This is a genomic window from Methylosinus sp. R-45379 (assembly GCF_001644125.1).
Lineage (GTDB): Bacteria > Pseudomonadota > Alphaproteobacteria > Rhizobiales > Beijerinckiaceae > Methylosinus.
In genome coordinates this window covers 1-115,343 of sequence record NZ_LUUM01000256.1, presented here as the reverse complement: position 1 = coordinate 115,343, position 115,343 = coordinate 1, and the positions used below count along the sequence as shown (strand labels likewise).

Sequence of the window (115,343 nt, the reverse complement as noted above, 5' to 3'; positions counted from 1 at the left end):
CCACTCTGGCCGCCTGCATGGCGATCCCGGAAAACAAGGTCTGGATACAGACCGTCACCCGCCAGCTCCGCGAACGCGCGCCGAAGCTCAATCTGGGACGCGGGACAGTGACCATCAAATTCCATGTCGATTTCAGAGGCCGCGTCACCAGAGCCTCTCTCTCGAACTACGACAATAACGCCCGCGCGCTGGTCGCGGCGGGCATGATCACCTCGCTGAAGCTGGCGCCGCCGCCCGACGACATGGACACCGACTGTCGTGACTTCGAGCAGACCTTCAACTTCCATTGACCGCTTCGGCGGGCGTCTCGGCGGCTCGTCGGACGACGAAACCTCGAGGGAACGCGATGCCCGACGAAACGACGACGGTTCTCAGCCCGGACAACAGCACAGACCAAGCGCACGCGCTCTTCTTCATGCATGATCGAGTATCGACGCCGGCCCATAATTCCGCCGACTCGATCTCGATCGCTCTGGCGCGCCTATCGGTCGCATCGGGTTTGAATTATTGCGACCGATATAAGCTTTTCATTCTGCCCAACCAGAATTGGCGGCCCAGCTAGACGATTTTCGGCCGCGAGCGGGCCGCGCCCTCGCCGGGCGCCGGCGTCGGCAGTTGGAACGAATTTTGATCGTCCAGGCGTACTAACCGTTGTCTATAACAGCGCTTTTCGGCGTCCCGAAACGGCGCAGAGCGCGTTTACGCCACATTCGGCCCATATTCGGGCCGTCCTTGGAGCGAGACAATGTCTCGAATCGAACGCGCGGCCACAAAAATGGCCGAGGCCGAGGCCGATCGGATGAATATGAGCGCGAAATCGACCCTACGCAGCCTTTTCGTCGTCGCCGCAGTCGGCGCGGCGTCCTCGGCGTCGTCGGCGCCCTCCGTCGTCATCGACGTCGCCAGCGGGCAGGTGCTCGCGCAGGAGCAGGCGACCCAGAGCTGGTATCCAGCCTCGCTGACCAAGCTGATGACCGTCTATGTGGCGCTGGACGCGGTGCGCTCCGGCCGCATCCAATATGACACGCCGATGATCGTCTCGCCCCGCGCGCTTTCCATGGCGCCGTCGAAAATGGGCTTTCCGGTCGGCTCGGAGGTGACGCTGCGCAATGCGCTGGTCATGCTGATGGTCAAATCGGCCAATGACATAGCCGTCACCATAGCGGAGGGCGTCTCCGGCTCGGTCGAGGCCTTCGCCGACGAGATGAATCGCGCCTCGGCCAAGCTCGGCATGCGCGAATCCTATTGGGCCAATCCCAACGGCCTGCCGGATGATCGGCAAGTGACCTCGGCGCGCGATCTCGCCATTCTCGGCCGCGCGCTGCTGACGGAATTTCCCGAATCCGCGGGCTTTTTCAACATTGGCGCGATGCAGCTCGGCCGGCAGATCCATCCCACCCACAACGGCCTGCTCGGCCGCTATCCGGGCGCGGACGGCATGAAGACCGGCTTCACCTGCCCCGCCGGCTATAATCTCGTGGCCAGCGCCACCCATGGCGGGCAGAAGCTCATCACCGTGGTGCTGGGCGCGCCGAGCGCCGCGGCGCGCACGGCCAAGGCCGCCTCGCTGCTCGACCGCGCCTTCATGACCGGCTCGCCCTCGGGCTCGATCGCCGCGCTGCCGACCTTCGGCGTCGCCCCGGCGCCGGACATGCGCGACAGCGTCTGCCGGCATCGCGGCAAGGCCAACGCCGAATATATGGCCGAGGTCGAGGATATGACCGTCGCCATACCGCGCGAGAACGGCTCCACCGATCAGGTGAACGTCAAGACGATCGCCGCCCTGCCCCGCTCGCGCTTCGAGCCCGTGCCGATCTTCCTCGGCCGCTCTCCCGGCTATGAGGGCCCCGTCGCCGGCGTGCGCGATCCGGGCTCGCCGGTCGGCTCGCCCTCGACCGTCACCGCCTACGCCCATGAGCCGCCGGCCGCCGCCGCCTCGCCCATCAGCCGCCCCGCGCCGGACGCTCTGTCGATGCGCCATGGCCGCAAGCATACGGCCAAGGCCGCCCACGCGCCGGCCAAGGAGAAGGCCGCCAAGCACAAGCCCTCGATGGCGAACAAATCTTCGGCGAGCACGCCTTCCACGGAGAACGAGCCGAGCGCGGAGAACAAGCCGGAGCAAGCCGTCACGATCGAAAAATCGACCAAGCCCAGGCAGGGCAAGCATGTCGCCGTCAAGACGCCGGTAGACAAGACGCCCGCAGGCAAGACGCCCGGGGCCAAAGCGCCCGCTGGCAAGGCCCCCGCAGCCAAAGCGTCGGCGACCAAAACGCCCGGCGCCAAAAACGCCGGCAAGAGCGTCTCCGCCAAGAACGACAAACACGCGATCGGCGACCATGCGCCGCAGCGCCGAGACAATGAGCAATAGACTCGCAATGACAATGACAGAGCCTTCCGAGCCGCGCCGTCCGCCGCCGCCCATTCCGTTGACGATCCTCACCGGCTTTCTCGGCGCCGGCAAGACGACGCTGCTCAACCGACTGCTCGCCTCGCCCGAGCTCGCCGACACGCTCGTCCTCATCAATGAGTTCGGCGAGGTCGGCATAGATCATCTGCTGGTCGAGAATGTCGAAGGCGACATGATCGTCATGAGCTCGGGCTGCATCTGCTGTTCGATCCGCGGCGATCTCGTCGCCGCGCTCGAGGATGCGCTGCGCAATCTCGACAATGGCCGCATCCGCCCCTTCCGCCGCATCGTGCTGGAGACGACCGGGCTCGCCGATCCGGCGCCCATTCTCCACACCATCATGTCGCACCCCTATCTCGCGCTGCGCTATCGGCTGGACGGCGTCGTCTCGCTGATCGACGCCGTGAATGGCGCCGCGACGCTGGACGCGCATGAGGAGGCGGTGAAGCAGGCCGCGGTCGCCGATCGGCTGGTCATCACCAAGACCGACCTCCCCGAGGGCGCCTCCCGGCTCGAGGCGCTCGACGCTCGCCTCGCGCGGCTCAATCCGGCGGCGCGCCGGCTCGTCGCCGCGACGGGAGAAGCGAGCCCCGCCGCTTTGCTCGATTGCGGTCTCTATGACGCCTCCGGCAAGATTCCGCAGGTCGCCAAATGGCTCAATGACGAGGCGGTCGCGGCGGCGCATGAGGCGCATCATCATCACGATCATGACCACCACCACGGCCATGCGCATCAGGATGTGAATCGCCACGACGCCCATATCCGCGCCTTCTGCGTCACGAGCGACGCGCCGCTCAGCCCGCAGGCCTTCGACATGTTCGTCGAAATATTGCGGCAGGCGCATGGCCCGCATCTCCTGCGCGTGAAGGGAATCGTTGGCCTGACCGATGATCGCGAGCGGCCCGTGGCCGTGCATGGCGTGCAGCATGTCTTTCATCCGCCGCATCGCCTCGCCGCCTGGCCGGACGCCGATCGGCGCACGCGGCTCGTCTTCATCGTCAAGGATTTGGCCCCGTCCTTCGTCGAGAAGCTCTACGCCGCCGTCGCGGGCGCACCGGCGCCGGACACGCCGGACGCCGCCGCGCTGCAGGATAATCCGCTTGCCCCCAAAAACGCCGGCCTGCTAGGCTGACGCGGGGCAAGCACCGGAATCGCGCGTCATGAGCAAATTCTTCGCATCGATCGAGCCGCAGCATCGCGACTTCATCGAGAAGCAGAGGCTCTTCTTCGTCGCCTCCGCCGCGTCTGGCGCGCGCGTGAATGTCTCGCCCAAGAGCGCCGATACGCTGCGTCTCATCGACGAGCGCAGCGCGGTCTATATCGATCGCACCGGCAGCGGCAATGAGACGGCCGCGCATATGCGCGCGGACGGGCGCCTCACTTTCATGTTCTGCGCGCTCGACGGCGCGCCGCTGATCCTGCGCCTCTATGGCCGCGGCCGGGCGCTGGCGCGCGGCGGCGAGGATTATGCGCGGCTGCTGCGCTCCGCCTTCGGCGGCGCGGAGCCGCCGGGCGCGCGGCAGATGATCCTGCTCGATGTGGAATCGGTGCAGACCTCCTGCGGCTTCGCCGTGCCGCTGTATGATTACGCCGGCGAGCGCGACGGGCTCGACCGCTGGGCCGCCTCCAAGGGTGAAGATGCGCTCGACGCCTATCGCCGCGAGAAGAACCGGCAGAGCATAGACGGACTGCCGACGGGCCTGTTCGAGGACGAAAATCTGGCCGCCGAAGAGGCGTGAGGCAAGTTTTTATGGCGAATTCGACTGCGCACGCCGGCGAGAACGGCGTGAAGGCTCTGACGCTGGGCGCCCTCGGCGTCGTCTTCGGCGACATAGGCACGAGCCCGCTCTATACGATCAAGACAGCGCTCGACTGGTCCGGCGGGCATGTGAGCGCCGAGACGGCGCTCGGCATGTTGTCGCTGATCGTCTGGACATTGATCATCGTCACCTCGGTCAAATATGTCGCCGTCATCATGCGCGCCGACAATGACGGCGAAGGCGGCATACTCGCGCTGATGTCGCTGCTCGGCATGAAGCATGGGCGCCATCCGGCGATCATCGCGATCGGCATGCTGGGCGCGGCGCTGCTGTTCGGCGATGGCGCGATCACGCCGGCGATCTCCGTGCTGAGCGCGCTCGAGGGGCTGAAGGCGCCCCTGCCCGCGCTCGCGCCCTATGTGGTTCCACTCTCCGTCGTCGTGCTCATCGGCCTGTTCGCCTTGCAGCCACAGGGCACTGAGCGCATCTCGCGCCTCTTCGGCCCAGTGATGGCGCTATGGTTCGTCTCGATAGCGGTCCTCGGCGCGCGCGGCGTCATCGCGCATCCGAGCGTTCTTTCCGCTGTCGATCCACGCGTCGGGCTGCATTATCTCTTCACCCATGGGTTCGAAGGATTTCTGCTGCTCGGCGCCGTGTTCCTCTGCGCCACCGGCGCCGAGGCGCTCTATGCGGATATGGGCCATTTCGGGCGGCGCCCCATTCGCCTCGCTTGGTACGGGCTGGTGCTGCCGTCGCTCGTCCTCGTCTACGCGGGCCAGACGGCGCTGCTCGTCGAGGGCTCCGTGACGGAGAATCCTTTCTTCGATCTCTGCCCCGCCCCGCTGCAATTGCCGCTGGTCGCGCTGGCGACGCTCGCCACCGTCATAGCGAGCCAGGCGATCGTCACCGGCGCTTTCTCCATGGCGCGGCAGGCGATCCAGCTCGGCCTGTCGCCGCGCCTCGCCATCACGCAGACATCGGCGCAGAGCTATGGCCAGATCTATGTCGGCTTCGTCAATTGGACGCTGATGGCGCTGACTCTGGTTCTGACGATCACGTTTCGCTCCTCGGAAAACCTCGCCGCCGCCTTCGGCATCGCGGTCTCGCTGACCATGCTGCTGACGACGGCGCTGATGTTCATCGCCATGCGCTCCATCTGGCGCTGGAGCCTGCCGCTCTCGATCGCCGTCGGCGGAATGTTTCTCGTCGTGGACGTCTCCTTCGTCGCCGCCAATCTCATCAAATTCTTCGAAGGCGGCTGGATTCCTCTCGTCGTCGCCGCCATCCTCTTCTTCCTGATGAGCTGCTGGAGCGAGGGCTTCGAGGCCATGCGCAAGGCGCTCGAGCGCGACACGTTTCCGATCGCCGATTTCGTCGCGAAGTTCCACGGCAAGCCGCGCGTAGATGGCGTCGCCGTCTATCTGACCAGCCGCACCGATGTCGTGCCGGTCGCGCTGCTGCATAATCTCAAGCACAATAAGGTCCTGCATCAGCATATCGTGCTGCTGCATGTGGCCACCGCCAACACGCCGCGCGTCGATCGCGCGCGGCGCGTCGAGACTGTGTCGCTCGACGATCATTTCTACGCGATGGAGCTGAACTACGGCTTCATGGAGCAGCCCAATATTCCCTGCGCCTTAATGCTCGACACCATATCGAGCCCGCTGACATTCAATATGATGAACACCTCCTTCTTCGTCGGCCGGCTCACCGTGACGCCGCTCGGGCGCTCGCGCTGGCGACGGCTGCGGATCCACATCTTCCAATTCATGCACCGCAACGCGCTGCCGGCGACGGAATTCTTCCAAATCCCCTCGGGCCGCGTCGTCGAGCTCGGCGGTCAGGTCGAGGTCTGAGCCATGCTCGGGCGCGCCGCCGGCCTCATCGGCAGCATAGGCGCGCGCCTGCTCGATATCGTCTATCCGCCCGTCTGCCTCGTCTGCCGCAGAGCGGTGGCGAGCCATGGCGCGCTCTGCCCGCGCTGCTGGGGCGAGATGGGCTTTATCGAGCAGCCCTATTGCGAGCGGCTGGGAACGCCCTTCGAGCGCGATTTCGGCCCCGGCATGATCTCGCTGGAGGCCGCCGCCGATCCGCCCGTCTTCACGCGGGCGCGCGCGGTCGTGCGTTATGACAGCGACCGCGCGCGCAGCCTCGCCCACAGACTGAAATATTATGATCGCCTGGAGCTCGCCGAGCCGCTCGGCCGCTGGATGGCGCGCGCTGGCGCCGAGATTCTCTCCGACGCCGATCTGCTGGTTCCCATTCCCCTGCACCGAATGCGCCTGCTGTCGCGGCGCTTCAACCAATCGGCGGCGCTCGCCCATGTGATCGCGCGGGAGAGCGCCGTTCCGGTGGAGGCTCTGGCGCTGGAGCGCGTGAAGCCGACGCCGCCGCAAGTGGGGCTGACGCGCGGCCAGCGCTCAGCGAACATGCAGGGCGCCTTCCGCCTGCGCGAGGAGAAAAAGCCTCAGATCGAAGGCCGCAACATCGTGCTCATCGACGATGTGCTGACCTCTGGCGCGACGGCCAACGCCGCGGCCCGCGTCTTGCTGCGGGCGCGGGCGACGCGCGTCGACGTGCTGGTCTACGCCCGCGTCGTCGGCCAGAGCTGAAGCAAAGGCCTCCGTTGCAGCCATGCGCTGGAAGCGCTTATAAGAGCGCGCGAAAGGTCACGGAACCGTCATGCCGCAGATCGTCATCTACACCACGAGAACCTGCCCCTATTGCCGCGCCGCCAAGCAGCTGCTCGACATAAAAGGCGCCGCATATGAAGAGATCGCCGTCGATGGCGACGCGCAGAAGCGCGCCGAGATGAGCCGGCTGGCCGAGGGCCGGACCACAGTGCCGCAGATTTTCATCGACGGCCGTCCGATCGGCGGCTGCGACGATCTCTATGCTCTGGACGGCGCCGGCGAGCTCGATCCGCTGCTCGCCGCGGGCGAGCCGGCGCCGTGATTCTCTACCGGCTGATCTGCTCGGAAGGACACGAATTCGAAAGCTGGTTTCGCGATAGCGAAGCCTATGACGCGCAGGCCGCTCGAGGCGCGGTCAGCTGCCCCTTCTGTAATTCGACGCAGGTCGCCAAGGCGATCATGGCGCCGAATGTGACCCGCCGCTCGTCCCGAGCGCGTGAGGACGAGACGGGTGTCCCCGCTCTGCTCGACGAGCGCCATGCGGCGCTGCGGGCGATGATCCAGGAGCTGCGCCAAAAGGTCGTCGCCGCGACGGAAGACGTCGGAGACCGCTTCCCGAACGAGGCGCGGCGGATGCAGGATGGCGAGGCCGAGAACCGCCCCATTCGCGGACGCGCCAGCTTCGAGGAAGCCAAGGCGCTGCTCGAGGAAGGCATAGAAATCCTGCCGCTCCCCGGCCCGCCCGACGAGAGCCACTGAGGCTCGCCGCCGACGTCCTCGGCCTCGCGCTCCGCAGGCGGTGGCGCTTCCTTTTTTCATATGAGTGACGGCCGCTTTTCATATGAGTGACGGCCGCGCTTTCGACGTCGAACGATGTCGCCGGCACTTGAATTTTCGTCATAGCGCAATGAACAATATGCACTTTGTCTTTGAGAATACGGCTCTTACCCCCTTGAGCGTGGCTTTGCAAAACCGTGATGCGAAGCCAATCTCGAGGAGAGAAACATGAGTCTAACGACAGAAGCAGCCGGAAAAACCGGCGCGGCCGACAGTACAGACGTCGTTATCGTCGATCTGAAGCCTATGTGGATCGCCGCCGGCGGGCTCGTCACCTTCTATCTGTTCATTCGCATCTATGAGCAGATTTACGGCTGGCGCGCCGGTCTCGACTCCTTCGCCCCAGAATTCCAGACCTATTGGCTGACGATGCTCTGGACCGAGATTCCGCTGGAGCTGGTCACTGGCCTCGGCCTCGCCGGTTATCTTGTGGAAGACGCGCACGCGCGACATGGACGCGCTGAGCACGCGCGAAGAATTGCGGCGCTGGGTCTGCCTCGCGCAATGGCTGGTCGTTTACGGCATAGCGATCTACTTCGGCGCGAGCTTCTTTACTGAACAAGACGGCACTTGGCACATGACGGTGATCCGCGACACCGACTTCACGCCGAGCCATATCATCGAGTTCTATCTGAGCTATCCCATCTACTCGATCGTGGGCGTCGGCTCGTTCTTCTACGCCAAGACCCGGTTGCCCTATTTCTCCAAGGGCTATTCGCTGGCCTTTCTGATCCTGACGATCGGTCCGTTCATGATCATTCCCAATGTCGGGCTGAACGAGTGGGGCCACACCTTCTGGTTCATGGAGGAGCTGTTCGTCGCTCCGCTGCACTGGGGCTTCGTGTTCTTCGGCTGGATGGCGCTCGCCGTGTTCGGCGTGACCGCGCAGATTTTGCTGAACATGAAACGTCTGCTGGGCGAAGACGGCGTGAAGGCGATCATCGACTGACGCGCTCGACGGAACTCGCAAGAGCGAGCCTGCTCTGACTCCATGATGCTCCCAGGGAACCAGAGTGGAAAAGCTGCCGCCCCTCGCTCGAGGGGCGGCAGGATGCGAACCCGCCGCGAGCGATTTTCCGTCACGCGGGGCCGATATGCGGCGCATGGCTATGTGAGGCGCGCTCGCATCCATATATGATTGGCGCGGACCCGAAGCCGCGCGAGATATCCGACTGCTCGGCGCGCGCCGAAAAGCCCGAACGCAGCCGGAGGCCGACATGCAGAATCGACAGATATTCGGCCTCATCCTGCTCGCCGGAATGATCGGGCTCGGCGTCCTCGTCATCAGCCCCTTCTGGGCGCCGCTCGTCTGGGCCGCCATTCTCGCTCATGCCACGGACGCCGCCTATCGCCGCTGCCTTCGCCTCTGCGGACAGCGGCGCAATCTCGCCGCCGCGGTCACGACGATCCTGCTGATCGTCCTCATCGTCGTTCCGGTGTCGGTGCTGCTGATCGATCTGCAGAGCGAGGCGGTCGCCGCCTATCGCGACATCTCGACCAAATATGCGGACGAGCCGCTGGTCCTGCCCAACGCGATCAAGCGCCTCCCGGTGATCGGCCCCACGCTGAACGATCTCGTGAACAATCCGGAATTTCGTAAGCAGCAGATCAACGAATGGCTGGAGCCCTGGATGCGCCAGCTCGCCGGGGTCGTCGGCGCGGTCGGCCGCAGCATTGCGCAATTCGGCGTCATGGCGATCGCGCTGTTCTTCTTCTACCGCGACGGCGACCTCATGCTCGAGCAAATTCGCGTCGGGCTCCGTCGAGTCGTCGGGGAGACGGCGGATCAATATTTCCGAGCCGTCGAGACCACGTCGAATGCGGTCGTGTCGGGCCTGATCATCAGCGCGATGGCGCAGGGCTTCATTGCCGGCGTCGGCTATGCGTTCCTCGGCGCCGGACCGCCCGTCCTGCTCGGCGTGCTGACAGCGCTGGCTGCGCTCATCCCCTTCGTCGGAACAGTGGCGATCTGGGCGCCGCTCGGCGTCTGGCTTCTTCTCACCGATCAGATCGGCGCAGGCCTGGGGCTGCTCGCCTGGGGCGCGCTCATCGTCAACCCGACCGACAATATTCTCAAGCCTCTCCTCATCAGCAACGCGGCCGATATCCCTCTCGTCGTCGTCTTCCTCGGCGTGATGGGCGGCCTGCTCGCCTTCGGCTTCGTCGGACTATTCCTCGGCCCACTGATTCTCGCCGTGCTGCTCGCCATATGGCGGGAATGGCTGGCAGCCGACGCCGCCGAAGCGGGCCGCTGATCTTCGTGGCTGCGACGATGCTCGAAGGCGCAGCGTCTTCCGCCCTTCGCCGTCTTGCCCGGCGTCAGCGCGAGATCGGGATTCGACGTGGTGACGACGATTTTGCTTCCACCTCGCTCCGCCAGCGCATCCACTATCTGCGTGGGAAATGCGTCGACATTCAAAGAGACATTGTCCCGACCCGCGTCGGACTCTCGATATCGCGTCGATGCGGATTTCGAGCAGCGGATCTCGTCATTCTCGGCCGCAGACCTCCCCATACTGGGAGGCCTCGGGAGCGAGAGCAGCGATGACGAAGCGCGGGCCGGCCGCCGCTCGGAACGGCCTAGCGATGACGTCGCTTCTCGATCATATGGCCGCGATGTCGGCGCAGAACCCCGGTGAGATCGAGATTGGACCGGATTTTCTCCCGAAGCGGCCGCACCGCAGGCCCTGCATGGCATGGCTAGTGCGCGCCAACCCGTTGATTTAACAGGCTCTAGTGCGGGTTTTCGTCGTAGGCGGGAGTGGTGCCCAGGGGCGGAATCGAACCACCGACACTGCGATTTTCAGTCGCATGCTCTACCAACTGAGCTACCTGGGCCTAGGCGCCTCGCGACGCCGAGAGCGGGCTTATAGAAAGCCCCGCCGGCCTTGTCTAGACCCCAAAAGCGTATTTCTCACAAGCTCGCGCGGAAACCGCCTGGCGCAGCCGCCGTGGCCACGGCCCGACACGCACTCCCGACCGCGAGAGGGGGCCCACCTCCTCGAGCGGCGCGGGCCGACACCGATCAGCAAGTCGACCTTTGCGGCCGCATGCGCTCGGCGATCCACGTTTCTAGGCTTTCACGCTCGCGAACTTGCCGAGCGCGTCGACGCCGCGAGATCATCATCAACAGATCCGCGCGCCTCATTCGCGTGATCATTTGTCTCGACCAGAGACGTCGGATCGCCGCAGCGCCGGCGAGCGCCGTATGGCGCTGCTCGGACTATAGGCGCTCGCGGAGCGAGAGACCGCCGATCACGCGATCGAAACGCATCACCTCGATCGCTCTTCAATCCACGAAGATCGCTCGCTCTTTCGACGTGGAGCGTTTGCACGTTACGCCGCCGAAGATGCTCTTGCCGAAAAGTCGAGCGCTTCCACGTTAACTATGCTTAACAAAAAATTACTTTACGAGAGCGTAAGCGGAATCGTACAAATGCCCGCAGCGAGCGGAGGAGCATTCCACCTCGAGGACCGCCGAAAGGCCTCGCCGCCAGTGCATTTATTTAAAGTCGTAATTGGCCCTACCTCGTCGATTGTGATCGCATGGACGAGCGCCCTGGAACCACGAGGGGAAGATTTCTCTGATGCGTGTCGCGGTTGTGCACGACTGGCTCTATGTCTTGGGCGGCGCCGAGCGCGTCCTCGGCGAAATTTTGCAATGCTATCCGCAAGCGCATGTCTTTTCGCTCTTCGATGTTCTCCCACCCGCAGATCGCGCCATGATCGGCATCGGCCGCGAGACGACGAGCTTTCTGCAAAACGCTCCTTTCGTCGGCACGCATCATCGCTTGTATCTGCCGTTGATGCCATTGGCGATCGAGCAGTTCGATCTCTCCTCCTACGACCTCGTCATCTCCAGCAGCTTCGCCACCGCGAAGGGCGTGCTGACGGGCCCCGATCAGATTCACATTTCCTATGTGCATTCGCCGATGCGATATGCTTGGGACATGCAGCATCAATATTTGCGCAACAATGGCTTCGAGAAAGGGATCAAAGGAGCCGTCGCCCGCATATTGCTTCATTACCTGCGCATCTGGGATACGCGAACGGCGAATGGGCCGGACGTGCTGGTCGCCAATTCGCAATTCGTCGCGCGGCGCATAAAGAAATCATATGGGCGGAAAGCAAAAGTAATCTATCCGCCGGTCTCGCTCGGCCGAGGCGGAGAGGTCTCACGTCAGCCCTATTTCCTCACCGCCAGCCGACTCGTGCCGTATAAGAATGTCGAAGCGATCGTGAGGGCTTTCGCCGAGCTGGAAGATCTTCGGCTGATTGTCGCGGGAGACGGCCCAGAGGCCGCGCGCCTGCGCAAGATCGCAACCGACAATGTCTCCTTCGAAGGCTTCGTCAGCGATGAGCGGCTTCGCTATCTGATGGCCTCCGCGCGCGCTTTTGTTTTCGCCGCCGAGGAGGATTTCGGCATCGTCGTGGTCGAGGCCATGTCGGAAGGAACGCCGGTGCTGGCGCTCGATCGTGGCGGCGCGAGAGAATCGGTGTCCGCGAGGGAGCCGCGTTCGGGAATGTTCTTCGCGAATGCGACGCCGGCGGACATCGCCGATTGCCTACGCAGATTTGTCGCGGAAGAGGATCAGTTTTCCCGCACAGCCTGCCGAAGGCAAGCGCAGAATTTTTCGGCCGAGCGCTTTCGGCGAGAATTCAAAGATCTCGTGGACCGAACGATCGCAGATCGCGAGCGCGGCAAGCAATCGAATTGGACGCCCGCATGGCCTATGACAATCTAGGCGCAACCGTTTCCGATCTGGAGCCGAGGCGCGCGACGAGCTATGCCGCAGACCCGCCGGGACGCGGCCTGCTCGCCGCGCTGTGGCGACGCAAAGTGATATTCGTGGTGATTTTCATCACGATCCTCGGCGCATTCATCGCAGCGCTCCTGGTGCTGCCGGTCCAATATATGGCGACAGGCTCGGTGATCGTCGCCGAGCAGGAGCCCGGCGACAATAATTCTTCCGCCGTTTGGGCGCAGAAGGCCGGCGATCCCGCCGATATGGAGAGTCAGCTTCTCATCATCGGCTCGTCGCGCGTGCTGAAGGCGGCGATCGCCTCGCCGGGCATTCTCGAACTGGCGTTGCAGGATTGCGCCGCGAGCAAAGGGATCAGCGCCTTGCTGGAGAAGCTCGGCCGCCGCTCGGGCTGCGACAAGCTGAGAGAAGACTCCGACGCGCTCGTCGAGTTCGTCCGCACGCGCTATTCCATCGGCAATGTCGGGCGATCGCGCGTCATCGGCATTTCGTACCAATCCACTCGGCCGGAAATAGCGCAGAAGATGGCCAATGCGCTGATCGCCGCCTTCCTCGACGACCAGCGCGCGAACCTGTCGTCCGGGCGCCAGCACGCCGCGGATTGGCTGTGGGCCGAGGTCCATCGGCTCGAGACCGAATTGCGCGACGACGACGGCAAGATTCAAGAATACAAGCGGAAGAAAGGCCTCGCGCGCGGAACCAATGCGCTGATCGATTCCGAACGCCTCACCAGCCTCACACAGCAGCTCTCCACCGCCGAGGCCACGCGCGCGGAGGCGTCGGCGCGGTTGAAAGAGATCACCGCGAACAAGGGAAAGGGCTTGGCCGACTCGCCCGCCGTGCTGGCGAGCCGCAGCGTTTCCGATCTCAAGCAGCAGCTCACCATGATCGAGATCCGGCTCGCTTCCGCCCGGACCACGCTCGGCGATCGGCATCCCGCCATGCGCGAGCTGGAGCAGGAGCGCGACATCGCCCAGCGACGGCTCGCCGCCGAGGTCGCCGGCGTCGCCGCCGCGGTGAAACGCAATTACGAAGCCGCCAACTCGCTCGTCGCCTCGCTGAAAGCCAAAGTGGACGGCGCGAAGACAGAGGTCGGCGACGCAATGATCGACCAGGGCTCCATAGAGACGCTGGTGCATGGCGTCGATATGAAGAGGCGCCAATATTCCGAGCTGTACAAGCGCGCCAGCGAGCTCGATGCGGATCGTCGCGTGCTGAACGGAAGCACGCGCCTCGTGGGCTTGGCCGAGCTCCCCAATCGGCCCTACTTCCCGAAGAAGCTGCCGTTCCTCGCTGCTGGATTGACGTTGGCCACGCTGCTCGGAGCCACGGCGGCGATTTTGCGCGACCGCTTCGACAAGAGCCTGCGCAGCTCGGCCGAGCTCGCGGCTCTCGCCGGCGACGCGCTCTGCGTCGAGCTGCCGCATTTTCGCAGCGCGCACGGCAAGCGCTTCGGCCTGCTCGAGCGTCGAGATCGCGCCCTGCCTTTGAAAGCCCTCACCAAGCTCGCGGAGAGCAACGAGGCTGCGCAACGCGCGCTGTTCGAGATCTATTCGAGCGCGCGCATCGGCGAGGCGAAAGGATCGAGAATCATCGCCGTGACCTCGCCCGCGCGCGGCGACGGCAAGACATTCCTCACTCTCGCCCTGGCGCATTTCGCGGCGAGGATGGGGCATCGCGTGCTGGTCGTCGAATGCGACCGCGCCAATCCCTGCTTCGAATCCGCGCTCGGCCTCGAGCACGGCCCGGGTCTGCTCGAGGCGCTGGAGGCAACGGCGCCTCTGCGCGACTGCGTGACGGGGACCGCCTCGCGAATGCTCGACGCTCTGCCTCTCGGCGCCTCCGGCAAAGCGGCGCCGCCGCAGATCGGCAAGCGCATCGAGACCGTGGTGAAAGCGACGCGCGACTATGATCTCGTTCTGCTCGACTGCCCGCCATCGGATGCATTGGACGCGCGCCTTCTGGCTCGTCAGGCGGATTCGATCCTGCTCTGCGCGCGCGCTGGAGGATGCTCTGCGGAGGAAGCGCTCGCGGCGACCGAGGGGCTCACGGCTTCCGGCGGGCGACTGCTCGGCCTCGTCGTCAACATGACGGAGCGCGACGAGGCGCCATTCCAGCAACGCTTTTCGCGTGTAACGGCCTGAGGCGGAGATGGCGAGTCTCGCTGGCGCCAGAACAGAGAACGCGCTCCGTCGCGACGCGGCGCACGGCGCGCGCGACCATTTGATCGGATGCGCCGCAGCGCTCGGCGCATTGCTGATCGCCGGCGCTGTCGGGCCTTTCCTCGGCGCGCCCGCACGCGCGCTCTATGTGCTCGCCTGCGCGGCTGTCGGATGGTGGACATGGCGACGCGGACCCTCGGCTCATGTCGGAGCGGCGCTGCTCCTGTTTCTCTTCACGCCATTCGTGAGACGGCTTGTCGACGTCCGCCTCGGCTATGACACGAGCAGCCTGATGCTGGTGGGGCCGCTGGCCTGCCTCATGGCGCCTCTTTCCCACATGCTCGGCCTCATGACCTCGGCGGGCCGGATGCGGCGCATGGAGCCTCTGCTCTTGGTCATCGCCTGCGTCGTCTATGCGATGATCCTCACCTTGTTCAAAGGCGAGTGGATGAGCGCCGCGCGCGACACCGTCAAATGGTTCGCTCCCCTGCTCTACGCCATGCTGCTCGCGGAAACCGCCGACAGGGATGAAATTCTCGCCGCCGTCACCAATGTGTTCGCGATCGCTTTGCCGCTCATCGGCGTCTACGGCGTCGTGCAATATGTCGATCCGGCCATCTGGGATCGCTATTGGATGCAGAATGCGCCGATCACCTCGATCGGCCAGCCCGTCCCCTATAGCGTGCGCGTCTTCAGCACGATGAATGCGCCCGCGGGCTTTGCGACCTTCACCGCCGTAGGGCTGCTGCTCGTGTGGTTTCGCAAGAGTGATTGGCTGTCTCAGATCGCCACCGCGCCCGCGGCGCTCGCGCTGTTTCTCTCTCTGTATCGCACCGCCTGGATATCGCTCGTCGTGGCCATGCTGTTCTGCGCCTTGTTCCGCGCCACGCGCGGACGCTCCTTTGTCATGATGTTCGGCCTATGCGCGGCGACGATCGTCGCCTTGATCGCGACGCCCTTCGGCGAGTCGATCAGCGCGAGATTGGCGACCTTCACGGAAGGCAGCCGCGACGGCAGCGCGCGCGAGCGCATCGATCAATATTCCGCCTTGTGGAATCTTTCCGACAGCTCGCTGATCGGCGCCGGATTCACCACGGTCGACACGGGCGTCGCCGGCTCGCAGCCCGTCGATGGAATGATCATCGCCTGCTGGCAGTCGATGGGAATCGTCTTCGGTCTCATATGCCTCTTCGCGCTGGTGTGGGTCACTGTCTCGGCGATCATCGGCGCGCTGAACGACGGCCGCGCGGAAAGCGTCATGCTCGGCGCATTCGGCGCCTTCTTCCTCGTGCAATTGCCGCTCGCCGGCATAGGCTCGGGCGAGGCCGGCTTTCTCTTCTGGACCTTCATGGCGCTCGCGCTCGCCTCCGTCCCGGCGTCCGGCCTGCGTCACGGCTTCGACCTTCGGCGGCGCCGATGAGCTGGACCCAGCGCCTTCGCAGCGCCGCGCCCTCGGTGAGCCTTCCGAGCACGAGCACGAGCGCGGCGCCGGCGGCGCGCGCCGCGCCGCGCAAAATGGCCGCGCTGCTGATGCTCGGCGCGCTCGCCAGCAAGATTCTCGGCTTCGCGCGCGAGATATTGATGGCGCAAGTGCTGGGCGCGTCGCTGCTGGCCGACGGCTACAGAGGCGCCGTCACGGTGATCTTGCTGCCCTTGTGCTTTCTGCAGAATGAGAGCGCGCCGGCCATTCTCATCCCCATGCTGCAACGCGCCCAGGCGGAAGGGCGCGCCCCTCGCCTGCTCGCCTCGCTCTGCTGCGCGCTGACGCTCGCCGCCATTGCGGTGATGCTCTGCGTGCAGACGCTCGGCCCATGGTGGATCGATCTGATGCTCGGCGGCTTCACGCCCGAGGGCAAGGCGCTGACGCTGAGCTATGTCGAGATCATGAGCTTCGCCATGCCGGCCTCTGTGCTGGTGAACACGCTGGCGGCGGGTGAGATCGCGCTCGGCAAGACGCGACTCTCCAATCTGCGCGCCGGCCTCTTGAATCTGTCGATGATCATCGGCCTCGCCCTCTATGCCTTCCTCGGCTGGTTCGGCGCGCTCGCCTGGCCCTTCACGCTCTCCTTCAACGCCTTGGCGCTGTTCGGCCTCTGGTCGCGATATCGGGAGCGCACGCTGGACTCGAGCGGCGCGCATCCCGCCATGATCTTTGCGGCCGGACGCGAGTTTCTGTGGCGCCTGCGCCCGCTGCTCGCGCTTCCTTTCGCGGAACAGACGCAGGTCTGGATCGAGCGCTTGGCGGCCTCGCGAAACGTCACCGGCGCGGTGGCTTCGCTCGACTATTCACGCACGCTCTCGGACACTGCGCTGCTGCTCATCAGCCAGCCGGTCGGCCTCGCCTATATGTCGAGCTATCGGAAGGACGAGAGCCATCGTCAGATCGAAGCGATCACGCGCCTCATCCTCGCGCTCACCGTGCCGGCGTCCGCCTTCGTCTTCGTCTTCGCATCCGATATCGTGCGGCTGGTGTTTTTCCGCGGCGCCTTCTCGGAGACCGGCCTGCTGCTCGCGAGCGCGACGCTGCGCGGCGTCTCCATCGGCCTATGGGCCTCGACGCTCGGATGGATTCTCCTGCGGCATCTCAACAGCGAGGGCCGCAATGCGCGGGCGACGCTGATCGTCGTCGGAGCCTATCTGGTCAATATCGTCATCAACGCGCTCGGCGCATGGCTCGCGCCGCCGCTCGGCCTCGGCATGCTGCTGATCGGCCTCGGCGAGAGCGCGCGCAGCCTCACATTGCTGGCCGGGACGACATGGGCCTTGCCCAATCGAGGACGGATATTGTCGCTGACATGCGTGGCGGCCGCGCCCGGCGCCGCCATGCTGGCGGCCGGATGGATGATCGAGGCGCAAGCGAGCGCCCTGGCGCCGCGGCTCATCGCCGGCGCCGCAGCTTGCGCAGTCTGCACCGCGGCCGGAGCATTCGTGCTGCTGCCGCAGCTGCGCGGCGCGGGTTTTTCGAAGCTGCGAAAATTGCTTGGACCAGGAGAGCGGCCATGAGTCTCGCGTCGAGCTTGACAGGCGTCCTGCCGATGGAGGCCGCGCTGCGACCCATCGGCGCGCTCCTCGACACGGCGAGGGGCGCACGCGGCTGTCTTCTCACCTTTCATCGCGCCGCCCCGAGCGCGCTATGGGAGCGGCTGCCCAATCGCAATTTCTATCTCGATCTCGCCTATCTCGATCGCCTGCTCGTCTATGTGAAGGCGCAGCGCTGGTCGATCGTGACCATGGAAGAGGCGATAGAGCGTGCAGCCGCCAATCGGCCCGGCGACCGCTTCGTGAATTTTTCCGTCGATGATTGCTACCGCGACACTTTCGAGGAGATCGTCCCCTTGTTCCGCACGCATGGAGCGCCGGTGACGCTCTTCGTGACCACGGGCATTCCCGATGCGACAATGTCGATGTGGCATGCCGGCCTCGAGGACATCATCCTGAGTAAAGACCGCATTGCTCACGACGGGGAGACAGTAAAAGTCGAGACCGCGCAAGAGAAGCGCGCCGTCTATGCGGCGATCGAGCGGGCCTGGGAAGGCCCCCGCGCCGGCGCGCTCTATTCGGCCTTTTGCGCGGAGAATGGATTCGACGAGGCGCAGCTGCGCGAGAAGCACGCCATCTCCTGGGACATGCTGGAATCGCTGGCGCGCGATCCGCTCGTCGAGATCGGCGCGCATACGGTCGATCATCCGCGCGTCTCGGCGCTCGCCGAAGCGGAGGCGCTCGCCGAGCTCGAAGCCTGCCGTCAGCGCCTGCGCGAGCGGCTCGGCAGAGATGTTCGACATTTCGCCTTTCCCTTCGGCCGCGCGGCCGATGCGGGCGAGCGTGATTTCGAGCTCGCGCGGCGAGCGGGCTTTTCCTCGGCGGCGACGACGCGCAAGGGCGTGATGCGGCGCCGGAGCAATGTATTCAGCCTGCCGCGCAACACGCTGAATGGCGCCGCCAGAAGCCTGGCGATGGCCGAGCTGCATTTGACCGGCGTGTCCGGCGTCGTCGCGAGGATGCTCGGCCGTGTCTGAGCTTCGGAGCGCCCCCTCCCCTCTGCGCGTCGTTTCCGTCGCGCATTCCGCCGTCGGCCAGAAAGGCGGCCGCCAGCGCTACACGCCCCTGCTCCGGCAGAGCGATCTCGATCTGCATCTCGTCGTGCCGAAAAATTGGCGCGAGTTCGGCCGCTCGCTCATCGGCGAGCCCGCAATCGACCCCGACATGCAGCTGCATGTGCTGCCGATCCTGTTCCCGAGCGCTGGGCCGTTGAACTGGTATCTGCATTTCTATCCGCGCCTCCCGCGCCTGCTGCGCAAGGTGCGGCCGCATGTGCTTCATCTTTGGGAAGAACCTTGGAGCATAGTGGCGCTGCAAGCCGCGCTGACGAAGCAGGATGCAGCGCTCGTGCTCGAGGTCGATCAGAACATACTCAAGACCCTGCCGCCGCCATTCGAGACCATTCGCCGCTTCGTGCTGAAGAAATGCGCGCATATTCTCGCGCGCAGCCCGGACGCCGAGGCCGTGGTGAGGGCCGGCGGCTATGAGGGTCCGGTCACGATGATCGGCTATGGCGTGGATCAGGACTGCTTCCGTCCCGACGGAGCCGTGGAGCCGCGGGGCGCGGGATTGCGCATCGGCTATGTCGGCCGTCTCGTCGAGGAGAAGGGGCTCGACGATGTGCTGGATGCGATCGCGCGCGCGGAGGCCAGTGTCAGCCTCGATCTGATCGGCGCCGGCCCGCATGAAGGCAAATTGCGCGCGCGCGTGGCGCGGCTCGGTCTCGGCGAGCGCGTGAGCTTTCGCGATTGGGCGCCGCCGCATGAGGTCGCGCGATTCATGCGCGGGCTCGATGCGCTGATCTTGTTCACGCGCACGACGCCGCGCGTCCGCGAGCAGTTCGGCCGCGTCATCATCGAGGCGCAGAGCTGCGGCGTGCCGGTGATCGGCTCCACCGGCGGCGCGATCCCCAATGTGATCGGCGGAGGCGGATGGGTCGCACCCGAGCGCGACAGCGCAGCGCTCGCGCGCCTGCTCGACGACATCGCCGTCGGAAAACACGATCTGCGCGCGACATCACGCGCTGCGCTGGAGAATGTCGCCGCGCGCTTCACCTATGAAGAGGTCGCGCGCACGCTGCGGCGCGCTTGGCTCGAGGCCCATGATGCAACGTCTCTCAGGGCTTAGGCCGGGGCAAGAAAACCATATAGGTCTCGTCCGGCTTCAGCGCGGCGAAGCGATGCTCCGATCCCGCCACGGGGACGCGTCGACGCAATCCGTCCCAGCCCCACAGCTCCGCAGTGACGGCCCATGCCGGCAAGGGCACCGTCCATGCCGAGCCGGGCGCGTCGGTCCAGCCCTCGAGATCATGCCAGACGAGCAATCGCCCGGTCGGACCTTCCAACGTCAGCAGCCCCTTCTCGCGATCGATGGAAATGAAACGCATCGAGCCGGCGAGCTCGATCAGATTGCGCAGCACGATGGCGCGCGCCTCCGGCCGCCAAGGAGCCGCGCCTGCCGCCATTGCGTAGCTCGGCCCCTCGATCGCGCCAGTGTCGCCGAGGTTCCAGGGCATGGCAAAAACGGTCGCGGGCCTGCGCCCGTCGGCGCCGACCACCGCCATCTCGTCCCAAAAGGCGGTCAGGAACAGCTTGGCGGCGGTCTCCGGCCGCGCCCAGCCCTCGGATTTCGAGATATTATATTCGGTCGCGTAGAAATTAATGTCGCGCGAGAGGCCCATCGCCTTTTTGACGCGATCGAAGCAGCTCTGCGCCGAGAATTGGCGACCGCGGGTCAAAGGAAACCAGCGGAAATTATAATAAGTGTGCAGATCGACGCCATCGAGGCGACCATCCTCGAGCAATGGCGCAATGGCCGGGCCATAGCCGCGCAAAGTCGCGTCGCCATGCGAGTTGCAGGTGGCAAAGCCCCCGGGCACGACTTTCAGTTCCCGATTGACGCTGTGAACGCCATCGGCCAGCCCCTCGAGCGCGCGCCGATAATCGTCGCGCGGAATGGTCGCCTGCACATCCGGCTCGTTGATCGCCGTGAAGATTGTCGCGCCCCATCCCGTGACATGATTGGCCTTCGCCCACTCGCCGCCGGGCTGGAAGCGCCGCGCATAAGCGACGCCGGCGATGAACCAGTCTCTGTAGGAGCCGATCGGCTGTGGCGGATCGAGAAACTGATAAGAGCCTTCATATTCGAGCAGAATGATCGGCGTTATTCCGCGCTCATAGGCCTCCCGCATTGCGGCGTCGAAATCGCTGGGCGTCGGCTTGCGGTCGAGCGTGCGCCAGCCATAGGAATCCATGCGGCCGAGCGGCGCGCCGACTCCGCTCAGCGCCGCATAGATTTGCGCGGAAGGCGCTCCGTGCAGATGCGTCACCAGATTGCCGCCGCCGATGCGCATCCGCAAAGGCGCATCGGCCTCGAGGGGCCTATCCTCACAAAAGGCGGCCGATGCGGCGAATAGCAGCGTCGAGCACGCTATTCTTACGAAGATTCGTGTCATGGACTTACCAATGGGCTCACACAATTCACTCGAAATCGTTCAGGTCGTGCAAGAATTCAGCCGAGACGGCGGCGTCGAGAATGTCGCCTTCGAACTCGCGAAAGCCTTCACACGCGCCGGAGCGCGAAACGGCGTCATGGCGGCGGTCGTCGCGGACGATGGCGACGCGCCCTCCGAAATAGAGCAGATCACGCCATGGCTCTCGCGCGTGCCGACGCGCGGCCCCATGCGCCATATCGGCCGGCTCGTCGTCATGCCGATATTCACGCTCGCCGCCACGCTGGCCCTTCGACGCCGCGCGCGGATGGCGCAGATCATCAGCCATGGCGATTGCCTGCGCGGCGACATGCTCGTCGTCCACGCCGTGAATGCGGAAAGTCTCTCGCAGAAACGCAAGGCCGGCAATTGGGGCTGGCTGCTCAATCCTATGCATTATTGGGTCGCCCTGCGTGACCGATGGATGATCGGCGGGCTCCGCTACCGTAAATACATCGCCGTCTCTGCCCGCGTCCGCGAAGAATTGCAACTGCATTACAATGTCCCCACCGAGCGCATTCGTGTCATCTACAATGGCATCGATCTCGACCGTTTCCAAGCCTCGGAGGAAGCGCGCGCGCAAATTCGCAGCGAATTCGGAATACCGCGCGACGCGCGGCTGCTGCTGTTCGTCGGACATGAATTTGCGCGCAAGGGACTCGCGCCGCTGATCGAAGCGCTGGCGCTTCTGGACGAGCGCTATTGGCTGGCGGCAGTCGGTTCCGACAATCCAGCGCGCTACAGAAAGCTCGCCGCGCAGGCCGAAAGCCGCCTCGTTTTTTGCGGCGCGCGGCGCGACGTCGCCGCCTTTTATGCCGCGGCCGACGCTTTCGTGCTTCCGACCGCCTATGAGACCTTCTCGCTCGTCTGCATGGAGGCGATGGCGGCCGGCCTCCCGGTCTTCGCGACCCGCGTCGGCGGAATCGAAGACTATTTGCGGGACGGCCTGAACGGCTTTGCGATCGAGCGGAACGCCCGGAATATTACGGAAAAATTGCGCTCCGCCTTCGAGGACGAGGCCGGCTTCGCGACATTGCGGGCCGGCGCCCGCGCCACCGCCGAGAGCTTCGGCTGGGACCGCGTCGCGACGAAATATCTAGAATTGTTAGAAGAATTAAAAAAGGAAGCGCTGGCGGAGACAAAGCGATAACTTCGTCGAAAGCCTCCGCACGGCGGAACTACACGAAGAAGCAACAAACATTCCGCATTGCGCGCTCGGAGGACAGTCAAACCTGCAGAATTTGCGCTTGGTAAATCATTCGGCGCGAGCTAGACAACATCGATGGGGAAAGCTGGAACTCGGTTATGCGGAAGTGGTTGAAGCTGAAGCCGCTCATGGCGAAATCGGGGGAGATGCTGCACCTCGACGCGCTTCGCTTCCTCGCCGCGCTCGGAATCGTGTTTCATCACTCCAAAGAGTTCATGCTCTCTTCCGCCGCCAATGAGCGCTCGGATGGCCTGGCTCTATTCGTCGATATGTTTTTCATCATATCTGGATATGTCATATCTTACATGTATTTCGGCCGCATCGACGATCTGAGCTCTTATGGCGGCTTTTTAAAAAAGCGCATCGCGAGACTATTCCCGCTTCATCTGCTGACGCTCATTGTTTCAGCGATCCTATATGCGGGATTTTCGGCGCTGCAATTGCCGAGCCGGCATACCCCTTCCTTCAGCCCGCTGTGCATAGCGGATACGATCCTATTGCTGCATACGATCATCGAATGTGGAAATCGTCAGTATTTCAACGGCGTCAACTGGTCGATCAGCGTCGAGATGATGATGTATATCGGCTTTCCTATCGCCATTATTCTCGCTCGAAGCGCCAGGCAGAGAGACGTTTTCGTCATCGCGACGATCTGCGTCGCAATCATTCTCGGCGCCCTTTACCGATACGGTCTCGATTTCGGCGTTCATGATTGGATCGACACCGACCGTTTTCATCCGCTTCTGCGCGGCGTTTTCGGCTTCGGCATCGGCGTGGCGCTCTTCCGGCTCCGTCATCTCCTCGAGCCGTTCACACCGCCTATCCCCATTCTCGCGGGAGGCCTGCTGGCGATCGTGGCCGCCATGCTCTCGGGACAATCGCCCTTGCTGATCTTGGCTCTGATCATCTTGCTCGTGACGGGCGCCGCAGCGCGCGACCTCTACGCGGCCGCCACGCCCGGCCTGACGCAGATCGCGCCGCTCGGACAGCTCACCTATTCGATCTATATGTGGCACAATTTGTTTATTCTGGTTTTAATAAACATCGTCGGCGACAAGCTGATGAAGGGCAGCGGAATCGCAATCGTCGCGCTGAGCCTCGTCTGCTATGCGTGCATCTTCGCAACGAGCCTTATTTCATTTCATCTATTCGAGGTTCCGATGCGGCGCGCGATCGATGGAATTTCCGTCTTCGGCAAGGCTCGCGCGCAGAAATCGAGCGTCGCGAGCTGAATGCGCGAAAGGCGCGCGCGACCGTCAAGCGGCGCCGACGCCTCTCGCCGGCAAACATTCCAGCAGTCGCTCCCAGAGATCGAGAGCGACGCGCTTGTCGAGCTCTTCCTCGCAGAGCCGGCGCGCCTTCATGCCAATGTCACTGCAACGAGCCGGATCCAGCGCGAGCGCCGAGATCTGCGCTGCCAACTCCTCCCCATCTCCGTGTGGCGCCACGGATCCGAGATCGCTTCGCCTGACGATCTGCGCAATCTCACCGTCCAAATCGCCGATGAAAATCGTCGGACGACCGGCCGCGGCGACGCCATAGAATTTGCTGGGCACGACCGAGCCCTCGAGATCGGGTCGAAGGCACACGAGATGGACATCCGCCGCCGATAGGCTCTCCGAGAGGCGCTCGCGCGGCTGGTAGGGCGCGAATAAAACGCCCTTCAGCCCCTTGGCGCGCAGCTCGCGTCTGAATGCATCGTGAAGCGCGCCCCCGCCCACGAATAGCCATCGAATTGTCGGGGCCTCCGAAGGCCCGCCGCTCAGGCGCTCGATCGCGCCCAGCATAGCGCGATAATCATGCGCGCGCCCGAGATTGCCAGAATAGCCGACGACAAAGGAGCCTTCGAGCCCCCATTCTTTTCGCAGCGGATTGTCTTTTGGCGCGACCGGACGGATCCGCTCGGCGTCCGCCCAGTTCGGAATGACGGCGATGCGATCCGCCGCCACGCCCAGCGACGACAATCGCTCCGCCATTTTTTTACCCACCGCCACATTCATCGCCGCCGCACGCAATGATGCGTTGCGCAGCGCATGAAGCAGGTCGTAGACGAGACCCGGAAGCTGGCGTCTGCCGAGCCCCACGGCCTGGGCCACCTCCGGAAATAGATCCTGTAGCCAATTGACCAGAAGCGCGCCGCGCAAATACGCGATCGGAGCGACGATGACGGACAGTATCGGTGGGTCGGTCTCGGCGATGATAATGTCTCCGGCGCGCGCTAATCGCAAGAGTCGCCACGCGGCGGACAGATAGAAGGTCACATAGTCGATCGCCCGACCGATGAGATCGCCGCGGCCGAAGCGCGACGTCCACACACGAAAAACCTCGACCCCGCGGATGACCTCATGAGCCGGCAAGAGATCGTCTGACGCGTCATATCGCAGCCGCGAGGCGATGACGCGCACATCATGCCCACGCGCGCTCAATCCGAACGCCAGATCGGATAATATCTGGCTCGTCGCCGAATGGTCTGGGTGAAAATAGCGGTTCACGAAAATGAGCATCACGACTCCGAGTGCTGCGGCGCTCGAAGCCGGCGCTCAACCATTTCGACGACGAATGAAGCTGTTCCCCAACGCCAGCACATCCATCTTGGTTCTCAAGAAGCAGTCCAGCGCCTCGTCGGGCCTGCAAACCATGGGCTCGTTCTCGTTGAACGATGTGTTGAGCACCATGGGCACGCCCGTCCGCACCCGGAACGCCTCGATCAATCCCCAATAGCGCGGATTGGTCTCACGGTGAACCGTCTGCAAGCGCCCCGATCCGTCGACATGGGTGATCGCGGGTATCGCCGCACGCTTCTCTTCCCTTATCTGAAACACTTGCATCATGAACGGCACGTCGCCATCCTCCTCGAACCAATGCGCGACGCTCTCTCTCTGAATCGAAGGCGCAAAGGGACGGAAGCTCTCGCGACGCTTGATTTTGAGATTTAGAATGTCCTTCATATCGGCGCGGCGCGGATCGCAAATGATCGAGCGATTGCCGAGCGCGCGCGGTCCCCACTCCATCCGCCCTTGGAACCAGCCGACAACCTCACCCTGCGCTATGGCGTCCGCAGCACGCTCGCACAGCGCGGCTTCGTCTCCGATATGCTCGACGACGCAATCCTGACCGGCGAGCTCCGCCCGGCGCGCGGCGAGCAAAGCCTCGATCGCCTTGTCGTCATAGGTTGGACCGAGATAGGCGTGATCCATCACGCTTCGGCCCGATATCCTATCCCCCTCCAGCGCCGTAGCCGTCGATGCTCCAGACACGATGCCCCCGAGCTCGCTCCAGACCTGCATCGCAGCGCCGATCGCGCCGCCAGCGTCACCTACCGCAGACTGAATATAGACCCGACGGAACGGCGAATTACGCTTGATCTTGCCATTCGCCACCGAATTCATCGCGCAGCCCCCGGCGAGCGTGAGATCGGAATGTCGATATCGTTCATGAAGCTTAGTCAGCAAATGGAAGAAGGCTTCTTCATACATCGCTTGCGCAGAACGCGCGATATTGCGATGGCGCTCCTCCAGCGGCTCGTCCTCGGTCCGCGCCGGTCCCAGCAGATCCTCGAAGGCCGGACTATAGAGCACGCCGACATGAGGCGCGCCGCCAGTCCATTCATACGCGATTTTTTCCTTATGATGGCGGAAATAGCGGAGATCGAGCGCGAAAGCGCCATTGTCCTCGAGCCGAAGAATACGTCGCATCGCGCTCGTGAAAAGGGGTCGGCCATAGGGCGCGAGCCCCATGACCTTATATTCGTCGCCATAGTGCGGAAAGCCGAGATATTGCGTGATCGCCTGGTAGAAGATCCCCAGCGAATGCGGAAAATAGACACGTCCGTCGATCGACACGCCATTTCGATCGCCCATGCCCCAGGCGGCGCTCGAAAAGTCGCCGAACCCATCCACCGATAGAACCACCGCGCGCTCGAAGGGCGAGACCAGAAACGCAGAGGCCGCGTGAGCCACATGATGCTCGATGCGATGAATCTCCCCCTCGAAGGTCGCTCCCGGGAATGCGTTCGCCAATTCCGCCTCGATCGATCGCCGCTTTTTCTGATTGCGGATGCGATCCGCAATGAGCGAAAGATCGGGGCGCGTCTTCAGCGCATAGCCGATCTTACGAAGGAGGCTGGCCTTCGGATCGGAATTCACCGCGATATGCGCCACATCAGCGAGCCTCAGACCACCTTCCTCGAGGCAATAGCGGATGGCCTCCGATGGAAACCCCGCCCAATGCTTGACGCGGCGGAAACGCTCCTCCTCCGCCGCCGCGACAATCGAGCCGTCACGCACGAGACAGGCAGAAGCGTCGCCATGATAGGCGTTGAGCCCGAGTATGGTCGTCACGCTATCCCCTTTCTGACCCACCGCCGAATTCAGTCTCGCCGCCAACCATCCACGCGCCCGTCCGTCGCACCACTGGGAGAGTCGTCTCACAGCAGCCTTTGAAAGCGCGCCCATTGCTGCGTCGCACAGCGGTTGCAGAGGAGATCAAAGGCATTTCCATTTTACCGCACTGTGGGTGAGTTGAAACTCTTACCCGCATCGATCGAGACGCCAATGCTCGTTCGACATGTGCTCACATAGCGCGCCGAGCATCGAGCAATCGATCCGGTCTTGCAAGCGCATAGGAATGGCGACCAAGCTCGATGAGCTGATAACGTCTTGGGGCGTTGCAGCCTGCGAGTTTGAAGTCGACGTGCACGACCCCGCGGATTCGCGTGCTCGGCCACAAAGTGAGGATCGTAGCGCGTCACGCGCGACGCTCTGTCGGCCATATGCAACGAGCGACATCGACCGATCATGGAGACTTCGAGAAAGTGGTTCGCCTCGATAGCCATCGCGACCTCGATCGAGCTTCACAACGGCGTCGCCCCAACCGCCGGCAGCTCGCAAAATCTTGGTGGCGACCCGTTCGCGGAACGGATGAAGCTCATCCCGGCCCTTCGGTCGCATTGGCATGGAGCGGAATCGACGGAAAAGCCATCTTGAAGGTCGCGCCTCCGCCGATCGTATCCTCGATCCAGATGCGGCCGCCATGGGCCGTCATCAGCTCTTTCCCGATCGCCAAGCCGAGGCCGGTTCCGTCCGCGACGGCGCTCTTGCGCCAGAAGGGCTCGAAAACCATGTCCCGATCCTCGGGCGCGACGCCCGCGCCGTGATCGACGACCGATACAGAAGGACCGTCATCGACAATGACGACGATCGCTCCGCCCGAAGGCTCGGCCCGCAACGCATTGTCGATGACATTGGAGACAACGGACTCGATCGCCATGTGATCGCCTCGGATCGTGACGGGCGTGGGGGACGCGATGAAATCGATCTGGCGATTGCTCCGATAGGCGAGGAGAAGCGCGTCGGAGACGATGGCCTGCGTCGTCTCCACGAGGTCGAACCGCTCGAAAGCATCCTCGGCGTGCGCGCCGATGCGGGAGACCGCGAGCAATTGCTCGACGATATTGCGGATGCGGCGGGCATCGCGCTTCAGATCATTCTTCAGCGTCGGCTCCTCCGGCGCGTCGAGCCGCGCGCTCAATATGGCGACCGGAGTGCGAAGCTCATGCGCGGCGTTGGCGGTGAAGCGGCGTAGCGTCATGGCGCCGTCGTCGAGACGGGCCAGCGTCTCATTGGTCGTTCGCACGAGCGGCGCCAGCTCGTCGGGATAATTGCCTTCGGGCAGGCGCTGGTGCAGAGAGTTCAGATCTATGCCCGTCAAGCCTGTTGTGAATTCGCGGATCGGCCGTAGCTCGCGCCGGATCGCGAACCATAAGACAGGGACCGACACCACGAGCGGCGTGACCAGATAATAGATATGACCCCAGGATTGCTTCAGGAACCCGATTACGAGATCGGTCCAATGGCCCTTGAAGCCATAGACGACGACTTGAAGTCGGCCGATCGGCGTTTCATTGGCTTCCATCACGGCGTCGCCATTGGCGCGATCGCGGCCCGGCAGCGTGAATTCGATCCAGTTCGGCTTATAGGGCAGCAGCGCGGCGAAGCTGCCGGCGAGCTCCGGCGACGAGCCGGAAGCGACCAATTCCCTCTCCGGATCGAACACAGCGAAGCGCAGACCGGGATTGCGCTCGATCTCTCGTCGCAGCGCCGCGGACGCCTCGATGCGAACGAAGCCGCTCTCGTCGCGCGTCAATGATGCGATCACCAGCTCGCGCGCGCGCATGACGGCGTAGAATTTCAGCGTGTCGTAATTGAACCCGACGACGCCGTAATGATCGAGGAAGATGCTGACGAACCAGCCGATCGCGAAGGCCGATATCTGCGTGACGACGAGCGTTCGCAGCAGACGGGTCGACAGCGACCAGCGCTTCATCGTCCAGCCGCTTCCGTGAGCATGTAGCCGATGCCGCGCGCGGTCAGGATCGTCACATCGGCGTCGGCCGAGGTGAGGCGCTGCCGCAGACGCGAGACGAGAGTGTCGATCGCATTCGACTGCACATCGTCGCCGGTGCTGAAGACCTCGTCGAGCAGCACATCGCGCGTCACGACGCGGTCGGCGCGCCGGACCAGCGCTTCGAGAAGCGTGAGCTCGCGACGTCGCAATGTGATCGGCCGTCCCTCGATGGCGACGCCCCGCGTCGCCGGATCGAAGGACAGCGCGCCGATGCGGATCGGCGGCAGCGAAGCGCTGCCGGGACGACGCAGGCAGGCGCGCACGCGGGCGATAAGCTCCTCGCCCTGAAAGGGCTTGGTCAGATAATCGTCGGCTCCGGCTTCCAGGCCGGACACTTTGCTGGTGAGCGAATCGAGCGCGGTCAGCATCATCACTCGCGCGCCGGGCCGCATGGCGCGGATGCGCGGGATCAGCTCGGCGCCGTCGCCGTCCGGCAGGCGCCGGTCGAGCAGATTGAGGTCATAGGCGATCTGCCGCGTCGCCTCTTCCGCCTCGCGGATCGACGTCGCATGGTCGATCACGAAGCCCGCGCCTTTGAGCAGGGAGGAGAGGAGCCGCGACATGTCGGGCTCGTCCTCCACCAACAGGATCTTCACTGGACGCCGCTCCAGTCTTGTCTATCCCAGCCCCGCAACGGACGTAGCACGGCCGGATTGTTGCCGTAAAGTCACAGTCAGGCTGAAGATCGCGGCGGGGCAATTTTGACAGACTGGTGATAGGAAGCCTCTCTACCGTTTCGGGAAATCGACAACGGAGACGGGACGACGGTGCAGCGGAAACTCCGAGCGAGGGAAAAAGGCGCGATGCTCGGGACGACGCTGCGCGCGCTCGCCTTCGCCGCGCTCGCCTTCGTCCTGCTGCTGCAGAACATCGTCGCAACGGGGCAGGCCCATGCGCGGCGCGCGGGCGTCGGCGCCCCCGCCGCGACGTCGCTCTCGAAGCTCTGCATGCCGGGCGCCGCCGGCGACGCGCAGCACGCCGATCATAAAGCCGCCTGCGTCCTCTGCTGCGGCGCGCAACAGAGCCCGTCGCCGCCGCCGCGCGAGGCGGCGTCGAACCACCTCGCGCGGCGCATCGCCGTCTTTCTCGATCGCGCGCCCGAGAGCCCGCGCACGCCGTCCGCGCAGAGCGGATGGGCGAGCTCCTGGTCCTCGCGCGCGCCGCCTGCTCGCCCCTGACCGATCGAAGGCGGCCCCGAGCCGCACATCCCCTCGGTTCGCGCGAGCGCGATGCGCCGCGCCAGGAGCTGTGACCATCATGTTTCCCACCACGCTTTCGCGCGGCGTCTCCGCCTGCGCGCTCGGTATCTCACTTCTCTCGTCGGTCGCCTCGGCGCAGGAGGCTTTGCCCGCCATCGACATCGGCAGCGGCTCCAAGCCGACTCGCAGCACGGACGCCGCCGCGACGGATCCCGAAAAGCAGACGGGCTATGCGCGCTCGGCGAGCTTCAGCGCGACGAAGACCAACACGCCCTTCATCGACACTCCGGCCGCCGTCCAGGTCATACCGCATGAGCTGATCGCCGATCAGCAAGGTCTGAACACCATGGAGCTGGTCAAGAACGTCTCCGGCGTGCAGGCGACGGGACGCTATTTCGACTCCTATCTTATTCGCGGCTTCAAGACGGGCTATGGCGAGACCTATCGCAACGGGTTGAAGCTCGAAGCCGTGGTCGGCGGCGAGGAGGTGGCCTTCACCGATCGCGTCGAGGTGGTGAAAGGGCCGAATTCTGTGCTCTACGGCCGCATCGAGCCCGGCGGCTTCGTGAATGTCGTCACCAAGCGTCCGCAGGAGGTTTTCAAGGCCGAGGCGAACGAGCAGTTCGGCAGCTGGGGGCTGTCGCGCACGAGCTTCGACGTGACCGGCCCCGTGGACGAGGCGAAGACCGTCCTCTATCGCCTGATGGGCGTCTATGACCATGCCGATTCCTTCGTGAATTTCGATCATCGCGACAATGGCGCGGTCGCGCTCTTTCTCACCTTCCGGCCGACGCAGAATTTCGAGTTCAATGTCCAGGTCGAGCATTATGAGAAGCGGCAAACGGGGCCATCCGGCGTCGGCGCCATTCCAGTCGATCTCCGCTACGACACGAGCGGAAATGCGCAGGTCATCCCCGGCTACAATGACCGGCCGCTCAATTTGGGACGAAACTTCTCGATCGGCGATCCGGGCCTGTGGAAAAATCAGCCCTATGTCGTCCGCCGAACGCTCATCGGCTACGACTGGACCTATAAGTTCGACGAGAAGTGGAAGATCACCAATCGTCTCCACTATTCTGGAAGCAATGATAGCGCTTACGGCTTCGAGACCTATGGCGGGTTCGACGGAACGACCATCTCCCGCGCCTTCTATGGCGAACGCAATTCCATCCAGATGCTGTCGACCAACCTCGATCTCTCCGGAGAGTTCGAGACCGGACCCATCACCCATCGCCCTCTCGTCGGAATCGACTGGTTCTCGACCGAGAGGAACTCCAATGGCTCGGACAGCTATGGCTATCCGCTCAATATCTATGCGCCGGTCTATGGGGTCTATAATTCGAAACTCGCTTTCGACCGCTACATCACCGGATCGAACATGCTCTGGCGTGCAACCAACAGAGACTTCGGCGTCTATGCGCAGGATCAGATGTCGTTCTTCGACAATCGCATTCACCTGCTGCTCGGCGGACGATGGGACAAAGCGCAAGGCGGCAACCCCAAGGACTATGGCGACGGCTGGGCGAGCTGCTATCCCTTCTGCACGGGATTTCCAGGAAGCAACTATCAGGACAAGCCGAAGCTTTCGCCCCGCGCCGCTGTGCTGTTCAAAGTCACGGATGATCTGTCCATCTACGGCAGCTATGTCCGCTCCTTCGGCTCGAACAATGGCGTCTCGAGAGACGGCTCAGCCTTTCCGCCACAGGAGGGCCTGCAATGGGAAGTGGGCGTCAAGAAATTATGGCTCGACGGCAGAGTGACGACCAGCCTCGCGCTGTTCGATCTGCGCAAGAAGAACCTCCTCCAGCGCGATCCATTCTTCCCCGGCCGCAGCATCGCGATCGGTGAGGTCGCCAGCCGGGGAATCGAGGTCGATATCTCTGGGCAGGTGACTGAAAATCTGAGCGTCATCGCCAGCTACACATTCGATTCCGTCAAGCTCACCAATGACAACAACAACGGAAACGCCGGACATCGCTTCAATGGGGCCGCCCCGAATGTCGGCAACATCTGGGCCAAATGGGACACCGCGCCGCATCAATCCGAAGGTTTCGAGTTCGGCGGCGGGCTCTATGCCTCGGACGAGCGCTACGGCTCTGACGCCAATACGTGGAAGCTGCCCGGCTATGTCCGCTTGGATGCGATGGGCGCCTATCGGACCGAGATCGACGGACACAAGGTGAAGTTCCAATTCAACATCAAGAATCTCACCGACCGCCACTATTTCGAATACAGCGACGGCTCTCAATACGCCTACTACGGCCAGCCGCGCACATTCATGGGCTCGGTCAATTTCCAATGGTGAGAGGCGAGCCTTCGCCATGAAACGCATCGGCGCGCGTCCTGAGCGCGCGCCGAATTTTTCGTCGAACGTCTGGAGCGGCCGCCATGACGCGCGCAATCTTCGTGTTCCTGCATCGCTGGGCGGGACTCGCCATGGCGAGCTTCCTGATCCTGGTCGGAGTCACGGGAAGCATTCTCGTCTTCCTGCCCGAATTGAATCACTGGCTGACGCCGAACCTCTATCCCGGCCGGCAAGACGGAGCGGAGCTCTCCGCCAGCGCGCTGCTGCGCCGCGCCGACGAGCTCACGCCGCAAGCGCGCGCGACGCGAATCTTCTTCGCGGCGCCGGGAACGACGATCGTCTCCTTCGAGGCGAAGCCGGGCGCGCCGGAGGTCGACGCTCTCTATCTCGATCCAGTCAGCGGTGATGCGCTCGGCCGCGTGAAGCAAAAGGGCCTGCCGGAAAGCCTCGGCGATCTCCTGCCCTTCATCGACCGTCTGCATTGGTCGCTTGCGCTCGGCCCTTGGGGTGTGTGGCTGCTCGGCGTCGTCGCGCTCATCTGGACGATCGACTGCTTCATCGCCTTCTATCTCACCCTGCCGGCCAATCTCCTGCGCCGGCGCGGCTTCCTCGCGCGGTGGAAGCCCGCCTGGCTCATCAAGAGCGGCGCCTCCTTCTATCGGCTCAATTTCGATTTGCATCGCGCGAGCGGATTATGGCTGTATCCGCTGCTGCTCGTTCTCGCTTGGTCGGGCGTGTGCTTCGATCTCAATGCCGTCTATCGCGGCGCCATGGGGCTCGTCTTCGATTTCGAGCCGCCGATCTGGAAGCGCGAAGCTCCGCCCGCGCCGGATGGACGCGAGCCGATGCCTTTCGAAGAGGCCGAACGCATCGCACGCGATCTTATCGAGAACCGCGCCGCGCGCGAAGGCTTCACGATCGACCGCCGCGTCGACTTTTCTCTCGATCGCGAGACCGGACTCTATGCCTATGGCGTTCACAGCAGCCGCGACGTCGGCGAGAAATATGGCGGGACGACGATCGCCATCGACGCCTATACGGGCGCCTTGCACGGCTTCCACGCTCCGACCGGCGGCAAGGGCGGCGACACCGCGACCGAATGGCTTGTCGAGCTGCATATGGCCAATGTGTTCGGCCTACCCTATCGCATTCTCGTCTGCGTCGCCGGCGTGGCAATCGCTCTTCTCTCCGTCACCGGCGTGGTCATTTGGTGGAAAAAGCGAGTCGCTCGCCGACGCCACGACAAACGGAGGGAGCCGGACAAAGAGGATGGGACGCGATCGGCCAATAGGTCTACAGCGTCGCTATGAAGTGACGCTGGACTATCGCAACCCCAGCCGCGCCATCATCTTCAACAGCCCGACGCGGGAGACGCCGAGACGGCGGGCCGCAGCGCTATGATTGTGCTCGGTGGCGGCGAGCGCGGCGCCGATCATGCGGCGCTCCAATTTCTCCTGCGCTTCGGGAAGCGTTTCGGCAACAGCTTCCGCCGAAGGCAGAACTCCGCCGCCGCGCGCGAAATTCAAATCCTCGGCGGAAATCGTCGATGATTGCGGATCGGCGAGCGCGGCGGCGCATTCGATCGTCGCTTTCAGCTCGCGGACATTGCCGGGCCAGGACTGAGCGACGAGCCAAGCGAGCGCCTCCTGCGAGAACCGCAATTTGCGCTTCTTCGCCGCTTGGCCGAGAAAATGTGCGGCGAGAAGACCCAAATCTTCGCGCCGCTCGTCCAGCGCCGGCGTGCGAATAACGACTCCGCGCAGGCGATAATAGAGGTCCTCGCGAAAGGCGCCGGAAGCGATCATCGCCTCCAGATCGCGGTGCGTCGCGCTGATGATGCGCGCATCGGCGCGCCGCGCATCGCGCCCGCCGACGGGCGTATAGGTACCTTCTTGCAGGAAGCGCAGCAGCTTCACTTGGCAGGGAAGCGGAGTCTCGCCGATCTCGTCCAGAAACAGCGTTCCGCCGCGCGCCGTCGCGACGAGGCCTGGGCGATCGGCATGGGCGCCGGTGAAGGCGCCTTTGAGATGGCCGAATAATTCGCTCTCGATCAGCTCGGCTGGGATCGCGCCGCAATGGATGGAGACGAAAGGCCCGCGACGCGCGCTCACCCTGTGCAGCGCATGAGCGACGAGTTCCTTGCCGGAGCCGGTCGGGCCGAGGATCATCACGGGAAGCTCGGCCGGGCCGATGCGGCGGATCATATCCTTCACATGCGCAATGGCAGGGCCATTGCCGATCAGCCCATCGTCGGAACTCGCCTTCTCCGCCCGCAGCCGCGCGATCTCGCGCTCCAGCGCCGCTTTGGCGAGCGCGCGCTCGACGCAAAAGCGCAGCAGCTCCGGCTCCACGGGCTTGGCCAGAAAATCCCAGGCGCCGAGCGCGACGGCGCGCAGCGCCAGCTCATGCTCGCTATGCGCCGTCAGCACGACGGTGACGGCGCTCGTAAAATCCGGCAGCAGCGACAGGCCCGCCTCGGGCGTGCGCTCCGGAGGCATGACGAGATCGAGAAGCACGAGATCTGGCCGCGCCTGCGCGAAGGTCTCGCGCGCAGAAGCCGCGTCCTTCGCCGTCACCACATGATAACCTTCGCGCGTCAGAAAGGCGCCGGCGACGCGCGCGAAAGCAGGCTCGTCGTCGACGATGAGGATCGTCTCGCCGCTCATCTTTGAAACCTCAAAGTGACGCAGGTGGAGAAGCCCGCGCGCGCGCCGAGCGCGACGGAGCCGCCATGCGCCGCCATGATCTTGGCGACAATGGCGAGGCCGAGCCCCGTGCCTTCGCAGGAACGCGAAACAAAGGGCTGAAACAGACGGTCCTTGATTTCCTCTGGCACGCCGGGGCCGTCATCACAGACATGAATGAGCGTCGCTTCGGGCGTCGTCTCGACGAAGACAGCGACGCGGCCGCCGGCGGCGCGCGCATTGGCGATGAGATTGTCCATCGCTTGGGCGAAACGGAAAGGATCTGCGCGCAAATGCGTGTCGCTCGCGATGTGAATCTCAATATCGCCGAAAGCGTCAGCGAGGTCGATATCGGCCGGCTCGATCTTCCACGGCTTGGCATAGTCGAGCAATTCGGCGACGAGACGATTCATGCGCCGCGTCTGCTCTATGATCTCGGCGCGCGCTTCGGCCGGCGCGGCGGCGGCGGCCATGTTCACGATGTTGAGCGGATTGCGCAGATCATGCGCAATCGTCGAGGCGAGCATTCCGAGCTCGGCGAGCCGTTCGCTCTCGGCGCGGCTTTTTCGGCGATCGATGTCATCGAGGCTCTGCGTCAGAATATCGGCGTACACAATGGCGAGACGGCGCGCGCCCGGAGGCGAATCCGAAAAGCCGGCAAGCGTCGCCTTCCATTTGTCGCCCGTATCGGAGCAGCGAAGCGCCGGCTCCGGCCCTTCGCTGCAAAGAGTCACATCGACAGACGGACGCATCGCGGCGCGCAAATGCGTGCGCGCGATCTCGATCGCCTCGGCCGTTGTGTCCGCGCCCGCGAGGTCGCCACGCCATTGTGCGATCATCTCGGCGGAAATCTCAGGGCCGGCGTAGACGAGCCGATCCGCGGCGCGCCGGATGGGCTCGCCGAAAGAGAAAGCCAGCGCCATGGCCGCGGCGACAACGAGCCACATGGACACGAAATTCATCGACGGCGCGAGGAAACTCAAAGGCGCCGCGGCGAGCAATCCGGCGACGGCGGCGGCGAGCAGCAGCACGAGCGCATAGGCTGCGGCGCGGCGCGCCCAGACATTGGCGGCCATCAGCTCGTAGCGCAAAATGCCGTAGACGAGCAGCGCTGGATAGAACGGCAGAGCGAGAATGGACCAGGGCGCGACAGCCACGCCGAACAGTGGCGGCGCGAAAGAGACGACGGTCGATAGGCCGACGAGGGACGAGACGAGAACGATCGCAATCTCGCGTCGGCGCTTGCCCTCGGCGCGGCGCAGAGCGAAAGCCATCAGCCCATTGCCATAGGCGGCGAGGCCGATCGCCACGGCGACGCCGAAGATCCCCGCGCCCGCGAAGCGAAAACCGCGCAGGCCCGCGTGTGTTTCGAAAAAATCGCCAGCGCCGAAGAAGAGCAGCGAGAGCGTCGCGCCAGCGCCGAGCGCATGGACGATCGGAAGCGAGCGCGCGCTCTGCCCCCTCAGCCGGATCGCGAAATCGACAGCGAGCGCCGAGCCGAGCGGAGCCAGCGCCATCGACGCCGCGCCGATGCGCTCGGGCAGGATCAAGCCGAGGGCGAAAAGCCCGACGATCACGACGAAGGCCGCGAGCTGCTTCGCGCCCGGCGCCGCGCCGGCTCGAGCCAGGAGAAACGCTGAAAGCGCGACGCTCGACAGGAAGGTCGTCGAGATGGAGAGGGTGAACAGCAGGCTCGGCGTCATCGCCCGACTGTATCCTCAGTTTATAGGCGATTCAATGAAATCTGTCTCTAACGTTTATAGTAGCCCCATTCATATGACATAAAAACAGATAGTTATCCAGTGGCGCCGCCATTGCCCATAGGTCTCCCAAAGGCGAAGCTTTTTCGCCCCATCGCCGAGGAGACCGATCTTGGCCCGCATTCTCATCATCGGCGGCAGCGGATTCATCGGACGGCATATCGCCGGCCGGCTTCGCGACCGCGGCCATCATGTCGTCGCGGCCTCGCGCCGCAAGGTCGATCTCGCGCGCGACGGCGAAGCGCGGCTTCGCGACAAGGTCGCGAGTTTCGAGATCGTCGTCAATTGCGCCGGGCTCGTCCGCGACGACGGCGCAAATAGCATGGACGCCGTCCATGCGGAGGGCGCGTGCAATCTCTTTCGCGCCTGCCTCGCCGCTCGCGTCGCGCGGCTCATTCACATCTCGGCGCTCGGCGTCGAGAGCGACGGCGAGACGCTCTATCAGCGCACCAAGGCCGTCGCAGAAGAGCGGCTCGCGGCGCTCGATCCCACCGGCGCGCGCCTCGATTGGCGCATATTGCGTCCCTCGCTCGTCGTCGGCCGCGGCGGCGCGAGCACGCGCTGGTTGCTCGCCGCCGCCGTCCTGCCCTGGCTGCCGAGCTTCGGCGATGGCGCTTGGCGCTTTCAGCCCGTGCATGTCGGCGATCTCGCCGAAGTCGCGGCGCGTATCGCGGAGGGAGCCCCTTCGCCGCGTCGCCTCGATGTCGTCGGCCCGGAGCCGATGACGACGGATGCGCTGCTCGCGCTCTTGCGCGAATGGCTCGGCCTGAAGCCGACGCGCTTCTTTCGCGTGCCCTATCGGCTCTTTCTGCTCGCGGCGTCGATCGGCGGACGCATCTCGACCGGACCGCTCAATCGCGAGGTGATAAAGCTCCTCTCGCGCGGCAATGTCGCCGATTGCGCGCCGATGACTGCGGCGCTCGGCCGGCCGCCGCGCGCTATTCGCGATGCTCTGGCGCTGGAGCCGGCGTGCGAGGCGGACAGGCGGGCGGCGCGACTGTTCCTCCTGCCTCCCGTGCTGCGCTGGAGCCTCGGCCTGTTGTGGGTCGCGACGGGCCTTCTCTCCATCGGACTCTATCCGCAGGAAAAGAGCTATGCGCTGCTCGCCGAGATCGACGTTCACGGCGCGCTCGCCGAGTTTGCGCTCTATGGCGGCGCGGCGGTCGATCTCCTGCTCGGCGTGCTGCTGCTGCTGCGCTGGCGCCCTGCCCTCGTCGGCGCCGCGCAGCTTTCGACCATGCTCGCCTTCACCATCATCGCGACGCGCCTGCCATCCGATTATTGGCTGCATCCTTTCGCGCCGCTCCTCAAGAATTTGCCGATCGCCGCTGCGATCCTCGTCATGATCGCGTTGGAGTCCTGACCCATGCTCGATCCTCTCACTCTGAAAACAGCGCATATCGTCAGCTCGACGATTTTGTTCGGCACGGGGCTCGGCACCGCCTTTCATGGCCTCGCCGGCAATCTGCGCGGCGATCTGCGCGCCATCGTCGTCGGCAACAGAAATGTCGTGCTCGCCGATTGGCTGTTCACCACGCCCGCCGTCATCGTGCAGCCCGTCACCGGCGTGCTGCTGGCGTTGGATCAAGGCTGGCCGCTCGATACGCCCTGGCTGCTCGCGGCGATCGCGCTCTATCTCTTCGTCGGCGCCTGCTGGTTGCCGGTCGTATGGCTGCAAATCCGCATGGCGCGTATCGCCGAGCAATGTCTCGAGAAAGACGCGCCGTTGCCGCCGATCTATGGAACCTACCTCCTCTGGTGGTTCGCGCTCGGCTGGCCGGCCTTCATCGCCATGATCGCGATCTTCTGGCTGATGGTCGCAAAGCCGCAATTTTAAAAAATGGAGATAGACATGACCACTCTGTTCCAAGACCTGCTCGCCGAGCGCTTCGATCTCCTGCCCGCGCCCGTCCGTCGCTTCCACACGCGCGAGCGCGAGATCTTCACCGGCGGTCGCGCGAAAATCTCCGCGCAGGGCCGCGGTCTCGGCGCGGCGATGCTCGCCTTTGTCGCGGGTCTTCCGGCGCCGGGCGAGAATGTCGAGACGCACGTCCGCTTCACGCCGCTCTCTGGAAAGCGGGAATTCTGGCGGCGCGATTTCGCCGGGCGGCGCTATGAGAGCGTCATGCAGGCGGCGCCGGACGGGCGCCTGATTGAGCATTTCGGCCCCTTCGATCTCTATTTCGATCTCACCGCCTCGCCCGCTGGCCTGCGCTGGTCGCTGGCCGAATGGCGCCTGCTGAAAATCCCGCTGCCGCGAGCGACGACGCCGATGATCGAATGTTTCGAGAGCGCCGAGGGCGAGCGCTTCGCCTTCGACATAGACGTCGCTTTTCCGATCGTCGGCCATGTCGTGCATTACAGCGGCTCACTGGCGGAGACGCCAGAGGATGCGCCGATCTTCGTCTATGACGGCGTCTGCGCGCTCTGCGACTGGACTGTTCGCTATGTCCTTGCGCATGAGATCACGCCGTCGATCCGCTTCGTCGCGATACAATCTAAAGAAGGGCGCGCTTTGGCGCGAGAGGCGGATATAGACCCGGACGCGCCCGAGAGCTTCCTCTTCATCGAGAACGGCCGGCTGATGAAGGACTCCGAGGCGCTGCTCGCGCTCGCCCGGCAATTGCGCGGACCGGCGCGCGCCGCCCCTCTCGCCCGCCTGCTGCCACGCTTCGTCGCCGATGCGCTCTATCGCCTCGTCGCGCGCAACCGCTATCGCTGGTTCGGTCGGAAAGTCGCCTGCGCGCTCCCAGAGGCCTCGCACCCGACGCGCGACGCTTGCGCATATCCGACGGAGGATCAACCGACCGATCGCTCATCATCCGATTGAAAAACGGATCACCGATTGCGTAGCCGCGGCGCGTCACTCGACGAAATTTGTGACGCCGCTCGCCGACGCCTTCGCGAGCGTCACGCGAAATGTCGCGCCGCCATCCGGCGTCGGCTCGAGAGAAATGCGCCCCTCTCGCCTCGTGATGATCGGATCATGAGCGGCCTCCTGCGCCGGAGGCCCGCGCACGCCGCTTCTGCAGCCAGCGCGTGAGGCCGGTGATGTAGAGCAGCGCCGGCGCGACGCCGAGCAGAGCGATGACCGCGCGGCCCAGATCGCCGAAGGCCTCGCCGGAATGTAGTGGGAATTGCCATTCGAGGAATTTCTCGCCGGCGGTAAAACGATGCGGATCTTCGATCGCGAGGATTTGGCCACTGTAGCGATCGACCGCCGCCATCCGGTGTGGCTCGCTCACATTGACTTCGTCATCGGCGCGCTTGCCGACCACGAAGGCGCCCTCCGGCGCCACCGGCAGCGAGAGGCTCATCACCTTCCCGTCAGGAAACAGCTGGTCCACCGCCGCCACCGCTGCTTCTGCGCCGATCGACGGGCGCCCGTCGGCAGACACGGATTTCGCGTTTTCGAGATGATGCGTATGAACCGGGGAAAAGAAGTCGACGAGCGCGATCATTTGCGCGCTGAAGGTCAGGTAGAGTCCTGAAAATATGATCACGGCGAAGACGGCGAGGACATAGACTCCCGTCGTCTTGTGGAGATCGAGAATCAGGCGCTCGGCGCTCGCGCCGCGCTTGATCTGAAGCGCCTGTCGCCATCTGCCATTGCGCGGCCACCAGAGATAGACGCCAGTCGCGAGCGAGACGAGCAGGAAGAGGCCGACGAATCCGACGAAGGTCGCGCCGTTCTCGCCGAGCAGAAGCGCCGAGTGCAGGTGCACGAGCAGCACGGTCAGAGGTTCTGCGAAGTGATTGCCGTCGTCGACGATCAGGCGCGCGCCTTTGACGGCGGCGGTAATCGGATCGACGACGATCTGATATATTTTGGTGCGCCCCTCCGGCTCCCGCGCCGAATAGATGACGTCGAAATAGCCGCCATCGCCTTTGGGAAAATGCATCCAGACGGGTGCGGAGCCCTCAGGCGCGGCGGCGCGGCTCGCCGCTATGATGCGATCCACCGATGCGCGCTCGCCGCCCAGCGCATAATGCGTCGGCGTGAACAGGTCCTTGTTCAAAAATTCGTCGATCTCGACACGGAAGGCGAGCAGGCTTCCCGAGAGACCGAGGAGAACGAAGACCGCGCCGGCGACGAAACCTATGTAGCGATGCGCAGCGAGCCAGAGCGCTCGGCCGAGGAAGAGGCCGTTCGCTCCGCCGCTCGTCTGCGGCGCCCGGCTCTTTCGATCGATGTCGTCGGTCATGGTCAGAACTCCGCGCGCAGCGACCCGAGGAAGGTTCTCGGCGCGCCGGGAACGGCGCCCATCCGCCCGCCGCCGCCCTCGTAATAGGTCGTGTCGAGCAGATTGTTGACATTGAGCTGGAACGTCAATTTCGGAGCATGCGGAAGCCAGCCGGCGTCGAGCTTGTAGGACGCCATGACATCGACGCGCGCATGCGCGGGCAGCTCGAAGCTGTTGTCATTGTCGCCGAACGCCTTGTCGACATAGGAGACGCCGCCGCCGACGGTGAGGCCGGCGAGCGCGCCCCACGCCTCGTATTTCGCCCAGAGATTGGCGGTGTTGTGGGGCACGGAATGGAGCCGCTTGCCGGCGGTTCCGCCCCCGTTCACCACATCATGGTCCTTGACGATGCGCGCGTCGAGATGGGTGAAATTGGCGATGACGCTCCAATGCTCGTCGATACGCCCCGTCAAATCGAGCTCGACGCCATTGCTGCGTCCGTCGATGACGCGCACGAAAGGCGTGCCGGAGATCGCCGTGGTCTGGTTTTTCTTGTCTATGTCGAAATAAGCGGCGGTCGCAGTGAGCCGCCCGTCCAGCAGCTCGGCCTTCACGCCGCCCTCGAACTGCGTTCCGATCTGCGGCTGTAGCGGTCGATTATACTGGTCTATGCCATTGCTCGAGCCATAGGAGCGCGTGTAATTGCCATAGACGGAAAGCCAGGAGAATGGGCGGATCAGCACGCCGATCCGCGGGCTGTTCGCGCTGACCGGCACAACGACTCTTCGCGAGTCGACCTCGGCGAAGGATTCGTCGGACCACAATGTCGCGGTGCTCGACTCCGCCCAATCATGACGTCCGCCGAGAAGCAGCTGAATGCGATCGTCCCAGAAGGAGATCTGGTCCTGAGCATAGAGCCCCTTCCATTTCTCCTTGGTGATGGTGCGGTAGGAGGAGCTCAGCGCGTCGACATTGGCGGGAATATTGACCGGATAATAGATGTTGATCGAAGAAATATAGTCGCAGCAATGGCCGTGAGCCTTCAAGTCGAGACTATAATAGTCGAAGCCGGCGAGCACCCGGTGGGTGAGAGGCCCCGTCACCGCCTTTCCCTGGAGGTCGACATTGGTCGAAACGGTCTCTCTGTAGAAAATGGGCTCGGCTGCATTCGGCGTCGGCACCAGCCAGATTCCGCGAAGCGCGTCGCCAGTCGCCTCGTTAGAGAAGGAATCGAGCCAATCTCCGCGCTGCCGATAATCGGCGCGCGTGTGTGAAAAGCGGTTCGTCACGCTCCAGTCATTGTCGATCCGGTATGTCCAATCATAGCCGAACAGCGTCCGTTCCTGAAAATTGGGGTATTTGTCGGCGACATAAGAGTCGAGCAGATAGCGGCTGATCGGAATGCCCGCCGGGCGGAAGCCGAGCGCCGGGATCGGCGACAAATCTCTGAAATAGCCCCGTTGATATTCGCCCTCGACGTTGAGGGTGAATTGCTCGGTCGGCCGCCATGTGATCGACGGCGAGATCAGCAGATTGTCCTGGCCGACATGCGGCTGGAAGCTGTCCTTGGCGAGGTAGGACACATTCATGCGATAGAGGAGCGTCTTGTCTTCCAGCAGCGGCCCCGTGGCGTCGATCGCCGTGCGCGTCAGGCCGAAGCTTCCGACCTGCTGATGCACTGAAAAATAGAGCGTCTCCTGCGGGCGCTTGGTCACGATGTTGATCAGACCACCCGGCTCCACACGTCCATAGAGCATAGCGGCCGGGCCTTTGAGAACCTCGATCGACTGGAGGTTGGTCGTTTCCTGATTGGTGGTGTTCGGCTGCCGCAGCCCGTTGCGGTAGGTCTGGTTGCCGCTGTCGAAGCCGCGGACGATGAGGCCGTCGTAGTAGTTCGAGGAGCCGGCGACGCCGCTGACATTGGTGAAGAGCGCGTCGCGGATGCTGACGGCCTGCCGGTCGTCCATCGTCTCGCGCGGAACGATCTGCACGGAATAGGGCGTCTCCAGGATCGGAATGTTCGTCTTTGTCGAGGAGACCGGCCCGACCTGATTATAGCCCGTCTCGCGCCCTCCCGACCGCGCCGATTTATCGGCCGCGCCGGCCTTTCCAGAGCCGCTTCCGCCGAGCGTCTGTCCGGCGACATCGATGGCCGGGAGAGATTCCTGCCCTCGAGCGGGCAGAGCGAATGCGAGAGCGATCGCGCAGGCGGAAGCGCCGCGCAGCAAATGCGAACGGATCATAGGTGTCGTCTCCTGGCAAGCCCACTATCGGGGCCGGACGGAACATCGGAAATCGCGGCGCGCGGCCGCGGTCTGTCGATCAGGAGATTTGTGGAGGAGCGCGAGAAGACCAAAGATGGATGCGCGCTGGCGGGCGAATGACGGCGCGCTCGACGAAGCGCGCCGCGACGCCGCAGCAGCTCGTCGGCGATACCGAATGCGAGACCGCGCTCGCGAGCCTCCCGGCGCCCGGCCCCCCGTCGCTCTCAGAACAGGCGAGACAGCCGATGGGGCAATCATGGGTGTGCCGGCGCCGCTCGCTATCGACGGCGCAACGGTTCTCATTCGCGCCATCCGCGACGCGAGCGCTCACGCGCTCCGGCTCGCTCTTCCCGGCGGCGGACGCCGGGGCCAGGGCCAACGCGGCGAAGAGCCACGCGGCCGCCAAGGCCAACACAGCGCGCGAGAAGCAGCCTCGCCGTCGAAACCACCGCATCATCGAATAGACCCTGGGGGCGCGGTCGCAGCCGCCACCGCTTCGAGGAGTTCGCAGCTCGACCTCGAGCGCTTCTCTCCCTCGCATGTGAAAGTCTCACCAAGCTCTCACATTTGGGCGCCAGCCGAATTCCTATCTGCTGTGACGGATTTGCAACAGCTCCGACATAGCGGCGGTCGCCATCCGGCGTCAGGCGGGACCACGGCAGGGATACGGCAGGGATTATGATCCTCGGCTCGGCGAACCGTCGTCTTCACGGCGCAATAGTCCGACGACGATCTCGGGCGGAGCCGCGCACCAAAGGCGCGACCGACGTTCGACGAGCTTCGATGCAAAAGCGATCGGGCCGGCCGTCGGCTCTTCGTCCTCGGGGAGAGACAATGACGCTCCGGCTCACCGCTCGGAGGCGGGCTCCGCGATCGGGACAAAGCCGGCGTGGCGCAAAGCCGCTTGTCCCGAGGGCGACAACAGCGTCAGAAAGAAATCCAGCGCCGCGGCGGAAGCGCGCGGCGACAGAGCGACGCCATATTCGACCGCGACGTCATAGAGCTCCGGAAGCGGAAACGCCCGATATTTGCCGGCCGATTTTTCCGCCATGGGGGTCGCGCCCGAGCAATAGACGAGCAGCAGATCGACCGCGCCCTCGTCGAGCCAATGCGTCAGCGGCTGATTTTGCGGGCGCGGCTCGGCGCTATTCGGCTCGCCGCCGCCGAAGAGAATCTTCGCCTTGCCGGTCAGCGTATCGAAAGCGCCCGGCCGCTTCTCGTCGATGCGACGGAAGAAGGACCAGGCGTAATCGCCGGCGGGGTCCGACTTCGGCGTGGAAGTCCCCGGCCGCACGGCGGGATCGAGCAGAGAATCGACAAGCGTCTCGCGCGTGATCGCCGAATGGGCCTGCACGACGGCGCAGAGCTTGTTGCGCGCCAGCAAGACGCTCGGCCGCGCCAGCCCCTTCTCGGTCAAGGATCGCGCCTGCGGAAAAGCGGCGGTGGCGTAAACGTCGAAAGCCACGCCGCCGATGATCCGGTCGCGCAGCGCGCCGGCGGGACCGAAAACCAGCGTCACATGATCGCCGCGGCTCTTCTCGAACTCCGTCGCGACGGCGGTCAGGGCGCCGCGGAGGCTTCCCGCCGCCAGCACGCGAATTTCCTCCGCGCGCGCCGGGACGAGAGCCGCGAGCATGAGAGCGATGGAAGCGAATAGTCTCATCTGGCGGCTCCTTCGCTCACAGTGATCGCAGAAAGGCGATCAGCGCCTCGCGCTCGTCCCTCTTCAGCGCGGCATAGGCGGCCTTCGCCGCTTCGCCCTCGCCGCCGTGCCAGAGGATCGCCTCCTCCAGCGTGCGCGCGCGGCCGTCGTGCAGAAGCAGGCTGTGCTCATTGACGATCGGCGCGAGTCCGACGCCCCATAAGGGCGCGGTGCGCCATTGCCGGCCGCTGGCGTGGAAATCGGGCCGACCATCGGCGAGCGCTTCGCCCATGTCGTGCAGCAGAAGATCGGTATAGGGCGCGATCGTCTGAGCCGGCAGCGTCTGCGAAAATTTGGGATGCGCCTCCGTCTTCAGGCTCGGGACGTGGCAGACGCCGCATCCGGACGCGAGAAAGAGCGTCTCGCCGCGCGCGACTTGCGGATTATCCGTGTCGCGACGCGGCGGCGGAGCGAGATGCGCATTGAAGAAGTCGATGTCGTCGAGCCGGATGGCGTCCAGCTCGGGCCGGTTCTTCGACTTTGTCGCGGCCCGGCAGGCCGCCTGCTGCTCCGTGCATTGATCCTCGGGGAACAGCGGCGTGGTGACGCCGAGATCGCCGATGAACGCCTCGGCGATCTGCTGCTTCAGATTGGGGCTGTTTGCCTTCCAGCCGAAGCGCCCCGGGACCATTTGGCCGGAAATGACGTCATAGACCTCGTTGACGACGCCATGGACGCCCTGCGCCGGCTGCTCCGCGGCGATGCGCTTCATGGTCTCGATCGGCACGGACTCGAGCAATCCGTCGCCGAACACGGCCGGCGCGACTCGCGGCGAGAAGAGAGCGCCATCGAGCGGCCCATAGGCGAGCCCGACGAATTCTATGCGCGGACGGCGCAGCGCCACTATGGAGCCATCGGCGAGCGTCGCCGTGATCGCCTCCCAGGAGATTGCGGCGCGGCCCTCCCCCGGCACGCCGGGCGCACCCTCCTCATTCAGCTGTCCGCCATAGGCCGGATGCGGCTTGGGCGCGCCATGCGGGCCGTCGCCGGGAACCGAGAGGCGCACCAGCATGGACAGCATGCGTTCGTCCGGCCCGCTCGGCGGCTGGCCGCGGCCGTTCTTCTGATGGCAGGCGGCGCAAGAGATGCGGTTGAACAGCGGCCCGAGCCCGGACGCCTCGCCGCCGCCCGGCGGAAAGGACCAGGAGCGCATGAACTCGACGCGGCCGCGATAGAAGGCGTCCTCCGCCGCCGCATCGAGCCCGGCGACGGGATAGCTATAGGCCTCGCGCGGGAACTCTTCGGCGCTCGCCGAGACCAAAGACCCGACGAGAAAAGATCCGATGAGAACAGCCGATGCAACGCGCGCCGCAGGACGAAAAATGCCGCGCCTCACGCCTTGGCCTCGTCCAGCAGCCGGCTCGCCCGCGCTTGATTCTCGCGAAAGGCGGCGCGCCATTTCTCGATGATCGGCTTGGCGGGCTCGGGTATCGTGAGGCCGTTCGGCTGACCGGGAATGACCTGCGCTTGCTCCGGCGGGCCGGCGCTCGCCTGCGGGGCGGGGCTCGCTTCGGGGGAGACGGCGCTCTCCGGCCGGCGGCGCGGGCGGAAGGCGGCGGCGATCGCCTCGTCCTTCCAGAAATCGGCCGCGACCGGAATCTCCTCCAGCGCTCGCCGCGCCTCGGCGACATGAGAGCCGCCGCGTCCAGCCGTCTCCGCCGCATGCACGCGCCGCCACAGGCCGGACAGCAGCTCCTTGTCTTGCACTAGGCCGTTGAACAGCGCCGCCATCGCAGTGGCGCGGCCGCCGCCGTCGTCGGCCGGCTGAAAGGCGAATTGCCCCGCGGCCTGAGCGGCGAAAGGATCGAACTGCGCCGCGCCGAGCGCCGCATAGACTTCGGGCCGCACCGGCAGGCGCGGCAGATCGGTCTTGGGCAGCAGCGACTGCCCCTCGGCCGAGAGAACATAGGAGGCGAAAGCGCGCGCGCCCTCGACATTGGCGGCCTTCTTCAAAAGGCCGATATATCCGGCGTTCACGATCCCGCCATGCTCGGGATAGACGCGCTCCATCGGCTGGCGGAAACGCTGCTCGGCGTTGGGCACGGTGTCGACATGCAGCGCCACCGGCTGGCGGCCGGAGATGACCTCGTCGCGCAGGCCCTTTTGCATCAGCACGGCGTTGCCGGCGATGGCCGAGAGCAGCGCCCAGCCCTTCTCCCAGCCGAAGGATTGCGTCGCGACGCTCAGCAATTGGCTGCCGAAGCGCACAGTCCAAGGGTCGGACATGGCGACCTTGCCGGCGTAGGCCGGGCCGGCCAGCACGGCCCAATCCTCGGGCCAGGGAAGGTTTTGCGCTCTTATCGCCTTGCTGTTGACCAAAAAGCCGAAGGCGGTGAGCTGCGAGGCGTGAAAGAGATCGCCCTCCCCCTCCAGCGGCAGCGCGCCGATCGCCGCGGGCAGGCCCTCCTTGGAGAGGCCGAGCGGCTGCATGAAGCCGTCCTTCGCCATATCGGCGAGATGATTATGCGGGGCCGCCTGCCACCAGACATCCGGGCTCGGCGCCGAGGCGTCGCGAAGATGACGCATCGCGTCCGGCGGCATCAGCCAGACGATCTGCACGCGATATTGCGGATAGGCCTTCTCGAAACCTCTCTCGATCAGCGACAGAGTGTCGTCATTGTGATTGGTCATCACGACGACGGGCCGCCGCTCATCGGCGAAAGCCGCGCCCGGAAGCGCCGACAAGGCGCCGGCGGCGCATCCCTGGAGAAAGCCGCGGCGGGAAGAAGCACCAATGCGCGACATGCTGCGCCTCGCTGGTTTTTGCAAAGAGCTGTCGGACGCGCGCCGATAACGAAGGGCCGCGGCCGCGCGATCGATCATATGATCTGCAGCGGAATTCACGGCGCGTCGTTCTCTCCCCGCGAGCGGAGAGAGGAGGATTGCGCGAGCCGATCGGCCGAAGCTCAAATCATCAAGTATTCGAACTATATTACGATACGCCCTGTAGCAAGGCCACAGTTCGGGCAGGTCGCCGCTTTCCGCGCCAATCCGGCGCAGCGCCGATGCGCGTCATCGCCCACCGCGGCTATTCCGTCGTGAGGGCGGTTTCCACATCGCTCGGGTCGATGCGGCGCGACAGCCCGGCGGCGAGCTTGTCGTGATCGAGCTCGCCCTCCCACCAAGCGACGACGATGGCGGCGACGCCATTGCCGCAAATATTGGTGAGCGCGCGGCACTCGCTCATGAATTTATCGACGCCGATGACGATGGCCATGCCCGGCGCGAGGCGCGGATCGATGGAGGAGAGCGTCGCGCCGAGCGTGATGAAGCCCGCCCCGGTCACACCCGATGCGCCTTTCGAGGTCAGCATGGCGACAGTTAGAATGACGAATTGCTGCCCCGCCGTCAGATGCACGCCGAGCGCCTGAGCGATGAATAGGCTCGTCAGCGTCATATAGATATTGGTGCCGTCGAGATTGAAGGAATAGCCGGTCGGCACCACGAGGCCGACGACGGATTTCGAGCAGCCGAGGCGCTCCAGCTTCTCCATCAGCTGCGGCAGCGCGCTCTCCGAGGATGAGGTGCCGAGCACGATCAGCAATTCATCGCGAATATAGGCGAGGAAGCGCAATATATCGAAGCCGACGATGCGGGCGACGAGGCCGAGCGCGACGACGACGAATAATATGGAGGTGAGATAGAAGGAGCCGACCAGCCATGCGAGGCTCATCAACGATTGCGAGCCATATTTGCCGACCGTGTAGCCCATGGCGCCGAAAGCGCCGATCGGCGCAGCCTTCATCACAATGGCGATAACGCCGAACATGGCGTGGCCGGCCTCGTCGATGAAGCCGCGCAGCGCCCTGCCCCGCTCGCCCAGCGCCATCAGCGCGAAGCCGAACAGGATGGAGAACAGCAGCACCTGTAGAATATCGCCCTTGGCGAAGGCGCCGATGACGCTGTCGGGAATAACGCCGAGCACGAATTCCACCGGCGTGCGCTGCGCGGCGGGCTCGAGATATTTGGCGACGGCGGCGGGGTCCGCCTTGCCGGAAAAGCCCTCGCCCGGCCGCAGCACATTGCCGACGAGGAGCCCGAGCGCCAGAGCGACGGTCGAGACCACCTCGAAATAAACGAGCGCCTTTATGCCGACGCGGCCGACCTTGGCGGCGCTCTCGAGATGCGCGATGCCGGAGACGATGGTGCAGAAGATGATCGGCGCGATCACCATTTTGATGAGATTGACGAAGCCCTTGCCCATCGCCTCCATCCAGGGGCTCTGGGCGATGTCGGGAAAATAGACGCCGAGCAGCGCGCCGAGCACAATCGCCGCGAGCACCTGGAGATAGAGGCTATGCGCGTTTTTGCGCGGCGCGGCCTCAGCCATTTCGACGGCTACGGTCAATTTCTGCCCCTTTTTCCAGCTCTTTCGGCATTCCTAGACCTGGAGCAGGAACCGGGCAATGGCAAGCAGGGGCGGTCGAGAGGGTGTGAAATGCCGAGTCTTTGCCATTGAACCCCACCCCGTCCGGCTAACGCCGGCCGACCCTCCCCGTAAAGGGGAGGGTAGACGCCCGCTTCACGCGCTCACCATGTCGAGCCGCATCAGCGTCCGCGCATCGAGCGTCAGCGTCAGCGCGCCGAAAATCTCTGTGAGCTGGGCGACGCTCGTCACGCTGACGATCGGCGCGGTGACGCCGGGCTGGGCCAGCAGCCAGGCGATGGCGACCTGCGCCGGCGTGGCGCGAAATTGCGCGGCGGCGCGGTCCAGCTCGCGTAGAATATCGAGGCTGCGCTCGTCGAGAATGCCCGCGACAACGGCGCCGCGCGCCGCGCCGACCGTATCCTCCATGGAGCGATATTTGCCGGTGAGGAAGCCCGCCTCCAGCGCCCGGAAGGGGATGACGCCAATGTCCCCCTCGAGGCACAGGCGGCGCAGATCGCCCTCGTAATAGGCGCGGGTGACGAGATTGTAGTGCGGCTGCAAGCAGGAAAAGAGCGGCAGCCCATGCGCTCGCGCGGCCGCCAGCGCCTCCGCGAGGCGCGGCGCCGAATAATTGGAGGCGCCGATGGCGCGCACCTTGCCGCTCTGAATGAGCGTCGCGAAGGCTTCCAGCGTCTCCTCGAAGGACGTCGCCGTATCGTCGAAATGCGCCTGATAGAGATCGATGCGATCGGTTCGCAGACGGCGCAGCGAGTCCTCGGCCGAGCGGATGATATGCGCGCGGGAGAGGCCCTTGCCCACATTGGGCATGGCGCCTCCGAGCTTGGTGGCGATCAGCACGCGGTCGCGCTTGCCCGTCGCCTTCAGCCAATCGCCGATGATCGTCTCGGACTCGCCGCCGCTATGGCCGGGAACCCAAGTCGAATAGGTGTCCGCCGTGTCGAGCAGCGAGAAGCCGCGATCGACGAAAGCGTCCAGAATGGCGCAGGAGGCCGCCGCATCGGCCGTCCAGCCGAAGACGTGGCAGCCGAGCACGAGCGGCGCACAGGCGAGGCCCGAGCGACCGAGCCGACGATGCTCCATCGAAACGCTCCGCTTCCGGCTCGAATTAGCAGTTGCTGTAATCTTCCGGGGCGATGCGGACGTGCATGCCGTCGAGGCTCGAGTCGAATTTCATCTGGCAGGCAAGACGCGAATTGATCTCGCGGTTGGCGGCCTTGGCCAGCATGATGGCCTCGGCCGGCTCCATGGGGGGCATGGCGACGCCTTCGGGCAGATCGACATAGATTTGGCAGGTGGCGCAGGTGCAGCTGCCGCCGCATTCCGCGACCAGCTCCTCGACGCCGGATTTGCGGATCAGCTTCATCATCGTCGCGCGATCCTTGCCGGCGATCTCCGACAGCGTCCCGTCGCGCGTTTCGAGCGTGAATTTCGTCATCGTCACTGTCCGATGTTCAAGGAGAGCAAATCCACGCTCACGGGGTGGCGGCTCGCCACATTTCCATCACGCGCCATGCGGACCGTCGCGAGGCCCGCCGTCTGGGCGGCGTCCAGCTCCTCCTCATTCTCCGACAGCACGAGGACAGAACCGGCGGCTAGGCCCAGATTTTCGCAGAGGTCGCGATAGGAGCCGGGCTCGATCTTCTGGCCGAGGGTCGTGTCGAAAAAGCCCTCGAACAGGGCCGTCACCTGCTCGGAGGAGGAATGGCTCAGCAGCAGCTTCTGCGCCAATTCCGAATTGGACGAGTAGACGAAGAGGCGAAGCCCGGCCGCGGCCCAGGCCGAAAGACAGCCGGCGACGTCCGGATAGAGCTCCGCCGCGAGGGAGCCGGCCGCATAGGCCTCCTGCCAGATGAGGCCCTGAATGACCTTCAGCGGCGTCGCCTTGCGGCCCTGCTTCATCCAGCGCAGCAGCAGAGATTCCGCCTGAGTGGGATCGAGCTCATAGCCGCCCATGAGGCGGCCGGTCTCCTCCAGCGCCTCCTCCACCTCTTCGTCCTCGGCATGCTCGACGATATAGCCGCCGAGCCGCGTGGCGGCGAGCGGCAGCAGCGTGTCGTTCATGAAGGTCATGGGCAGGACCACGCCTTCGAGATCGATCAGGACGACGCGAATGGGCTCGCTCATCGCGCCGCCTCCCCCGCGCAGAATTGTCCGAATAACGCCATCGAAGCGCGCGCCTTTCCCGGTTGTTCGAGGAAAGACAGCATGATTTGTGCCGCGCCCTGCTCGAGGCTGTGGATTACCGCGCCGCAGCATGGCAAGAAGGGCGAGAGGGCGTAAGATCGCGCCGGCCCGGGGAAATGGGCGCATTCCACCCTCCCCTATAGGGGGAGGGTCGGACGGCGGAGCCGTCCGGGGTGGGGTGCGCCGCGAGACTCGGGGAGACACCCCACCCCGCGCCTTCGGCGCGACCCTCCCCCTCACAGGGGAGGGTGAGACCGCCCGCCGCTCCAGTTCTGGTCGTGCCCATGCGAAGCTCGAAAAAATCCGCCGCCCAAACCTCTCTCGACGATCTCTTCGACGGCAAGGTGATCTCCATTCGCGGCGCGCGCGAGCACAATCTCAAAAACGTAGATCTCGTCATTCCGCGCGACAAATTCGTCGTCTTCACCGGCCTCTCGGGCTCGGGCAAATCCTCGCTCGCCTTCGACACGATTTATGCCGAGGGCCAGCGGCGCTACGTCGAGTCGCTCTCCGCCTATGCGCGGCAATTCCTCGAGATGATGCAGAAGCCGGACGTCGATCAGATCGACGGCCTCTCGCCCGCCATCTCCATCGAGCAGAAGACGACCTCGAAAAACCCGCGCTCCACCGTCGGCACGGTGACGGAGATTCACGATTACATGCGCCTGCTGTGGGCGCGCGCCGGCATTCCCTATTCGCCGGCGACCGGCCTGCCGATCGAGAGCCAGACCGTCTCGCAAATGGTCGATCGCGTGTTGGCGCTGCCGCAAGGCGCGCGGCTCTATCTGCTCGCGCCCGTCGTGCGCGGCCGCAAGGGCGAATATAAAAAAGAGATCGCGGACTATACCAAGCGCGGCTTTCAGCGTCTGAAGATCGACGGCGTCTATTACGAGATCGCCGACACGCCGCCGCTCGACAAGAAATTGAAGCACGATATCGACATTGTCGTCGATCGCATCGTGGTGCGCTCCGACATTGCCGCGCGCCTCGCCGATAGTTTCGAGACGGCGCTGGAATTGGCCAATGGCCTCGCCGTGGTGGAATTCGCCGACAGCAAGCGCGCGGACGGCGGCGACGCCCCTGCGGCGGCGACGCCCGCCGCCTACGCCTCCACCCATTATGCGGCCGATCACATCGTCTTCTCGTCGAAATTCGCCTGCCCCGTCTCCGGCTTCACCATTCCGGAGATCGAGCCGCGACTCTTCTCCTTCAACAATCCTTTCGGCGCCTGCCCGGTCTGCAGCGGCCTCGGCCAGGAGCAGGTGATCGATCCCGATCTCGTCGTTCCCGATCCCAAGCTCTCGCTGCGCAAAGGCGCCATCGCGCCTTGGGCGAAATCATCCTCGCCCTATTATGGGCAAGCGCTGGAATCGCTCGGCCGTCACTATAAATTCCGCATGGACACGCCGTTCGAGAAGCTCGAGCAATCGGTGCGCGACGTGCTGCTGCATGGCTCCGGCAAGGAGGAGATCCGCTTCTCCTATGACGACGGCGCGCGCGCCTATGATGTGAAGAAGCCTTTCGAAGGCGTCGTCGCCAATCTGCAGCGCCGCTTCCTCGAGACAGACAGCGAATGGGCGCGCGAGGAAATCGGCCGCTATATGTCGGCCGAACCTTGCAAGGCGTGCCTCGGCTATCGCCTGAAGCCGGAAGCGCTCGCCGTGAAGATCGACGGCTTTCATATCGGCGAAGTGTCGGACCTCTCTGTGCGCGCGGCGCTCGACTGGTTCCGCGCTCTGCCGGAGAAGCTCGACGCCAAGCGCAATGAGATCGCGCATCGCATATTGAAAGAGATACGCGATCGCTTGACCTTCCTCGTCGATGTCGGCCTCGATTATCTGACGCTCTCGCGCGCCTCCGGCACTTTGTCCGGCGGCGAGAGCCAGCGCATTCGCTTGGCGTCACAGATCGGCTCCGGCCTCACCGGCGTGCTCTATGTGCTGGACGAGCCGTCGATCGGCCTGCATCAGCGCGACAATGATCGTCTGCTCGACACGCTGCGACGGCTGCGCGATCTCGGCAATAGCGTCATCGTCGTCGAGCATGACGAGGACGCCATTCTCTCCGCCGATTATGTGGTGGATGTCGGCCCCGGCGCCGGCGTGCATGGCGGCCATATCGTCTCCAAAGGCGCGCCGCAGGAGATTATGGACGATCCCAATTCGCTCACCGGCCAATATTTGACCGGCGCGAAGCAAGTGACCTTGCGCCATGCGCTGCGCAAGCCCGACCCCGGCCGCTGGCTGAAGATCAGCGGCGCGCGCGGAAACAATCTCAAAAATGTCGAGGCGAAGATTCCCTTGGGACTCTTCACCGCCGTCACTGGCGTCTCCGGCGGCGGCAAATCCACGCTCGTCATCGAGACGCTGTATAAAGCAGTGGCGCGGCGCCTCAATGGCGCGCATGAGCATCCGGCGCCCTTCGACAAGATCGACGGACTCGAGCATATCGACAAAATCATCGATATCGACCAATCGCCGATCGGCCGCACGCCGCGCTCGAACCCCGCGACCTACACCGGCGCCTTCACGCCGATCCGCGAATGGTTCGCCGGCCTTCCCGAGGCAAAAGCGCGCGGCTATGCGCCGGGGCGCTTCTCCTTCAATGTGAAAGGCGGCCGCTGCGAAGCCTGCCAGGGCGACGGCGTCATCAAGATCGAGATGCACTTCCTGCCCGACGTCTATGTCACTTGCGACGTCTGCAAGGGCAAGCGCTACGATCGCGAGACGCTGGAAGTGAAATATCGCGAGAAGTCCATCGCCGATGTGCTCGACATGACGGTCGAGGAAGCGGCCGTCCTATTCAAAGCCGTGCCGGCGATCCGCGACAAGATGGAGACGCTGAAGCGCGTCGGCCTCGATTACATTCGCGTCGGCCAGCAGGCGACGACGCTCTCCGGCGGCGAGGCGCAGCGTGTGAAGCTCGCCAAGGAATTGGCGCGCCGCTCCACGGGCCGCACGCTCTATATTCTCGACGAGCCGACGACGGGCCTGCATTTCCACGATGTCGCCAAGCTGCTCGAGGTGCTGCACGAGCTCGTCGATCAGGGCAATAGCGTCGTCGTCATCGAGCATAATCTCGAGGTCATCAAGACGGCCGATTGGATCATCGATCTCGGACCCGAGGGCGGCAATGGCGGCGGCGAGATCGTGGCGGCTGGTCCGCCCGCCGATATCGTCGCGGCGAAGCGCAGCCACACCGGCCGCTATCTCGACGAGGTGCTGAAGCGCCGTCCGCCGCGCGCGGAGAAAGCCAAAGCGGCGAAAGAGGCGCCCGCGCCGAAACGCAAGCGCGCCGCGCAAGAGCAATAGGACCTGCATTACGACGCTGAGGACTCGCGTCCGATCCATGCTCTGGACCGCGAGCCTTCAGGCTCGCCCTTCCTCAGCGCTTCGCGTCGCGAGCAGCGAAATAAGAATCGATCTTCTCACGCATCTCGCGCAAGAAGCGCTCCTCACCGAAGCCGAGTGCGTGGGCGCGAATGCGCTCGGGCGAGAATTCCATGCGCTCGAAGCGCGTGATCGCCTCGCTCAGCGCTTCGATCGTCTGTGTATCGAAGAAGACGCCTGTCTCATTCTCGACAACGGTCTCCGTCGCCCCGCCGCGGCGGAAAGCGATCACCGGCCGTCCACTCGCCATCGCCTCGAGCGGCACGATGCCGAAATCTTCCTCACCCGGAAAGATCAGCGCGCGGCAGCGCGAATAATGCCGCATCAGAACGTCGAAAGGCTGCGGGCCGAGCACGGACACGGTCGGGCCGGCGCGCTTGGCGATCGCCTCCAGATTGGAGCCGCCGCCGATGACGACGAGCTTCTTGCCGCTCGCATTGAAGGCGTCGATGGCGAGATCCGGCCGCTTATAGCCGACAAGCTCGCCGACCATCAGATAGTAATCGCCGATCTCTTGCGGAGGCGCGATGGAGAAGGCGTCGGCGGCGACGGGCGGATGCACGATATCGGCGGAGCGGCGATAATAGCGCTCGACGCGATGCGCGACCGTCGTGGAATTGGCGATGAAATGATCGACGCGCGTCGCCGACAGCGCATCCCAATTGCGTAGATAATGGGCGAGCGGCGGCATCAATAGGCGCGTGAGCCGGCCGGATTCCTCGCGATATTCATGGTACATGTTCCACAAATAGCGCATGGGCGAATGGCAATAGCAGACATGCAGCGCCTCCGGCGGCGGGATGATCCCCTTAGCCGGACCGGACTCGCTCGAGATGACGAGATCATAGCCGCGCAGATCGAGCTGCTCGCAGGCGAGCGGCATGAGCGGCAGATATTGCCGGTAATATTTCGCCGCGCGCGGAAGCGACTGGATGAAGCTCGTCGTGATCGGGCGCGAGCGGATCGTCGGCGAGACAGCGGACGGATCGATGACATGGGCGAAGAGATCGGCCTGCGGATAGAGCCGGATCAGAGCTTCGACGACCTTCTCCCCGCCGCGCATGCCGACGAACCAATAGTGAACGATCGCCACGCGCATCTATGTTCTCACCTCGAGCTCGGACAGAAGCGCGGGAGCGCGCAAATGACGAAGCCGGGCATAGCCCGGCTTCGAGAATACGATCGAAGTGATTAACATCCCGTGAGGGATCGCGCGCTCAGCTCTTGAGCGGCGTCTCTGGAACACTGCGCGGACGCGCGCTGGCGCTGCGCGGAGCCGGCTCGGTCTTGCCCGAATCCTTGCCGCCGTCGCCGTCCTTCGCCTTGCGGCTTTTGCGCGGCTCGGCGCCGCTCTCCGCCGCCCGCTTCTTGCCGGCCTCGACGATATCGCGCTCGGGACGCGGCAGCACCGGTCCCTCTGGGAAGACGAAGCCCAGCGTCTTGGCGCCGCTGTCATCCGTCACCACCACCACGCGCACCGCGCCGCCATTCTTCAGCCGGCCGAAGAGAACCTCATCGGCGAGCGGCGTCTTGATATGCGTATGGATGACACGGCCCATCGGACGCGCGCCCATGGCCTGGTCATAGCCATGCTCGACGAGCCAGGACCGCGCCTCGTCGGAGAGCTCGATCGTGACATTGCGGTCGGCGAGCTGCGCCTCGAGCTGCAGGATGAATTTGTCGACGACGCGGGCGATCACCTCTTCCGGCAGATGGCCGAAATGGACGATCGAGTCGAGACGATTGCGGAACTCCGGGGCGAAGAGGTGATTGATCGCCTCATTGTCCTCGGCGCTATGCGTCTTGCCGCGCGTGAAGCCGATGGGCTTCTTGGCGAGATCGGCGGCGCCTGCGTTGGTCGTCATGATGAGGATCACATTGCGGAAGTCGATCTGCTTGCCATTGTGATCCGTCAGCTTGCCGTGGTCCATCACCTGCAGAAGGATGTTGAACAGATCCGGATGCGCCTTCTCGATCTCGTCCAGCAGCAGCACGCAATGCGGATGCTGGTCGATGCCATCGGTCAGCAGGCCGCCCTGATCGAAGCCCACATAGCCGGGAGGCGCGCCGATGAGCCGGCTCACCGTATGGCGCTCCATATATTCCGACATGTCGAAGCGGATCAGCTCTATGCCCAGCGAGGTGGCGAGCTGGCGCGCCGCCTCCGTTTTGCCGACGCCGGTCGGGCCAGAGAACAGATAGCAGCCGATCGGCTTCTCGGGATCGCGCAGGCCGGCGCGGGCCAGCTTGATCGCCGAGGTGAGCGCGGTGACAGCCTTGTCCTGTCCATAGACGACGCGCTTCAAGGTCTCGTCGAGATGGGCGAGCACCTCGGCGTCGTCCTTGGAGACGGTCTTGGCGGGGATGCGCGCCATGGTCGAGATCGTGGTCTCGATCTCCTTGAGGCCGATCGTCTTCTTGCGCTTGGACTCCGGCACCAGCATTTGCGCGGCGCCGGTCTCGTCGATCACGTCGAGCGCCTTGTCCGGCAGCTTGCGGTCGTGAATGTAGCGTGCCGAAAGCTCCACCGCGGCCTTCAACGCCTCATTGGTGTAGCGGATCTTGTGGAACTCTTCGAAATAGGGCTTGAGGCCCTTGACGATCTCCACCGCATCCGGGATCGACGGTTCATTGACGTCGATCTTCTGGAAGCGCCGCACCAGAGCGCGGTCCTTCTCGAAATATTGCCGATATTCGCGATAGGTGGTCGAGCCGATGCAGCGCAGCGTGCCCTGGGCCAGCGCGGGCTTCAGCAGATTGGACGCGTCCATCGCGCCGCCGGAGGTCGCGCCGGCGCCGATCACCGTATGGATCTCGTCGATGAAGAGGATCGCATTCTTATGCGCCTCTATCTCCTTGATGACCTGCTTCAACCGCTCCTCGAAATCGCCGCGATAGCGCGTGCCGGCGAGCAGCGTGCCCATATCGAGCGCGAACACCGTCGCGCCGGCGAGCACCTCGGGAACCTCGTTCTGAATGATCTTGCGAGCGAGACCTTCGGCGATGGCCGTCTTGCCGACGCCCGGATCGCCGACCAGCAGCGGATTGTTCTTCTGCCGGCGGCAGAGCACCTGCACGGTGCGCAGCACCTCGGACTCGCGGCCGATCAGCGGATCGATGCGGCCGTCGCGCGCCTTGCGGTTGAGGTTGACGCAATAGGCCTCGAGCGCGCCTTCCTTCTTGCGCTGCTCGCCCTCGCGCCCCTCGCGTCCCTCGCCCCGCTCCGCCTCGTCCTCGACGCCGCGCGGCGCGCGCGAGCCGTCCGAGAGGCCCGGCCGCTTGGCGATGCCGTGGCTGATGTAATTGACCGCGTCATAGCGCGTCATATCCTGCTCCTGCAGGAAATAGACGGCGTGGCTCTCGCGCTCGGCGAAGAGCGCGACCAGAACATTGGCGCCGCTCACATCCTCGCGACCGGAGGACTGCACGCTGATGATGGCGCGCTGCACGACGCGCTGGAAGCCGGCGGTCGGCTTGCAGTCGCCTGCCGATTCATTGACCAGATTGTCCAGCTCGTGATCGATGTATTCGCGCAAATTTTTGGCGAGCAGATCGAGATCGACCGAGCAGGCGCGCAGCACGGCCGCCGCGTCTTGGTCGTCTATGAGGCTGAGGAGCAGATGCTCCAAAGTCGCATATTCATGATGCCGCTCCCTCGCCGAGGCGAGCGCGCGGTCGAGTGACTGCTTCAGGTTGCGCGAGAATGTCGGCATCGATCGTCCGCCCTCACTTCTTTTCCATGATGCACTGAAGCGGATGCTGGTGCTTGCGCGCATAATCCATCACTTGCGTGACTTTCGTCTCCGCCACCTCATAGGTGTAGACGCCGCATTCGCCGACGCCGTGATTATGCACGTGCAGCATTATCCGAGTGGCTTCTTCCAGGCTCTTGTTGAAATATTTACGCAGAACGATGACCACGAACTCCTGGGTCGTGTAGTCGTCGTTGAGCAACAAGACGCGATACATGTTGGGCCGTCGCGTCTGCGTCCGCGTGCGGGTGATCAGCGCCGTTCCCGACCCCGGCCCACCGTCGCCGCCGCCTTTGCGAGGCTCTTTCCCGCCCGCGTGGGGAGGCGCGCCGTCAGCGTCCATGGCGGACGCAAACCGGCTGTCGAGCGTAAGATCATCATCGATCACGGTCACCTCGGCTTTCCTCATTCCCCTTTCCGATGTTTCGCCCGCGAAAGGCCCGGCTGACATCTGCGTAGCATTCTCTGTGCCGCGAGCCCCTGGTCGGCTTTCGCGGCGCGGTCGAAGCGGGGTAGCGCCGAGTTTTCTTTCTCGCGGGAGCATTGGCAAGACCCGAAAAGCTGAAATCGCCGAAAAAGTCCGAAGCGCGCCCCGGATGCGGCGCCTCGGGCGCGCCGCCTCCTTCAACAATACGCCTAGGACATAATGTGCCGCGGCGAGCGAACAAGTGAGCGCGCCGCGGCGGCGCATTCGGCGACCGACGCGGTTTCCAAAAGGCGCCGCCAATGTCTCGATTCCGCCCCGCGGCGGCGCGCCGCATCCGTCTACTTATTGAAAACCATGAGCGTAAACGCGTCCTTTACTCCCGGCGCCTAATGTCGCCCCGCTCATACGCGAGGCGCGCGATTGAAAAGAGGCGCGAATGTCGATGCTCGATCGGTTTCGGCGGGACACGGCTGGTAGGCTCGTCGAAAAAGTTGCCTTGGGGTCGGCCGTGCTGGCGCTCGCCTGCGTGCTCGGGGCCAATCTGCTGTCGGCAAAGTTACAAAACGGCGAGCTGCCGCTCATCGCTTTTGTCCATAAGGAGGAGCGTGGCCGCGCGCAGCTCGCGGCGTCGCAGCCGAGCATGGCGACTCAGGTCATGCATCGCATCGGCTTCGTCGCGGTCGATCACGCAGCCACCGGCTCGATCGCGCCGGGCCAAAAAGCCGTTGCGCCGGTCTCGCCCTGCGGGGCGGAGGCCAAATAAGGCGAAGCTTCAACGAAAACATCCGCAGCGGCGCGGCGCCGCTCGCGGCGGCCGCGAGTCAAATTCATTGACATCCGGCGCATTCGGCTTCAAGCATGGCGCGCGTCTTGCTCCCGTATCGTCGAGCAGAACGCCTGCGGAACACAACCGTCGATTTGCGACGGCCCGCCTCTCGAGGACGACGCGCGCCCCCGCGGCATTCGCGCGCCCTTCCCTTGCCAGATGTCATGAAAGCCGCGACCAGGACCATTGATGAACTTCGACGAACTCGGCCTTTCCCAAAAGGTCCTCGCGGCCGTTGAGGCGTCCGGCTACACCCAGCCCACGCCCATTCAGGAACAGGCCATTCCCCCCGCGCTGCAGGGGCGCGACATTCTGGGCATCGCCCAGACGGGCACAGGCAAGACGGCGGCGTTCACGCTGCCCATGCTGTGCCGGCTCGAGCAAGGCCGCGCCCGCGCGCGAATGCCGCGCACGCTGATTCTCGAGCCGACGCGCGAGCTCGCCGCGCAGGTCGAGGCGAGCTTCGCCAAATATGGCATAAATCATAAGCTCAATGTCTCGCTTCTGATCGGCGGCGTCTCCTTTGGAGATCAGGAAGCCAAGATCATGCGCGGCGCCGATGTGCTGATCGCGACGCCCGGCCGTCTGCTCGACTTCTTCGACCGCGGCAAGCTGCTGCTCACCAATATCGAGATCCTCGTCATCGACGAGGCCGACCGCATGCTCGACATGGGCTTCATCCCGGACATAGAGCGCGTCTGCAAGCTGGTGCCGTTCACGCGGCAGACATTATTCTTCTCCGCGACGATGCCGCCGGAGATCACGCGCCTCACCGAGGCGTTCTTGCACAATCCTGTGCGTGTCGAAGTGGCCCGCGCCTCGACGACCGCGGCGACGATCCGCCAGGCGCTCATCGCCACGCATGGCCATGCCGAGAAGCGCGAGACGCTGCGCCGAATCATCCGCGGCGCGGACAGCTTCAAGAACGCGATCATCTTCTGCAATCGCAAGCGCGATGTCGCGATCCTGCATCGCTCCCTGGACAAGCACGGCTTCTCCGCCGGCGCCCTGCATGGCGACATGGACCAGCTCGCCCGCATGGCCTCGCTCGACGCCTTCAAGAATGGCGACGTCAATCTTCTCGTCTGCTCGGATGTCGCGGCGCGCGGCCTCGATATTCCCGACGTCAGCCATGTCTTCAATTTCGACGTGCCGACGCATAGCGAGGATTATGTCCATCGCATCGGCCGCACGGGCCGCGCCGGCCGTTCCGGCACGGCCTTCACCCTCGTCACCGATGACGACCGCAAATATCTCGATCAGATCGAGACGCTGATCGGCAATAAGATCGATTGGGAAGGCCCCGGCCTCGACGAGCTGCCGCCGCCGTCCGAGGCGCCGGCGCGCGAATCGCGCGGGCGTGGACGCAGCGCACGCAGCGGCGAGCGCGGAGGACGCCGTTCCACGGCGGAACGCGAGCCGCGCCGCGAGGCCCGGCAAGAGCGGGAGCCCAGACAAGAGCGCGAGCCCCGGCCAGAGCGGGAGCCGCGGCAAGAACGCGAGCCCCGGGCGGAACGCGAGCCGAGACAGGCGCGCGAGCCGAGGCAAGAGCGTGAGACCCGCCCTGCTGCGCGACCCCGCCCCGAGCGGCCGCCGACCTATGGCGATCGCCGCGACCGCAGGCCGACGACGCGCCAGCATGAGGACGATGGGCCGCCGGTCATTGGCCTCGGCGACCATATTCCGTCCTTCCTGCTGCGCCCCGTGGTGCTGAAGCCGGCCAAGGTCGGCGACGAATAAAGCGATTTCAGCAATTGGAAACGCGCCGAAGCGAAAGCGTAGAGGCGCCGCTCAGCCGATGAGCGCCTCCTCCACGAGATCGAGCATTTGCTCGATGTCCGGGTCAGCGTGAACGTCGCCGGACGGCTCTATGCGGACCATGGGGATTCCTCGCGAGCAATGGCGCAGGCAGCTGCGCCTCACGCAGGCGATCTCGCCAGCGGCGATCCCTTTGCCGAAATCGATATCGAGCGCCTCGCTCAAGCGCTCATGCAGCGCGCTCCCGCGTCCATCGCGGTCGCAGACGTCGCCGACGCAGACGACGAAGCGTATCAGCGGCGGCTCGGTCATGTCGCTCCTCTCGCTCTGAACCCGGCCGACCGGCGGATGCAATCTTCATGTCGTCGTGGTGAATAAATCACAAGGACGAAGCGCGCCTCAGGCGCGATGATACGGGTGTCCGGAAAGAATGGTCGTCGCCCGATAGATCTGCTCGGCGACGAGGATTCGCACGATCTGATGCGGCAGCGTCATGCGCCCGAAGGAAAAGACGGCGCCGGCCTTGTCCCGCACGGCGGGCGCCAGCCCCTCAGAGCCACCGATCGCGAACCACAGCGATTTTACGCCTTTGTCTCTCTCGCTTTCGACCATGGCCGCGAAATCGACGCTGCTGGCCGGCTTTCCCCGCTCGTCGAAGACGACGAGGCGCGCGCCCGCCGGCAGGGCGGCGAGCATTCCGTCGCCTTCCTGCGCCATGCGCTCGGCCGGATTGCGCGCCCGGCTCTCGTCGATTTCCAGGAGATCGAGCCCCGCGAGCCCGAGATTTCGCATCGCCGCGACGCGGGCGGCGTAACGTGCGTAGAGCTCGCGCTCCGGGCCAGCCTTTAGCCGACCGACACAGAGAATTCCGAGACGCATGTTCTCTTACGGACATTCGCGCTCGCGGCGAATGCCGTCCTGTCCCGTTTCGCCCTCAGGCGGTCAGACCGCGCGCAGCTCGCTCGGCCGCGCGCCGGCCCACATTTTCTCGAGGTTGTAGAACTGACGCACCTCAGGTCGGAAAATGTGGACGATGACGTCGCCCGCGTCGATCAGCACCCAGTCGCACTGCGGCAGCCCCTCGACGCGCGGAGCGACGAGGCCGGCCTCCTTGCAGGCTTTGAGCACTCTGTCGGCGATGGCGCCGACATGCGTGGTCGAACGGCCGGTCGCGATGACCATGTCATCGGCGATTGACGTCTTGCCGCGCAAATCGATGGAGATGACGTCCTCGGCCTTGGAATCGTCGAGGCTGGTGAGGACTTTTTGGACGATGGAGCCGGTGATCTGGCCGATCGGCCCGGAAGCCGGCTGAGACGGCGCGCGCGCCGCCCCTGGGAGACTTGTCGTCAGCTTATGACCCTCATGCTTCGCGGCGCTGGCGCCGCGCGTGTCAACATGTGCCGTTTTGGCCCGGAATGCAACCGCGCAGATGCGAAAGCGCAGGGCGAAAACCGCGCTCGCGCCCGGCTCCATGATCTGGAGCGGCGAGATAAGGCCTTATTGCGCATAGAAAAAGGCGGAATAGGCGCCGCGGCGCGGCACAGCGCGGGCAGAAAAAAACCCGGCGAGAACGCCGGGTTTTGAGAGTGGGCCCCGGCCCATCGGGAGGTGGGAGGAACCTCAAAGCCGGAACGATTTTGGAGCCTATCCGATTCCTCGTCGTAGCGCCCGGCATAAAAGGTCGCATTTGTCCAGGCTCGGCCAGGAGAACCGGCCACACGGCCCCGTTCGAGCGCCGCCCGAGCGGGCGGGCCCGACCAGAGCGATTCGGCAGCGCCCACAAATTCAACCCCCTAAATTCTGCGACCGAAGCCGCTGCGGCGCGCCTGTGTTAAAAATATCACACAGATGAAGATTTTGCAGCGGCGGCCAGCCCGAGGCTCAGGGAATGAGCACGAGCGCGCCTGTCGTGCGCCGCGCCTCGAGGTCGGCATGGACGAGAGCAGCGTCCTCGAGCCGATAGAGCGCTGGCCGCTCGAGCCGCAGGACGCCCTTCTTGATCGCGCGCACCACTTGGCTCGTCATCTTCTCGAGGTCCTTGCGCCGCGCGATATGCGCGAAGAGCGAGGGACGCGTCGCGAAGAGCGAGCCCTTTTGCGACAGGAGATTTATGTCGAAAGCCTCGATCTTGCCCGAGGCGGAGCCATAGCTGACGAAAAGTCCGAAAGGCTTCAAGCAATCGAGCGAAGCCGGAAAAGTATCGCGGCCGACGCCGTCATAGACGACGTCGCAGAGCTTGCCGTTGGTGATCTCGCGCACGGCGGCGACAAAATCCGCGCTGCGATAGAGAATCGTATGCGCCGCCCCGGCTTCTTTGGCGATCTTCGCCTTCTCCTCGTCGCCGACGGTGGCGATCACATGCGCGCCGAGCGCGCTTCCCCATTGGCAGAGCAATTGGCCGACGCCGCCCGCGCCCGCATGGACGAGAATGCGGTCGCCCTCTTTCACCTTGAACGTGCGGCGCAGCAGATATTGCGCGGTGAGCCCTTTGAGCATCATCGAGGCGCCGGTCTCGAAGGAAAAGGACTTGGGCAGCCTCACCAGCGAGGCGGCGGGAATATTGCGCGCCGCCGCATAGCCGCCGAGCGGGCCGACATAGGCCACGCGCTCGCCGATCTCGACCTCGTCGACGCCCTCGCCGAGCGCGACCACCTCGCCGGCGCCCTCATAGCCCGGAATAAAGGGAAGATCGGCGGGATAGGCGCCGCTGCGCAGATAGACGTCGATATAATTGACGCCGATCGCCCTCTGGACGATCTGCGCCTCGCCAGGCCCCGGCGCAGGAAGCTCGACTTCCTCATAGCGCAGAACCTGCGGCCCGCCCGTCTCGTAAATGCGTATCGCCTTCACCATGATTTTCTCCGAATGACTTCGCGCCGCAAAATCCGCGTCGATTGCGACCATGGATTGACGCAGACGACAAAGCCAACAGATTTTCGGGCAGCGGCGGAAAGCCGCCGGTGGGCGGCTTCGCCTTCCCCTCCCCATGGTGTAGAAGGATTCCCGAAACGGAGACGCAGCACATGGCCGAGACATTGGCGGGCGCAAGCCCCGCGATCGACACGCAAATTCTCGTCGCCGGGGCCGGCTCCACGGGCATAGCCGCCGCCCTCGCCTTCGCCAACGCCGGCTGGCGCGTGACGCTCGCCGGGCGCTTCCCCCCGCCTCTGCCGGGCCGCACAATCGCGCTGTTCGAGGCCTCGGTGCGCTTTCTCGATTCGATCGGCGTGCTGGAGAAAGTCCGCGCCGCCGCCTGTCCGATCGAGACGATCCAAATGATCGACGACACGGACCAGCTTCTCCCCGTGCCCGATCTCATCATGCGGTCGGAGGAGATCGATCTTCCCGCCTTCGGCCTCAATGTCTCCAATGACGAGCTGACCGCCATTCTGCTCGAGCATGCGCGCGCGGCGCAGAGCTTCGAGATCGTCGAGACCGACATCGCGGACTATGAATTCGAGGAGGATGGCGCGACGGCGATCCTCGCGGACGGGCGCCGCATCGCCGCCGATTTCATCGTGGCCGCCGATGGGCGCGGCAGCAAGGCGCGCGCCGCCGCGGGCATAGACACGAAGGAATGGACCTATCCGCAAGTGGCGCTTACCGCTCTGCTGCGCCACGAGCTGCCGCACGACAATATCTCGACCGAATTTCACACGCGCTCCGGCCCTTTCACTCTGGTGCCGCTGCCGCCGCGCGAGGGCGCGGAGCATCGCTCCAGCCTCGTCTGGCTGATGAGCCCGCGCGACGCCAAGCGCCGCCTCGCCAAGCCGCGCGACGAGCTGCAATACGAGATGGAGGACTACGCTCGGGAAAAGCTCGGCTCCATCACGATCGAGAGCGGCATCGGCGAGTTCCGCATGGGCGGCCTGCAAGTGTCACGGCTGACGGCGCCGCGTCTCGCGCTGGTCGGCGAGACCTGCCATGTGTTTCCGCCGATCGGCGCGCAGGGCCTCAATCTCAGCCTGCGCGACGTCGCCGATCTCGAGGATTGCCTCGCCAGCGTCGATCTGCGCAATCCCAAGGAACTCGCACGCGCGCTGATGCGCTATGAGGTGCATCGGCGGGCCGATATCGGCTTCCGCACCAATGGCGTCGATCTGCTCAATCGCTCGCTGATCGTCCCCTATCTGCCGATCGACCTCCTTCGCGGCGCGGGCTTCATCGCCATGACGGCGCTCGGCCCGTTGCGCCGCGCCGTGATGCGCGAGGGCGTGGCGCCGCATCTCGCCCAGCCGCGGCTGATGCGCGACGAGGCGCCCAAGGAGCCCCGCATGCGCGGCAAGCGACCGCGCAGCCCGGAGGCGCTGGTCGACGCCGCCAAAGGCGCCTTCGCCCATTTGCGCGAGACGGCCTCACGCCTGGGCTGAGCGCGCGCGGGAGAAGGACTCACATGGACGGCGCGAATAGCGCCGGTATCGCGAGGCGGAACGCCGTCCCGTCGCCCGGCTGCGACTCGACCTCTATCTCCCAGCCGTGACGATCCGCGATGGATTTGCAGATCGCCAGCTCTATGCCAGTGCCGGCATATTCCACATCGCTCTCCGGGCGGCTGAAGGGCTCGAAAATTCGCTGCGCGAAGTCCTGCTCGAAGCCGACGCCCTTATCGACGATGGAGAGTCGAATGGCGCCCTGCTCCAGCGTCGCCGCGATCGTCACCTCGGCCGGCCGGCCGGGCTTTCGATATTTGACCGCATTGGCGACGATATTCTGCATCAGGCAGGCGAATTGCGCGCGGTCGCCGACGAAAGCGGCGGCGGGAATATCGACCTCGAGCCTGGTCGCGCCCGCTTCGATCGATTGCGCCAGCGCCGCGAGGGAAAATTGCACCTCCTCGCGCAGATCCAGCGCCTCCAATTGCTGATCGCCGTAGATAGTGCGCGCATAAATGAGCAGATCTCCGACGAGCTTGCGCCCGCGCACGGCCGCGCAGCGCATATGCGCGCTCGCCTGCGCGATCTCCTCGCAGCATCCCGCCGCCATGGCCGCATCGAGCCGCGTCGATTGCGCGGCGATTTCGGTCAAGGGCTGCTGCAGATCGAGCGAGGCGACATAGGCGAATTGGCCGAGCCGCTCATTGGCGCGCTCCAGCTCCGCGACGCTGGCGGTGAGCGCGCGCTCCACCTCTCGCCGCCTGCTCATGTCGAGGATAGTGGCCGTCACCATCAGCTCGCGCGCGGTCGCCAGCGGCGCGAGCCCGATCTCGACCGGAAACTCGCCGCCGTCGCGACGCCGGGCCTTGATCTCACGGCCGACGCCCATCAGGCGGCGGCTCGGATCGGCGTAAAAGAGCCGGCGGTAGGCGGCGTGGCGGCGTTGGACGACCGCAGGAGTCAGCAGATCGACAGAGCGGCCGATCAGCTCCTCCCGCGCGTAGCCGAACATGTGTTCCGTCTCGCGATTGGCGTAGCGCACCAGCCCATCGGAGCCCACGATGAGAATCGCCGCCGGCGAGGCCTCGACCATCACGCGATAGCGATCATATTCGACCGTCTCGGCGCTCATCCGCGCTCCCTCCGCGGCGTGATCTTCGCCCTCGCCCCCGAAGGCGGCGGATGTGATATGTGAACGACGGGGGGCGAAAAAAAGAGCCTGAGCGGCGACGACGAGGGAAGCGACGGTGACGCCCGACAAAGAGGAGCATCCACTCGGCAGGCGCAAGATCGGCCTCGCGCTCAGCTCCGGCATGGCGCGCGGCTGGGCGCATATCGGCGCGGTGCGCGCGCTGACGCGCATGGGCGTCGTCTTCGATGTCGTCGCCGGAACCTCTGCGGGCGCGCTCGTCGGCGGCTGCTTCATCGCCGGCAAGCTCGACGAGCTGGAGGCCTGGGCCGCCTCGCTCGACAAGCGCAAGATCGTTTCCTATCTCGATCTCCAGCTCGGCTATGGCGGCCTCATCAAGGGCGATCGGCTGCTGATGGAGTTGCGCCGCGCGCTCGGGCCGCTGCGCGTCGAGACTCTGCCGACGCCTTTCGTCGCCGTCGCCACCGATCTGATCACCGGCCATGAGATCTGGCTGCAGAAGGGCGACCTCGCCGAGACGCTGCGCGCCTCCTTCTCGCTGCCGGGCCTGTTCCCGCCCATGGAGGTGGAGGGGCGCTGGCTCGCCGATGGCGCGCTGGTCGATCCTCTGCCGGTCGCCGCCTGCCGCGCGCTCGGCGCGGAGCTGGTGATCGCGGTCAATCTCAACACGGACATAATCGGGAAATCGCGCGACGCCGCGCGCATCCCTTCGACCATGGGCTTCGATCCGATCACGCTGCTCGAGCAAAAGCAGAAGCCATTCGTCGCCTCGCTCACCGAGTCGCTGACGCGCGGCGTCTTCCGCCGCGACCCCGACCGGCCGAGCATTTTCGGCGTGATGACGACCTCGCTCAGCATCATGCAGGACCGCTTGACGCGCTCGCGCCTCGCCGGCGATCCGCCCGACGTGCACATCACGCCGCGCGTCGGCCATATCGGTCTGCTCGAATTCGATCGCACGGAGGAAGCCGTACGCGAAGGCGAGGTAGCGGTGGAGAAACGACGCGAGGAGATTTCCGACGCGCTGCAGGTGATGGGGCTGATCTGATCGGGCCGATCCGACGGCGCCCCATCTTGCTCCACCGCGCGCGGCGGATTAAAAATCACGCGTCAGAAAAGGAGAGATCGGTGCGGTTGGCCCGATCCCCGCGCCAGCGGGTCCTGACCTTCGCTCGCCGCGATGTGTCCCATGGCCTTTAACGCCAGCGCAATCTCGCGCCGGCGGCCAATGAGGTCGTGGCATGCAACAGCAAATATCCGTCATCACGCTCGGCGTCTCCGATCTGGAGCGCTCACGTCGTTTCTATGTCGAGGGCTTCGGCTGGAAGCCGGTCTTCGAGAGCCCGCAAATCATCTTCTACCAGATGAACGGCTTTGTTCTCGGCGCATTCCTGAAAGACGCGCTCGAGGCGGACATGAGCCGCTCCGGACTCCATACGCCAGGAGCCTTCTCGCTCGCGCATAATGTCCCGAGCAAAGAGGATGTCGAGCCGGTCATGAAGCGTCTCATCGAGGCCGGCGGCGCGCTATTGCGGCCGGCCGGCCCGCCGCCGCACGGAGGCTTTCGCGGCTATGTCGCCGACCCCGACGACCATGCATGGGAGATCGCCTGGAATCCCTTGTGGCCGATCGACGCGAACGGCCATGTGACATTTGAAATGTGACGCTGCGATCAGAGAAGCGCCTGCGCTGGATCAGCTCGACGCCCGTCGGCGGATCGGCTCGCGCGGCGTTCGCCGTCTTCCTTCTCCCCGCTCGCGGGGAGAAGGGAAATTTTCAGCCGGAACCGCCTCACTCCTCGCGCGGCGCCGAGCGTCCGAAATCCGGCGCCGCCGTATCCTGCCCCTGCTCTATGATGCTGCGGCGGATGGCGCGCGTGCGCGTGAACAGCGCGAACAGCCCATCGCCGTCGCCGGTGCGGATCAGGCGGCGCAGCGCCGTCAAATCCTCGTCGAAACGGCCGAGCATCTCCAGCACGGCGTCCTTGTTGTTCAAGAAAATATCGCGCCACATGATCGGATCGGAGGCCGCGATGCGGGTGAAATCACGAAAGCCCGACGCCGAGAATTTGATCACCTCCGACTGCGTGACCTCCTCGAGATCGGCGGCCGTGCCGACGATGTTGTAAGCGATGAGATGCGGCAGATGGCTCGTCACCGCCAGCACCAGATCATGATGAGTCGCGCTCATCGTCTCGACATTGGCGCCGAGGCGCGTCCAAAAAGCCGAGAGCTTCCTCACCGCCTCGCCGTCGAAACCTTCTTGCGGCGTGAGAATGCACCAACGATTCTGAAACAGCGTCGCAAAGCCGGCGTCCGGCCCGGAATATTCCGTGCCGGCGATCGGATGCGCGGGAATGAAATGCGCGCTCGCGGGAACATGCGGCGCGACCTGCGCGACAATGGCGCCCTTCACCGAGCCGACGTCGGACAGAATGGCGCCCGGCGCAAGATGCGGCGCGATCGCGCGCGCGACCTCGCCGCAAGCGCCGACCGGCACGCAGAGAATAACGAGATCGGCGCCCGTGACGGCCTGCGCGAGATCGGCGGTCGTTTCATCGGCTATGCCGAGCTCGCGCACGCGCGCGCACACTTGTTCCGAGGCGTCGCTCGCGGCGATGCGAGTCGCGGCGCCATAGGCGCGAGCGCCGCGCGCGATCGACGAGCCGATGAGGCCGAGGCCGATCAGCGCGACCTTCTCGAAGATCGGCGCGCGCGCGTCAGCCATGCGCGGCCCGCGGCGCCGCGCGCCAAGATGCGGTGAATTCGCCGAGCGCCGCGACGACGAGACGATTGGCCTCCTCCGAGCCGATGGTCAGCCGCAGAAATTGCGGCATTCCATAAGCGCCGATCGCGCGCAGCACGAGGCCACGCGCGGTGAGGAAGCGATCGGCGTCCGCCGCCGTGCGCCCCGCCTCATCGGGAAAGCGAATGGCGATGAAATTGGCGACGCTCGGCAGAACCTCGAGCCCCAGCGCCTCGATCTCGCGCGTCAGAAACGGCAGCCAGCGCGCATTATGCGCGATCGCCGCCTCGAGATGCGCTTTGTCCTGCACGGCCTCTATGCCCGCCTCGATCGCCGCGCTGCTCACATTGAAAGGGCCGCGCAGACGGTTCAGCGCATCGACGATATGCGCCGAGCCATAGCCCCAGCCGAGACGCAGCCCCGCGAGGCCGTAGATTTTCGAGAAGGTGCGCGTCGTCACCACATTGTCGCGCGTCGAGGCGAGCTCCAGCGCCGCGGAGTAATCCTCGCACTGCGCATATTCCGCATAGGCCGCGTCGATGACGAGCACGACATGCGGCGGCAGCGCGTCGGCGAGCCGCAGTATTTCCGATTTCGGCAGATAGGTCCCAGTCGGATTATTGGGATTGGCGACGAAGACGATTTTCGTGCGCTCCGTCACCCTCTCCAAAATCGCGTCGACGCTCGCCTTGTAATTCGTCTCCGGCGCGATGACGGGAACGCCGCCCGCCGCGAGAATGACGATGCGATATTCGAGAAATCCATATTGCGTGTAGATTCCTTCGTCGCCCGGCTCGATGAAAGCGTGCGCGAGCAGAGCGAGAATATCGTCGGAGCCGGCGCCGCAGACGATGCGCTCGGGATCGAGCCCATGCGCCGCGCCGATCGCCTGCCGCAGCCGCGTCGCCGAGCCGTCGGGATAGGCGGCGATCTTGGGCGCCAGCGCGCGCAGCGCCTCCACGGCCTTGGGAGACGGCCCCAGCGGCGTCTCATTGGCGGAGAGCTTGAAGACGCGCGCGGCGCCGGGGGCGGCGCTCTTGCCGGGCACATAAGCGTCGATCGCCAGCACGCTTCGACGCACGACAGGTTTGGTCATCTCGTCAACTCCTCGGAGCAAAAACGCCGCTGCGGGCCGTATCCAATTCGAAGCGCGCCGCATGGCTGCCGACCGGCTCGGCGCTGGCGCGGCCGACGCCGGCGCGCGCCAGCTCTTCCGTAAATTGCGCGGCTTTCACATGGCCGGGCGCGGCGACGAGCAGCGACAGCTCGCCGCCATGCGGCGCGGTGGCGAGAATTTCGCCGGCGAGCGCGTCGATCGCCGCCGGAGCGGCCGCATGCCATTTCGGCAGCGTGAGCGCATAGAGGGCGATATCCTGCGAGGCGGCCTCGGCCAGGGGCTTGGCGACGATCAGCACCGGCAAGCCGGCCGGATGATTGGGCCGCTCGACGAAGGGCAGGCGCGCGATGATCTTGGGCGCATTCTCGCCGACGAGCCGCGTCCACCAGGCGCCCTCCTCCTGCGCGCCGGCGGAGCGCAGCATTCCGAGATCGCCCTTGGAGCCCGCCACCGCCGCGACCACGGCGCCGGCGCCGTGATGGGTGACGTAAGGCACGGTGAAGCCGAAGTGGAAGCGCGCGCTGTCACGCATGGCCGCGTCGCCGCCGGAATCATCGGCGTGGAGGGAATATTCCGCCTGCATATAGGTGAAGGTGGACACGATGATGCGCCAAATGCCCTCGACCGTATCGACCGGCAACAGGCCCGTATGCCGCGAGACCAGCGCGCGCATCATCCGCGCCTCGCGGTCGGGGCGAAAGGCGGAGGCGCCATTCGGCCCCTTCACCGCGATCAGCCGATCGATGATCTCGCCGCGCTGCATGAGCAGGCCATGCATCTCGCGATCGATGCGGTCGATCTCGTCGCGCAGATCCGCGAGCGTTTCGGTCTCGATCCTGGGCAAAGATTCGTCTCGCATCGGCGCGGGCTGGCTTCGAAAAGGGCGGAGGGCTGTCTTAGGCCAGCGCGGCGCGAGAGGCAATGCGAGGGGGCCGGGCTCCCGGGGATCTGAGGTCACGTTAGCAGGCAGAGGTGTTTCCAGCTTCATGGCGGCGCTTGTCGCGGCCATCCACACCCCGACGCCCAGGGAGTCGGAACATGAACAGAACAACACATCAGCAAATCCAACGAGCGCGCTCCTCGCCCGCGCTTGCCCAAACTCAGATTGGCGATAGGATGTGTACATGAAAACACAAAACGAAGCGCGAGCAAGCGAAACCTTCACTGTCCGCGTCGACGCCCCGACCAAGGCGCGGCTGGAGAAGCTCGCCGAGAGCACCGGCCGCAGCCGTTCTTTTCTCGCAGCGGAAGCGATCACTCAATTTCTCGACGCCAATGAATGGCAAGTCGAGGGAATTCGAGACGCGATACGCGCGATCGACGCGGGCGAAGCGATAGCGCACGAGGACGTGCGGAAATGGGTCGAATCATGGGACACGCCGGATGAAACGCCGGCTCCATGAAAATCGTCTGGTCGCGAAAAGCGCTCGGCGATTTGTCGGCGATCCGAGCCTATATCGCGCGCGATAATCCGGCCGCCGCCCGGCGGATGGTCCTGCATCTCGTCGAAACGCTCGAAACGACCCTTCCCGGCGCTCCACACATCGGACGTCCCGGCCGTATTTTCGGCACACGGGAATTCGTCGTCACAGGAACGCCCTACCTCGTTCCCTATCGCGTGCAGAACGAGACTATTCACCTATTGCGCCTCTATCACGGAGCGCGCCGCTGGCCGGACGCTTTGTGACGGGCGCCTCTACTGCTGCGCCGTCTGCTCCTCCAGCGCGACCGGGACCTGCGCTTCCGTGTACATCATGATCGGCGCCGGCGCCGGCTGGGCTTGCGCCTCGGCCGCCCCGACATGCTTGCCGGCGGGAATATCGATCGCCGCCAGCACGACCGGCTGCGCCTCGGCTTTCGCCACGGCGGGCGCCGCCGGCTCGCTCAGCTCATCCGTGGACGAGCGCCCGCTCGCCATCTGGCCGAGCAGCCCCTTGCGCTTTGCCTCGAAATAAAAGCCCTTGGCGTAGAGCTGAATGGCCCGCTGCGCGTCGCCGCCGGCGACGCGGAAGGCGTTGGCGAGATAGGCGCCGGCGTAGGCGAGATTGGTTTCCGCGTCCAGCAGGCCCTTGGCCGGACCGCTGTAGCCGACGCTGCGCGCCGTGTCGTAGCGGATCTGCATCAAGCCCCAATACGGCCCGTTCTTGGCGGCGGGATTGTAATTGCTCTCGCGGCGGACGGCGGTATGGATCAGCGATTCGGGGATGTCGTAAGTGCGAGCGCAGCGGGAAATGCTGTCTTCCAGCTTCTCGCGCTGCGAGAGCTTCGCCTTCGGCGGCGGCGGCTCTTCGACCGCCTTGGCGACGAATTGACGTTCGGGAGAAGAGGAATTGCAGCCCGCGAGCGCAAAGCCCAAGGCGGCGGTCGCCGCGCAAATCGCCAGTCTCATTCGTCCTCCCGAGCCGATTTGGTTAGCGCTTCTTAACCGAAGATCGAGCTTTCGCCAAATCGGCCCGAATCCGTACGGGCCTCGTGAGCGCCTCCGGCCCCGCGGACACGCTCTAGCCCGCCCCTTCCAGCAGCCGGCGGGCCGCCGCGCGGGCCTCGTCGGTGATGGCGGCGCCCGAGAGCATGCGGGCGATCTCCTCGCGCCGCTCCGCCTCTTCCAGCTCGGCGACGCGCGTCGCCACGCGGTCTTTCGCCTTGCCTTTCACGGCGCCTTTGGCGATGCGCAAATGCCGGCTGGCGCGCGCCGCCACTTGCGGCGCATGGGTGACGGTGAGCACTTGCGCGCGTTTCGCGAGCCGCGCCAAACGCTGACCGATGGCGTCCGCCACCGCGCCGCCGACGCCGGTGTCGATCTCGTCGAAGACGAGCGTCGGCGCCGAGCCGCGATCGGCGAGCACGACTTTCAGCGCCAGCATGAAGCGCGCGAGCTCGCCGCCGGAGGCGACCTTCACCAGCGGGCCGGGCCGCGAGCCCGGATTGGTCTGCACCCAGAACTCCACACGATCATAGCCGTCCGGCCCGCCGGTCGCAGGATCGCTGACGATCTCGGTGCGAAAGCGCGCGCCTTCCAGCTTCAGCGGCTTCAGCTCGCCCTCCACGAGAGCGTCGAGCGTCTCGGCCGCCGCGCGGCGCGCCGCCGAAAGGCTTTCCGCCGCCTTGGCGTAGGCGGCCTGCGCTTTGGCGACCGCCTCGCTCAGCGCGACGATGCGCGCCTCGCCGGCGTCCAGCGCGGCGAGATCGGCGGCGAAGCGCTCGGCGAGCGCCGGCAGCGCATCGACGCTGGTCTGATGCTTGCGCGCGGCGCCGCGCAGAGCGAATAGCCGCTCCTCTATGCGCTCCAATTCGCGCGGGTCGAAATCGGCGTCGCGGAGCGCCTGCTCCAGCGCCTGCTCGGCAAGGGAGAGCGCGTCCAGCGCCTGGGCGAGCGCCTTGGCCGGCGGCTCGATCAGCTGCGGCGCCTGGGTCGCGCGCCGCTCCAGCCGCCGGGCGGCGGAGGCGATCTCGCCGGCGGGCGAATGATCGCCGGAAAAAGCCTCGAGCGCGTCACGCAGATCGCCGGCCACTTTCTCGGAGCGCTGCATCGTCTGGCGCCGCTCGGCGAGCGCGGCCTCCTCGCCCGGCTGCGGCGCCAGCGCCTCCAGCTCCTCATTGGCGTGGCGCAGATAATCGGCGTCGGCGCGCGCCTTGGCGACGCGGGCCTCCTCCTCGGCCAGCTCGCGGCGCGCGCGCTGGAGGGCGCCATGCAGTTCCCGCACCTGCGCCGCCGCTTCGCCGAGCCCGCCATGGGCGTCGACGAGGGCGCGATGGGCGCTCGGGTCCACCAATGCGCGATCATCGTGCTGGCAATGGATCTCGACCAGCGAAGCGCCGATCACGCGCAGCGCCTGGGCGCTGGCCGGCTGGTCATTGACGAAGGCGCGGGTGCGGCCGTCGCCGGTCTGCACACGGCGCAAAACCAGCTCATCCTCGGCGTCGAGGCCGAACTCGCGCGCCGCGGCGAGGGCCGGATGGTCGCGCGGCAGATCGAAGGCCGCCGTCACCTGCCCCTGCTCCTCGCCAGCGCGCACCAGCGAGGCGTCGCCGCGCGCGCCCAGCGCCAGCAGGAAAGCGTCGAGAAGGATGGATTTGCCCGCGCCGGTCTCGCCGGTCAACGTGGTCAGGCCTGACGAGAACTCGAGATCGAGCCTGTCGATGAGGACGATATCGCGAATAGACAAACGGACGAGCATGCGCGCGCTCTACTCTTCCGGCCCCCTCGGCTCGCCCCTGCGAACGCTCAGCTGGAGCCGAGCGTCTTGCCGATCTTGGAGAGCCACGAGCCCTGATGTTCTTCGGGCGCGACGCCGCCCGTCGCGAGCAGCGAATGCGCATCCTTGTACCAGGACGAATCGGGGAAATTATGCCCCAGAATGGCCGCTGCCGTCTGCGCCTCATTGACGACGCCCATAGCGAAATAGGCCTCCGTCAACCGATACAGCGCCTCCTCGGCGTGGCGGGTCGTCTGATATTTGGCGAGCACGTCATGGAAGCGATTGACCGCGGCCGCGTAATTCTTGCGCGTCAGATAGAAGCGGCCGACCGTCATGTCCTTGGCGGCGAGCTGATCGCGCGCCACCTGGATCTTGTATTTGACGTCGGTCACATATTCCGACTTGGGGAACTTCTCGACGAGCTGGGTGAAGATGGCCAGGGCCTTCTCCGCGCTCTCCTGGTCCTGCATCACCGCAGGGACTTGATTATAATAAGACATTCCCGCGAGATAATACATATAGGGCGTGTCGGGAGAGGTCGGATAGAGGCCGATGTAGCGCTGCGCCGAGGCGACCGCATCGTCATAGGCGGGCTTCTGATATTGCGCGAAAGTCTGCATCAGCAGGCCTTTGCGCGCCCATTGCGAGAAGGGATATTGCTTCTCGAGCTCGCCGAACTTCTTGGCGGCGTTCTCGTAATCATGGGCGTCCATGCGGGCGAGGCCCTGATTATAGATATCCTCGGCCGGAATATCGGGCAGAATCTCGGTCTTGTATTTTTCGCCCGAGAAGAGGCCAAAGCCGCTCGTTATGCTGTCCATGATATCGGCGCGCGCCGGCGCCGCCGCGAGCAGCGTGCAGGCGAGAACCGCGACGCGATAGCGGGACGAGCGGAAAATCATCGGCATGTGATCGACCTCATCGGGCGTAGGCGGTTTACTTTCTGTAGACCAAATCTCCGGGACGCGCCACCCGGCCTGACCCACGAGAAAAACAAGCGCGCGGGCCGCGCTCGCGAGACAGTTCGGCGACGGCCGGCGCCCGAGCGTCCCGCAATGGGGAACGCGGAATCGCCTTGCCGCGGCGGCCAGATGACGGGCGAGTTCGGGCGACATTATGGCGGGCGTGGCGTTTCCGCAGACCGGCGCGGGCGAGCGCGCGAAAGCCCCCCAGCGCTGCTTCGCCGCGCGGCCATGAACGCATTAATGCCTAGGTAACACCCGCCCCTCATGATGTGGGATAATTTCCCACGCAAGGGCGGAGCGCCATGATGGCCAAATTGGGAGCATGTGAGGGGCGCGCCGCCTTCTCCGAATGTCGAAGCGGCGCGACGGCGGTCGAATTCGCGTTCATCGCGCCGATTTTCATTTTGATCCTGGTCGTGTGGATCGATCTCGGCATGACTTTGCTCGAGCAGAGCGTGCTGGACAGCGCGACATTGCGGGCGGCGCGCAGCGTCAAGATCGGCGCGACGACGACGTCGGCGGCCTTCAAGACGACGCTCTGCGCCTATCTCTATGGCGTCGTCCCCTGCGCTTCGATCAAATATACGGTCCAATCCGGGACGAGCTTCTCCGCCCTTTCGACAACCATCACGACCGACAGCGCCAATGCGCTGACCAATACGAGCTTTTCCATCGGCTCGGGCGGATCGGACGTGCTGGTGCAGGTCGGCTTCACGCGCACGCTGTTCGCGCCCTGGCTCTCCTCCCTCTTCGGCAAGAACGGCTATCTGCTGATTCTGTCGACGGTCGCCTTCCAGAACGAGCCCTATTCATGAGCCGCCCGCTTCGACAGGACGGCGGCGTCGCGCTCGTCGAATTCGCGCTGATCGCGCCAGTCGCTCTCATGCTCACTCTCGGCGCCTTCGAGGCGACGCGGCTCATTCGCGCGAGCTGGAAAGCGCGGCTGGCGGCGCAGACCTTGGCCGATCTCGTCTCCCAGCAGACGAACGTCTCCACGACGATCATGTCCAATCTCTGCTCGGGCGCGCAAATGGCGCTTTCGCCGCTGAAGAGCTCGGGCTTCAAAGCCGCGGTGACGAGCGTCGTCTATTCGAGCAGCGGCCGGGCGAAAGACTGGCAGGACACGAGCTGCGGCTCCGCCTCCGCGACGACCAATGCGCCGACGCTGGCGACGACCTACACGCCGACCTCCGGCGACAGCGCCATCGTGGTGCAGGCGACATACGCCTATGCGGCCCCCGTCTCCTACGTGCTGCCCTCGACATTCTCTTTCTCGGCGATCGCGGTCGCCAAGCCACGCAACGGATCGAAGGTGACTCATGATTGAGAAAAGATCGACATTCGCCCGCTTCCGCGCGGATCGTCGCGGCGCGGCGGTGCTCCTGTTCGCCGCCGTATTGCTGCCGCTCGCTCTGCTGATCGGAGCAGGCGTCAATCTGGCGAGCGCTTTCGCGATTCGCTCGCGATTGCAGAACGCCGTCGATCAGGCGGCCTTGGCCGGCGCGACCGCCTATGTCTCTTCCTCGACCAGCGCCGCCGCCGTCACCGCCGCCAAAGCCTATATGGCCGGCGCCGTTGCGCTTCTGCCCAGCGCCTCCGCCTCGATCAGCTATTCGGCGACGACATCGACGGCCAGCTCCAGCAGCTCGACCACCGCCTATATCGTCACGGTGACGGCCTCGGCCACGGCCAAAAGCCAGATGCTCGCGGCCATTATGGCGAATGCGCCGATATCGGTGACGGCCACGGCGAAAAATTTCGTCTACACGGCGAGCATCGCCCTATCGCAATTCAACTCCAGCGCCTTGGACGCCAACACGCTCTATTATTACATCGTGCCGAGCGACGGCTCGACGCCATCGACCTCCAGCCTCACCAAGCTGTTCAGCAACAGCGGCGGCTCCACCTCCGGCACGATCAAGGTGACGCTCACCGCCGGGCAGAAATTGGGACTGGCGCTCTACAATGTCACCGGCGGACGCGGCGGCTATGGCTCCAACGGCTATGGCGGCGCGCAGGGCTCGTCGCATTATTTCTATTCGCATTTGTCGCCCCCGAGCAAAACCGCCTATTCGAGCGTGACGAAGAATTGCAGCCTTCAGGTCGTCACCAGCCTATCGTCGCTGGTCAGCGGCTCCTGCCTCTCGTCATTGCCGACCTATGCGGCGCTCAATTGCGCCTCGGCCGCGGGCAAGACGCTCTATTACGCCTGGAACGACATGGGCGGAAACACCGACGACTATGACTATAATGACGCGGTCATGTCGGTGACATGCGCCGCCAATGATTCGACCGCCAAGGCGACCGGCGTCGTGCTGACCAATTGATGGAGCGCCGAAAAACCCGGAAGGCGAGCCGGCGACGGCTCCGCCGATCAGACGGAGGCCGCCATGCGCTCGCGTTGGCGCACGCGCTCCGGCACGAGGTCCCAGCGCGTCTTGAACAGCGTGTCGCAAAGGCCCGGCGTGCCGAAACCGTCGGAAAAGCTCACATTGCCGCGCGTGTGGTGGAAGCCGTGCGCCGTGCTGGAGATGAGACGATCGAGCGTGGCGTTGAGCCGCTTGCGCCAGCCCTTCGCCGCGGGATCGCGGAAGGCGAGGCCGAAATCATAGCCCGAATGCTCATAGAGCCCACCGAGCGCGCCGAGGCTGGTCATCCACAGATGAAAAGCGACGCTGGCGCCGCCGCCGCCGACGAGAACCAGCGGCAGCAGATAGGGCATCACGATCTCGAAGAAGAAATCCGCGCCGGACTGATAGCAGGCGCTGATCGCCTTGCTGGCGCCGGTCTGATGATGCAGCGCATGGCCGAGCCGATTCATCATCGCCGGATGATGCAGCAGATGGCGATGCGCGACATATTGCACGATGTCATGGCCGATCAGCATGCCGATCATGGTCAGGACGAGCGCGGTCCAGCTCAGATGCGGCGCGCCGACGAAGCCGAGGCCGAAATATTCCACCGCCAGCATGGAGGGCAGGAGTATCGCCGTCTGATTGAACAAGACGCGCGGCAGCAGCTGGCGATAGCTCATGCGATCGAGGTCGCGAACCTTGAAGCGCTTCAGCCGGCCGGTCGAATCACACCATTCGAAAGCGAGACCGATCCCGTGGAACGCGACCATCTGCGCGGCCCAGGCGAGAAAGGAGAGAGGGATATATCCGAATGGTTCGAGCGACATAGACAGGCGGACTCCGATCGGGAGTTCCGTTCGTCGCGCCGGCCGCAATCCCCGCGGCGAACGGAGGAGATTTTTTTTGTCCTATAGCCGAGTTCATGGCGGATTTCTAGTCGGCGGGACCGGGACGCCAAGGCTTTGAATCCGGATGAGCAGCTCCTCACGCGGCGGCGTCATGTCCGCGCTCGTGGACATGACCGCCTCCTCCGTGCTGGACGCCAAATCTCGCCTCGAGCTATCACCACTCCACTGAAACGCGCCGCCCTCCAAGGAAAAGCTCTTCCCGTGATCCCCTGGACCCAGCTCGATACGGCCCCCGTGCCCGGCGGCGCGGAGGAACTGCGGCTCAAGCGGCGGGGCGCGGAATTCTCCATCATGCTCGGCAATAATGAGCTGATGAACAGCCGCCTCAGCGGCTCGGAGGAGGCGCTGGCCTCGCTCGCCTGCGGGAAAATCGCCGGCCGGGCGCAGCCGCGCGCGCTCATCGGCGGGCTCGGCATGGGTTTCACCTTGCGCGCCGCGCTCGGCGCTCTCGGGGCGAAGGCGCAGATCACCGTCGCCGAGCTCGTGCCCGCCGTCGTGGCCTGGGCGCGGGGGCCGATGGCGGAGGTTTTCGGCGACAGCCTGACCGACCCGCGCGTGCGCATAGAGGTGGAGGATGTCGGGCGGGCGATCCGCTCCGGCCGCGGCGGCTACGACGCCATTCTCCTCGATGTCGACAACGGCCCCGAAGGCCTCACGCGCGACGCCAATGGCGGGCTCTATGGCGAGGAGGGACTGCGGGAAGCGCGCGCCGCGCTGCGTCCGGCCGGCGTGCTGGCCGTATGGTCCTGCGCGCCGGATCGGGCGTTTTCCGCGCGGTTGCGCAAGGCCGGCTTCCGCGTGGAGGAGGTCAAAGCGCGCGCCAATGGCAGAGGCGGCGGCGCGCGGCATGTGATCTGGCTCGCCACGCGCGTCGATTCGCGGACGCGAGGGGGCGATCCGTGACGCGCAAATCGACGGAGGCCGAGCCTTTTTTCTGGTGGGAAGGCGAAACTCTCGTGGTCAACATATTGGGACGGCCGGCCGCCAGTCGCGACGCCATCGGCAAGCCCAGAGGCCATCAGCTCGAGGTCAGCGTGACCACGGCGCCGCGCCGAGGCCGGGCGACCGATCACATGGTGCGCTTTCTCGCCGGCGAATTCGGCGTCGCTCCCTCGGCGATCGAGGTCGTGTTCGGACGCATGAACGTCAACAAGCAATTGCGGATCGCCGCGCCGCAGAAGCTTCCAGGCCCGTTCCGCCGAGCCTGAGCGAAGGCGTCGAAACCCTCCGCCCGAACAGGCCACATGGCGGACGACGGCGAGGCGTGAAACGGGACTAATACATAATTCGATGGAGAATCGGACGGTTCTTCGGCGCGTCACGGCGCGGATTCAGGTGGGCGGTCTGGCCAATCCGCGCCGACTCTTCCCCAGTCGGCTTCCCAGCCCCTTTCCCTTCCGCAGATTCTCGTCTAACACACGGCCGACCGCCGGGCCGGGCCTCTCGCCCCGCTCGATCTCGTCTCTAGGGAGGGCGCGCTGGACCTTGGAAAGGCTGCAGCGCGGCCTTTTTTTGTGCGCGCCGGCGCCGCGACAGACGACAAGACGCGCGCTCTCCCCCATTCTGGGGAGCGTCCCGCGACGAAAGGATGACAGACGGACCGACATGCCGAAGCGAACAGACATCTCGACCATTCTGATCATCGGCGCCGGCCCCATCGTCATCGGCCAGGCCTGCGAATTCGACTATTCCGGCACTCAGGCCTGCAAGGCCCTGCGCGCCGAGGGCTATCGAATCGTCCTCGTCAATTCCAATCCCGCGACGATCATGACCGATCCCGACATGGCGGATCGGACCTATGTCGAGCCAATAACGCCCGAGATCGTCGCCAAGATCATCGAGAAGGAGCGCTACGCCATTCCCGGCGGCTTCGCGCTGCTGCCCACCATGGGCGGCCAGACGGCCTTGAATTGCGCGCTTTCGCTGAAGCGCATGGGCGTGCTGGAGAAATTCGACGTCGAGATGATCGGCGCCAACGCCCAGGCCATAGACAAGGCCGAGGATCGCGAATTGTTCCGCGAGGCCATGACCAAGATCGGCCTCGCCACGCCGCGCTCGCGCCTCGCCAACGCCACCGACGTCAAGACCTCCGACAAGGCCAAGCGCAACGCCGAGATCGCCGAGATCGAGGCCTCCGCCCTCTCCGCCGAGGAGAAGCAGAAGGCGATCGCCGATATTCGCCGCCGCTGGGAGACGGACGAGCCGGAGCGCAAGCGGCGCTACATTTCCAAGGGCCTGACCGAGGCGCTGGAGGCGCTGGAGGATATCGGCCTGCCGGCGATCATCCGCCCGTCATTCACGCTGGCCGGCACGGGCGGCGGCATCGCCTATAACAAGGCCGAGTTCATCGACATCATCGAGCGCGGCCTCGACGCCTCGCCGACCACCGAAGTGCTCATCGAAGAGAGCGTCATCGGCTGGAAAGAGTACGAGATGGAGGTCGTCCGCGACAAAGCGGACAATTGCATCATCGTCTGCTCGATCGAGAATATCGATCCGATGGGCGTGCATACGGGCGATTCGATCACCGTCGCCCCTGCCCTGACGCTGACCGACAAAGAATATCAGATCATGCGCGACGCCTCGCTCGCCGTGCTGCGCGAGATCGGCGTCGAGACCGGCGGCTCCAATGTGCAATTCGCCGTCGATCCCGCCACCGGCCGCATGATCGTCATCGAGATGAATCCGCGCGTGTCGCGCTCCTCGGCGCTGGCGTCGAAGGCGACGGGATTCCCCATCGCCAAGGTGGCCGCCAAGCTCGCCGTCGGCTACACGCTGGACGAGATCGCCAACGACATCACAGGCGGCGCGACGCCCGCCTCCTTCGAGCCGACGATCGATTATGTCGTCACCAAGATTCCGCGCTTCGCCTTCGAGAAATTCCCCGGCGCCGAGCCGATTCTGACGACGGCGATGAAATCCGTCGGCGAGGTCATGGCGATCGGGCGCAATTTCGCCGAATCGCTGCAAAAGGCGCTGCGCTCGCTGGAGACCGGCCTCTCCGGCCTCGACGAGATCGAGATCGACGGAATGGGCCGCGGCGACGATATGAACGTCCTGCGCGCCGCGCTCGGCACGCCGACGCCGGATCGGCTGCTCGTCGTCGGCCAGGCGCTGCGGCTCGGCATGGATCCGCAGGAGATTCACGAGGCCTGCAAGATCGATCCCTGGTTCATCGCGCGGATTGAGGAGATCGTCGCGTTGGAGGCCAGAGTGCGCGCCTTCGGCCTGCCAAAGGACGCCGAGAATTTCCGCGCCTTGAAATTCGCCGGCTTCTCCGACGCGCGCCTCGCCACGCTCACCGGCGCCGGCGAGAAGGAGGTGCGCGCGGCGCGGCGGGCGCTCGGCGTGCGGCCGGTCTATAAGCGCATCGACACTTGCGCGGCGGAATTCGCCTCGCCCACCGCCTATATGTATTCGACCTATGAGACGCCTTTCCTCGGCGCGCCGGCCAATGAGGCGCGGCCGTCGAATCGGCGCAAGGTGGTCATTCTCGGCGGCGGGCCAAACCGCATCGGCCAGGGCATAGAATTCGACTATTGCTGCTGCCACGCCTGCTTCGCGCTCGCCGACGCGGGCTATGAAACCATCATGATCAATTGCAATCCCGAGACTGTGTCGACGGATTACGACACCTCCGATCGTCTCTATTTCGAGCCGCTGACGGCCGAGGACGTGGAGGAGATTTTGGACGTCGAGCGCAGCAATGGGACATTGCATGGCGTCATCGTCCAATACGGCGGCCAGACGCCCTTGAAGCTCGCCCATGCGCTGAGCTCGGCGGGGCTGCCCATTCTCGGCACGCCAGTCGATTCGATCGACCTCGCCGAGGATCGCGACCGCTTCAAGCGCCTGCTCGACAAGCTCGGATTGAAGCAGCCGAAAAATGGCATCGCCTATTCGGTGGAGCAGTCGCGGCTCGTCGCCGGCGAGCTCGGCCTGCCTCTGGTGGTGCGGCCCTCCTATGTGCTGGGCGGACGCGCGATGGCCATCATCCGCGATCAGAACACGCTCGACGATTATCTGCTCGGCACGCTGCCGAGCCTCGTGCCTTCCGATGTGAAGGCGCGCTACCCCAATGACAAGACCGGGCAGATCAACACGGTTCTCGGCAAGAATCCGCTGCTCTTCGACCGCTATCTCACCGACGCCATAGAGGTGGACGTCGACTGTCTCGCCGATGGCGAGGAGGCGGCCATCGCCGGGGTGATGGAGCATATCGAGGAGGCGGGAATTCATTCCGGCGATTCGGCCTGCTCGCTGCCGCCGCGCTCGCTGTCGCCGGAGATGGTCGCCGAGCTCGAGCGGCAGACGATCCAGCTCGCCAAGGCGCTCGGCGTCATCGGGTTGATGAACGTCCAATACGCGCTGAAGGACGGCGAAATCTTCGTGCTCGAGGTCAATCCGCGCGCCTCGCGCACCGTGCCCTTCGTCGCCAAGGTGATCGGCGCGCCCATCGCCAAGATCGCGGCGCGGATCATGGCCGGGGAGAAGCTCTCGGCCTTCACTCTGCCCACCCGCGCGCCGAATCACGTCGGCGTGAAGGAATCGGTCTTCCCCTTCGCGCGGTTTCCCGGCGTCGACACCGTGCTCGGGCCGGAAATGCGCTCGACCGGCGAGGTGATCGGCCTCGACCGCAGCTTCGAGGCGGCCTTCGCCAAAAGCCAGCTCGGCGGCGGCACAAAGGTGCCGCGGCAGGGAACGGTCTTCGTCTCGGTGCGCGACGCCGACAAGCCGCGCGTCATACCGGCGGTCCAGCAGCTGGTGAGCCTCGGCTTCACCGTGGTGGCGACGGGAGGCACGGCGCGCTATCTGCAGGAGCAAGGCGTGCCGGCGCAAAAGCTCAACAAAGTGTCGGAAGGCCGCCCGCATATTGTGGACGCCATCAAGAACGGCTCGGTTCAGCTGGTGTTCAACACGACCGAAGGCGCTCAGGCGCTGGCGGATTCTCGTTCCTTGCGCCAAGCTGCGCTATTGCATAAAGTCCCCTATTATACGACTCTGGCCGGCGCGATCGCAGCAGTCCAGAGCATCAGGGCCTATGTATCGGGAGATCTCGAAGTCCGCGCCCTTCAGGACTATTTCGCGTCGAATGCGTGACCTCGCGCCGCGCGAATATAATTGAAGGCCGCCGCATCCGCGGCTCGTTCATGTCGAGGAAGTCCGACCGTCCGCCGCAGCTTTCGCTGGTCCGGGGGCGCCGGGAATTTTGTTGACCGGGTCAGGACCATCCAGGAGCGAAAGAGCAAGAGACATGGTGGACAAGGTGCCCATGACCGCCGCCGGCTACGCATCTCTCGACGAGGAGCTGCGTCAGCGCCAGCAGATCGAACGTCCGCGCATCATCCAGGCGATCGCCGAGGCGCGCGCCCATGGCGATCTCTCGGAAAACGCTGAATATCATGCCGCGAAAGAGGCCCAATCGCTGAACGAGGGCCGCATCGCCGAGCTCGAGGACAAGCTCTCCCGCGCCGAGGTCATAGACGTATCCAAGCTCACCGGCAATACGGTGAAATTCGGCGCGACGGTCACGGTCGTCGACGAGGACACCGAGGAAGAGAAGGCCTATCAGATCGTCGGCGAGCCCGAAGCCGATGTGAAGAGGGGCCGCGTCTCCATCGCCTCCCCCATCGCCCGCGCGCTGATCGGCAAGAAGGCCGGCGACACGGTCGAGGTGAAGACGCCGGGCGGCGGCAAGAGCTATGAGATTTTGAAGGTCGCTTTCGTCTGAGCGGCATGGGCGGCGAGGCGACCAAGCGGAATTTGAAAAAGCTCGCGCTCTCCTTCTCCCACTCGTGGGAGAAGGTGGCCCTCGTGTCAGCGAGGGTCGGATGAGGGTCCTTCCGGGTAAGGTCGAATCTTCGACGACCGGCGCGGCTCCCATGCGCGGCGACTTTCGATATGACGACGAGCGGCTCGGACCCTCATCCGACCCGGCTTCGCCGGGCCACCTTCTCCCGCAGGCGGGAGAAGGGAGAACCTCGACACTCCGCCCCACGACCGCCTGGGTACTCTCCGACACCCGCGCCGGTCATGAGGTCCAGAGTCTCGGCATAGCGGACGCCCTCGGCCTCTCCCCCCGCCTCATTCGCCTCGCCCCGCGCGGCCTCATCGCCGCGCTCGCGCCTTTCGGCCCGATCGATCCGCGCGAAGCGAAGCTGCTCGCCCCGCCCTATCCCGATCTCGTCATCGCCTGCGGCAGGCGGACGATTCCCTATCTGCGCCATGTGAAGCGCGCCTCCGGCGGCGCGGTCTTCACCGTCTATGTGAACCGCCCGGCCAGCGGGCTCGGAACGGCGGATGTCATCGTCGCGCCGCGCCATGACGGGCTCGGGGGAGAAAATGTCATCGCCCCGCTCGCGCCGGCGAATCGGCTGACGCCACAGCGCCTCGCCGAAGCGCGCGCCGCTCTCGACCCGCGCGTCGCGGCGCTGCCTGAGCCGAGAGTGGGGCTGCTGATCGGTGGGGATAGTCGACATTTTCGGTTTTCGGAGAGGGATGCGGAGAGGCTTCTCGCCGACGTCGGCGCCATGCTGGACCAGGGGTGGAGCGTCGCGGCGACGGTCTCGCGGCGGACGCCGGCGCGGCTCGTCGAGGCTTTGCGCGAGCGGCTCGTGGGCCCTCATCCGACCCCGCTTCGCGGGGCCACCTTCTCCCACGAGTGGGAGAAGGAAGCGCGCGCCTTTCTTTGGGCGGGGGACGGCGAGAATCCCTATCTCTCCATTCTCGCCGGCTCGCAGGCGCTGCTGGTGACGGCCGATAGCGTCAATATGGTCGCCGAGGCGGCCACGACCGGCGCGCCGGTCCATGTCTTCGAGCCGGAGGGCGGCGCCGCCAAGATCGCCGCCTTTCTCGATGCGCTCGAGCAGCGCGGCGCTTTGCGCCGCTGGCGCGGCCGGCTCGAGCATTGGCGCTACGAGCCGCTGAACGAGACGCCGGCCATCGCCGAAGAGATCGCCCGCCGCTACGCCGCCTTCCGTGGGGCGGCCCCCGTATTGCTTCATGGCTCGTGCGCTTCGTAATAGATTCGCGAGTCGCCCGAAGATCACGAGCGGTTGCGGCGCAACGCATAATGGCTAGATTGCGCCCATCCGAACGCGCCGCGCCGTCCGCGCGGAGACATTCGCAAAGAGCCTCTTCATGTCCGCAGACGATAAAGGCCGCCTGCACGCCCGCGTCATCGTGCTGGGGTCCGGCCCCGCCGGCTATACGGCGGCGATCTACACCGCGCGCGCCATGCTCGAGCCCGTGGTCATCGCCGGCTTCGATCAGGGCGGCCAGCTCATGATCACCACAGATGTGGAGAATTACCCCGGCTTCGCCGAGCCGATCCAAGGCCCCTGGCTGATGGATCAGATGCGCGCCCAGGCCGAGCATGTCGGCGCCAAGCTCGTCTCCGACCATATCGTCGAGGCGCGGCTGGACAAGCGGCCCTTCGAGCTATTGGGCGATTCGGGAACGCTCTACACGGCGGACGCGCTCATCATCGCGACCGGCGCCAAGGCCAAATGGCTCGGCCTTCCGAGCGAGGAGGCGTTCAAGGGCTATGGCGTCTCCGCCTGCGCTACTTGCGACGGCTTTTTCTTCCGCGGCAAGAAGGTGCTGGTCGTCGGCGGCGGCAATACGGCGGTGGAGGAGGCGCTCTATCTCTCGCAGATCGCCGCCGAGGTGACGGTGGTGCATCGCCGCGACTCCTTCCGCGCCGAGCGTGTGCTGCAGGAGCGGCTCGCCGCGCGGCCGAATGTCAAAATCCTCTTCGATCACGCGATCGACGAGATCTTGGGCGGCAGCGCCCCGCCTTCGGTCACGCAGACGCGCTTGAAGAACGTCAAGACCGGCGCGACGCAGACGCTGGATGTGGACGGGGTCTTCATCGCTATTGGCCACCAGCCGGCCTCGGAGCTGTTCGTCGGCCAGCTGGAGCTGAAGCCCTCCGGCTATATCGCCGTGCAGCCGGGCACGACCAACACCAATATTCCCGGCGTGTTCGCGGCCGGCGACGTGGCGGACGAGACCTATCGCCAGGCGGTGACGGCCGCCGGCCTCGGCTGCATGGCGGCGCTGGATGTGGAGCGATATCTGCTGGAGACGCCAGCGCATGCGAGCGACGCGCTCGCCTCCGAGGAGCCTTTGTGAGATAGCCCCCTCCCCGGCCCTCCCCCGCTCGCGCGGGAGAGGGAGAAGATTCGGCGCTTCATCGAAATTTCGCGCGACGCCCGCCGCCCCCTCTCCCGCGAAGCGGGCGAGGGTGAGGGAGGGGGCAAAGGAACACCGAAGGCAAAAACTCCACATGCCCGACCTTCTCCTCGAACTCTTCAGCGAAGAAATTCCCGCCCGCATGCAGCGTCAGGCTGCCGATGATCTGCAGCGGCTCGTCTGCGGCGCGCTCGCAGAAAAGGGGCTGACCTATGAGGGCGCGGCCGCTCATGCGACGCCGCGCCGGCTGGCGCTGCATATCGCCGGCCTGCCCGGCCGCCAGCCGGATACGCGCGAGGAGAAGAAGGGTCCGCGCGTCGGCGCGCCCGAGGCCGCCATTCAGGGCTTTCTGAAGAGCGCCGGCCTCGCGTCGATCGATGAGGCCAAGATCGAGAAGGACGCCAAAAAGGGCGAGTTCTATGTCGCCGTCATCGAGCGCGCCGGGCGCGAGACGATCGCGGTGCTGGCGGATCTGCTGCCGGGGATTGTGAAGAGCTTCCCCTGGCCGAAATCCATGCGCTGGGGCAAAGCCTCGACGCGGCTCGATGCGCTGCGCTGGGTGCGGCCGCTGCAATCCATTCTCGCCACTTTCGGGACCGAGATGGAGACGCCGGATGTGGTGCGCTTCTCTGTCGATGGAATCGAGAGCGGCGATGTCTCCCACGGCCATCGCTTTCTGGCGCCGGCCCCCTTCGCAGTGAAGCGCTTCGACGATTACGTTCCCGCGCTGGAGAAGGCGAAGGTCGTGCTCGACGCCGCGCGCCGGCGAGACATCGTGCTGCATGACGCGCGCAATCTCGCTATGGCGCTGGGGCTGGAGCTGGTCGAGGACGCCGCGCTGCTCGAGGAGGTCGCCGGCCTCGTCGAATGGCCGGTCACGCTGATGGGCGCTTTCGACGAGAGCTTTCTCTCCATACCGCCGGAGGTCATTCGCGCGACCATTCGCGTCAATCAGAAATGCTTCGTGCTGAAGCGCCCGGACGGCGGCCTCGCCAATCGCTTCATCCTCGTCTCGAACATAGAGGCGAGCGATGGCGGCGAGACGATCATCGGCGGCAATCAGCGCGTCATCGCCGCGCGCCTGTCGGACGCCAAATTCTTCTATGAGACCGATCTGAAGACGCCGCTCGGCGAGCGTCTGCCCAAGCTCGACAATATCGTCTTCCATGAAAAGCTCGGCACGCAGGGCGAGCGCGTTAAGCGCATAGAGGCGCTGGCGCGCGAGCTGGCGCCCATCGTCGGCGCCGATGCGGACAAGGCCGCGCGGGCGGCGACGCTCGCCAAGGCCGACCTCGTCACCGAAATGGTCGGCGAGTTCCCCGAGCTTCAGGGACTCATGGGCCGCTATTACGCGGCGGCGCAGGGCGAGGACGCGGAGGTCGCCGCGGCGCTGGAGGAGCATTACAAGCCGCAGGGGCCGGCGGACCGTATTCCGACGAGCCCTGTTTCCATCGCCGTGGCGCTCGCCGACAAGCTCGACACGCTCGTCGGCTTTTGGGCGATCGACGAGAAGCCGACGGGCAGCAAAGACCCTTATGCGCTACGCCGCGCGGCGCTGGGCATCATCCGCCTCGCGCTCGAGAATGAGCTGCGGCTGCCGCTGCGCGAAGCCTTCGCCGCCGCGCAATGGCCGGTCTGGCTCGCGGCGCGCACGCCGCTGCGCGAGCTGGTGACGAGCGAGGTCAATCGCGTCGCCTCCGACCTCTCGCCCAATGGCGCAGCGGCCCTCTCGGTCGACGCCGAGGCGCATCTGCGCCGCGACATAGAGAAGCAGCTTCACGCCGTCGGCAGAGAGGCGGGCGCCGAGGCGCCCTCGCCTGCCGCCGAGATTTTCTTGCGCGAGACGCTGCCGCCTCTGCTGACCACCAATGCGGCCGATCTCCTCGCCTTCTTCATCGACCGACTGAAGGTCTACCTTCGCGATCGCGGCGCACGATATGACCTCATCGATGCGGCGCTCGGGGCCTCGGCCTCGGCGCAGTCTCGAGAAGGGAGCGCGCAAATGCCGGACGATCTGCTCACCATCACGCGCAAGGTGGAGGCTCTGGGGAAATTCCTCGACACCGACGACGGCAAGAATCTGCTCGCCGGCTTTCGCCGCGCCGCCAATATTCTCAAGATCGAGGAGAAAAAGGACGGCGCCGGGTCCTATGAGGAGCCGCATCATCCCAATCTGCGCATGGAGCAGCCCGAGCATAAGCTCGCCGCCGCCATCAAGCGCGCGCGGGAGGAGACATCGGAACGGCTCGACAAGGAGAATTTCGAGAGCGCCATGCAGGCGCTGTCAAAGCTACGCGAGCCGGTCGACAACTTCTTCGAGGCGGTGACGGTGAATTGCGACGATCCGAAAGTGCGCCTCAACCGTCTGCGCCTGCTCGCCGAGCTGCGCGAAGCCATGCTGCAAGTGGCGGATTTTTCGAAAGTGGCGTGAGGCGCGCGCCGATCGGGTGAAGGTTTCCTCATCCTGAGGAGCCTGCGCAGCAGGCGTCTCGAAGGACGAGGAAAGCTTCATACGCCGCCATCTGGAGCTCACCCTCGCGCTTCGAGACGGTCGCTGCGCGACCTCCTCAGCATGAGGGCGAGGGTGATTGCCCTTCCCCGACGCGCCTACGCCCCATTCCCCGTGAAAGTCCGCGGCGCGGGCGAGAGCACCTTTGCGGCGCCGCCGGAAATCTCCAGCACGGACAGGCCGCGCTCGTTCATGCCGTCGGCCTTGAAGCGGAACACGCCATCGGCGCCGTTGAAGCCCGATGGATTGACCAGCACATTCTCCGAATAGCGCTGCGAGCCCTGGCTGCGCGACAGAGCGATGGCCAGCGACACGGCGTCATAGGCGAGCGTCGCGATGCGGGCCGGATCGGTGTTGAACTTGGCGCGGTAGCGCTGCGCCAAGCTGTTGAAGCCGGCGTTCTCCGGCGCGACGAACCAGGCGCCTTGCAGCGCCGGAAGCTTCAGCACGCGCGCGTCGTTCCAAAGGCCGGTGCCGAGCACCTGAATGCGCTTGGTGTCGATATGCGCCGTCTGCAATTCCTGCGAGACAGCGGCCATGGCCTCGGCCTGCTCGGGGATGAACAGCGCGTCGATCTGCTCGGCCGCCTGGGCGATGCGCTGCACCGAGGCCTGCACGGCGCCGGGCTTGTAGCGCTCGATCGTCAGCACGCGCATTCCGTGATTGGCGGCGCTCTGCTGGAATTGCGCCAGCGCCACAGTGCCATAGTCGTTCTCGGGCACTAGCGCGGCGACCGATTTCTTGCCGCGCTGCGCGGCGAAATCGACGATGCGCTCGACATAGCCCTCCACCAGGAAGGACAGGAGATAGACGCCCTTGCCGGCGACGGAGGAGTCGGTCGAGAAGGCGATGATCGGCTTGCCCGCGCCGCGGGCGACGCGCGCCGCCTCCTTCACGCCGCTGGCGAAGACGGGGCCGATGACGATCTCCGCGCCCTCGTTTATGGCGTTTTGCGCGGCCTGGGCGGCGCCGGCGGGCGTGGAATGATCGTCCTTGACCAGAATGGTCACGTCATTGGCGCCGCTGTCGGCATAGGCGAGCTTGGCCGCGTTGAGCAACGAGGCGCCCACCTGGCTCGGCCCGGAGGCCATGGAGAGCGGCACGATCAGCGCGATGCGCGTCGCGCCGCTGCCGATCAGCTCGCCCTCATTGAGCTGGCCGACCTCCACCTTGCCGAGCGGCGCCGAGAGCCGCAGATCGGGAGCGCCGGGAACGCCCGGACCCGCCGTGGGATTGCAGGCCCCGAGAAAGGACGCCGCAGCCAAGGCGCAGAAGAGGCGCGCCGACGCCGCAGCGCCGCCTCGCCGAAACCTGTTCCGCCTACCCATGACCAATGGAAGCCTCCCGCTCGAACGGCCCGATGAAATCGCCGTCTTATACGCGATTGCGGAAAGCGCACGGCAACCCCTAAATTGAAATAAAATGGAATTTTGCGGGGAAATTGCGGCCTTGAACGCGCTTTCCATGTTCTGTAAAAAGAACACGTGGACGATTCATCGAACATCCGCATCGGCGGAGAGGCGGGCCATGAGCGAGGGGAAAGTGACGACGCCGGCGGCTTATACCGCTTTCGGCCTGCGGGCGGAGGCCGAGAAGATCGCGCCCGGGCTGCATCTCGTCGCGACGCCGATCGGCAATCTGAAGGATATCTCCTTCCGCGCTTTGTCGACGCTGGCGGCGGCCGACGCCGTCGTGGCGGAGGACACGCGCGTCACCAAGACTTTGCTCGCCCATTATGGGATTTCGACGCCGCTCGTCGCCTATCACGAGCACAACGCCCATGTGATGCGGCCGCATCTCATCGCGCGGCTGGAGGCCGGGGCGGCGCTCGCGCTGGTCTCCGACGCCGGCACGCCGCTGGTCTCGGACCCGGGCTTCAAGCTCGTGGCCGAGTCGCTGGAGAAGGGAATCAAGGTCACATCGGTCCCCGGCCCTTCCGCCGTGCTGGCGGCGCTGGTCGTCGCCGGCCTGCCGACCGACCGTTTCTTTTTCGAGGGGTTTCTGCCGCATAAGGGCGGGCCGCGGCGGGCGCGGCTCGCCGAGCTGGCGCGCATTCCCGGCACTCTGGTGTTCTTCGAATCGCCCAAGCGCGTCGCCGAGACGCTGGAGGACGCCGCCGCCGTGCTCGGCCCGCGCGACGCCGCCATCGCCCGCGAGCTGACCAAATTCTACGAATCGGTGCGACGCGGCAGGCTCGACGAGCTCGCCGCCGCGCTGCGCGAGGAGGAGCCGCCGCGCGGCGAGATCGTGGTGCTGGTCGCCCCGCCCGGCGCGGACGCCGAGGCGACCAGCGAGGCCGATCTCGACGCCAAGCTCGAGGAGGCGCTCGCCGCCCATTCGCTGAAGGACGCCGCCAGCGTCGTCTCCGCCTCCACCGGCCGGCCGCGCCGCGAGGTCTATGCGCGGGCGATCAAGCTCGCCGCCGAGCGCGAGAGCGAGACGCGCGAGTGAACGAGACGGAAGAAAGGCGCGCGCGCCATCGCGGCGGGCTGCGCGCCGAGACGATTGCGGCGCTGTGGCTGAAGATCAAATTCTACACCATCCTCGATCGCCGCTACCGCATTCGCGGCGGCGAGATCGACATTGTGGCGCGACGCGGCCGGACGATCGCTTTCGTGGAAGTGAAGGCGCGCGCGAGCCTCGAGGAGGCGATGATCTCCATCACCGAGGAGAAGCGCCGGCGCATCTCCCGCGCGGCGTCGAAATGGCTGGCGTCCAATCCCTGGGCCGCGGATCATGTGCTGCGCGGCGATGCGGTCTATATCGCGCCGAAGCGCCTGCCGCTGCATGTGGAGGCGGCGGTGGAATTGGATTTGGGATGACGAAAAAGGCGAAGCGCTGAAACCGCGCCCTTCCTTCTCCCGCAGGCGGGAGAAGGAAGGGCGCGAACCTATTTTCAGCGCGCAGACTGTCTCAGCTCGCCAAGCTCTGCGCCAGCTCTTCCGTATGCGCCTGGGTGCGGCGGGCCATATGGTCGATCTCGCGGGCGAGCGTGACGATCGACTCGGCGCCGGCGCCGGTCATGGCCATGGCGCTCGCCACTTGCGAGACATGCTGCGACATGGCCGAGGCGCTGTCGGCGGCCGAGCGCACGCTGCGGGTGATGTCCTTGGTGGCGGCGTCCTGCTCATGCACGGCGGAGGTGATGATCGCCGAAATATGCTCCACCTCGGCGATCTTGTTCTTGATCTTGTCGATCGAGGAGACGGAGAGATTGGTCGCCGCCTGAATCTCGGAAATCTGATCGGCGATCTCCTGCGTCGCCTTGCCGGTCTGGGTGGCGAGGCTCTTGACCTCCTGCGCCACCACGGCGAAGCCGCGGCCCGCCTCGCCGGCGCGCGCCGCCTCGATCGTGGCGTTGAGCGCGAGAAGATTGGTCTGCGCGGCGATGCGCGAGATGAGGCTCACCACATCGCCGACGCGATTGGCGGCGGCCGAGAGGCGCAGCATCTCGGCGCTGGAGCCATTGGTCTCCTGCACGGCCTGGCGCACGACGGTGGTCGATTCCACCGCCTGACGGCTGATCTCGCCGATCGCCTCCAGCAATTGCTCTGAGGCGGTGGCGACCGAGGCGACGTCGGCGGCCGCTTGCAGCGAGGCGGTGCGGGCGAAATCCGTATCCTCGCGGGCGCGACGTTCCTGCACGATCATCTCCTCCGATGCGCCGGCCATTTTCTTCGTCAGCTCGCCGAGCGCCGCGGTCGTCGCCGAAAGTTCGTGGGAATAATGCTCGACCTGATCGCGAATCACCGCCTCGCGGCGCAGCCGCTCCTCGCGATCGTCGCGGGCGCGGATCTCGGCCGCCATCTCATTATTGGCCCGCACCGCGTCGCGCAGCACGATCAAGGCCTTGGAGATCGCGCCGATCTCGTCGCCGCGCTCGGCGCCGCGCACCACAATTGTGGTGTCCCCGGCGGCGAGATCGGCCATTTGGCGGGCGATGGTCTTGATCGGCGAGGCGATGGTGCGGTGAATCGTGGGGATGGAGACGCCCACCACCAGAAAAGCGGCCGCCAGAGTGCCGAGCAGCAGCTCGAGCGACAGCGTCGCCGCCGCCTGATTGGCCGCAACCGCCAGCTGCGACGCCCGCGCCGCATTGGCCGGATCGGCCGCGGCCCCGGTCAGATCGCGGACATTGGCGACCGATACATAGGCGGTCGCGCCCATGAGCAGCAGCAGAGCCAGAAAAAGGAACTGCCTGAGGGCGAGGCCGGCGCCGATCGAGGTGAACCACATTGGGGGATGTATCCAGTTTGTTCCGGTCTTGACAGTTGTCCGTAGTTTTAGACCGATCTCCTTCAAGCGGAGTTAACGTCTATGTGGTCGGGCTGCCCGAAATAGAGGAAGCGCTTTCGCCCCGGGACGAAAAGCGTTACTTCCTCGGGTCCGGCCCGAGAGGCCGGCGCGGTGCGCCACGAAAGAGACATCGAGAGCATGATCGACGTCGCGGTCCAGATGGACCCCCTGGACAAAATCAATTTCGCCGGAGATTCCACCTTCGCGCTGATGCTCGAGGCGCAGAGGCGCGGCCATCGCCTGTGGCACTATACGCCCGACAAGCTGTCGCTCGGGGCCGGACGGCTGAGCGCGCCGGCGCGGGAGATCGCCGTCTATGACGATTCCGCGCGCTATTACGAGCTGGGTGAGGAGCGCGTGCTCGATCTCGCCGGCGTCGATGTCGTGCTGCTGCGCCAGGACCCGCCCTTCGACCTCGCCTATATTACCTCGACGCATTTTCTGGAGAAGATCCAGTCGCGCACGCTCGTCGTCAATGATCCGTCCGCCGTGCGCAACGCGCCGGAAAAAGTCTTCGTCATGGAATTCGCCGATCTGATGCCGCCGACGCTGCTGACGCGCGACCGGGCGGCGATCGAGGCGTTCCGCGCCGAGCATGGCGAGATCGTCATGAAGCCGCTCTACGGCCATGGCGGCGCCAGCGTGTTCAAGGTGGAGCCGGTCGATCCCAATTTCGGCTCGCTCTTCGATCTGTTTTCCTCGATCTTCCGCGAGCCCTGGGTGGTGCAGCGCTTTCTGCCGGCGGTCAGCAAGGGCGACAAGCGCATATTGCTGGTCGACGGCGAGCCGCTCGGCGCGGTGAACCGCATTCCGGCGGAGAACGACATTCGCTCCAACATGGTGCGCGGCGGCGCGGCGGCCTCGACGGCGCTGACCGAGCGCGAGCGCGAGATTTGCGCGCGGCTCGGCCCGGCGCTCAGAGAGCGCGGCCTGCTGTTCGTCGGCATCGACGTCATCGACGGCAATCTCACCGAGATCAACGTCACCTCGCCCACCGGCCTGCGCGCGCTCGCCCGGCTCGGCGGCCCCAACCTCGCCGCGCCGATCTTCGACGCGATCGAGGCCAAGCTCGCGAAGCTGCGCGCGAATGGCTGACGCGCGCAAGGCCGCGCTACGCACGCGGGAAGAGCCTCCGAAACCCTTGCGGCAGCAGCCACCGAGCGCGAACGGCCTGCGCGCGACGCTCGGCGAGAAGATCGCCGCCGTGAGCAAAGGAGCCAAGCCCGGCGAGCCGCCGCGCGCGGCCGTGGTCGAGATTTTGCGCAATGTGCTGGCCGAGAGCCATGAGATCGCGCGCGCCTATCTCGAATCCGGCGGCAAGGGCCTCGTCTGCGCGCGCTACCTCTCCGATCTCGAAGATGAGATCATCGGCGCGATCTATGATTATGTCGTGCGCTTCGTCTATGCCGCCGACAATCCGACCTTCGGCGAGCGGCTGACCATCGTCGCCGTCGGCGGCTATGGGCGCGGCACTCTGGCGCCCGGCTCCGATATCGATCTTCTGTTCCTGCTTCCCTATAAGCAGACGCCCTGGGGCGAGAGCGTCGTCGAGGCGATCCTCTACATGCTCTGGGATCTGCGCCAGAAAGTCGGGCATTCGAGCCGCTCGGTCGCCGAATGCCTGCGCCAAGCGCGCGCCGACATCACCATACGCACGACAATATTGGAGGCGCGCTTCATCCTCGGCAGCTCGGAGCTCTTCCACGAGCTGCTCCATAGCTTCGATCACGAGATCATGCGCGTCGACGCGCGCGCCTTCGTCGCCGCCAAGCTCGCGGAGCGCGACCAGCGCGTCTCGCGCGCGGGCTCCTCGCGCTATCTCGTCGAGCCCAATGTCAAAGAGGGCAAGGGCGGCCTGCGCGATCTGCACACGCTGTTCTGGATCGCCAAATATGTCTATCGCGTGCGCGAGCCGGAGGAGCTCGTCGCCGCGGGCCTCTTCACGCGCAGCGAGCTGACGCTGTTCCAGCGCTGCGAGGAATTTTTGTGGCGCGTGCGCTGCCAGCTGCATTTTTCCACCGGACGCGCCGAGGAGCGCCTCTCCTTCGATCTGCAGCCCATGCTCGCCGCGAAATTCGGCTATCACGACCGCGCCGGCCTCTCGCGCACCGAGCGCTTCATGAAGCATTATTTCCTCGTCGCCAAAGACGTCGGCGATCTCACCGCCATCGTCTGCGCGGCGCTGGAGGCGCGCGAGGCCAAGCCGCCCGCCATGCTGGACCGCGTGCTCGGCCGGCTGCGGCGCCGCGCGCGCAAAATGCCGTCGGATGATTTCATCGTCGAGCATGATCGAGTCAATGTCTCCGCCGAGGACGTCTTCCGCCGCGATCCCGTCAATATCATCCGCCTGTTCTGGACCGCCGACCGCTATGGGCTCGCGATCCATCCGGACGCCGTGCGCGTCCTCACGCGCTCGCTGCGGCTGATCGATTCCGATCTGCGCGCGAGCAAAGAGGCGAACCGGCTGTTTCTCGAGATTCTGCTGTCGCACAATACGACCGAGACGGTGCTGCGGCGCATGAATGAAGTGGGCGTGCTCGGGCGTTTCATTCCCGAATTCGGCCGCATCGTCGCGATGATGCAATTCAACATGTATCATCACTATACGGTCGACGAGCATCTGCTGCGCGCAGTCGGCGCGCTGGCGGCGCTGGAATCGGGCCGCGGACCTCGCCAAGCCGCGCTCGCCACCGATATTCTGCCGACCATCTCCAATCGCAAGACGCTCTATCTCGGCCTGCTGCTGCACGATATCGCCAAGGGCCGCAAGGAGGATCATTCGCAGGCCGGCGCCGCCATAGCGCAATCGCTGTGTCCGCGGCTCGGCTTCGATCCCGGCGAGACGGATACGGTCGCCTGGCTGGTGCAGCATCATCTCCTGATGTCCAGCATAGCGCAGAGCCGCGATCTCTCCGATCGCCGCACGATCGAGAATTTCGCCGCCATCGTGCAGACGATGGAGCGGCTGAAAATGCTCCTCGTATTGACCATGTGCGACATACACGCCGTCGGCCCCGGCGTGCTCGACGCCTGGAAGGCGCAGCTGCTCAATGTGCTCTATTGGGAGACGGAAGTGGTGCTCGGCGGCGGCCATTCGGCGGCCGATCGCAAGAGCCGCGTCGCCCAAGCGAAAGAGGAGCTGCGCGCCGCGCTCGCCGATTGGAGCGAGAGCGATTTTGTCGCCTATTCGCAGCGGCACTATTCCGCCTATTGGCTGAAGGCCGATCTCTCCCGCAAGGTGCGCCATGCGCGCCTGCTCCGCGATTTGAAAGACGCCAAATCGCCGCTCGTCACCACTGTCGATCTCGACACCAAGAGCGGCGCGGTGGAGCTCACCGTCGTCGCGCAGGATCACCGGCGTCTGCTGTCGATCATCGCCGGCGCCTGCGCCGCGAGCGGCGCCAATATCGTCGATGCGCATATCTTCACCACGGCCGACGGGCTCGCGCTCGACACCATCTTCTTCTCGCGCGCCTTTCCGATGGACGACGACGAATTGCGCCGCGCGCGCCGCGTCGCCGATTTCATAGAAAAAGCGCTGCGCGGCGAGATCGCCATTTCCGAGGCGGTGGCCGCGCGCAGCGCGCAGCGCGACTCGACGACGGCCTTCGACATCGCGCCGGGCGTCGTCATCGACAATCGCTTCGCCAATATGGCGACCGTCATCGAGGTCTCCGGCCTCGACCGCGTCGGCCTGCTCTTCGATCTGACCAACGCCATCTCCAATCTCAATCTCAACATCGGCTCCGCTCATATCGTGACCTTCGGCGAGCGGGCCGTGGACGCCTTCTATGTGACCGATCTGACCGGCGGGAAAATCGTCTCGCCCTCGCGTCAGGCGGCGATAAAGCGCCAATTGCTGGATGTCTTCGCGCTCCGCGTGCGAAAGACCTCCGGCGGGGGCGCGGGCGCCGCCCCGACTTGATTTTGCGCGCTCCCGCACTGATATCGGGGGCGTTTCATCGCCAATGGAAGAGATCATGAGCGACGATAAGAAAAAGGACACGCAGGAAGAGGCTCGCGCCCGTCAGGCCGAGGACGCCGAGGCCTCCGCTCTGGCGCAGCCGGGCGCCGAATCCGACATCGCCGAGCCCGAGCCCTTCACCGAGCTCGAGAATCTCCACGCCGAGGTCGCGAGCTTGAAGGACAAGCTGCTGCGCACGCTCGCCGATATGGAGAATATGCGGCGGCGGGCCGATAAGGAGATCGCCGACGCCAAGATCTATGGCGTCACCAATTTCGCGCGCGAGATGCTGACCTTCGCCGATAATCTGCGCCGCGCGGTCGACAGCGTGCCGGCTCAGGCGCGCGAGGGCCTCGAGCAGAGCGTGGCCACCTTCATCGAAGGCGTCGAGCTCACCGAGCGCGATTTCGTCTCCCGCCTCGCCCGCTTCGGCGTCAAGAAGATCGAGGCGCAGGGCCAGCGTTTCGACCCCAATCAGCACGAGGCGCTGTTCGAGATACCGGACGAGAGCGTGCCGCATGGCACGGTCGCTCAGGTGGTCGAGCCCGGCTATACGATCGGCGAGCGCGTGCTGCGTCCCGCCAAGGTCGGAATCTCGCGCGGCGGGCCGAAGGGCTGACCCACGCTTTTTCGGACGACCGGGAGCGCGCGACGTGGATGACGCCGCGCGTCACAGCCAATCATTGCGGCGAAAGCGCCAATAGAGCGTCGCGCAGATCGCCGCCGTCGCGGCGAGAATGAAGAAATAGCCGTAGCGCCATTTCAGCTCCGGCATATGCTCGAAATTCATCCCGTAAATGCCGGCGATCGCCGTCGGCACGGCGAGGATTGCGGCCCAGGCCGCGAGGCGCCGCGTGATGTAGGTCTGCTGCATCTGGCCATTCATCAGGCTCGCCTCGAAGGCGAAGGCCAGCACCTCGCGCAATGTGGCGATCTGCTCGCGCACGCGCAGAATATGGTCGGTCACGTCGCGAAAATGCGGACGCATGGCGGCGTCGATCGCCATCACCTCCGTATGCTCCAGGCGTTGGCAGACGTCGACCAGCGGCGCGACCGCATTGCCGAGCCGCAACAGATCGCGGCGCAGCGCATAGAGCCGATCGACATGGGCCTTCTCTGGCGATTGCGCGAGAATATGGTCCTCGATCTCTTCGACTTCCGCATTGATCGTCGCCAGCACGGGAAAGTAATTGTCCACGATGAAATCGAGTATCGCGTAGACGATATAGTCCTCGCCCTCGGACAGGCCATGCGGCGCCGCCTCGCAACGCTCACGCACTTGCGCATAGGAGCTGGAGGCGCCGTGGCGGATCGACAGCACATAGCCCTTGCCGACGAAGAGATGCGTCTCGCCGAAGGCGATGCGGCCATTCTCCATCTGCGCCGTGCGCGCGACGATGAACAGACCGTCGCCATATTGCTCGAGCTTGGGATATTGATGCGCCTTGCCGGCGTCCTCTATCGCCAGATGATGCAGATCGAACTGCCGCTGCACGCGCGCCAGCAGGGCGAAGGACGGCTCATAGAGTCCGATCCACACGACATGGCCTGGACGCGCGGCGAAGGCGCCGGCCTCCTCTATCTCGATATCCTGGAGCCGGCGGCCATCCGCATAGACGGCGGCGGCGATCACGCCGGGCTCACGCCCGACGCTCGGGGCAGCGCTCGATGCACTCATGTTCGGGGCCTCGTCGGATGATAGACCGGCGACGATCTAAGCGCTGCCGCCGACGAAGGCAATCGGCCCTCCCCCGCCGATCGAGACCCGCGCTTCACAACAGCGCGCGAAAATCCTCCACGGTGATCGGCGCGACGACATTCTGCGCATCGTCCAAGATTTCGTAGAGAAGGCCCTTCCCATAGATGGTGAAGAACACGATCACGTCCTGATCGCCGCCGCCCTCCCGATGCGGGTCCTCCGTAGGCGGGCTGACCTTGTAGCTGCCCACCGGCCGCACTTCCTTTATCTCGTCATTGGCGTGATAGAGGCGATGCTCGCCTTGAATCACGAAGGTCTTGTTCACTGTCTTGTGACGATGCAGCAGGATTTTCTCATTGGCGGCGAATTTATACAAAACATGGACGATGCCGACGTCGTCGTCGATATTCAGCACGGAGAGCCAGAGGTGATCGATCCCTTCGAGGCGCTTCCAATCGGTGTTTTTGTCGTTGAAATTGTAATTCGTCATCGCGCTTTCCTCCCGGTCCGAGGCGACCTTGCGTAGCCTGGCGAAAGAGGCCGCGCCCCGCCATGGACGCCGTCCCTCGGCGCGCCGGGCGAATTGCCCGAGGCGCCGGCGCGCTCGAGCCCGCGCTTCCGCCATGCCGGCAGAAATTCTGCCTTACGAAAGTTTCATGCGGCCGCCACTGTGGCGTAAGCTCGCGAACACCATCTTCATCGTCGACAGGCGGACGCCCCGCCGCGCCACCGGCCGCAGCTCCCGAGTGAGAGCACGCCGATGGCAGATCGATGGAGAAGGTTTGATGACCTTGCCTATGCTGTTTCGTCGAGCTCTCGCCACCAGCCGCACGGCGCGCTGGCGTCGTCCAGAAGGACGCCCGTTCCGCCTCGCCCTGATGTCCGGCGCCGCGGCCCTCGCGCTCGGCGCGACGCTGCTGCCGGCGCAGACCTTCGCCTGGGGCCAGGCCCCCGCGACGCAGACCCAGACGCAGAGCCCCAGCCAGAGTGCGGCTCCGGCCATCGGACCGCAATCCTTTGCCGATGTCGTCGAGCGCGTGAAGCCCGCCGTGGTCGCGATCAAGACCAAGGCGCTGGAGGCCGGCGGCGGCCCCGAGGAAGGCTTTCCCGGCGCGCCGCCCGAGCTTTCGCCGGATGATCCGCTCTATCGCTTCTTCCGCCGTTTCGGCGAGCCTCCGGGAGGCGGACGCGGCCGGCAGAAGCATATGACGCAGGCGCAGGGCTCCGGCTTCGTCATCACCAATGACGGCTATGTCGTCACCAATAATCATGTCGTCGACAATGCGACGCAGGTGGAGGTGACTTTCGACGACGGCCGCACGCTGCCCGCCAAGATCATCGGAACCGACAAGCGCACCGATCTCGCGCTGCTGAAGATCAGCGACGGCAATAATCTGCCGCATGTCGATTGGGCGAGCTCCAGCCCGCGCGTCGGCGACTGGGTGATCGCCGTCGGCAATCCGTTCGGCCTCGGCGGCACGGTGACGGCGGGCATCGTCTCGGCGCGCGGCCGCGATATCGGCGCCGGCCCCTATGACGATTTTCTGCAGATCGATGCGCCGGTGAACCGCGGCAATTCGGGCGGCCCTTCCTTCGACGAGCGCGGGCAGGTCGTGGGCGTCAACACGGCGATCTATTCGCCCTCCGGCGGCTCGGTCGGCATCGGCTTCGCGATACCGTCCGAGGTCGCCAAGGACGTCATCGCCGCGCTGAAAGACAAAGGCCAGGTGGCGCGCGGCTGGATCGGCGTCTCCATTCAGCCGATCACGCCGGAGATCGCCGAGAGCCTGGGGCTCAAGACCAGCAAAGGCGCGCTGATCGCGCAGCCGCAGCGCGGCGGACCGGCCGAGGCGGCCGGGCTGAAGGCCGGCGATGTCGTCACCGCCGTCGACGGCCAGAAGGTGGACGGCCCGCGCGACCTCGCCCGCCGCATAGCGACGCTCGGCCCCGGCAAGAGCGCGGAGCTGACCTATCTGCGCAATGGCGCGGAGAAGAATGTGAAGCTGAAGCTCGGCAAGCTGCCGAGCGAGAAGGAGACCGCCGCCGCCGAATCCAATGACGACGGCGTCGAGCCCGGCGCGGCGCTGGCCGCCTATGGCATTGAGGTCGCCCCGGCGGCCGAGGTGCGCGGCGGCCGCGGCGGCGAGGGCCTCATCATCGTCGGCATAGACCCCAATGGCGCCGCCGCCCAGAAGGGCCTGCGCCAGGGCGATGTGATCGTCGAGGCCAATGGACAGACGCTCAAAGGGCGCGGCGATCTGCAGGCCGCCATCGACTCGGCCAAGAAGGAGGGCCGCAAATCCGTCCTGCTGCGCGTGAAATCCCCGGAGGGCGCCCGCTTCGTCGCCCTCTCGGTCAATCCGGCGTCGTGACGATCTCGCGTTTCCACCCACATCGAAAACGCGGAGCGAAGAGAGCTTCTTGCGCGATCGGCCCGTTTTGCCCGCCCCCCGTGTAGCGGGCCCGCGCAAAGGAGGCGGCGGGAGACGTTTCGTCTCCTCTCCCGCCGCGTCAGTCGCGGCAGGCCGGCGCGTATCGCCGGCCTGCCGTTTTTATTCGAGGCGCGCTATATGAGTGAAATGCGAATATTGGTCGTCGAGGACGATTCGGAAGCCGGCGCCTATCTCGTGAAGGCGTTTCGCGAGCAAGGCCATGTCGCCGATCATGCGGCGGACGGGCTCTCCGGCTATGCGGCCGCGGCGGAAGGCCATTACGACGTGCTCGTCATCGACCGCATGCTGCCCAAGCTGGACGGACTCTCGCTGATCTCGGGCCTGCGCGAGCAGAAGATCGACACTCCCGCCCTCATCCTCTCCGCGCTCGGCCAGGTGGACGATCGCGTGCGCGGCCTGCGCGCCGGCGGCGACGATTATGTGTCCAAGCCCTACGCTTTCTCCGAGCTGCTCGCCCGCGTCGAGGCGCTGGCGCGCCGCCGCGGCGGGCCGAAGCCGGAGGAGACCACCTATCGCGTCGGCGATCTCGAGCTCGATCGGCTCGCCCATAAGGTGGTGTCCGCCGGACAGGAGATCGTGCTGCAGCCTCGCGAGTTCCGCCTGCTCGAATATCTCATGAAGCACGCCGGCCAGGTGGTGACGCGCACCATGCTGCTCGAGAATGTCTGGGATTATCACTTCGATCCGCAGACCAATGTCATCGACGTCCACATCTCCAGACTGCGCTCCAAGATCGACAAGGGCCGCGAGACGCCGCTTTTGCACACGATCCGCGGCGCCGGATATATGATCCGTGAAGGCGCTCGTTAGACTCTTCCGCACGACGGCCTTCAAGCTGTCGCTCGCCTATCTGGTGCTCTTCGGCATCGGCGCCGCATTGGTGCTGACCCGCGTGCAGATCAATGTCGAGGACCTCTTCGACGAGCAGACCGCGCAGACGATCGACGCCGACATTCGCGGCCTCGCCGAGCAATATTCGGAAGGCGGCATTCGCCAGCTGGTGGAAGTGATCGAGCGCCGCGTGCGCACGCCCGGAGCCTCGCTCTATCTGGTGACGACCTTCTCCGGCGAGCTCGTCGTCGGCAATATCGCCGCTTTGCCGCCGGACCTGCCGGACGGCACCGAGCTGGTCGAGGCGCGCTATCAGCGGCGCGGCGAAACCGCCGCTCATCATCGCGCCATGATGCGGCTGTTCCAGCTCCCGGGCGGCTTTCGCCTGCTCGTCGGCCATGATCTGCAGGACAGAAAGCTGCTGCGCGGCATATTGCGCCGCGCGCTCGTCGCCTCGCTGTTCTGGCTCATCGCCATCGGCACGCTCGGCGGCCTCATCGTCGCGCGGCGCATTCTGGCGCGGCTCGACAAGCTCTCCGCCTCGGGCCGCCGCATCATGTCCGGCGATCTCGAGCAGCGCCTACCGCTGATGGGCGCGGACGACGAGTTGGACCGTCTCGCCGGAAATCTCAACGCCATGCTGGACCGCATCGGGCAGCTGATGGCGGGGCTACGCGAGGTCTCCGACAATATCGCGCATGATCTCAAAACGCCGCTGACGCGCTTGCGCAATCGCGCCGACGCCGCGCTGCGCGCCGATCTCAGCGCCGCGCAATATCGCGATGCGCTGACCGATATGATCGAGGAATCCGACTCGCTCATCCGCATCTTCGACGCGCTGCTGATGATCGCGCGCGCCGAGGCCGGCTATTGCAGCGATTTCTCCAGCGATTTCGACGCCGGCCGCGTCGCCGCCGACATCGCCGAAATGTACGAGCCCGTCGCCGAGGAGCATGGCGCGCGCATAGAGCTCGCTGCGGCCGACGGACTGACGCTGCGCGGCAATCGCGAGCTGCTCGGCCAGGCGCTGGTCAATCTCGTCGACAATGCGCTGAAATATGGCGCCACCGCGCCCGGCGCCGTCGTGCGCGTCGCGGCGCGGCGGGCGGGCGACAGCATAGAGATCGAGGTCTCCGATCGCGGCCCCGGCATAGCGGAGAAGGACCGCGACCGCGTGATCGGCCGTTTCGTGCGGCTCGAGAACTCGCGCTCGCGGCCGGGCTCCGGCCTCGGCCTGTCGCTCGCCGCCGCAGTGGCGCGCCTGCATGGCGGGACCTTGCGCATAGAGGACAATGCGCCGGGCCTACGCGTCGTGCTGGCGCTGCCGCGCGCGGCCCCGGCGACCCATGCGCCGAGCGCCGCGCCCTCTCCCGCCGTTCCGCTGGCGCCGCCGGCGGAGTGACTCCTCAGTCGAGTTCGAATCTGTCCTTGTAATCCTTGCGCAGCGCGGGGGCCTGATCCTCCTTGCGCAAATGGCAATTGCCGATGACGAGCGTTTCGATCTCCGTGCCCATGAAGCAGGCGAAGGCGTCCTCCGGCTTGCAGACGATCGGCTCGCCCCGCACATTGAAGCTGGTATTGACCAGCACGGGACAGCCCGTCAGCGCATGGAAGGCCGAGATCAGCGCGTGATAGCGCGGATTGGTCTCCTCATGCACCGTCTGCACGCGCGCCGAGCAATCGACATGCGTCACCGCCGGAATGACGCTGCGCGGCCGCTGCAAGCGCTCTATGCCGAACAGCGCCTCATCCTCCGCGCGCGTCGCGAGCCTGTGCTGCGTCGCGACATCGGCGACGAGCAGCATGTAGGGCGAATCCTCATCGAGATCGAACCAATCGGCGACATGCTCGCGTAGAACGGACGGCGCGAAAGGCCGGAAGGATTCGCGATATTTCACTTTGAGATTGAGCGTCCTCTGCATTTGCGGCGAGCGCGGATCGGCGAGAATGGAGCGCCCGCCGAGCGCGCGCGGGCCGAACTCCATGCGGCCCTGGAACCATCCCACCGCTCTGCCATCGGCGAGAGCGCGCGCCGTCGCTGCGATGGTCTCCTCATCCGAGAGCGTCGTGAAGCGCGCGCCGCAATCGGCGAGGCGGCGCTCTATATCGCTCTGCGAATAGGACGGCCCGAGATAGGCGCCCTGCATGGCGTCGCCCTCGCCGCACGCGGCGCGCGGACGTCCGTTGAAGTCATGATAGGCGAGCAGCGCGGCGCCGAGCGCGCCGCCGGCGTCTCCGGCCGCGGGCTGAATCCAAATGCGCTCGAAGCTCTTGTCGCGCAGCACTTTGCCATTGGCGACGCAATTGAGCGCGACGCCGCCGGCGAGGCAGAGATTGCGCGCGCCCGTCTCCGCCGCCAGCGCGCGCGTCAGGCGCAGCACGATCTCCTCCGTCACCGCCTGGATCGACGCGGCTATGTCCATATGACGCTGCGTCAGCTGCTCCTCCGGCGCGCGCGGCGGCCCGCCGAACAGGCGATGCAGCTTCTCGCTCGTCATGCGCAGCCCTGTGCAATAATCGAAATAGGATTGATCGAGACGGAATGTGCCGTCCTTCTTCAGATCGACGATGTGATCGAGAATGAGGCTCGCATATTTCGGCTCGCCATAGGGCGCGAGGCCCATCAGCTTATATTCGCCGCTATTGACCTTGAATCCCGTGTAATAGGTGAAGGCCGAGTAGAGCAGGCCGAGCGAATGCGGAAAGCGCAATTCGCGCTGCAGGGCGAGCGTCGCGCCCGCGCCGAAGGCGACCGATGTCGTCGCCCATTCGCCGACGCCGTCCATGGTCAGCACCACAGCCTCGTCGAAGGGCGATGGATAGAAGGCGCTCGCCGCATGGCTGAGATGATGCTCGGCGAAGAGGAGACGCGCGCGCCAATCGACATTGGGCGCGTGATGCTTCAGCTTTTGCACGAGCAGAGATTTTTGAAACAGCTTGTCGCGCAGCCACACCGGCAGAGCCGTCGCAAAGGACTGAAACCCGCGCGGCGCAAAGGACATATAGGTCTCGAGCAGGCGCTCGAACTTCACGAAAGGCTTGTCGTAGAAGGCGACGTGATCGATGTCCTTCGCCTCGACGCCAGCGGCGGCGAGGCAATAGTCGATGGCGTTGGCGGGGAAGCGCGCATCATGCTTGACGCGAGAGAAGCGCTCTTCCTGCGCGGCGGCGACGATGCGTCCATCCTCGATCAACGCGGCCGCGCTGTCGTGATAGAAGGCGGAAACGCCCAGAATTCGCACGAGCGATCAGAACAGCGTGTAGATGAAAGGAGCGACCGCCGTTCCCTGCAGCAGCATCAGCCCGCCGAGCAGCATCATCACGCCGAGCACCGGCGCCATCCAATATTTCTTGCGGCTCGCGACGAAATCCCACAGCTCGAGAACCATATCCATCGCATTCGTCTCCTGTCAGAAATTGCTTTTCCGGTCAGAATTGCTTGCGCATGTCGGAGGCGCCGTCCGCATCGCCGCGCCGCGTCCAATAGCTCTCCGCCGCATGGTCGAAGCGCAGCGCGAGCGGATCATGCCCGCGCAGCCGAAAGAGGATGGCGATCGGCGTCAGCACGCCGAAGAACATTACGGCCATGACGATCGGATTGACGATTTTGTGAAGCGTCGATCCGAAGGCGAGCCAGAGATCGTTGAGCGCTGCGAGCCGCTTCGGCGCGATGATGGCGAGCGCCGCGAAAACGGCGGCGGCGGCCAGCGCCCAAAGGTGCGGAGAGCCGTTTCGCCACATCGGCGCCAGCGCCAAAATGGTCAGCGCCGCGGCGATCACCAGTCCGAAGGAGCGATCGGAACCACGCTCGACCGGCCGATCCGAAGTGAGGGCTTCATGCGTCATCTTATGGCGCTATCCCCTGAAAAAAACCGTAGAAACGCGTCGTCACCGAAACTTTGCGAGGCTTAGGCGATGAAAAGTAGAGCGTCAATTACGGGGTATCCCCATCCGCGTCCGCAGATAGATGTAGAAGATTGAACGGCAAGACGTTTCGACAATCGCATGACTTTACGCTCTGGCCTCGCGGCGCGGGCGAGCCTGTGGATTACCTTCGAGCAACGGCCCGGCGCCGTGCGAATGAGCGGCCGCAGCGCGCTTTCGGCTTGCGCGCGACAAAAAAAAGGACCTTAATTCATGGGTTGTCGGAAAGGGGCCTGCAATGACCTCATCCCTTTATATCATCAATCCCGCTGCAGATTTTCCAACCTACTTCGGCGCAGAGATTCTCGTCGCGTCCGGCCGGCCTTCCGGCGTGATGATGGCCGATCTCTCATCGACGACCGTCGCTGCGATGGCGCCGCGCGACTTCGCGATCGAGATCGGCGACGAGGGCGTCGCGCCCGTGAATTTCGATCATGAGGCGGATTGGATTTGCGTCACCGGCAAAGTGAGCCAGCGTCGCCGCATGATCGCCATCGCCGACGAATTTCGTCGTCGCGGCAAGAAGGTCATCATCGGCGGGCCATACGCCAGCCTCAGCCCCGATCATCTCGCCGCGCATTGCGACGTGCTGGTGAGCGGGGAGATCGAGGAGATCGCCGAGGAGTTCTTCGCCGATCTGCGCCGCGGGCGTCCGCGTGATCGCTACATCGGCGACAAGCCTTCGCTGGCGACGAGCCCGATCCCACGTTGGGATCTCTATCCCAATCATCGCGCCATGCTCGGCGCCGTGCAGACCTCGCGCGGCTGTCCGTTCGAATGCGAATTCTGCGACGTCATCCAATATCTCGGCCGCAAGCAGCGCCATAAGCCGATCGCCAATGTGATCGCCGAACTCGACGCTCTATGGGCGCATGGCTTTCGCGCGACATTCTTGGCGGATGATAATTTCACCGCCTATCGCGCCCATTGCAAGGAGCTGCTGGAGGCGATGGCGCATTGGCGGCGCAATGGCCATGAGATGGATTTCGTCACGCAAATCTCTATCGACGCGACGCGCGACGCGGAGCTGATGGACATGCTGGTCGAGGCTGGCGTGCATCAAGTGTTCATCGGCATAGAGACGCCCAATCTCGACAGCCTGCGCGAGACCGGCAAGAAGCAGAATTTGAAGATCGATATTCCGAGCGAGGTGCAAAAGCTCATCGACCGCGGCATTTCGGTGATGGGCGGCATGATCGTCGGCTTCGATCACGACGGGCCGAATGTGTTTTCGCAACAATATGAATTCGCCATGTCGACGCCGATCCCTATCTTCAGCCTCGGCGCGCTGATGGCCTCGGAGGCGACGCCGCTCTTCGATCGCATCACGGCCGAGGGACGCCTGCTGCAAGGCACGGTGGAGACGCAGGCCGTGCCCTGGGGCTCCAATATTCGCCCGGTGACGATGAGCATGGACGAGCTGAATTCCGGCCTGCACAATCTCTGCAACGCGCTCTATTCGCCGGCGGCCTTCGGCGAGCGCATGCTGAATTTCATTCACAGCTTCGGCCGCGCGCACGATCTGAGCGACGCCAAGCTGCCGGAGTTCGAGAGCTTCCGAGAAGTGGAGCGGCAGGCGATGGACATCGCCGGCGAGGTGCGCCGTCTCGGCGACGCCGAAGGGCGCATGTGGAACAAAGTCTGGGGCGCGGCGCTGCGCAAGCCGGCGACGGCGAAAATCGTCGGGCGCATCATGTTCCAATATGCGCAGGCGCGGCACATGTTCGACCGCGGCAATTATTGGGAGCCGCAGCTGGCCTATGCGCCGCCGCGGCGGGAGATGGCGGAGGCCGCGGCGGAGTGACTGCGGGGCCGCGTCTGTCGTCATTCGCGCGATTTTTCCGCCTTCCTTCTCCCCGCATTGCGGGGAGAGGGAGCGCGCCGAACCATTCAGCCGAAACCGTATGGCGCGCGAGCCTGAAGGCTCGCCTCGCGCAGCGCATCCTCAATGCAGCGACGTCCGCGCGCCTTGCGCGGAGATCGCCCGCGTCGTCGGCCGCACGGGGATGCGCAGCATCGCGATCGTGCCGATGCCCACATGCGAGCGAATGCGCAGCGCGCCGCCATGCAGCGCCATCAGCGAACGCGCGATGGCGAGGCCGAGGCCGGAGCCTTTCATGCCATTCTCTATGACCGCGATCGGCTGCTCGAAGGGGCGGCCGAGCTTGGGGATGGCGGCCTTCTCTATGCCGCAGCCATCATCCTCGACGAAAATGGCGACCGAGCGCGCAAGCCGACGTGCGCGCACGCGCACGGCGCCGCCGGCCGAGGTGAATTTCAAACTGTTGGAGACGAGCACGCCGATCGACTTCACGATCGCGTCATGATCGCCATAGCAGCGCAGCCCGTCGCAGGCGTCGACGCTGATCTCGACGCGCTTCGTCTCGGCGCTGTGGCGGAAGCGCTCCACCGTCGCGCGCACGGCGCCGGAGACGTCGACCTCGCGCTGATCCAGCCGCACGCGGCCGGCCTCGAGACGCGACATGTCGAGAATATCGGTCAGCACATCGAGCAGATAGCGGCCGCCCTGATGGATATGGTTGCAATATTCGACATATTTGGTCGAGCCGAGCTGACCGAACACCTGCGCCTGCATCATCTCCGTAAAGCCGATGATGGCGTTGAGCGGCGTGCGCAGCTCATGGCTCATATTGGCGAGAAATTCGGATTTGGCCTGATAGGCGGCCTCGGCCTCGCCCTTCTGCAGATGATATTGCTCGGCCAGCGTCGCCAGCTGCTGCGCCTGCGCCTCCAGCGTCTGGCGCGATTTCAGCAGGTCGGCGACGCTCGCCGTCAGCCGGCGCTCGGAATCGATGAGCTTCTCCTGATTGCGCTTCAGCGCGGTGATGTCGGCGCCGACCGAGACATAGCCGCCGTCCTTGGTGCGGCGCTCGCTGATCTGCAGCCAGCGGCCATCCGCCAGCCGCGCCTCATAGGTGCGCTCGCTCGTCGTGGCGCCCTGGTCCGAGACGATCTGCGTCTCGGCCAGAGCGGCGGAAGCGCTCGCCATTATGCGCGCATAGCTCGCGCCCGGCGCGGCGGCCTCGGCGGCAAGACCATGCAGCGTCAAAAACTTCGAATTGCAGGCGACGAGCCGATTATGCGCGTCCCACAGCACGAAGGCTTCTGAGATCGTCTCTATGGCGTCGCGCAGCCGCATATCGGCCGTCGCCGCGCCTTCCACCAGCGCGCGCTGCTCGGAAATATCGACGGCGACGCCGACGAGGCGCTTGCCGCCTTCTGGATCGTCGATCAATTCGGCGCAGGCGCGCAGCCATAGAAACTCGCCGCGCGCATTGCGGATGCGGAACTCGTGATCCATGCCGCGCGAGCCGGAGGCGACGATCGTCTCGACAATGGCGATGAGATCGCCATCCTGCGGATGCAGCCGCATCTTCAGCTCGCCGAAGGAGAGCGAGCGCTGCTCCGGATCGAGGCCGAGCAGGCCGAACATGGAATCGGACCAATGGATGCGCCCGCGCGCAATGTCCCAATCCCACAGGCCGCAGCGGCCGGAGCCGAGCGCCGCGTCGACACGCCGGCGCAGGTCGATCTGCGCGCGCTCGGCGAGCGCGGCGCGGCGCGCCTCGCGGCGAAAGGCGAAGAGGCCGACAGCAGTGGCGGAAGCCGCAGCGGCGGACAGCGCCGCATAGAGGGCGAGGAGGCCGCGCCATTCGGCCAGCGCCGCGTCATAAGGGAGGATCGCCGCCAGCTGCCCGCCGCCCTGGCCCCCGCCCTGCCCTGGCGCGGGCGAAAGATTGCGCACAGTGGCGAGCGCCTTGCGCCCATCGGCGAGGGTGACGCGCATGACGCCGGCCTTCTCGCCGAATTCGGTCAGCAGCTGCTCGGCGCCGAGCAGACCGGCGAGCGCGCCAGAGGCCACGAGCGGCGCCGTCACGGCGACGATATGGCCAGACCCATCGGCGACGGCGACGCGACGTCCGCGCGTCGCGGCATAGTCCGGCAGCGCAGCCGCGCCGGCGCGCAGCGTCGTCTCCACGTCGCGCGAGACCGCGCGCGCGAAAATCTCGAGCTCCTGCGCCGCCTCGGCCAGAGTGCGCTCATGCGCGGCCTCGGCCAGAAGGAGCAGCAATGCGCCGAATGCTATGGCGCAGGTTCCGAGCGCGAGCGCCAGCTGGCGCGCGCTCGGCGTTTTTGCAATCAGCCGGCCGATGCTCGAGGAGGCCGTGGCGCTCCATGACGTATCGGCGCAAGTCGTTGTATTGGCCGCGCGCCCACGCGCCATTTTCGCTAATCCCCGCAGTTTGTCGAAGAGGGGGAAAAACGCGCCGCATCCCGCCCCGAATCAGCCCCATTCGAATCCGGCGGCGGGCTTTTGTCCAGACCTTAAAAGGACGTAAAGCCCCTCAGGCGAGCGCGCGCGTCGCTATGTCCGAGACATCGGCGGAGAGATCGGGCGTCGAAAGAATGCGACGCAGCGTCGACTCGGCGAGCGCACGGCGGCGCCCCTCCAGCGAGCGCCAGGAGCGCAGCGCCGATAGCAGCCGCGCGGCGAGCTGCGGATTTTTGGGATCGAGCTCCAGCACCACACGCTCGAGCAGCGCATAGCCGGAGCCGTCCAGCGCATGGAAGCGCGTCGGATTGCCATTGGCGAAGGAGCCGACCACGGCGCGCACGCGATTGGGGTTGGTGAAAGAGAAATCCGCATGCTCCATCAGCCGAGCGATGCGTGCGGTCGTCTCCGCCTCCGGAATGGTCGATTGCAGCGAGAACCATTTGTCGAGGACGAGATGGTCCTTCTTGTAGCGCTCATAGAAGGCGGCGAAAGCCTCCTCCCGCGCCGCGCCCGGCACATGCGACAGCGTCGCCAGCGCGGAGATGCGATCGGTCATATTGGTCGCCTCGGCGAATTGCCGCTCGGCCAGCGGACCGCCAGAGGCCGGATCGCCCGCGGCCAGAAGATCGAGCGCGACATTGCGCATGGCGCGCCGGCCGGCGCTGGCGGCGTCCGGCGAGAAGCCCTCCTGCGCGGCGAAGCGGGCGTGCGCCTCGGTGAGCGCCGCGCCCAAATGGCGGCCGAGATCGCGCTTCAGCCCGGAGCGCGCGGCGAAGATCACATCGGGATCGACGTCCTTGCCGATCTCGCGCGCAATATCGATCTCTGAGGGCAGAGACAACGCCTGAGCGACAAGGCTCGGATCGCCCTCTCCAGCCTCGACCAGCCGCTTCAGCGAGTCGAAAAAGGCGAGATCATCCGCCGCCGCGCCGCCGCGCGCGGCCTCTATGCGCGAGAAGATCGAGCGTAGCGCGAGACTCTGCGCCGCCTGCCAGCGATTGAAGGAATCGCCGTCATGGGCGAGCAGGCGCTCCAGATCCTCGGCCGATTGCGGCGGCGCGAGGCGCACGGGCGCGGAGAAGCCGCGCAGCAGCGACACCACCGGGCGCGACGGCACATTCTCGAACACGATTTTGCGCGAGGGCGTCGAAAGCTCGACGACGCCGCGCGCGCATTCCTCCGCGCTGGCGCCGCTCTCGCCGGGCGAAGCGGCGAGCGTCAGCTCGTCGCCATTCTCGCCGATGAGGCCAAGCGCCAGCGGAATGACGAAGGGCTTTTTGTCGCTCTGCCCGGGCGTCGGCGGCGTCGATTGCTCGAGGCTGAGCGTCAGCGTTTTGGCATTGGCGTCATAGTCGCTCGCCACGGTCACGAGCGGCGTGCCGGCCTGCTCATACCAGAGCGAAAACTGCGTCAGATCGCGGCCCGAGGCCTCGGCGAAGCAGGAGAGGAAATCCTCGACCGTCGCGGCCGTCCCGTCGAAACGCGCGAAATAGAGGTCCATGCCGCAACGGAAATCGGCCTCGCCGATCAGCGTCTTCAGCATGCGGACGATCTCCGCGCCCTTCTCATAGACGGTCGCCGTGTAGAAATTATTGATCTCGTGATAGAGGTTCGGCCGCACCGGATGGGCGAGCGGGCCGGCGTCCTCGGGAAACTGCTGCAGCCGCAGGCCGCGCACGTCGGCGATGCGTTTTACCGCGCGCGAGCGCTGATCGGCCGAGAATTCCTGATCGCGATAGACGGTCAGGCCTTCCTTCAGGCACAGCTGGAACCAATCGCGGCAGGTGATGCGATTGCCGGTCCAATTGTGGAAATACTCATGGGCGATGACCGACTCTATGCCCGCATAGTCGGAGTCGGTCGCCGTCTCGGGCGAGGCCAGAACATATTTGTCGTTGAATATGTTGAGGCCCTTGTTCTCCATCGCGCCCATGTTGAAGTCGGAGACGGCGACGATGTTGAACACATCGAGATCATATTCACGCCCGAAGGCCTGCTCGTCCCAGCGCATGGAGCGCACCAGCGAATCCATCGCATAGGAGGCGAAAGGCTCCTTGCCGCGCTCGACATAGATGGCGAGCGCGACGTCGCGGCCGGAGCCGGTGCGGTAGCTCTCTGAAATATGGCCGAGATCGCCGCCGACGAGGGCGAAGAGATAGCAGGGCTTGGGAAACGGATCGCGCCAGACCGCGAAATGTCTCCCGCCTTCGAGATCGCCGGAGGCGATCGGATTGCCATTGCCGAGCAGGACCGGAGCTTCGCTCTTCTCAGCCTCTATCCGCGTCGTGTAGACGCTGAGAACGTCCGGCCGGTCCAGAAAATAGGTGATGCGGCGGAAGCCCTCCGCCTCGCATTGCGTGCAATAGGCGGAGCCGGAGCGATAGAGCCCGCTCAATTGCGTGTTGGCGGAGGGATCGACCTCCGTCTCCAGCTCCAGCGTGAAAGGCCCCTCGGGCGGGGCGTGCAGCACGAAGGAATCGGGCGTCGCTTCATAGGCCTCGGGCGCGAGCGGCGCGCCGTCCAGCGCCGCGCGCCGCAAGACCAGCCCGTCGCCGTCGAGCGCGAGCGGCGCGCCCGCCCGGCCGGCGGGGTTACGCCTTATCGCGAGGCGCGCGACGACGCGCGTCTTGCTTCGATGCAGAGAAATATCGAGATCGACCGCGTCGATCAGATACGCGGGCGGGCGATAATCGGCGAGACGAACGGCCTGGGGGGGTGGGTTGCGCATGGGACCTCGATGCCCGTCACACCTACACGCGGCCGCGCGGCTTCGCAACGGAAACGGAACCGCCGCGGCCGATTCGCGTCACGCATTGCCGCGACGGCCGGCCTCGAACAGGAACCATATCCGCCTCTCGGCCTCGTCTATGTAATTTTCCAGTAGGCTCGCCGTGGCGACGTCGCCGCGCTCGTCGCAGAGGGAATGCGCCTCGCGCATGCGCGCCGCCAGCGCGCCATTGTCGTCGCGCAGCTCCGCCAGCATGTCCTGCGGATCGACATAATCGGCGTCATTGTCGAGGATGCGCTGCAGCCGGGCGATATGGCCGATCGAGCGCAAGCTGGTGCCGCCGACCTTGCGCACGCGCTCGGCGATTTCGTCCGTCGTCGCGAAAATCTGCGCGCCCTGCTCGTCGAGCAGCAGATGATAATCGCGAAAATGCGGGCCGGAGACGTGCCAGTGGAAATTCTTCGTCTTGAGATAAAGGGCGAAAACATCCGCCAGCACGGCGTTGAGCGCGCCGGTGAGATCGCGCGTCGCCTCGGGCGAGAAGCCGGTCGGCGTCTCGAGCGCGGCCTTTTGGCGGGAGCGAATTTCACGATTGGTCATGCGTCAAAACTCCTCGAGCGGAGGGCTGGATCGCTATGACCAGATATGCCGGCGCGCGCGCCTTCCCATGGCTGGACGCGGATTTTTTGCGAAGCGTGATTTTTTCGCGGCGGATTTTTCGCAGCGCCTCAGCCGGCGGAGATGCTGGGAAGCTCCCGCGCGGGCTCGGCCGCAGCCGGCTCGGCCGCGGAGCGGCGCGTCGGCAGGCGGTGGATGGTCGCCGATTCATGGTCGTCGTCGCGGTCCATTCGCGACAGATCCTGACGCACCATCAGGACGAAGAGCGCGAAGGCGATGGCCGACATCGTTCCGATGGTCACGTCGAGGACGGAGAAGCGCCATAGCCGCGCCTCCACCACCTGCGGGCCGAGCCAGCAGGCGAAGAGGCTCCAGGCCGCGACCAGAATGCGGAACTCTGTCGCGCCCATGCCGCCATAGGACAGGCGATGCACGCCCGCCGTCGCCACGCGCAGATAAGTGTAGGAGCTCATCAGCAGATAGAGCG

At 65.2% G+C, this 115,343-nt stretch carries 92 protein-coding genes, 1 tRNA gene and 2 pseudogenes (1 of these 95 running past the window's edge); 52 read left to right on the top strand and 43 right to left on the bottom strand.

Features of this window, described 5'->3' with window-relative positions; genetic code table 11:
• The 11 genes and pseudogenes from A1351_RS14115 to A1351_RS14065 all read left to right on the top strand — a co-directional run.
• Nucleotides 1–290, top strand: partial view of a hypothetical protein gene (locus A1351_RS14115; RefSeq protein WP_157096309.1) — the 3' portion only. 85 nt of this gene lie to the left of the window's left edge; only the last 290 of its 375 coding nucleotides appear in the window; its start codon lies beyond the left edge, outside the window; the stop codon is at nucleotides 288–290.
• Nucleotides 291–346: 56 nt separating this feature from the next.
• Nucleotides 347–562 carry a hypothetical protein gene (locus tag A1351_RS14110; RefSeq protein WP_064033282.1) on the top strand — a complete coding sequence of 72 codons (216 nt, stop codon included), beginning with the start codon at nucleotides 347–349 and terminating at the stop codon, nucleotides 560–562.
• Nucleotides 563–745: 183 nt separating this feature from the next.
• Complete coding sequence (locus A1351_RS14105; protein ID WP_083967332.1) at nucleotides 746–2,368, top strand: serine hydrolase; 1,623 nt, start codon at nucleotides 746–748, stop codon at nucleotides 2,366–2,368.
• Between the two features lie 13 nt (nucleotides 2,369–2,381).
• Nucleotides 2,382–3,539, top strand: coding sequence for a GTP-binding protein (locus A1351_RS14100; protein WP_064033281.1), 1,158 nt, complete (start codon nucleotides 2,382–2,384; stop codon nucleotides 3,537–3,539).
• A 28-nt stretch (nucleotides 3,540–3,567) separates the two neighbouring features.
• Nucleotides 3,568–4,146 (top strand): pyridoxamine 5'-phosphate oxidase family protein, encoded by a 579-nt coding sequence (locus tag A1351_RS14095; protein WP_064033280.1) that lies wholly within the window; start codon nucleotides 3,568–3,570, stop codon nucleotides 4,144–4,146.
• An 11-nt stretch (nucleotides 4,147–4,157) separates the two neighbouring features.
• The gene (locus A1351_RS14090) at nucleotides 4,158–6,023 is read left to right on the top strand and encodes a potassium transporter Kup (protein WP_064033279.1); all 1,866 of its coding nucleotides are present in this window, start codon (nucleotides 4,158–4,160) and stop codon (nucleotides 6,021–6,023) included.
• Nucleotides 6,024–6,026: 3 nt separating this feature from the next.
• Nucleotides 6,027–6,779, top strand: a complete 753-nt coding sequence (locus A1351_RS14085; RefSeq protein WP_024880252.1) for a ComF family protein — start codon at nucleotides 6,027–6,029, stop codon at nucleotides 6,777–6,779.
• A 70-nt stretch (nucleotides 6,780–6,849) separates the two neighbouring features.
• Entirely contained in the window at nucleotides 6,850–7,122 is a 273-nt protein-coding gene (grxC, locus tag A1351_RS14080) for a glutaredoxin 3 (RefSeq protein ID WP_024880253.1), read from the top strand.
• A complete protein-coding gene (locus tag A1351_RS14075; RefSeq protein WP_024880254.1) occupies nucleotides 7,119–7,559 on the top strand; it encodes a DUF1178 family protein in 441 nt (146 codons plus the stop codon). The genes grxC and A1351_RS14075 overlap by 4 nt, the downstream gene beginning before the upstream one ends.
• Before the next feature lie 246 nt (nucleotides 7,560–7,805).
• A pseudogene (gene amoC / locus A1351_RS14070) lies at nucleotides 7,806–8,586 on the top strand (bacterial ammonia monooxygenase, subunit AmoC).
• Nucleotides 8,587–8,854: 268 nt separating this feature from the next.
• Complete coding sequence (locus A1351_RS14065; protein ID WP_064033278.1) at nucleotides 8,855–9,892, top strand: AI-2E family transporter; 1,038 nt, start codon at nucleotides 8,855–8,857, stop codon at nucleotides 9,890–9,892.
• Nucleotides 9,893–10,399: 507 nt separating this feature from the next.
• Here the strand turns inward: A1351_RS14065 and A1351_RS14055 are convergent.
• A tRNA-Phe gene (locus A1351_RS14055) sits at nucleotides 10,400–10,475 on the bottom strand.
• Between the two features lie 749 nt (nucleotides 10,476–11,224).
• Here A1351_RS14055 and A1351_RS14050 point away from each other — a divergent pair.
• Genes A1351_RS14050 through A1351_RS14025 form a run of 6 tightly spaced genes read left to right on the top strand, consistent with a single transcriptional unit; the run spans nucleotide 11,225 to nucleotide 19,728 of the window.
• Entirely contained in the window at nucleotides 11,225–12,382 is a 1,158-nt protein-coding gene (locus A1351_RS14050; protein WP_024880267.1) for a glycosyltransferase, read from the top strand.
• The gene (locus tag A1351_RS14045) at nucleotides 12,364–14,544 is read left to right on the top strand and encodes a polysaccharide biosynthesis tyrosine autokinase (protein WP_083967331.1); all 2,181 of its coding nucleotides are present in this window, start codon (nucleotides 12,364–12,366) and stop codon (nucleotides 14,542–14,544) included. Before A1351_RS14050 ends, A1351_RS14045 begins: the two co-directional genes overlap by 19 nt.
• Nucleotides 14,545–14,551: 7 nt before the next feature.
• Complete coding sequence (locus A1351_RS14040) at nucleotides 14,552–15,982, top strand: O-antigen ligase (protein ID WP_064033277.1); 1,431 nt, start codon at nucleotides 14,552–14,554, stop codon at nucleotides 15,980–15,982.
• The gene (locus A1351_RS14035) at nucleotides 15,979–17,565 is read left to right on the top strand and encodes a lipid II flippase MurJ (RefSeq protein WP_083967330.1); all 1,587 of its coding nucleotides are present in this window, start codon (nucleotides 15,979–15,981) and stop codon (nucleotides 17,563–17,565) included. Before A1351_RS14040 ends, A1351_RS14035 begins: the two co-directional genes overlap by 4 nt.
• The gene (locus tag A1351_RS14030) at nucleotides 17,562–18,578 is read left to right on the top strand and encodes a polysaccharide deacetylase family protein (protein ID WP_064033276.1); all 1,017 of its coding nucleotides are present in this window, start codon (nucleotides 17,562–17,564) and stop codon (nucleotides 18,576–18,578) included. The genes A1351_RS14035 and A1351_RS14030 overlap by 4 nt, the downstream gene beginning before the upstream one ends.
• A complete protein-coding gene (locus A1351_RS14025; RefSeq protein ID WP_083967329.1) occupies nucleotides 18,571–19,728 on the top strand; it encodes a glycosyltransferase in 1,158 nt (385 codons plus the stop codon). The genes A1351_RS14030 and A1351_RS14025 overlap by 8 nt, the downstream gene beginning before the upstream one ends.
• Here A1351_RS14025 and A1351_RS14020 read toward each other — a convergent pair.
• A complete protein-coding gene (locus A1351_RS14020; protein WP_064033275.1) occupies nucleotides 19,718–20,953 on the bottom strand; it encodes a hypothetical protein in 1,236 nt (411 codons plus the stop codon). The genes A1351_RS14025 and A1351_RS14020 overlap by 11 nt on opposite strands.
• 112 nt (nucleotides 20,954–21,065) lie before the next feature.
• On the opposite strand from A1351_RS14020, the gene A1351_RS14015 reads away from it, so the two are divergent.
• Together A1351_RS14015 and A1351_RS14010 are read left to right on the top strand one after the other, a co-directional pair.
• Nucleotides 21,066–22,241 (top strand): glycosyltransferase family 4 protein, encoded by a 1,176-nt coding sequence (locus A1351_RS14015; RefSeq protein WP_064033274.1) that lies wholly within the window; start codon nucleotides 21,066–21,068, stop codon nucleotides 22,239–22,241.
• Between the two features lie 155 nt (nucleotides 22,242–22,396).
• A complete protein-coding gene (locus A1351_RS14010; RefSeq protein WP_036308892.1) occupies nucleotides 22,397–23,530 on the top strand; it encodes an acyltransferase in 1,134 nt (377 codons plus the stop codon).
• A gap of 24 nt (nucleotides 23,531–23,554) precedes the next feature.
• On the opposite strand, the gene A1351_RS14005 is transcribed toward A1351_RS14010, so the two are convergent.
• The 4 genes from A1351_RS14005 to A1351_RS13990 form a co-directional block, all read right to left on the bottom strand.
• Nucleotides 23,555–24,802 (bottom strand): glycosyltransferase family 4 protein, encoded by a 1,248-nt coding sequence (locus tag A1351_RS14005; protein ID WP_083967327.1) that lies wholly within the window; start codon nucleotides 24,800–24,802, stop codon nucleotides 23,555–23,557.
• A 36-nt stretch (nucleotides 24,803–24,838) separates the two neighbouring features.
• Nucleotides 24,839–26,638, bottom strand: a complete 1,800-nt coding sequence (locus A1351_RS14000) for a carbamoyltransferase C-terminal domain-containing protein (protein WP_024880277.1) — start codon at nucleotides 26,636–26,638, stop codon at nucleotides 24,839–24,841.
• Nucleotides 26,639–27,224: 586 nt separating this feature from the next.
• Complete coding sequence (locus tag A1351_RS13995) at nucleotides 27,225–28,622, bottom strand: HAMP domain-containing sensor histidine kinase (RefSeq protein ID WP_024880278.1); 1,398 nt, start codon at nucleotides 28,620–28,622, stop codon at nucleotides 27,225–27,227.
• Nucleotides 28,619–29,299, bottom strand: coding sequence for a response regulator transcription factor (locus A1351_RS13990; protein WP_024880279.1), 681 nt, complete (start codon nucleotides 29,297–29,299; stop codon nucleotides 28,619–28,621). Before A1351_RS13990 ends, A1351_RS13995 begins: the two co-directional genes overlap by 4 nt.
• A gap of 207 nt (nucleotides 29,300–29,506) precedes the next feature.
• On the opposite strand from A1351_RS13990, the gene A1351_RS13985 reads away from it, so the two are divergent.
• The 3 genes from A1351_RS13985 to A1351_RS13975 all read left to right on the top strand — a co-directional run bounded on the left by A1351_RS13985 (nucleotide 29,507) and on the right by A1351_RS13975 (nucleotide 33,517).
• Nucleotides 29,507–29,881 (top strand): hypothetical protein, encoded by a 375-nt coding sequence (locus tag A1351_RS13985; RefSeq protein ID WP_024880280.1) that lies wholly within the window; start codon nucleotides 29,507–29,509, stop codon nucleotides 29,879–29,881.
• 79 nt (nucleotides 29,882–29,960) lie between these two features.
• Nucleotides 29,961–32,207, top strand: a complete 2,247-nt coding sequence (locus A1351_RS13980; protein WP_024880281.1) for a TonB-dependent siderophore receptor — start codon at nucleotides 29,961–29,963, stop codon at nucleotides 32,205–32,207.
• Between the two features lie 83 nt (nucleotides 32,208–32,290).
• Nucleotides 32,291–33,517 (top strand): PepSY domain-containing protein, encoded by a 1,227-nt coding sequence (locus A1351_RS13975; RefSeq protein WP_024880282.1) that lies wholly within the window; start codon nucleotides 32,291–32,293, stop codon nucleotides 33,515–33,517.
• Nucleotides 33,518–33,529: 12 nt separating this feature from the next.
• Here A1351_RS13975 and A1351_RS13970 read toward each other — a convergent pair whose 3' ends face one another.
• Nucleotides 33,530–34,873, bottom strand: coding sequence for a sigma-54 dependent transcriptional regulator (locus A1351_RS13970; RefSeq protein WP_064033273.1), 1,344 nt, complete (start codon nucleotides 34,871–34,873; stop codon nucleotides 33,530–33,532).
• Nucleotides 34,870–36,594, bottom strand: a complete 1,725-nt coding sequence (locus A1351_RS13965) for a HAMP domain-containing sensor histidine kinase (protein ID WP_064033272.1) — start codon at nucleotides 36,592–36,594, stop codon at nucleotides 34,870–34,872. Before A1351_RS13965 ends, A1351_RS13970 begins: the two co-directional genes overlap by 4 nt.
• 169 nt (nucleotides 36,595–36,763) lie before the next feature.
• On the opposite strand from A1351_RS13965, the gene A1351_RS13960 reads away from it, so the two are divergent.
• Genes A1351_RS13960 through A1351_RS13950 form a run of 3 tightly spaced genes read left to right on the top strand, consistent with a single transcriptional unit; the run spans nucleotide 36,764 to nucleotide 39,481 of the window.
• Nucleotides 36,764–38,014, top strand: a complete 1,251-nt coding sequence (locus A1351_RS13960; protein WP_064033271.1) for an SDR family oxidoreductase — start codon at nucleotides 36,764–36,766, stop codon at nucleotides 38,012–38,014.
• 3 nt (nucleotides 38,015–38,017) lie between these two features.
• Entirely contained in the window at nucleotides 38,018–38,488 is a 471-nt protein-coding gene (locus tag A1351_RS13955; RefSeq protein WP_024880286.1) for a DUF2269 domain-containing protein, read from the top strand.
• A gap of 15 nt (nucleotides 38,489–38,503) precedes the next feature.
• Nucleotides 38,504–39,481 (top strand): DCC1-like thiol-disulfide oxidoreductase family protein, encoded by a 978-nt coding sequence (locus tag A1351_RS13950; protein WP_245291657.1) that lies wholly within the window; start codon nucleotides 38,504–38,506, stop codon nucleotides 39,479–39,481.
• Between the two features lie 154 nt (nucleotides 39,482–39,635).
• Here the strand turns inward: A1351_RS13950 and A1351_RS13945 are convergent, their stop codons facing one another.
• From A1351_RS13945 to mtnC, 9 genes are all read right to left on the bottom strand, one after another.
• The gene (locus A1351_RS13945) at nucleotides 39,636–40,856 is read right to left on the bottom strand and encodes a PepSY domain-containing protein (RefSeq protein WP_064033270.1); all 1,221 of its coding nucleotides are present in this window, start codon (nucleotides 40,854–40,856) and stop codon (nucleotides 39,636–39,638) included.
• A 2-nt stretch (nucleotides 40,857–40,858) separates the two neighbouring features.
• Nucleotides 40,859–43,078 (bottom strand): TonB-dependent siderophore receptor, encoded by a 2,220-nt coding sequence (locus A1351_RS13940; protein ID WP_024880289.1) that lies wholly within the window; start codon nucleotides 43,076–43,078, stop codon nucleotides 40,859–40,861.
• Between the two features lie 868 nt (nucleotides 43,079–43,946).
• A complete protein-coding gene (locus tag A1351_RS13930; protein ID WP_064033268.1) occupies nucleotides 43,947–44,762 on the bottom strand; it encodes a substrate-binding domain-containing protein in 816 nt (271 codons plus the stop codon).
• A gap of 16 nt (nucleotides 44,763–44,778) precedes the next feature.
• The gene (locus tag A1351_RS13925; protein ID WP_064033292.1) at nucleotides 44,779–46,137 is read right to left on the bottom strand and encodes a di-heme oxidoredictase family protein; all 1,359 of its coding nucleotides are present in this window, start codon (nucleotides 46,135–46,137) and stop codon (nucleotides 44,779–44,781) included.
• Entirely contained in the window at nucleotides 46,134–47,546 is a 1,413-nt protein-coding gene (locus A1351_RS13920; protein ID WP_198162417.1) for an ABC transporter substrate-binding protein, read from the bottom strand. Before A1351_RS13920 ends, A1351_RS13925 begins: the two co-directional genes overlap by 4 nt.
• 283 nt (nucleotides 47,547–47,829) lie before the next feature.
• The gene (dctA, locus tag A1351_RS13915; RefSeq protein ID WP_064033291.1) at nucleotides 47,830–49,131 is read right to left on the bottom strand and encodes a C4-dicarboxylate transporter DctA; all 1,302 of its coding nucleotides are present in this window, start codon (nucleotides 49,129–49,131) and stop codon (nucleotides 47,830–47,832) included.
• Nucleotides 49,132–49,323: 192 nt separating this feature from the next.
• Nucleotides 49,324–50,271, bottom strand: coding sequence for an aldo/keto reductase (locus tag A1351_RS13910; protein ID WP_064033266.1), 948 nt, complete (start codon nucleotides 50,269–50,271; stop codon nucleotides 49,324–49,326).
• A 25-nt stretch (nucleotides 50,272–50,296) separates the two neighbouring features.
• On the bottom strand, nucleotides 50,297–50,626 hold the full coding sequence (locus A1351_RS13905; RefSeq protein ID WP_024880297.1) for a ferredoxin: 330 nt from the start codon (nucleotides 50,624–50,626) through the stop codon (nucleotides 50,297–50,299).
• A gap of 2 nt (nucleotides 50,627–50,628) precedes the next feature.
• The gene (mtnC, locus tag A1351_RS13900; RefSeq protein ID WP_064033265.1) at nucleotides 50,629–51,315 is read right to left on the bottom strand and encodes an acireductone synthase; all 687 of its coding nucleotides are present in this window, start codon (nucleotides 51,313–51,315) and stop codon (nucleotides 50,629–50,631) included.
• A gap of 344 nt (nucleotides 51,316–51,659) precedes the next feature.
• Between mtnC and uvrA the strand changes: the two genes are divergently transcribed.
• Nucleotides 51,660–54,686, top strand: a complete 3,027-nt coding sequence (uvrA, locus tag A1351_RS13895) for an excinuclease ABC subunit UvrA (RefSeq protein ID WP_064033264.1) — start codon at nucleotides 51,660–51,662, stop codon at nucleotides 54,684–54,686.
• Between the two features lie 73 nt (nucleotides 54,687–54,759).
• On the opposite strand, the gene A1351_RS13890 is transcribed toward uvrA, so the two are convergent.
• From A1351_RS13890 to clpS, 3 genes are all read right to left on the bottom strand, one after another.
• Complete coding sequence (locus tag A1351_RS13890; RefSeq protein WP_064033263.1) at nucleotides 54,760–55,863, bottom strand: glycosyltransferase; 1,104 nt, start codon at nucleotides 55,861–55,863, stop codon at nucleotides 54,760–54,762.
• A 118-nt stretch (nucleotides 55,864–55,981) separates the two neighbouring features.
• A complete protein-coding gene (gene clpA, locus A1351_RS13885; protein ID WP_064033262.1) occupies nucleotides 55,982–58,477 on the bottom strand; it encodes an ATP-dependent Clp protease ATP-binding subunit ClpA in 2,496 nt (831 codons plus the stop codon).
• Nucleotides 58,478–58,490: 13 nt separating this feature from the next.
• Nucleotides 58,491–58,859 carry an ATP-dependent Clp protease adapter ClpS gene (gene clpS / locus A1351_RS13880; protein WP_024880302.1) on the bottom strand — a complete coding sequence of 123 codons (369 nt, stop codon included), beginning with the start codon at nucleotides 58,857–58,859 and terminating at the stop codon, nucleotides 58,491–58,493.
• Between the two features lie 520 nt (nucleotides 58,860–59,379).
• On the opposite strand from clpS, the gene A1351_RS13875 reads away from it, so the two are divergent.
• Together A1351_RS13875 and A1351_RS13870 are read left to right on the top strand one after the other, a co-directional pair.
• Nucleotides 59,380–59,706, top strand: coding sequence for a hypothetical protein (locus tag A1351_RS13875; RefSeq protein ID WP_157096306.1), 327 nt, complete (start codon nucleotides 59,380–59,382; stop codon nucleotides 59,704–59,706).
• Between the two features lie 252 nt (nucleotides 59,707–59,958).
• Entirely contained in the window at nucleotides 59,959–61,509 is a 1,551-nt protein-coding gene (locus A1351_RS13870; RefSeq protein ID WP_064033260.1) for a DEAD/DEAH box helicase, read from the top strand.
• A 51-nt stretch (nucleotides 61,510–61,560) separates the two neighbouring features.
• Here the strand turns inward: A1351_RS13870 and A1351_RS13865 are convergent, their stop codons facing one another.
• The 4 genes from A1351_RS13865 to A1351_RS13850 all read right to left on the bottom strand — a co-directional run bounded on the left by A1351_RS13865 (nucleotide 61,561) and on the right by A1351_RS13850 (nucleotide 64,383).
• Nucleotides 61,561–61,839: a (2Fe-2S) ferredoxin domain-containing protein gene (locus tag A1351_RS13865; protein ID WP_064033259.1), complete on the bottom strand. Its 279-nt coding sequence runs from the start codon at nucleotides 61,837–61,839 to the stop codon at nucleotides 61,561–61,563.
• Between the two features lie 87 nt (nucleotides 61,840–61,926).
• Nucleotides 61,927–62,406: a 23S rRNA (pseudouridine(1915)-N(3))-methyltransferase RlmH gene (gene rlmH, locus A1351_RS13860; protein WP_026598878.1), complete on the bottom strand. Its 480-nt coding sequence runs from the start codon at nucleotides 62,404–62,406 to the stop codon at nucleotides 61,927–61,929.
• Between the two features lie 63 nt (nucleotides 62,407–62,469).
• Nucleotides 62,470–62,814 (bottom strand): ribosome silencing factor, encoded by a 345-nt coding sequence (gene rsfS / locus A1351_RS24780; RefSeq protein ID WP_024880307.1) that lies wholly within the window; start codon nucleotides 62,812–62,814, stop codon nucleotides 62,470–62,472.
• 597 nt (nucleotides 62,815–63,411) lie between these two features.
• Entirely contained in the window at nucleotides 63,412–64,383 is a 972-nt protein-coding gene (locus tag A1351_RS13850; RefSeq protein WP_026598879.1) for a quinone oxidoreductase, read from the bottom strand.
• Nucleotides 64,384–64,553: 170 nt separating this feature from the next.
• Between A1351_RS13850 and A1351_RS13845 the strand changes: the two genes are divergently transcribed.
• Nucleotides 64,554–65,900, top strand: a complete 1,347-nt coding sequence (locus A1351_RS13845; protein WP_064033258.1) for an FAD-dependent monooxygenase — start codon at nucleotides 64,554–64,556, stop codon at nucleotides 65,898–65,900.
• A 19-nt stretch (nucleotides 65,901–65,919) separates the two neighbouring features.
• Here the strand turns inward: A1351_RS13845 and A1351_RS13840 are convergent, their stop codons facing one another.
• Nucleotides 65,920–67,035, bottom strand: a complete 1,116-nt coding sequence (locus tag A1351_RS13840) for an ATP-binding protein (protein ID WP_064033290.1) — start codon at nucleotides 67,033–67,035, stop codon at nucleotides 65,920–65,922.
• A 115-nt stretch (nucleotides 67,036–67,150) separates the two neighbouring features.
• Here A1351_RS13840 and A1351_RS13835 point away from each other — a divergent pair, with 115 nt between their 5' ends.
• A complete protein-coding gene (locus tag A1351_RS13835) occupies nucleotides 67,151–68,101 on the top strand; it encodes a patatin-like phospholipase family protein (RefSeq protein WP_026598882.1) in 951 nt (316 codons plus the stop codon).
• A gap of 193 nt (nucleotides 68,102–68,294) precedes the next feature.
• Nucleotides 68,295–68,717, top strand: coding sequence for a VOC family protein (locus tag A1351_RS13830; RefSeq protein WP_024880312.1), 423 nt, complete (start codon nucleotides 68,295–68,297; stop codon nucleotides 68,715–68,717).
• Between the two features lie 127 nt (nucleotides 68,718–68,844).
• Here the strand turns inward: A1351_RS13830 and A1351_RS13825 are convergent, their stop codons facing one another.
• From A1351_RS13825 to A1351_RS13815, 3 genes are read right to left on the bottom strand one after another with little or no spacing between them, the layout of a single operon-like run.
• Nucleotides 68,845–69,780 carry a prephenate/arogenate dehydrogenase family protein gene (locus A1351_RS13825; protein ID WP_024880313.1) on the bottom strand — a complete coding sequence of 312 codons (936 nt, stop codon included), beginning with the start codon at nucleotides 69,778–69,780 and terminating at the stop codon, nucleotides 68,845–68,847.
• The gene (hisC, locus tag A1351_RS13820) at nucleotides 69,773–70,894 is read right to left on the bottom strand and encodes a histidinol-phosphate transaminase (protein WP_024880314.1); all 1,122 of its coding nucleotides are present in this window, start codon (nucleotides 70,892–70,894) and stop codon (nucleotides 69,773–69,775) included. The genes A1351_RS13825 and hisC overlap by 8 nt, the downstream gene beginning before the upstream one ends.
• 4 nt (nucleotides 70,895–70,898) lie before the next feature.
• Nucleotides 70,899–71,774, bottom strand: a complete 876-nt coding sequence (locus A1351_RS13815) for a chorismate mutase (protein WP_024880315.1) — start codon at nucleotides 71,772–71,774, stop codon at nucleotides 70,899–70,901.
• Between the two features lie 265 nt (nucleotides 71,775–72,039).
• On the opposite strand from A1351_RS13815, the gene A1351_RS13810 reads away from it, so the two are divergent.
• Together A1351_RS13810 and A1351_RS13805 are read left to right on the top strand one after the other, a co-directional pair.
• On the top strand, nucleotides 72,040–72,318 hold the full coding sequence (locus tag A1351_RS13810; RefSeq protein WP_024880316.1) for a CopG family ribbon-helix-helix protein: 279 nt from the start codon (nucleotides 72,040–72,042) through the stop codon (nucleotides 72,316–72,318).
• Entirely contained in the window at nucleotides 72,315–72,602 is a 288-nt protein-coding gene (locus A1351_RS13805; RefSeq protein WP_024880317.1) for a type II toxin-antitoxin system RelE/ParE family toxin, read from the top strand. The genes A1351_RS13810 and A1351_RS13805 overlap by 4 nt, the downstream gene beginning before the upstream one ends.
• 9 nt (nucleotides 72,603–72,611) lie before the next feature.
• Here the strand turns inward: A1351_RS13805 and A1351_RS13800 are convergent, their stop codons facing one another.
• The 3 genes from A1351_RS13800 to A1351_RS13790 form a co-directional block, all read right to left on the bottom strand.
• Entirely contained in the window at nucleotides 72,612–73,304 is a 693-nt protein-coding gene (locus A1351_RS13800; RefSeq protein WP_024880318.1) for a lytic transglycosylase domain-containing protein, read from the bottom strand.
• 112 nt (nucleotides 73,305–73,416) lie between these two features.
• Nucleotides 73,417–75,093 carry a DNA repair protein RecN gene (recN, locus tag A1351_RS13795; RefSeq protein WP_024880319.1) on the bottom strand — a complete coding sequence of 559 codons (1,677 nt, stop codon included), beginning with the start codon at nucleotides 75,091–75,093 and terminating at the stop codon, nucleotides 73,417–73,419.
• Between the two features lie 47 nt (nucleotides 75,094–75,140).
• The gene (locus tag A1351_RS13790) at nucleotides 75,141–76,022 is read right to left on the bottom strand and encodes an outer membrane protein assembly factor BamD (protein WP_024880320.1); all 882 of its coding nucleotides are present in this window, start codon (nucleotides 76,020–76,022) and stop codon (nucleotides 75,141–75,143) included.
• A 359-nt stretch (nucleotides 76,023–76,381) separates the two neighbouring features.
• On the opposite strand from A1351_RS13790, the gene A1351_RS13785 reads away from it, so the two are divergent.
• From A1351_RS13785 to A1351_RS13775, 3 genes are read left to right on the top strand one after another with little or no spacing between them, the layout of a single operon-like run.
• A complete protein-coding gene (locus A1351_RS13785) occupies nucleotides 76,382–76,894 on the top strand; it encodes a TadE/TadG family type IV pilus assembly protein (RefSeq protein ID WP_064033257.1) in 513 nt (170 codons plus the stop codon).
• Nucleotides 76,891–77,406, top strand: coding sequence for a TadE/TadG family type IV pilus assembly protein (locus A1351_RS13780; protein ID WP_051465422.1), 516 nt, complete (start codon nucleotides 76,891–76,893; stop codon nucleotides 77,404–77,406). Before A1351_RS13785 ends, A1351_RS13780 begins: the two co-directional genes overlap by 4 nt.
• On the top strand, nucleotides 77,399–78,406 hold the full coding sequence (locus A1351_RS13775; protein WP_024880322.1) for a pilus assembly protein TadG-related protein: 1,008 nt from the start codon (nucleotides 77,399–77,401) through the stop codon (nucleotides 78,404–78,406). The genes A1351_RS13780 and A1351_RS13775 overlap by 8 nt, the downstream gene beginning before the upstream one ends.
• 47 nt (nucleotides 78,407–78,453) lie before the next feature.
• Here the strand turns inward: A1351_RS13775 and A1351_RS13770 are convergent, their stop codons facing one another.
• Nucleotides 78,454–79,260 carry a sterol desaturase family protein gene (locus A1351_RS13770; RefSeq protein WP_064033256.1) on the bottom strand — a complete coding sequence of 269 codons (807 nt, stop codon included), beginning with the start codon at nucleotides 79,258–79,260 and terminating at the stop codon, nucleotides 78,454–78,456.
• A 282-nt stretch (nucleotides 79,261–79,542) separates the two neighbouring features.
• On the opposite strand from A1351_RS13770, the gene A1351_RS13765 reads away from it, so the two are divergent.
• From A1351_RS13765 to glyS, 7 genes are all read left to right on the top strand, one after another.
• The gene (locus A1351_RS13765) at nucleotides 79,543–80,244 is read left to right on the top strand and encodes a spermidine synthase (RefSeq protein ID WP_064033255.1); all 702 of its coding nucleotides are present in this window, start codon (nucleotides 79,543–79,545) and stop codon (nucleotides 80,242–80,244) included.
• The gene (locus A1351_RS13760) at nucleotides 80,241–80,549 is read left to right on the top strand and encodes a DUF167 family protein (RefSeq protein WP_024880325.1); all 309 of its coding nucleotides are present in this window, start codon (nucleotides 80,241–80,243) and stop codon (nucleotides 80,547–80,549) included. Before A1351_RS13765 ends, A1351_RS13760 begins: the two co-directional genes overlap by 4 nt.
• Before the next feature lie 397 nt (nucleotides 80,550–80,946).
• The gene (gene carB / locus A1351_RS13755) at nucleotides 80,947–84,441 is read left to right on the top strand and encodes a carbamoyl-phosphate synthase large subunit (RefSeq protein WP_024880326.1); all 3,495 of its coding nucleotides are present in this window, start codon (nucleotides 80,947–80,949) and stop codon (nucleotides 84,439–84,441) included.
• A gap of 157 nt (nucleotides 84,442–84,598) precedes the next feature.
• The gene (gene greA / locus A1351_RS13750) at nucleotides 84,599–85,072 is read left to right on the top strand and encodes a transcription elongation factor GreA (protein ID WP_024880327.1); all 474 of its coding nucleotides are present in this window, start codon (nucleotides 84,599–84,601) and stop codon (nucleotides 85,070–85,072) included.
• 100 nt (nucleotides 85,073–85,172) lie between these two features.
• Entirely contained in the window at nucleotides 85,173–86,363 is a 1,191-nt protein-coding gene (locus A1351_RS13745; protein ID WP_245291656.1) for a mitochondrial fission ELM1 family protein, read from the top strand.
• A 118-nt stretch (nucleotides 86,364–86,481) separates the two neighbouring features.
• Nucleotides 86,482–87,477 carry a thioredoxin-disulfide reductase gene (trxB, locus tag A1351_RS13740; RefSeq protein WP_064033253.1) on the top strand — a complete coding sequence of 332 codons (996 nt, stop codon included), beginning with the start codon at nucleotides 86,482–86,484 and terminating at the stop codon, nucleotides 87,475–87,477.
• A 154-nt stretch (nucleotides 87,478–87,631) separates the two neighbouring features.
• Nucleotides 87,632–89,968: a glycine--tRNA ligase subunit beta gene (glyS, locus tag A1351_RS13735; RefSeq protein WP_026598892.1), complete on the top strand. Its 2,337-nt coding sequence runs from the start codon at nucleotides 87,632–87,634 to the stop codon at nucleotides 89,966–89,968.
• A 176-nt stretch (nucleotides 89,969–90,144) separates the two neighbouring features.
• Here the strand turns inward: glyS and A1351_RS13730 are convergent, their stop codons facing one another.
• The gene (locus tag A1351_RS13730) at nucleotides 90,145–91,374 is read right to left on the bottom strand and encodes a penicillin-binding protein activator (protein ID WP_371441489.1); all 1,230 of its coding nucleotides are present in this window, start codon (nucleotides 91,372–91,374) and stop codon (nucleotides 90,145–90,147) included.
• Between the two features lie 199 nt (nucleotides 91,375–91,573).
• Between A1351_RS13730 and rsmI the strand changes: the two genes are divergently transcribed.
• Nucleotides 91,574–92,497 carry a 16S rRNA (cytidine(1402)-2'-O)-methyltransferase gene (gene rsmI / locus A1351_RS13725; protein WP_024880332.1) on the top strand — a complete coding sequence of 308 codons (924 nt, stop codon included), beginning with the start codon at nucleotides 91,574–91,576 and terminating at the stop codon, nucleotides 92,495–92,497.
• On the top strand, nucleotides 92,494–92,868 hold the full coding sequence (locus A1351_RS13720; RefSeq protein ID WP_064033252.1) for a YraN family protein: 375 nt from the start codon (nucleotides 92,494–92,496) through the stop codon (nucleotides 92,866–92,868). The genes rsmI and A1351_RS13720 overlap by 4 nt, the downstream gene beginning before the upstream one ends.
• 91 nt (nucleotides 92,869–92,959) lie before the next feature.
• Here A1351_RS13720 and A1351_RS13715 read toward each other — a convergent pair whose 3' ends face one another.
• Nucleotides 92,960–94,282 carry a methyl-accepting chemotaxis protein gene (locus A1351_RS13715; RefSeq protein WP_064033251.1) on the bottom strand — a complete coding sequence of 441 codons (1,323 nt, stop codon included), beginning with the start codon at nucleotides 94,280–94,282 and terminating at the stop codon, nucleotides 92,960–92,962.
• Between the two features lie 198 nt (nucleotides 94,283–94,480).
• On the opposite strand from A1351_RS13715, the gene gshB reads away from it, so the two are divergent.
• From gshB to grpE, 3 genes are read left to right on the top strand one after another with little or no spacing between them, the layout of a single operon-like run.
• Entirely contained in the window at nucleotides 94,481–95,437 is a 957-nt protein-coding gene (gshB, locus tag A1351_RS13710; protein WP_064033250.1) for a glutathione synthase, read from the top strand.
• Nucleotides 95,430–98,267: a [protein-PII] uridylyltransferase gene (locus A1351_RS13705; protein WP_024880336.1), complete on the top strand. Its 2,838-nt coding sequence runs from the start codon at nucleotides 95,430–95,432 to the stop codon at nucleotides 98,265–98,267. Before gshB ends, A1351_RS13705 begins: the two co-directional genes overlap by 8 nt.
• 55 nt (nucleotides 98,268–98,322) lie before the next feature.
• Nucleotides 98,323–98,925, top strand: a complete 603-nt coding sequence (gene grpE / locus A1351_RS13700; RefSeq protein ID WP_245267332.1) for a nucleotide exchange factor GrpE — start codon at nucleotides 98,323–98,325, stop codon at nucleotides 98,923–98,925.
• A 51-nt stretch (nucleotides 98,926–98,976) separates the two neighbouring features.
• Here the strand turns inward: grpE and corA are convergent, their stop codons facing one another.
• Together corA and A1351_RS13690 are read right to left on the bottom strand one after the other, a co-directional pair.
• A complete protein-coding gene (corA, locus tag A1351_RS13695) occupies nucleotides 98,977–99,984 on the bottom strand; it encodes a magnesium/cobalt transporter CorA (RefSeq protein WP_024880338.1) in 1,008 nt (335 codons plus the stop codon).
• A 94-nt stretch (nucleotides 99,985–100,078) separates the two neighbouring features.
• The gene (locus A1351_RS13690) at nucleotides 100,079–100,495 is read right to left on the bottom strand and encodes a hypothetical protein (RefSeq protein WP_024880339.1); all 417 of its coding nucleotides are present in this window, start codon (nucleotides 100,493–100,495) and stop codon (nucleotides 100,079–100,081) included.
• A 295-nt stretch (nucleotides 100,496–100,790) separates the two neighbouring features.
• Between A1351_RS13690 and A1351_RS13685 the strand changes: the two genes are divergently transcribed.
• The 3 genes from A1351_RS13685 (at nucleotide 100,791) to A1351_RS13675 (ending at nucleotide 104,691) form a co-directional block, all read left to right on the top strand.
• The gene (locus A1351_RS13685) at nucleotides 100,791–102,377 is read left to right on the top strand and encodes a Do family serine endopeptidase (protein WP_024880340.1); all 1,587 of its coding nucleotides are present in this window, start codon (nucleotides 100,791–100,793) and stop codon (nucleotides 102,375–102,377) included.
• Nucleotides 102,378–102,584: 207 nt separating this feature from the next.
• Nucleotides 102,585–103,268, top strand: a complete 684-nt coding sequence (locus A1351_RS13680) for a response regulator transcription factor (protein ID WP_024880341.1) — start codon at nucleotides 102,585–102,587, stop codon at nucleotides 103,266–103,268.
• On the top strand, nucleotides 103,252–104,691 hold the full coding sequence (locus tag A1351_RS13675; protein ID WP_024880342.1) for an ATP-binding protein: 1,440 nt from the start codon (nucleotides 103,252–103,254) through the stop codon (nucleotides 104,689–104,691). The genes A1351_RS13680 and A1351_RS13675 overlap by 17 nt, the downstream gene beginning before the upstream one ends.
• 4 nt (nucleotides 104,692–104,695) lie before the next feature.
• Here the strand turns inward: A1351_RS13675 and A1351_RS13670 are convergent, their stop codons facing one another.
• The 3 genes from A1351_RS13670 to A1351_RS13665 are packed head-to-tail and all read right to left on the bottom strand — an operon-like array spanning nucleotide 104,696 to nucleotide 107,135.
• Nucleotides 104,696–106,531 carry a carbamoyltransferase gene (locus tag A1351_RS13670; RefSeq protein ID WP_024880343.1) on the bottom strand — a complete coding sequence of 612 codons (1,836 nt, stop codon included), beginning with the start codon at nucleotides 106,529–106,531 and terminating at the stop codon, nucleotides 104,696–104,698.
• A gap of 6 nt (nucleotides 106,532–106,537) precedes the next feature.
• Nucleotides 106,538–106,684, bottom strand: coding sequence for a DUF5989 family protein (locus A1351_RS25390; RefSeq protein WP_166141878.1), 147 nt, complete (start codon nucleotides 106,682–106,684; stop codon nucleotides 106,538–106,540).
• A 34-nt stretch (nucleotides 106,685–106,718) separates the two neighbouring features.
• On the bottom strand, nucleotides 106,719–107,135 hold the full coding sequence (locus tag A1351_RS13665) for an SxtJ family membrane protein (RefSeq protein ID WP_024880344.1): 417 nt from the start codon (nucleotides 107,133–107,135) through the stop codon (nucleotides 106,719–106,721).
• Nucleotides 107,136–107,451: 316 nt separating this feature from the next.
• On the opposite strand from A1351_RS13665, the gene A1351_RS13660 reads away from it, so the two are divergent.
• Nucleotides 107,452–109,017, top strand: coding sequence for a radical SAM protein (locus A1351_RS13660; RefSeq protein WP_064033249.1), 1,566 nt, complete (start codon nucleotides 107,452–107,454; stop codon nucleotides 109,015–109,017).
• A 141-nt stretch (nucleotides 109,018–109,158) separates the two neighbouring features.
• Here the strand turns inward: A1351_RS13660 and A1351_RS13655 are convergent, their stop codons facing one another.
• The 4 genes and pseudogenes from A1351_RS13655 to A1351_RS25385 form a co-directional block, all read right to left on the bottom strand.
• Complete coding sequence (locus A1351_RS13655; protein WP_064033248.1) at nucleotides 109,159–111,459, bottom strand: PAS domain-containing sensor histidine kinase; 2,301 nt, start codon at nucleotides 111,457–111,459, stop codon at nucleotides 109,159–109,161.
• Nucleotides 111,460–111,580: 121 nt separating this feature from the next.
• Nucleotides 111,581–114,238, bottom strand: a complete 2,658-nt coding sequence (gene pepN, locus A1351_RS13650) for an aminopeptidase N (protein ID WP_064033247.1) — start codon at nucleotides 114,236–114,238, stop codon at nucleotides 111,581–111,583.
• A 78-nt stretch (nucleotides 114,239–114,316) separates the two neighbouring features.
• On the bottom strand, nucleotides 114,317–114,838 hold the full coding sequence (locus A1351_RS13645; RefSeq protein ID WP_024880348.1) for a Dps family protein: 522 nt from the start codon (nucleotides 114,836–114,838) through the stop codon (nucleotides 114,317–114,319).
• Between the two features lie 128 nt (nucleotides 114,839–114,966).
• A pseudogene (locus tag A1351_RS25385) lies at nucleotides 114,967–115,343 on the bottom strand (hypothetical protein); the annotation flags it as partial.

Coding starts and splice junctions, on each gene's coding strand:
- trxB (WP_064033253.1), top strand. CDS start 86,482: ATGTCCGCAGACGATAAAGGCCGCCTGCACGCCCGCGTCATCGTGCTG.
- A1351_RS13715 (WP_064033251.1), bottom strand. CDS start 94,282: ATGTGGTTCACCTCGATCGGCGCCGGCCTCGCCCTCAGGCAGTTCCTT.
- A1351_RS13950 (WP_245291657.1), top strand. CDS start 38,504: ATGACCACTCTGTTCCAAGACCTGCTCGCCGAGCGCTTCGATCTCCTG.
- A1351_RS25390 (WP_166141878.1), bottom strand. CDS start 106,684: ATGGATATGGTTCTCGAGCTGTGGGATTTCGTCGCGAGCCGCAAGAAA.
- A1351_RS13730 (WP_371441489.1), bottom strand. CDS start 91,374: ATGGGTAGGCGGAACAGGTTTCGGCGAGGCGGCGCTGCGGCGTCGGCG.
- A1351_RS13965 (WP_064033272.1), bottom strand. CDS start 36,594: ATGACGCCGAGCCTGCTGTTCACCCTCTCCATCTCGACGACCTTCCTG.
- uvrA (WP_064033264.1), top strand. CDS start 51,660: ATGCGAAGCTCGAAAAAATCCGCCGCCCAAACCTCTCTCGACGATCTC.
- A1351_RS14020 (WP_064033275.1), bottom strand. CDS start 20,953: ATGCGCATCGGCGGCGGCAATCTGGTGACGCATCTGCACGGAGCGCCT.
- clpA (WP_064033262.1), bottom strand. CDS start 58,477: ATGCCGACATTCTCGCGCAACCTGAAGCAGTCACTCGACCGCGCGCTC.
- A1351_RS13685 (WP_024880340.1), top strand. CDS start 100,791: ATGACCTTGCCTATGCTGTTTCGTCGAGCTCTCGCCACCAGCCGCACG.
- A1351_RS13825 (WP_024880313.1), bottom strand. CDS start 69,780: ATGGCTGACGCGCGCGCGCCGATCTTCGAGAAGGTCGCGCTGATCGGC.
- A1351_RS14015 (WP_064033274.1), top strand. CDS start 21,066: ATGGGCTCACACAATTCACTCGAAATCGTTCAGGTCGTGCAAGAATTC.
- A1351_RS13810 (WP_024880316.1), top strand. CDS start 72,040: ATGAAAACACAAAACGAAGCGCGAGCAAGCGAAACCTTCACTGTCCGC.
- gshB (WP_064033250.1), top strand. CDS start 94,481: ATGATCGACGTCGCGGTCCAGATGGACCCCCTGGACAAAATCAATTTC.
- A1351_RS13910 (WP_064033266.1), bottom strand. CDS start 50,271: ATGGAGCATCGTCGGCTCGGTCGCTCGGGCCTCGCCTGTGCGCCGCTC.
- A1351_RS14035 (WP_083967330.1), top strand. CDS start 15,979: ATGAGCTGGACCCAGCGCCTTCGCAGCGCCGCGCCCTCGGTGAGCCTT.
- A1351_RS13805 (WP_024880317.1), top strand. CDS start 72,315: ATGAAAATCGTCTGGTCGCGAAAAGCGCTCGGCGATTTGTCGGCGATC.
- A1351_RS13645 (WP_024880348.1), bottom strand. CDS start 114,838: ATGACCAATCGTGAAATTCGCTCCCGCCAAAAGGCCGCGCTCGAGACG.
- A1351_RS13905 (WP_024880297.1), bottom strand. CDS start 50,626: ATGACGAAATTCACGCTCGAAACGCGCGACGGGACGCTGTCGGAGATC.
- A1351_RS13955 (WP_024880286.1), top strand. CDS start 38,018: ATGCTCGATCCTCTCACTCTGAAAACAGCGCATATCGTCAGCTCGACG.
- A1351_RS14090 (WP_064033279.1), top strand. CDS start 4,158: ATGGCGAATTCGACTGCGCACGCCGGCGAGAACGGCGTGAAGGCTCTG.
- glyS (WP_026598892.1), top strand. CDS start 87,632: ATGCCCGACCTTCTCCTCGAACTCTTCAGCGAAGAAATTCCCGCCCGC.
- carB (WP_024880326.1), top strand. CDS start 80,947: ATGCCGAAGCGAACAGACATCTCGACCATTCTGATCATCGGCGCCGGC.
- A1351_RS13845 (WP_064033258.1), top strand. CDS start 64,554: ATGGCCGAGACATTGGCGGGCGCAAGCCCCGCGATCGACACGCAAATT.
- A1351_RS13660 (WP_064033249.1), top strand. CDS start 107,452: ATGACCTCATCCCTTTATATCATCAATCCCGCTGCAGATTTTCCAACC.
- rsmI (WP_024880332.1), top strand. CDS start 91,574: ATGAGCGAGGGGAAAGTGACGACGCCGGCGGCTTATACCGCTTTCGGC.
- A1351_RS13815 (WP_024880315.1), bottom strand. CDS start 71,774: ATGCGAGACGAATCTTTGCCCAGGATCGAGACCGAAACGCTCGCGGAT.
- A1351_RS13840 (WP_064033290.1), bottom strand. CDS start 67,035: ATGAGCGCCGAGACGGTCGAATATGATCGCTATCGCGTGATGGTCGAG.
- clpS (WP_024880302.1), bottom strand. CDS start 58,859: ATGGACGCTGACGGCGCGCCTCCCCACGCGGGCGGGAAAGAGCCTCGC.
- A1351_RS14030 (WP_064033276.1), top strand. CDS start 17,562: ATGAGTCTCGCGTCGAGCTTGACAGGCGTCCTGCCGATGGAGGCCGCG.
- A1351_RS14005 (WP_083967327.1), bottom strand. CDS start 24,802: ATGCTCATTTTCGTGAACCGCTATTTTCACCCAGACCATTCGGCGACG.
- A1351_RS14010 (WP_036308892.1), top strand. CDS start 22,397: ATGCGGAAGTGGTTGAAGCTGAAGCCGCTCATGGCGAAATCGGGGGAG.
- grpE (WP_245267332.1), top strand. CDS start 98,323: ATGAGCGACGATAAGAAAAAGGACACGCAGGAAGAGGCTCGCGCCCGT.
- A1351_RS14085 (WP_024880252.1), top strand. CDS start 6,027: ATGCTCGGGCGCGCCGCCGGCCTCATCGGCAGCATAGGCGCGCGCCTG.
- A1351_RS13920 (WP_198162417.1), bottom strand. CDS start 47,546: ATGTCGCGCATTGGTGCTTCTTCCCGCCGCGGCTTTCTCCAGGGATGC.
- A1351_RS13655 (WP_064033248.1), bottom strand. CDS start 111,459: ATGGCGCGTGGGCGCGCGGCCAATACAACGACTTGCGCCGATACGTCA.
- A1351_RS13875 (WP_157096306.1), top strand. CDS start 59,380: ATGTCGATGCTCGATCGGTTTCGGCGGGACACGGCTGGTAGGCTCGTC.
- mtnC (WP_064033265.1), bottom strand. CDS start 51,315: ATGAGCGAGCCCATTCGCGTCGTCCTGATCGATCTCGAAGGCGTGGTC.
- pepN (WP_064033247.1), bottom strand. CDS start 114,238: ATGCGCAACCCACCCCCCCAGGCCGTTCGTCTCGCCGATTATCGCCCG.
- A1351_RS13890 (WP_064033263.1), bottom strand. CDS start 55,863: ATGCGCGTGGCGATCGTTCACTATTGGTTCGTCGGCATGCGCGGCGGG.
- A1351_RS13830 (WP_024880312.1), top strand. CDS start 68,295: ATGCAACAGCAAATATCCGTCATCACGCTCGGCGTCTCCGATCTGGAG.
- A1351_RS13690 (WP_024880339.1), bottom strand. CDS start 100,495: ATGACGAATTACAATTTCAACGACAAAAACACCGATTGGAAGCGCCTC.
- A1351_RS13800 (WP_024880318.1), bottom strand. CDS start 73,304: ATGAGACTGGCGATTTGCGCGGCGACCGCCGCCTTGGGCTTTGCGCTC.
- A1351_RS14095 (WP_064033280.1), top strand. CDS start 3,568: ATGAGCAAATTCTTCGCATCGATCGAGCCGCAGCATCGCGACTTCATC.
- A1351_RS13705 (WP_024880336.1), top strand. CDS start 95,430: ATGGCTGACGCGCGCAAGGCCGCGCTACGCACGCGGGAAGAGCCTCCG.
- A1351_RS14105 (WP_083967332.1), top strand. CDS start 746: ATGTCTCGAATCGAACGCGCGGCCACAAAAATGGCCGAGGCCGAGGCC.
- A1351_RS13790 (WP_024880320.1), bottom strand. CDS start 76,022: ATGCCGATGATTTTCCGCTCGTCCCGCTATCGCGTCGCGGTTCTCGCC.
- A1351_RS13780 (WP_051465422.1), top strand. CDS start 76,891: ATGAGCCGCCCGCTTCGACAGGACGGCGGCGTCGCGCTCGTCGAATTC.
- corA (WP_024880338.1), bottom strand. CDS start 99,984: ATGAGTGCATCGAGCGCTGCCCCGAGCGTCGGGCGTGAGCCCGGCGTG.
- A1351_RS14100 (WP_064033281.1), top strand. CDS start 2,382: ATGACAGAGCCTTCCGAGCCGCGCCGTCCGCCGCCGCCCATTCCGTTG.
- A1351_RS13680 (WP_024880341.1), top strand. CDS start 102,585: ATGCGAATATTGGTCGTCGAGGACGATTCGGAAGCCGGCGCCTATCTC.
- A1351_RS14110 (WP_064033282.1), top strand. CDS start 347: ATGCCCGACGAAACGACGACGGTTCTCAGCCCGGACAACAGCACAGAC.
- A1351_RS13745 (WP_245291656.1), top strand. CDS start 85,173: ATGAGGGTCCTTCCGGGTAAGGTCGAATCTTCGACGACCGGCGCGGCT.
- A1351_RS13945 (WP_064033270.1), bottom strand. CDS start 40,856: ATGACCGACGACATCGATCGAAAGAGCCGGGCGCCGCAGACGAGCGGC.
- A1351_RS13865 (WP_064033259.1), bottom strand. CDS start 61,839: ATGACCGAGCCGCCGCTGATACGCTTCGTCGTCTGCGTCGGCGACGTC.
- grxC (WP_024880253.1), top strand. CDS start 6,850: ATGCCGCAGATCGTCATCTACACCACGAGAACCTGCCCCTATTGCCGC.
- A1351_RS13775 (WP_024880322.1), top strand. CDS start 77,399: ATGATTGAGAAAAGATCGACATTCGCCCGCTTCCGCGCGGATCGTCGC.
- A1351_RS13870 (WP_064033260.1), top strand. CDS start 59,959: ATGAACTTCGACGAACTCGGCCTTTCCCAAAAGGTCCTCGCGGCCGTT.
- A1351_RS13770 (WP_064033256.1), bottom strand. CDS start 79,260: ATGTCGCTCGAACCATTCGGATATATCCCTCTCTCCTTTCTCGCCTGG.
- A1351_RS13985 (WP_024880280.1), top strand. CDS start 29,507: ATGCTCGGGACGACGCTGCGCGCGCTCGCCTTCGCCGCGCTCGCCTTC.
- A1351_RS13930 (WP_064033268.1), bottom strand. CDS start 44,762: ATGAGACTATTCGCTTCCATCGCTCTCATGCTCGCGGCTCTCGTCCCG.
- A1351_RS14045 (WP_083967331.1), top strand. CDS start 12,364: ATGGCCTATGACAATCTAGGCGCAACCGTTTCCGATCTGGAGCCGAGG.
- rlmH (WP_026598878.1), bottom strand. CDS start 62,406: ATGCGTCTCGGAATTCTCTGTGTCGGTCGGCTAAAGGCTGGCCCGGAG.
- A1351_RS13970 (WP_064033273.1), bottom strand. CDS start 34,873: ATGAGCGGCGAGACGATCCTCATCGTCGACGACGAGCCTGCTTTCGCG.
- A1351_RS13850 (WP_026598879.1), bottom strand. CDS start 64,383: ATGGTGAAGGCGATACGCATTTACGAGACGGGCGGGCCGCAGGTTCTG.
- A1351_RS13665 (WP_024880344.1), bottom strand. CDS start 107,135: ATGACGCATGAAGCCCTCACTTCGGATCGGCCGGTCGAGCGTGGTTCC.
- A1351_RS13975 (WP_024880282.1), top strand. CDS start 32,291: ATGACGCGCGCAATCTTCGTGTTCCTGCATCGCTGGGCGGGACTCGCC.
- A1351_RS13785 (WP_064033257.1), top strand. CDS start 76,382: ATGATGGCCAAATTGGGAGCATGTGAGGGGCGCGCCGCCTTCTCCGAA.
- A1351_RS14040 (WP_064033277.1), top strand. CDS start 14,552: ATGGCGAGTCTCGCTGGCGCCAGAACAGAGAACGCGCTCCGTCGCGAC.
- recN (WP_024880319.1), bottom strand. CDS start 75,093: ATGCTCGTCCGTTTGTCTATTCGCGATATCGTCCTCATCGACAGGCTC.
- A1351_RS13940 (WP_024880289.1), bottom strand. CDS start 43,078: ATGATCCGTTCGCATTTGCTGCGCGGCGCTTCCGCCTGCGCGATCGCT.
- A1351_RS13980 (WP_024880281.1), top strand. CDS start 29,961: ATGTTTCCCACCACGCTTTCGCGCGGCGTCTCCGCCTGCGCGCTCGGT.
- A1351_RS13995 (WP_024880278.1), bottom strand. CDS start 28,622: ATGAAGCGCTGGTCGCTGTCGACCCGTCTGCTGCGAACGCTCGTCGTC.
- A1351_RS14050 (WP_024880267.1), top strand. CDS start 11,225: ATGCGTGTCGCGGTTGTGCACGACTGGCTCTATGTCTTGGGCGGCGCC.
- hisC (WP_024880314.1), bottom strand. CDS start 70,894: ATGACCAAACCTGTCGTGCGTCGAAGCGTGCTGGCGATCGACGCTTAT.
- A1351_RS14065 (WP_064033278.1), top strand. CDS start 8,855: ATGCAGAATCGACAGATATTCGGCCTCATCCTGCTCGCCGGAATGATC.
- dctA (WP_064033291.1), bottom strand. CDS start 49,131: ATGGCTGAGGCCGCGCCGCGCAAAAACGCGCATAGCCTCTATCTCCAG.